General features: G+C 36.1%; 107 protein-coding genes, 4 tRNA genes and 1 pseudogene (1 of these 112 running past the window's edge). 57 read left to right on the top strand and 55 right to left on the bottom strand.

The window, feature by feature from the left end:
• Nucleotides 1–693 carry the start of a pyruvate kinase gene (gene pyk / locus LUA91_RS14615; RefSeq protein ID WP_231426802.1) on the bottom strand. The gene continues 738 nt to the left of window position 1, outside the view, so 693 of the gene's 1,431 nt are visible here — the first part of the coding sequence; it begins with the start codon at nt 691–693; its stop codon lies beyond the left edge, outside the window.
• Between the two features lie 149 nt (nt 694–842).
• Nucleotides 843–1,262: an IPExxxVDY family protein gene (locus tag LUA91_RS14610; protein WP_231426801.1), complete on the bottom strand. Its 420-nt coding sequence runs from the start codon at nt 1,260–1,262 to the stop codon at nt 843–845.
• A gap of 157 nt (nt 1,263–1,419) precedes the next feature.
• On the opposite strand from LUA91_RS14610, the gene LUA91_RS14605 reads away from it, so the two are divergent.
• From LUA91_RS14605 to rnc, 3 genes are all read left to right on the top strand, one after another.
• Complete coding sequence (locus LUA91_RS14605; protein ID WP_008508386.1) at nt 1,420–1,656, top strand: acyl carrier protein; 237 nt, start codon at nt 1,420–1,422, stop codon at nt 1,654–1,656.
• Nucleotides 1,657–1,677: 21 nt separating this feature from the next.
• On the top strand, nt 1,678–2,931 hold the full coding sequence (gene fabF / locus LUA91_RS14600) for a beta-ketoacyl-ACP synthase II (protein ID WP_231426800.1): 1,254 nt from the start codon (nt 1,678–1,680) through the stop codon (nt 2,929–2,931).
• Nucleotides 2,932–3,025: 94 nt separating this feature from the next.
• A complete protein-coding gene (gene rnc / locus LUA91_RS14595; protein WP_010599622.1) occupies nt 3,026–3,754 on the top strand; it encodes a ribonuclease III in 729 nt (242 codons plus the stop codon).
• A 99-nt stretch (nt 3,755–3,853) separates the two neighbouring features.
• Here rnc and LUA91_RS14590 read toward each other — a convergent pair whose 3' ends face one another.
• A complete protein-coding gene (locus tag LUA91_RS14590) occupies nt 3,854–4,564 on the bottom strand; it encodes a hypothetical protein (protein ID WP_231426799.1) in 711 nt (236 codons plus the stop codon).
• A gap of 274 nt (nt 4,565–4,838) precedes the next feature.
• Here LUA91_RS14590 and LUA91_RS14585 point away from each other — a divergent pair, with 274 nt between their 5' ends.
• The 3 genes from LUA91_RS14585 to nadD all read left to right on the top strand — a co-directional run bounded on the left by LUA91_RS14585 (nt 4,839) and on the right by nadD (nt 7,034).
• Nucleotides 4,839–5,702, top strand: coding sequence for a YicC/YloC family endoribonuclease (locus LUA91_RS14585; RefSeq protein ID WP_231426798.1), 864 nt, complete (start codon nt 4,839–4,841; stop codon nt 5,700–5,702).
• A gap of 63 nt (nt 5,703–5,765) precedes the next feature.
• A complete protein-coding gene (gmk, locus tag LUA91_RS14580) occupies nt 5,766–6,332 on the top strand; it encodes a guanylate kinase (protein ID WP_231426796.1) in 567 nt (188 codons plus the stop codon).
• A 129-nt stretch (nt 6,333–6,461) separates the two neighbouring features.
• On the top strand, nt 6,462–7,034 hold the full coding sequence (nadD, locus tag LUA91_RS14575; protein ID WP_231426795.1) for a nicotinate (nicotinamide) nucleotide adenylyltransferase: 573 nt from the start codon (nt 6,462–6,464) through the stop codon (nt 7,032–7,034).
• Between the two features lie 153 nt (nt 7,035–7,187).
• On the opposite strand, the gene LUA91_RS14570 is transcribed toward nadD, so the two are convergent.
• The 4 genes from LUA91_RS14570 to dapF form a co-directional block, all read right to left on the bottom strand.
• Nucleotides 7,188–8,591, bottom strand: a complete 1,404-nt coding sequence (locus LUA91_RS14570) for an efflux transporter outer membrane subunit (RefSeq protein WP_231426793.1) — start codon at nt 8,589–8,591, stop codon at nt 7,188–7,190.
• A gap of 12 nt (nt 8,592–8,603) precedes the next feature.
• Nucleotides 8,604–11,786, bottom strand: a complete 3,183-nt coding sequence (locus LUA91_RS14565; RefSeq protein WP_231426791.1) for an efflux RND transporter permease subunit — start codon at nt 11,784–11,786, stop codon at nt 8,604–8,606.
• A gap of 40 nt (nt 11,787–11,826) precedes the next feature.
• On the bottom strand, nt 11,827–12,996 hold the full coding sequence (locus tag LUA91_RS14560) for an efflux RND transporter periplasmic adaptor subunit (RefSeq protein ID WP_231426789.1): 1,170 nt from the start codon (nt 12,994–12,996) through the stop codon (nt 11,827–11,829).
• Between the two features lie 435 nt (nt 12,997–13,431).
• Nucleotides 13,432–14,214: a diaminopimelate epimerase gene (gene dapF, locus LUA91_RS14555; protein ID WP_231426788.1), complete on the bottom strand. Its 783-nt coding sequence runs from the start codon at nt 14,212–14,214 to the stop codon at nt 13,432–13,434.
• 468 nt (nt 14,215–14,682) lie between these two features.
• Between dapF and LUA91_RS14550 the strand changes: the two genes are divergently transcribed.
• Nucleotides 14,683–16,236, top strand: a complete 1,554-nt coding sequence (locus tag LUA91_RS14550) for a trypsin-like peptidase domain-containing protein (RefSeq protein ID WP_231426787.1) — start codon at nt 14,683–14,685, stop codon at nt 16,234–16,236.
• 58 nt (nt 16,237–16,294) lie between these two features.
• Here LUA91_RS14550 and LUA91_RS14545 read toward each other — a convergent pair whose 3' ends face one another.
• Nucleotides 16,295–16,642 carry a four-helix bundle copper-binding protein gene (locus LUA91_RS14545; RefSeq protein WP_231426786.1) on the bottom strand — a complete coding sequence of 116 codons (348 nt, stop codon included), beginning with the start codon at nt 16,640–16,642 and terminating at the stop codon, nt 16,295–16,297.
• Between the two features lie 296 nt (nt 16,643–16,938).
• Between LUA91_RS14545 and LUA91_RS14540 the strand changes: the two genes are divergently transcribed.
• The 6 genes and pseudogenes from LUA91_RS14540 to LUA91_RS14520 all read left to right on the top strand — a co-directional run bounded on the left by LUA91_RS14540 (nt 16,939) and on the right by LUA91_RS14520 (nt 20,489).
• Nucleotides 16,939–17,448, top strand: coding sequence for a hypothetical protein (locus LUA91_RS14540; protein ID WP_231426785.1), 510 nt, complete (start codon nt 16,939–16,941; stop codon nt 17,446–17,448).
• 35 nt (nt 17,449–17,483) lie between these two features.
• Nucleotides 17,484–18,671 (top strand): sensor histidine kinase, encoded by a 1,188-nt coding sequence (locus LUA91_RS14535; RefSeq protein WP_231426784.1) that lies wholly within the window; start codon nt 17,484–17,486, stop codon nt 18,669–18,671.
• Nucleotides 18,672–18,686: 15 nt separating this feature from the next.
• On the top strand, nt 18,687–19,388 hold the full coding sequence (locus tag LUA91_RS14530; RefSeq protein ID WP_231426783.1) for a LytTR family DNA-binding domain-containing protein: 702 nt from the start codon (nt 18,687–18,689) through the stop codon (nt 19,386–19,388).
• 365 nt (nt 19,389–19,753) lie between these two features.
• A pseudogene (locus tag LUA91_RS20675) lies at nt 19,754–19,825 on the top strand (hypothetical protein); the annotation flags it as partial.
• A 75-nt stretch (nt 19,826–19,900) separates the two neighbouring features.
• Nucleotides 19,901–20,185 carry a M48 family metallopeptidase gene (locus LUA91_RS14525; protein WP_255717818.1) on the top strand — a complete coding sequence of 95 codons (285 nt, stop codon included), beginning with the start codon at nt 19,901–19,903 and terminating at the stop codon, nt 20,183–20,185.
• A gap of 112 nt (nt 20,186–20,297) precedes the next feature.
• Entirely contained in the window at nt 20,298–20,489 is a 192-nt protein-coding gene (locus tag LUA91_RS14520) for a cold-shock protein (RefSeq protein WP_010599638.1), read from the top strand.
• 116 nt (nt 20,490–20,605) lie between these two features.
• Here the strand turns inward: LUA91_RS14520 and LUA91_RS14515 are convergent, their stop codons facing one another.
• Both LUA91_RS14515 and LUA91_RS14510 read right to left on the bottom strand, forming a co-directional pair.
• Nucleotides 20,606–21,232, bottom strand: a complete 627-nt coding sequence (locus tag LUA91_RS14515; protein WP_231426781.1) for a hypothetical protein — start codon at nt 21,230–21,232, stop codon at nt 20,606–20,608.
• A gap of 2 nt (nt 21,233–21,234) precedes the next feature.
• A complete protein-coding gene (locus LUA91_RS14510; protein ID WP_231426780.1) occupies nt 21,235–21,531 on the bottom strand; it encodes a hypothetical protein in 297 nt (98 codons plus the stop codon).
• A 297-nt stretch (nt 21,532–21,828) separates the two neighbouring features.
• On the opposite strand from LUA91_RS14510, the gene LUA91_RS14505 reads away from it, so the two are divergent.
• From LUA91_RS14505 to LUA91_RS14495, 3 genes are all read left to right on the top strand, one after another.
• A complete protein-coding gene (locus tag LUA91_RS14505; protein WP_231426779.1) occupies nt 21,829–22,509 on the top strand; it encodes a succinate dehydrogenase cytochrome b subunit in 681 nt (226 codons plus the stop codon).
• A 19-nt stretch (nt 22,510–22,528) separates the two neighbouring features.
• Complete coding sequence (locus tag LUA91_RS14500) at nt 22,529–24,508, top strand: fumarate reductase/succinate dehydrogenase flavoprotein subunit (RefSeq protein ID WP_231426778.1); 1,980 nt, start codon at nt 22,529–22,531, stop codon at nt 24,506–24,508.
• 65 nt (nt 24,509–24,573) lie between these two features.
• Complete coding sequence (locus tag LUA91_RS14495) at nt 24,574–25,344, top strand: succinate dehydrogenase/fumarate reductase iron-sulfur subunit (protein WP_231426777.1); 771 nt, start codon at nt 24,574–24,576, stop codon at nt 25,342–25,344.
• 369 nt (nt 25,345–25,713) lie between these two features.
• On the opposite strand, the gene LUA91_RS14490 is transcribed toward LUA91_RS14495, so the two are convergent.
• The 9 genes from LUA91_RS14490 to LUA91_RS14450 all read right to left on the bottom strand — a co-directional run bounded on the left by LUA91_RS14490 (nt 25,714) and on the right by LUA91_RS14450 (nt 32,828).
• On the bottom strand, nt 25,714–26,400 hold the full coding sequence (locus tag LUA91_RS14490; protein ID WP_231426776.1) for an energy transducer TonB: 687 nt from the start codon (nt 26,398–26,400) through the stop codon (nt 25,714–25,716).
• Between the two features lie 103 nt (nt 26,401–26,503).
• Nucleotides 26,504–27,220: an energy transducer TonB gene (locus LUA91_RS14485; RefSeq protein ID WP_231426775.1), complete on the bottom strand. Its 717-nt coding sequence runs from the start codon at nt 27,218–27,220 to the stop codon at nt 26,504–26,506.
• A gap of 25 nt (nt 27,221–27,245) precedes the next feature.
• Nucleotides 27,246–27,905, bottom strand: a complete 660-nt coding sequence (locus LUA91_RS14480) for a TonB-dependent receptor plug domain-containing protein (protein WP_231426774.1) — start codon at nt 27,903–27,905, stop codon at nt 27,246–27,248.
• Between the two features lie 12 nt (nt 27,906–27,917).
• Nucleotides 27,918–29,894 carry a M56 family metallopeptidase gene (locus tag LUA91_RS14475; protein ID WP_231426772.1) on the bottom strand — a complete coding sequence of 659 codons (1,977 nt, stop codon included), beginning with the start codon at nt 29,892–29,894 and terminating at the stop codon, nt 27,918–27,920.
• The gene (locus LUA91_RS14470) at nt 29,891–30,268 is read right to left on the bottom strand and encodes a BlaI/MecI/CopY family transcriptional regulator (RefSeq protein ID WP_231426771.1); all 378 of its coding nucleotides are present in this window, start codon (nt 30,266–30,268) and stop codon (nt 29,891–29,893) included. The genes LUA91_RS14475 and LUA91_RS14470 overlap by 4 nt, the downstream gene beginning before the upstream one ends.
• A gap of 120 nt (nt 30,269–30,388) precedes the next feature.
• Complete coding sequence (locus LUA91_RS14465; RefSeq protein ID WP_231426770.1) at nt 30,389–31,030, bottom strand: response regulator transcription factor; 642 nt, start codon at nt 31,028–31,030, stop codon at nt 30,389–30,391.
• Nucleotides 31,031–31,033: 3 nt separating this feature from the next.
• Nucleotides 31,034–31,825: a sensor histidine kinase gene (locus tag LUA91_RS14460; RefSeq protein ID WP_231426768.1), complete on the bottom strand. Its 792-nt coding sequence runs from the start codon at nt 31,823–31,825 to the stop codon at nt 31,034–31,036.
• Complete coding sequence (locus LUA91_RS14455) at nt 31,792–32,439, bottom strand: hypothetical protein (RefSeq protein WP_231426767.1); 648 nt, start codon at nt 32,437–32,439, stop codon at nt 31,792–31,794. The genes LUA91_RS14460 and LUA91_RS14455 overlap by 34 nt, the downstream gene beginning before the upstream one ends.
• A 2-nt stretch (nt 32,440–32,441) precedes the next feature.
• Nucleotides 32,442–32,828, bottom strand: coding sequence for a hypothetical protein (locus LUA91_RS14450; RefSeq protein WP_231426765.1), 387 nt, complete (start codon nt 32,826–32,828; stop codon nt 32,442–32,444).
• Nucleotides 32,829–33,114: 286 nt separating this feature from the next.
• Here LUA91_RS14450 and LUA91_RS14445 point away from each other — a divergent pair, with 286 nt between their 5' ends.
• A complete protein-coding gene (locus tag LUA91_RS14445; RefSeq protein WP_231426763.1) occupies nt 33,115–33,348 on the top strand; it encodes a response regulator transcription factor in 234 nt (77 codons plus the stop codon).
• A gap of 111 nt (nt 33,349–33,459) precedes the next feature.
• Here the strand turns inward: LUA91_RS14445 and LUA91_RS14440 are convergent, their stop codons facing one another.
• From LUA91_RS14440 to LUA91_RS14425, 4 genes are all read right to left on the bottom strand, one after another.
• Nucleotides 33,460–35,028 (bottom strand): M20/M25/M40 family metallo-hydrolase, encoded by a 1,569-nt coding sequence (locus LUA91_RS14440; RefSeq protein ID WP_231426762.1) that lies wholly within the window; start codon nt 35,026–35,028, stop codon nt 33,460–33,462.
• Nucleotides 35,029–35,268: 240 nt separating this feature from the next.
• Nucleotides 35,269–36,066 carry an ABC transporter permease gene (locus tag LUA91_RS14435; RefSeq protein ID WP_231426761.1) on the bottom strand — a complete coding sequence of 266 codons (798 nt, stop codon included), beginning with the start codon at nt 36,064–36,066 and terminating at the stop codon, nt 35,269–35,271.
• Between the two features lies 1 nt (nt 36,067).
• On the bottom strand, nt 36,068–36,976 hold the full coding sequence (locus tag LUA91_RS14430) for an ABC transporter ATP-binding protein (protein ID WP_231426760.1): 909 nt from the start codon (nt 36,974–36,976) through the stop codon (nt 36,068–36,070).
• Nucleotides 36,977–36,978: 2 nt separating this feature from the next.
• Nucleotides 36,979–37,149: a hypothetical protein gene (locus LUA91_RS14425; RefSeq protein ID WP_231426759.1), complete on the bottom strand. Its 171-nt coding sequence runs from the start codon at nt 37,147–37,149 to the stop codon at nt 36,979–36,981.
• A 96-nt stretch (nt 37,150–37,245) separates the two neighbouring features.
• Here LUA91_RS14425 and LUA91_RS14420 point away from each other — a divergent pair, with 96 nt between their 5' ends.
• From LUA91_RS14420 to LUA91_RS14410, 3 genes are all read left to right on the top strand, one after another.
• Nucleotides 37,246–37,431 (top strand): hypothetical protein, encoded by a 186-nt coding sequence (locus LUA91_RS14420; RefSeq protein WP_231426758.1) that lies wholly within the window; start codon nt 37,246–37,248, stop codon nt 37,429–37,431.
• Between the two features lie 115 nt (nt 37,432–37,546).
• On the top strand, nt 37,547–38,452 hold the full coding sequence (locus LUA91_RS14415) for a sensor histidine kinase (RefSeq protein ID WP_231426757.1): 906 nt from the start codon (nt 37,547–37,549) through the stop codon (nt 38,450–38,452).
• 59 nt (nt 38,453–38,511) lie between these two features.
• Nucleotides 38,512–39,261 (top strand): LytTR family DNA-binding domain-containing protein, encoded by a 750-nt coding sequence (locus LUA91_RS14410; protein ID WP_231426756.1) that lies wholly within the window; start codon nt 38,512–38,514, stop codon nt 39,259–39,261.
• Between the two features lie 81 nt (nt 39,262–39,342).
• On the opposite strand, the gene LUA91_RS14405 is transcribed toward LUA91_RS14410, so the two are convergent.
• From LUA91_RS14405 to LUA91_RS14385, 5 genes are all read right to left on the bottom strand, one after another.
• Nucleotides 39,343–40,083 carry a 1-acyl-sn-glycerol-3-phosphate acyltransferase gene (locus LUA91_RS14405; protein ID WP_231426755.1) on the bottom strand — a complete coding sequence of 247 codons (741 nt, stop codon included), beginning with the start codon at nt 40,081–40,083 and terminating at the stop codon, nt 39,343–39,345.
• 36 nt (nt 40,084–40,119) lie between these two features.
• Entirely contained in the window at nt 40,120–40,581 is a 462-nt protein-coding gene (tnpA, locus tag LUA91_RS14400) for an IS200/IS605 family transposase (RefSeq protein ID WP_231426754.1), read from the bottom strand.
• 877 nt (nt 40,582–41,458) lie between these two features.
• Nucleotides 41,459–42,013 carry an NUDIX hydrolase gene (locus LUA91_RS14395; protein WP_231426753.1) on the bottom strand — a complete coding sequence of 185 codons (555 nt, stop codon included), beginning with the start codon at nt 42,011–42,013 and terminating at the stop codon, nt 41,459–41,461.
• A 35-nt stretch (nt 42,014–42,048) separates the two neighbouring features.
• Nucleotides 42,049–44,472, bottom strand: coding sequence for an outer membrane beta-barrel protein (locus LUA91_RS14390; protein ID WP_231426751.1), 2,424 nt, complete (start codon nt 44,470–44,472; stop codon nt 42,049–42,051).
• 63 nt (nt 44,473–44,535) lie between these two features.
• A complete protein-coding gene (locus tag LUA91_RS14385; protein WP_231426750.1) occupies nt 44,536–47,028 on the bottom strand; it encodes a TonB-dependent receptor domain-containing protein in 2,493 nt (830 codons plus the stop codon).
• A 226-nt stretch (nt 47,029–47,254) separates the two neighbouring features.
• Between LUA91_RS14385 and LUA91_RS14380 the strand changes: the two genes are divergently transcribed.
• Both LUA91_RS14380 and LUA91_RS14375 read left to right on the top strand, forming a co-directional pair.
• Nucleotides 47,255–48,181: an NAD(P)-dependent oxidoreductase gene (locus tag LUA91_RS14380; RefSeq protein ID WP_231426749.1), complete on the top strand. Its 927-nt coding sequence runs from the start codon at nt 47,255–47,257 to the stop codon at nt 48,179–48,181.
• A 119-nt stretch (nt 48,182–48,300) separates the two neighbouring features.
• Nucleotides 48,301–48,780 carry an OsmC family protein gene (locus LUA91_RS14375; protein ID WP_231426748.1) on the top strand — a complete coding sequence of 160 codons (480 nt, stop codon included), beginning with the start codon at nt 48,301–48,303 and terminating at the stop codon, nt 48,778–48,780.
• A gap of 79 nt (nt 48,781–48,859) precedes the next feature.
• Here LUA91_RS14375 and LUA91_RS14370 read toward each other — a convergent pair whose 3' ends face one another.
• A complete protein-coding gene (locus LUA91_RS14370) occupies nt 48,860–50,740 on the bottom strand; it encodes a M1 family metallopeptidase (RefSeq protein ID WP_231426747.1) in 1,881 nt (626 codons plus the stop codon).
• 347 nt (nt 50,741–51,087) lie between these two features.
• Between LUA91_RS14370 and greA the strand changes: the two genes are divergently transcribed.
• The gene (gene greA / locus LUA91_RS14365) at nt 51,088–51,561 is read left to right on the top strand and encodes a transcription elongation factor GreA (protein WP_029276724.1); all 474 of its coding nucleotides are present in this window, start codon (nt 51,088–51,090) and stop codon (nt 51,559–51,561) included.
• Nucleotides 51,562–51,634: 73 nt separating this feature from the next.
• Nucleotides 51,635–52,036: an HIT family protein gene (locus LUA91_RS14360; protein WP_231426806.1), complete on the top strand. Its 402-nt coding sequence runs from the start codon at nt 51,635–51,637 to the stop codon at nt 52,034–52,036.
• 38 nt (nt 52,037–52,074) lie between these two features.
• Here the strand turns inward: LUA91_RS14360 and LUA91_RS14355 are convergent, their stop codons facing one another.
• The 4 genes from LUA91_RS14355 to LUA91_RS14340 all read right to left on the bottom strand — a co-directional run bounded on the left by LUA91_RS14355 (nt 52,075) and on the right by LUA91_RS14340 (nt 54,884).
• On the bottom strand, nt 52,075–52,356 hold the full coding sequence (locus LUA91_RS14355) for a GNAT family N-acetyltransferase (RefSeq protein ID WP_231426746.1): 282 nt from the start codon (nt 52,354–52,356) through the stop codon (nt 52,075–52,077).
• 1 nt (nt 52,357) lies between these two features.
• On the bottom strand, nt 52,358–53,248 hold the full coding sequence (locus LUA91_RS14350; RefSeq protein WP_231426745.1) for a pirin family protein: 891 nt from the start codon (nt 53,246–53,248) through the stop codon (nt 52,358–52,360).
• Nucleotides 53,249–53,469: 221 nt separating this feature from the next.
• Nucleotides 53,470–54,570, bottom strand: coding sequence for an NADH:flavin oxidoreductase (locus LUA91_RS14345; RefSeq protein WP_231426744.1), 1,101 nt, complete (start codon nt 54,568–54,570; stop codon nt 53,470–53,472).
• Nucleotides 54,571–54,581: 11 nt separating this feature from the next.
• Nucleotides 54,582–54,884, bottom strand: a complete 303-nt coding sequence (locus tag LUA91_RS14340; protein WP_231426743.1) for a helix-turn-helix transcriptional regulator — start codon at nt 54,882–54,884, stop codon at nt 54,582–54,584.
• 175 nt (nt 54,885–55,059) lie between these two features.
• On the opposite strand from LUA91_RS14340, the gene LUA91_RS14335 reads away from it, so the two are divergent.
• From LUA91_RS14335 to LUA91_RS14310, 6 genes are all read left to right on the top strand, one after another.
• Nucleotides 55,060–55,638, top strand: a complete 579-nt coding sequence (locus tag LUA91_RS14335; protein ID WP_231426742.1) for an RNA polymerase sigma factor — start codon at nt 55,060–55,062, stop codon at nt 55,636–55,638.
• A 174-nt stretch (nt 55,639–55,812) separates the two neighbouring features.
• Complete coding sequence (locus LUA91_RS14330; RefSeq protein WP_231426741.1) at nt 55,813–56,985, top strand: FecR family protein; 1,173 nt, start codon at nt 55,813–55,815, stop codon at nt 56,983–56,985.
• A 214-nt stretch (nt 56,986–57,199) separates the two neighbouring features.
• On the top strand, nt 57,200–60,556 hold the full coding sequence (locus LUA91_RS14325) for a TonB-dependent receptor (protein WP_231426740.1): 3,357 nt from the start codon (nt 57,200–57,202) through the stop codon (nt 60,554–60,556).
• 86 nt (nt 60,557–60,642) lie between these two features.
• A complete protein-coding gene (locus LUA91_RS14320) occupies nt 60,643–62,151 on the top strand; it encodes a RagB/SusD family nutrient uptake outer membrane protein (protein ID WP_231426739.1) in 1,509 nt (502 codons plus the stop codon).
• Between the two features lie 11 nt (nt 62,152–62,162).
• Nucleotides 62,163–63,566, top strand: a complete 1,404-nt coding sequence (locus tag LUA91_RS14315) for a PKD domain-containing protein (RefSeq protein ID WP_231426738.1) — start codon at nt 62,163–62,165, stop codon at nt 63,564–63,566.
• Nucleotides 63,567–63,620: 54 nt separating this feature from the next.
• Nucleotides 63,621–64,505 (top strand): family 16 glycosylhydrolase, encoded by an 885-nt coding sequence (locus LUA91_RS14310; RefSeq protein WP_231426737.1) that lies wholly within the window; start codon nt 63,621–63,623, stop codon nt 64,503–64,505.
• A 278-nt stretch (nt 64,506–64,783) separates the two neighbouring features.
• On the opposite strand, the gene LUA91_RS14305 is transcribed toward LUA91_RS14310, so the two are convergent.
• Nucleotides 64,784–65,449, bottom strand: a complete 666-nt coding sequence (locus LUA91_RS14305) for a hypothetical protein (RefSeq protein WP_231426736.1) — start codon at nt 65,447–65,449, stop codon at nt 64,784–64,786.
• Nucleotides 65,450–65,584: 135 nt separating this feature from the next.
• Nucleotides 65,585–65,977 (bottom strand): helix-turn-helix domain-containing protein, encoded by a 393-nt coding sequence (locus LUA91_RS14300; RefSeq protein WP_231426735.1) that lies wholly within the window; start codon nt 65,975–65,977, stop codon nt 65,585–65,587.
• 60 nt (nt 65,978–66,037) lie between these two features.
• Here LUA91_RS14300 and LUA91_RS14295 point away from each other — a divergent pair, with 60 nt between their 5' ends.
• Nucleotides 66,038–66,454 (top strand): DoxX family protein, encoded by a 417-nt coding sequence (locus LUA91_RS14295; protein ID WP_231426734.1) that lies wholly within the window; start codon nt 66,038–66,040, stop codon nt 66,452–66,454.
• A gap of 162 nt (nt 66,455–66,616) precedes the next feature.
• Here LUA91_RS14295 and LUA91_RS14290 read toward each other — a convergent pair whose 3' ends face one another.
• The 3 genes from LUA91_RS14290 to LUA91_RS14280 all read right to left on the bottom strand — a co-directional run bounded on the left by LUA91_RS14290 (nt 66,617) and on the right by LUA91_RS14280 (nt 69,800).
• Nucleotides 66,617–66,841, bottom strand: coding sequence for a hypothetical protein (locus LUA91_RS14290; protein WP_231426733.1), 225 nt, complete (start codon nt 66,839–66,841; stop codon nt 66,617–66,619).
• A gap of 181 nt (nt 66,842–67,022) precedes the next feature.
• Nucleotides 67,023–69,287, bottom strand: a complete 2,265-nt coding sequence (locus LUA91_RS14285) for a gliding motility-associated C-terminal domain-containing protein (RefSeq protein WP_231426732.1) — start codon at nt 69,285–69,287, stop codon at nt 67,023–67,025.
• A 63-nt stretch (nt 69,288–69,350) separates the two neighbouring features.
• The gene (locus tag LUA91_RS14280) at nt 69,351–69,800 is read right to left on the bottom strand and encodes a GNAT family N-acetyltransferase (RefSeq protein ID WP_231426731.1); all 450 of its coding nucleotides are present in this window, start codon (nt 69,798–69,800) and stop codon (nt 69,351–69,353) included.
• 238 nt (nt 69,801–70,038) lie between these two features.
• On the opposite strand from LUA91_RS14280, the gene LUA91_RS14275 reads away from it, so the two are divergent.
• From LUA91_RS14275 to LUA91_RS14265, 3 genes are read left to right on the top strand one after another with little or no spacing between them, the layout of a single operon-like run.
• Nucleotides 70,039–71,313 (top strand): hypothetical protein, encoded by a 1,275-nt coding sequence (locus LUA91_RS14275; RefSeq protein ID WP_231426730.1) that lies wholly within the window; start codon nt 70,039–70,041, stop codon nt 71,311–71,313.
• Nucleotides 71,314–71,316: 3 nt separating this feature from the next.
• Complete coding sequence (locus LUA91_RS14270) at nt 71,317–72,318, top strand: SPFH domain-containing protein (RefSeq protein WP_231426729.1); 1,002 nt, start codon at nt 71,317–71,319, stop codon at nt 72,316–72,318.
• Nucleotides 72,319–72,328: 10 nt separating this feature from the next.
• On the top strand, nt 72,329–72,568 hold the full coding sequence (locus LUA91_RS14265; RefSeq protein ID WP_231426728.1) for a hypothetical protein: 240 nt from the start codon (nt 72,329–72,331) through the stop codon (nt 72,566–72,568).
• 53 nt (nt 72,569–72,621) lie between these two features.
• On the opposite strand, the gene LUA91_RS14260 is transcribed toward LUA91_RS14265, so the two are convergent.
• The 4 genes from LUA91_RS14260 to LUA91_RS14245 form a co-directional block, all read right to left on the bottom strand.
• Nucleotides 72,622–72,693, bottom strand: a tRNA-Glu gene (locus tag LUA91_RS14260).
• Between the two features lie 82 nt (nt 72,694–72,775).
• A tRNA-Met gene (locus LUA91_RS14255) sits at nt 72,776–72,848 on the bottom strand.
• A gap of 89 nt (nt 72,849–72,937) precedes the next feature.
• Nucleotides 72,938–73,009, bottom strand: a tRNA-Glu gene (locus tag LUA91_RS14250).
• A gap of 82 nt (nt 73,010–73,091) precedes the next feature.
• Nucleotides 73,092–73,164 (bottom strand) — tRNA-Met (locus LUA91_RS14245).
• A 190-nt stretch (nt 73,165–73,354) separates the two neighbouring features.
• Here LUA91_RS14245 and era point away from each other — a divergent pair.
• From era to LUA91_RS14230, 3 genes are all read left to right on the top strand, one after another.
• Nucleotides 73,355–74,251, top strand: a complete 897-nt coding sequence (gene era, locus LUA91_RS14240) for a GTPase Era (RefSeq protein WP_231426727.1) — start codon at nt 73,355–73,357, stop codon at nt 74,249–74,251.
• Between the two features lie 127 nt (nt 74,252–74,378).
• A complete protein-coding gene (gene der / locus LUA91_RS14235) occupies nt 74,379–75,680 on the top strand; it encodes a ribosome biogenesis GTPase Der (protein WP_231426726.1) in 1,302 nt (433 codons plus the stop codon).
• A gap of 264 nt (nt 75,681–75,944) precedes the next feature.
• A complete protein-coding gene (locus LUA91_RS14230) occupies nt 75,945–76,454 on the top strand; it encodes an N-acetyltransferase (protein WP_231426725.1) in 510 nt (169 codons plus the stop codon).
• 4 nt (nt 76,455–76,458) lie between these two features.
• Here the strand turns inward: LUA91_RS14230 and LUA91_RS14225 are convergent, their stop codons facing one another.
• Both LUA91_RS14225 and LUA91_RS14220 read right to left on the bottom strand, forming a co-directional pair.
• Nucleotides 76,459–76,965, bottom strand: coding sequence for a GNAT family N-acetyltransferase (locus tag LUA91_RS14225; protein ID WP_231426724.1), 507 nt, complete (start codon nt 76,963–76,965; stop codon nt 76,459–76,461).
• 119 nt (nt 76,966–77,084) lie between these two features.
• Nucleotides 77,085–78,908 (bottom strand): tetratricopeptide repeat protein, encoded by a 1,824-nt coding sequence (locus LUA91_RS14220; protein ID WP_231426723.1) that lies wholly within the window; start codon nt 78,906–78,908, stop codon nt 77,085–77,087.
• 266 nt (nt 78,909–79,174) lie between these two features.
• Between LUA91_RS14220 and LUA91_RS14215 the strand changes: the two genes are divergently transcribed.
• The 3 genes from LUA91_RS14215 to LUA91_RS14205 all read left to right on the top strand — a co-directional run bounded on the left by LUA91_RS14215 (nt 79,175) and on the right by LUA91_RS14205 (nt 83,564).
• Complete coding sequence (locus tag LUA91_RS14215; protein ID WP_231426722.1) at nt 79,175–81,061, top strand: prolyl oligopeptidase family serine peptidase; 1,887 nt, start codon at nt 79,175–79,177, stop codon at nt 81,059–81,061.
• Nucleotides 81,062–81,064: 3 nt separating this feature from the next.
• Complete coding sequence (locus tag LUA91_RS14210) at nt 81,065–82,732, top strand: sensor histidine kinase KdpD (RefSeq protein WP_231426721.1); 1,668 nt, start codon at nt 81,065–81,067, stop codon at nt 82,730–82,732.
• 142 nt (nt 82,733–82,874) lie between these two features.
• Nucleotides 82,875–83,564 (top strand): response regulator transcription factor, encoded by a 690-nt coding sequence (locus LUA91_RS14205; RefSeq protein WP_231426719.1) that lies wholly within the window; start codon nt 82,875–82,877, stop codon nt 83,562–83,564.
• An 82-nt stretch (nt 83,565–83,646) separates the two neighbouring features.
• Here LUA91_RS14205 and LUA91_RS14200 read toward each other — a convergent pair whose 3' ends face one another.
• From LUA91_RS14200 to LUA91_RS14175, 6 genes are all read right to left on the bottom strand, one after another.
• Nucleotides 83,647–84,891 carry a metallophosphoesterase gene (locus LUA91_RS14200; protein WP_231426718.1) on the bottom strand — a complete coding sequence of 415 codons (1,245 nt, stop codon included), beginning with the start codon at nt 84,889–84,891 and terminating at the stop codon, nt 83,647–83,649.
• Nucleotides 84,892–84,980: 89 nt separating this feature from the next.
• Nucleotides 84,981–86,468 (bottom strand): sigma 54-interacting transcriptional regulator, encoded by a 1,488-nt coding sequence (locus LUA91_RS14195; protein WP_231426716.1) that lies wholly within the window; start codon nt 86,466–86,468, stop codon nt 84,981–84,983.
• A gap of 230 nt (nt 86,469–86,698) precedes the next feature.
• Complete coding sequence (locus LUA91_RS14190) at nt 86,699–87,796, bottom strand: VWA domain-containing protein (protein ID WP_231426714.1); 1,098 nt, start codon at nt 87,794–87,796, stop codon at nt 86,699–86,701.
• 458 nt (nt 87,797–88,254) lie between these two features.
• Nucleotides 88,255–88,944, bottom strand: coding sequence for a hypothetical protein (locus LUA91_RS14185; RefSeq protein ID WP_231426713.1), 690 nt, complete (start codon nt 88,942–88,944; stop codon nt 88,255–88,257).
• Nucleotide 88,945: 1 nt separating this feature from the next.
• Nucleotides 88,946–89,452, bottom strand: a complete 507-nt coding sequence (locus LUA91_RS14180; protein ID WP_231426711.1) for a hypothetical protein — start codon at nt 89,450–89,452, stop codon at nt 88,946–88,948.
• A gap of 67 nt (nt 89,453–89,519) precedes the next feature.
• On the bottom strand, nt 89,520–90,248 hold the full coding sequence (locus tag LUA91_RS14175; RefSeq protein WP_231426709.1) for an intradiol ring-cleavage dioxygenase: 729 nt from the start codon (nt 90,246–90,248) through the stop codon (nt 89,520–89,522).
• Nucleotides 90,249–90,475: 227 nt separating this feature from the next.
• On the opposite strand from LUA91_RS14175, the gene LUA91_RS14170 reads away from it, so the two are divergent.
• The 11 genes from LUA91_RS14170 (at nt 90,476) to LUA91_RS14120 (ending at nt 103,578) form a co-directional block, all read left to right on the top strand.
• Nucleotides 90,476–90,775 carry a hypothetical protein gene (locus LUA91_RS14170; RefSeq protein ID WP_231426708.1) on the top strand — a complete coding sequence of 100 codons (300 nt, stop codon included), beginning with the start codon at nt 90,476–90,478 and terminating at the stop codon, nt 90,773–90,775.
• Between the two features lie 132 nt (nt 90,776–90,907).
• The gene (gene secA / locus LUA91_RS14165; RefSeq protein ID WP_231426707.1) at nt 90,908–94,210 is read left to right on the top strand and encodes a preprotein translocase subunit SecA; all 3,303 of its coding nucleotides are present in this window, start codon (nt 90,908–90,910) and stop codon (nt 94,208–94,210) included.
• Between the two features lie 121 nt (nt 94,211–94,331).
• A complete protein-coding gene (locus LUA91_RS14160) occupies nt 94,332–94,709 on the top strand; it encodes a PEGA domain-containing protein (protein ID WP_231426706.1) in 378 nt (125 codons plus the stop codon).
• A 182-nt stretch (nt 94,710–94,891) separates the two neighbouring features.
• On the top strand, nt 94,892–95,335 hold the full coding sequence (locus LUA91_RS14155) for an SPOR domain-containing protein (protein ID WP_231426705.1): 444 nt from the start codon (nt 94,892–94,894) through the stop codon (nt 95,333–95,335).
• Nucleotides 95,322–96,506, top strand: coding sequence for a M20 family metallopeptidase (locus LUA91_RS14150; RefSeq protein ID WP_231426704.1), 1,185 nt, complete (start codon nt 95,322–95,324; stop codon nt 96,504–96,506). Before LUA91_RS14155 ends, LUA91_RS14150 begins: the two co-directional genes overlap by 14 nt.
• Nucleotides 96,507–96,625: 119 nt before the next feature.
• Complete coding sequence (locus tag LUA91_RS14145) at nt 96,626–97,567, top strand: hypothetical protein (RefSeq protein ID WP_231426703.1); 942 nt, start codon at nt 96,626–96,628, stop codon at nt 97,565–97,567.
• Between the two features lie 61 nt (nt 97,568–97,628).
• Nucleotides 97,629–99,200: a serine hydrolase gene (locus LUA91_RS14140; RefSeq protein ID WP_231426701.1), complete on the top strand. Its 1,572-nt coding sequence runs from the start codon at nt 97,629–97,631 to the stop codon at nt 99,198–99,200.
• Between the two features lie 19 nt (nt 99,201–99,219).
• Nucleotides 99,220–99,873, top strand: a complete 654-nt coding sequence (locus LUA91_RS14135; RefSeq protein ID WP_231426699.1) for an SGNH/GDSL hydrolase family protein — start codon at nt 99,220–99,222, stop codon at nt 99,871–99,873.
• Between the two features lie 209 nt (nt 99,874–100,082).
• Nucleotides 100,083–102,065: a DNA primase gene (gene dnaG / locus LUA91_RS14130; protein WP_231426698.1), complete on the top strand. Its 1,983-nt coding sequence runs from the start codon at nt 100,083–100,085 to the stop codon at nt 102,063–102,065.
• An 87-nt stretch (nt 102,066–102,152) separates the two neighbouring features.
• Nucleotides 102,153–102,518 (top strand): YraN family protein, encoded by a 366-nt coding sequence (locus tag LUA91_RS14125; protein ID WP_231426696.1) that lies wholly within the window; start codon nt 102,153–102,155, stop codon nt 102,516–102,518.
• Between the two features lie 16 nt (nt 102,519–102,534).
• The gene (locus LUA91_RS14120; RefSeq protein ID WP_231426695.1) at nt 102,535–103,578 is read left to right on the top strand and encodes a glutaminyl-peptide cyclotransferase; all 1,044 of its coding nucleotides are present in this window, start codon (nt 102,535–102,537) and stop codon (nt 103,576–103,578) included.
• 66 nt (nt 103,579–103,644) lie between these two features.
• On the opposite strand, the gene LUA91_RS14115 is transcribed toward LUA91_RS14120, so the two are convergent.
• The 4 genes from LUA91_RS14115 to pgi all read right to left on the bottom strand — a co-directional run bounded on the left by LUA91_RS14115 (nt 103,645) and on the right by pgi (nt 109,637).
• Nucleotides 103,645–104,175 carry a DUF4251 domain-containing protein gene (locus tag LUA91_RS14115; protein WP_231426694.1) on the bottom strand — a complete coding sequence of 177 codons (531 nt, stop codon included), beginning with the start codon at nt 104,173–104,175 and terminating at the stop codon, nt 103,645–103,647.
• 145 nt (nt 104,176–104,320) lie between these two features.
• Nucleotides 104,321–106,402 carry a pitrilysin family protein gene (locus LUA91_RS14110; RefSeq protein ID WP_231426693.1) on the bottom strand — a complete coding sequence of 694 codons (2,082 nt, stop codon included), beginning with the start codon at nt 106,400–106,402 and terminating at the stop codon, nt 104,321–104,323.
• Nucleotides 106,403–106,432: 30 nt separating this feature from the next.
• Entirely contained in the window at nt 106,433–107,746 is a 1,314-nt protein-coding gene (locus LUA91_RS14105) for a pitrilysin family protein (RefSeq protein WP_231426692.1), read from the bottom strand.
• A 244-nt stretch (nt 107,747–107,990) separates the two neighbouring features.
• Nucleotides 107,991–109,637 carry a glucose-6-phosphate isomerase gene (gene pgi, locus LUA91_RS14100; protein ID WP_231426691.1) on the bottom strand — a complete coding sequence of 549 codons (1,647 nt, stop codon included), beginning with the start codon at nt 109,635–109,637 and terminating at the stop codon, nt 107,991–107,993.
• Between the two features lie 157 nt (nt 109,638–109,794).
• On the opposite strand from pgi, the gene LUA91_RS14095 reads away from it, so the two are divergent.
• The 4 genes from LUA91_RS14095 (at nt 109,795) to LUA91_RS14080 (ending at nt 112,369) form a co-directional block, all read left to right on the top strand.
• Nucleotides 109,795–110,316, top strand: a complete 522-nt coding sequence (locus LUA91_RS14095) for a hypothetical protein (protein ID WP_231426690.1) — start codon at nt 109,795–109,797, stop codon at nt 110,314–110,316.
• Nucleotides 110,317–110,344: 28 nt separating this feature from the next.
• Nucleotides 110,345–110,563 (top strand): hypothetical protein, encoded by a 219-nt coding sequence (locus tag LUA91_RS14090; protein WP_231426689.1) that lies wholly within the window; start codon nt 110,345–110,347, stop codon nt 110,561–110,563.
• A 24-nt stretch (nt 110,564–110,587) separates the two neighbouring features.
• Nucleotides 110,588–110,950 (top strand): DUF5034 domain-containing protein, encoded by a 363-nt coding sequence (locus LUA91_RS14085; RefSeq protein WP_370633644.1) that lies wholly within the window; start codon nt 110,588–110,590, stop codon nt 110,948–110,950.
• 114 nt (nt 110,951–111,064) lie between these two features.
• Nucleotides 111,065–112,369 (top strand): amidohydrolase, encoded by a 1,305-nt coding sequence (locus LUA91_RS14080; protein WP_231426687.1) that lies wholly within the window; start codon nt 111,065–111,067, stop codon nt 112,367–112,369.
• Nucleotides 112,370–112,667: 298 nt separating this feature from the next.
• On the opposite strand, the gene LUA91_RS14075 is transcribed toward LUA91_RS14080, so the two are convergent.
• The gene (locus LUA91_RS14075) at nt 112,668–112,907 is read right to left on the bottom strand and encodes a hypothetical protein (protein WP_231426686.1); all 240 of its coding nucleotides are present in this window, start codon (nt 112,905–112,907) and stop codon (nt 112,668–112,670) included.
• Between the two features lie 251 nt (nt 112,908–113,158).
• Between LUA91_RS14075 and prfB the strand changes: the two genes are divergently transcribed.
• Nucleotides 113,159–114,233 (top strand): peptide chain release factor 2 gene (gene prfB, locus LUA91_RS14070; RefSeq protein WP_231426805.1). Its coding sequence is split into 2 segments (ribosomal slippage): nt 113,159–113,218 and nt 113,220–114,233, totalling 1,074 coding nucleotides; the frame shifts between segments, so codons are not numbered across the junction.
• A gap of 9 nt (nt 114,234–114,242) precedes the next feature.
• Nucleotides 114,243–115,175, top strand: coding sequence for an alpha/beta hydrolase (locus LUA91_RS14065; protein WP_231426685.1), 933 nt, complete (start codon nt 114,243–114,245; stop codon nt 115,173–115,175).
• Nucleotides 115,176–115,343 lie beyond the last annotated feature (168 nt).

The raw sequence follows: 115,343 nt of genomic DNA, 5'->3' as shown, positions 1-115,343 counted from the left end.
GTTCGCGATAGCTTCCGGTTTTTCGATTTTGGCAATTACACGAGCAGTTTTACCACGCTCTGCAATTATTTTTTTCAGTTCGATAATATCTTCAGCCTTACGAACGAAAGATAAACCAATCCATTCCACATCATTTTCAAGAACAAATTCTAAATTCTCTCTATCTTCTGGAGTTAAAGATGGGATAGAAACTTTAGTGTTTGGAAGATTTACACCTTTCCTTGAAGTCAAGATTCCACCGTGAACAATTTCACAAACCACCTCATCTTTAAGGTTGGTAGAAATAACTTTCATTTGCAGTTTACCATCATCCAAAAGGATAATTTCGCCTGCCTGAACATCTTGAGGGAAGTTTTGGTAAGTAATATAAATACGATCCTCATTACCAATACATTCTTGAGTAGTAATGATGGTTGTTTTACCGTTAATCAGGTTAATACCACCTTCTTTTACTAAACCAATACGGATTTTTGGGCCCTGTAAATCGGCAAGAATACCCACATTATAATCGTATTTTTTATTTAAATCGCGGATCGTATCTAAAACTGCCTGATGATCTGCTTGTGAACCATGCGAAAAATTCAGACGACAAACATCCAAACCTGCGTTAAACATACTATATAATACATCTGGTTTTGCTGATGCTGGCCCAAGCGTAGCAACAATTTTAGTTCTGGAATGAAAAGGTTTCATTTAATTAATTGATTTTAGCAATGCAGTTTCAGAAAGCGCTAATTAATTATCTAAAATAATCAAACTGCATCAATTTATATATTTTGTTTTTTTGTTCGTTGTTTATAACCATCAAATATAGTGTATTTAATACACCAAGTATATAATTTTTATATTACCAAATTTTCCTTACTCTTAAGCTTGGTCGGATCTATTTTTGCAGCTACCTGAATATCAGGCAGTTTGTTTAATCCGTTTATTAAATAATTAAGGTCATCCTTATCAATAAATTCTTTAATTATGATAAAAAAATCGACATTTCCCATCTCCGGAACCAACAATCCGTCGCTACTTCGGTTGCTAATCAGGTAATATTCTATTTCTCCCTGCTCTACAAAAAAGTAGTATTTCGAAAAAGACCAGGCAGGTTCATCAATGTTAAAAAATATTTCATGATCCTCTATTTTCTCAAATTGGGTATTTAACCGCGTATTAATTTTGTGGCAAAGTACATAGTCTTTTAAGGGTGCTGTGATCGCAATTAGTATAAAATCAAGGTCTAACGTTAATTTCAGGTAAGTTCTATTCAAGTCGAAATAAATTATTTACAGAACGAAATTAAAAAACTAATTCTATATTCGCTTGTTATTTGAGAGCCAAATTTAGGTGTCGAAATAAAAACATTTGAAAATTGTAAGAATTTATTTTTCTTTGCACAGAATTATTTAACCATTAAATTATAAAATTATGTCTGATATTGCTTCAAGAGTTAAGGCTATTATCGTAGAAAAACTAGGTGTTGACGAAAGCGAAGTTACGCCAGAGGCTTCATTCACCAACGATTTAGGTGCAGATTCTTTAGATACCGTAGAATTGATTATGGAATTTGAAAAAGAATTCAATGTAGCTATTCCTGATGATCAGGCTGAAACCATCGGTACAGTTGGTCAAGCAATCGCTTATTTGGAAAAAAACGTTAAATAGAATTACGCTTTTTCAGTATAAATGGAATTAAAAAGAGTAGTAGTAACAGGGTTGGGTGCGCTCACTCCTATAGGCAATAATGTTCCTGATTTTTGGGAAGGATTGACTAACGGGGTGAGTGGCGCTGCTCCTATTGTGGGTTTTAATACTGAAAAGTTTAAAACCAAATTCGCATGCGAGGTAAAAAACTTTAATCCGGAAGATTTTTTGGAGAAAAAGGAAGCCCGCAAGCTAGATCCGTTTGTACAATATGCTTTGGTAGCAACAGATGAGGCTGTGAAAGATGGTGGTTTCGATTTTGAGAAATTGGACACCAACAGAATCGGTGTAATTTGGGGCGCAGGCATAGGTGGATTGAAAACTTTCTTAGATGAAATTTCGAATTTCGCTAAGGGAGATGGTACGCCAAGATACAATCCATTTTTTATCCCTAAAATGATAATTGATATTGCTCCGGGGCATATCTCAATTAAGTATGGCTTACGTGGGCCAAATTTTGCAACTGTTTCGGCATGTGCTTCTTCTACCAATGCAATGATTGATGCATTTAACTATATCCGTTTGGGTATGGCCGATGTAATCATTAGTGGCGGTTCCGAAGCAATCATTAACGAAGCGGGTATGGGCGGTTTCAATGCCATGCATGCATTATCTACACGTAATGATGATCCTCAAACCGCTTCGCGTCCTTTTGATAAAGACCGTGATGGTTTTGTGGCTGGTGAAGGTGCAGGTACTATTATTTTAGAAGAACTTGAACATGCAAAGGCAAGGGGTGCAAAAATTTATGCAGAACTTGTTGGTGGTGGTATGAGTGCTGATGCAAATCACATCACGGCTCCACATCCTGAAGGTTTAGGTGCTAGAATGGTAATGACAAACGCCTTAAAAGATGCAGGTTTAACTACTGCCGATATCGATTATATCAATGTTCATGGTACTTCTACACCACTTGGTGATATTAGCGAAACCAAAGCCATTGCTGATCTTTTCGGAGAAGATGCTTACCGTTTAAACATCAGTTCTACAAAATCAATGACGGGCCACTTATTAGGTGCCGCCGGTGCTATTGAAGCGATTGCCGCAATTCTCTCTGTTCAAAATGATATTGTACCTCCTACAATTAATCACTTTACAGATGATCCTGCCTTTGATCCTAAATTGAATTTTACATTTAATAAAGCTCAAAAACGCGAAGTTAGAGCAGCTTTAAGTAATACTTTCGGTTTTGGTGGTCATAACGCTTCAGTGATTTTCAAGAAATACGAAGATTAATTTATTCAGCTTTGCTATATAATTTTGTATGCTAATTAAAAATAGATAACTTAGTTAAATATGCTTATTAGCCGCTAATTGTGTTATTTATTTAATGCCGATATTAAAATTATATAAACTTTATCTTTCTCCTGAAAAGGAGTTTGTAAAAAAGCTGAAAAATATTTTAGGCTTTGTTCCTGGGAATGTTACGCTTTACAAAATGGCGTTTAGACATCGTTCTGTTGCCAAAGTTTTAAAAAATGGAAGCAGAAGCAGTAACGAGCGATTGGAGTTTTTGGGCGATGCAGTTTTAGGTTCGGTAATAGCTGAACTGCTTTTTAAGCACTATCCTTACAAAGAAGAAGGTTTCTTAACAGAAATGCGTTCTAAAATTGTAAACAGGGCTAACCTCAATCAACTTGCAAAGAAAATCGGGTTCGATAAATTAATTCAATTCGATCAGCGCTCGGTGAGTATTCAAACTAAACATAACTCAATGTTAGGCGATGCTTTTGAAGCCATTGTGGGTGCCATTTATATGGATAAAGGTTACAATTTTACCAAAGAGTTTTTGTTGCGCAGAATTGTTAAGCCACACATTGATATTCACACCTTAGAACTTACTGAAACCAATTTCAAAAGTAAATTGATTGAATGGTGTCAACGTCATGGTAAAGATGTTACTTTTGAACTTGTTCAAAATGGAGAAGGCGAAAGTGCAAAATTATTTACCATAAGCGCTATTGTTGATGGCGAAAAACACGGCACTGGCAGAGATTACAATAAGAAAAACGCTGAAAAATTAGCCGCTGAAAAGGCTTGCGAAGCACTATCTATTTAGGTTAATTGTTTATTTTTTCGAATTGGTTAAATGTTTTAACTGGTTAATTGAAAATGACCAACTCTTAACTTTCAACTTAATCTTCAGCTTAAAATTTTCCTACTTTCCTTTTCCTAAAGTATCTGTAAACTTCTTCGATGATTCCTTAATGTACTTAATATAATCGTAGCTGTTCCAATACTGTGCTTTATCAAATTCTGGTCTGCAATTCAACATATACCGCTCTAAAGTATCGCCTCTAAGTTCGGTATTGTTTTTGATGATGGATGGATTGAAATAGACATCGATTTGAGATTGTTTGATTTCGTTATCCGCGTATCGTCCAAATCTTCGGGCGTTTTTAGGTTCCTTGCCTATTAAATTATAAAGGCCATTTAACGGTTGAAATATGGCAGAAAGAAATGAGGATTTACCTCCATTGTACACGCCTTTATTTTGAAAATCACGTTTTATATCTGCTAAGTCTTGCTTTTTTGTATTCCCTACAATAGTAACCTCATTAAGCATGGTACTCTCTCTAACCAAATAAATTAAAATATCCTGTTGGCCATGAACGATGATTCGTTGATCAGTTAAATTTCGTTTTGTGATGAGTAGTGTATCACCGATTTTTGCTTTCAGCTGAAAAAAACCAAGATCATTACTGCCTACACCCAAATTGGTGCGCAGATTGGTAATTTCTGCCAGCGCTACACGGATATTTGCTCCTTTTTCAAAAACTACACCTTTTACAATAAAATCTTGTGCTTTTAAACCAAAGCTTATAAACAATAAGATAATTTGTATGGTTACAATTTTTAAGAATTTCATCAGCATATTAATGGTTAAAGTATCTGTTTTACTATTGCATACGGTATAATGCAATTTCGCATTAATAAACAAAGGTATTAATACTAATGTTCATCTTATTTTAGTTACAACAGTTTATGTACATGAGATATTTTTGTAAAATTAACATTTGTTAACCTTTTTAATTGTTAAATAAACGTTAATGCAAAATTTAAAGCCGCTCTAATTAATCTAAGCTTAAAGCTCAACTGCGAACTCTAAACTAATTTTTCTATCTTTGCGCATGATAAAATCCATGACAGGATACGGCTTAGCAACAGCCGATTATGCGAATGCAAAATACAGTGTCGAAATCAAATCGCTCAACAGTAAATTCCTTGAGCTGAATTTAAAATATCCTAAAGCTTTTTCCGATAAAGAATTAATTCTGCGCAATGTTTGCAGTAAAGATATCGAACGTGGAAAAGTAAGTTTAAGCATTAATGTAGAACGGGCCAACGGCGAAGTTACTGGTGCAACAATTAATACCGCTTTATTAAGTCACTATTATAACCAATTGGTTGCTGTAAATACTGATTTAGGTGCAAATAGTACTAACTTATTGCAAACAGCATTAACATTTCCTGATGTAATTTCTTACAAGGAAGAAAGCGTAAGCGAAGATGAGTGGAATCACCTGTATCAGATCTTTAAACAAGCTTTGACCAATTTTAATAAGTTTAGAGAAGATGAAGGTGCAGTTTTAAAAGCCGATTTAGAATTGAGGATAAAAAATATTTTGTTTTATTTTAAATCTGTTGAAGAACTTGAACCCAAAAGAATTTCAGCTATTCGCGATAAATTTTCTCAATTTTTAGAAGATGCCGTTGGTAAAGTAAATATCGATCAAAATCGTTTTGAGCAGGAGTTAATCTATTATATCGATAAAATTGACATTACAGAAGAGAAAACTCGCCTAAAAAGTCATTGCGATTACTTTTTGCAAACATTGGCAAGTAAGGAGGCAAATGGAAAAAAAATGGGCTTTATTTCACAGGAAATTGGAAGAGAGATTAATACGATGGGCGCAAAAGCAAATGATGCTCAAATGCAGCAGTTTGTTGTGGGAATGAAAGAAGAGTTAGAGAAAATTAAAGAACAGTTATTAAACGTTTTATAAAGTTAAACGCATGCGTTAGGCATTTAAACCGCTTAACGCAAACCGCTTAACGCTATTCGCAATATGCAAGGCAAATTAATCATATTTTCAGCACCATCTGGAGCCGGTAAAACCACTATTGTACATCATTTATTAACGAAGTTTCCAGAGTTAAGCTTTTCAATTTCTGCAACAACACGCGAATTGAGAGGGGCTGAAACACATGAGAACGATTACTACTTCATCAGCAAAGAGGAGTTTTTACATAAAGTTGCCCGCCAGGAATTTGTAGAGTTTGAAGAAGTTTATAATGGAACTTTCTATGGTACTTTACGTTCAGAAATTGAAAGAATTTGGAATGATGGTAAACATGTAATTTTTGACATTGATGTGGAAGGCGGAATCCGTTTAAAACGTAAATATGAAGAAGATGCATTGGCTATTTTTGTTCAACCTCCATCGTTAGAAGTATTAAAGGAACGTTTAAGTGGTAGGGGAACGGATAGCGATGAAAAATTGCAAGAGCGTTTTGTTAAAGCAGAAAAAGAATTAACCTACGCCGATAAATTCGATGTGATACTTAAAAATTATGATTTAGAAACAGCTTGCAAGGAAGCAGAGCAATTGGTTGGAGACTTTTTAAAGAGATAACCAACTCTATCTTGCAGGTCGTCATTGCGAGGCACGAAGCAATCTCATTTGATGATCTAAATTTAATTATTCGATTAAGATTGCTTCGTGCCTCGCAATGACGATTTGGCTTAAACTGAATACTACAAATTGAAAACTGGCTTATTCTTCGGCTCTTATAATCCCATTCATACCGGGCATTTGATTATCGCTAACTACATGGCTAATCATGCAGGTCTTGATGAAGTTTGGCTGGTTGTTTCACCGCATAATCCTTTAAAAGATAAAAGTGGCTTAACCAATATGTACGATCGATTGGAAATGGCTCAACTTGCATCAGAAAAAACTGAAAACATTAGAGTTAGCGATATTGAATTTAATTTACCCCAACCATCATACACCATTGATACTTTAACTTATCTTCATGAAAGGTATCCAAAAAAAGAATTTGTGTTGATTATGGGGGCTGATAATCTGGTTTCTTTCAAGAAGTGGAAAAACTATGAGGTCCTGCTGGAGAATTATCAAATTTATGTTTATCCGCGGCCAGGGGCTAATGTTGCCGAGTGGGAAAATCATCCAGCCATAACATTTACCGATACACCCTTGATGGAAATCTCTTCCACTTTTATCAGAAAAGCAATTAAGGAAGGAAAAAACGTTCAGTTTTTTCTTCCAGATAAAGTAATAGATTTTATTGATGGTAAAGGAATGTATCGTTGATTTACGATTTTAAATTTACAAAATACGATGATCGGCTAAGTGCTTTAACACTTTCAATTTAAAAACTAAAACCAACAGTTGATTTAAGAATTACGATTTGGAAACAAATTTAATATTAGTGTAAATCTAAAATCGTAACTCTTAAATCTAAAATCAATTTTTCCAACCTCCACCTAATGCCCTGTACAAATTAACTACCGATTGAAGTTTCTGTAATCGGTCATTAATTCCACTTAATTGAGCTGTTAGTAAACTTTGCTCTGAAGTTAAAACATCAGTATAATTTGTTGCGGAACTGTAACGCAATAACTCCTTGGTAAAATCAACTGCTTTTGTTAATGATGCAATTTGCTTTGCTCTTGTTTCTTCCTTTTCAGCTGCGGTTTGGTAAGCGTACAATGCATTTGAAACTTCTTGTCCGCCTGTTAATAATGCTTGCTGAAAGGTATAAAATGCAATTTGTTGGTTAGCTTGTGCAGTTGTTAAGCGGGCTTTGTTTGCGCCTTTTGCAAAAATTGGCTGCGTTAATCCTCCAACTAAATTGTAGAAAATAGAATTATCGAAAAAGTTGTTCAACTGTAAACTCGTTAATCCACCTGTTGCTGTTAAAGTTAAAGCAGGGTAGAAATAAGTTTTAGCTACATTGGTATTCTCAAATGCAGATCTAAACCCGAATTCGGCTGCAATTACATCGGGACGATTTTGCAACAACTGTGCTGAAATACCGGTTTGTAAATTGGTGTAAGCTACTTGTTGATCCAAATTGGTCCGATTTATTGCTCCCGGAGCTTTTGCCAAAATGATGCTCAAAGCATTTTCTGCTTCCTTAATACTTCTTTTTAAATCAGGTAGTGTTACTTGGGCCGCATAAAGATTGGCTTCACTCTGAACAACAGCTGCGCCATTTACAACTGCGCCTTCTTTTAGCGCTTTCATAGTTTCAACATCCTGTGCCCTGATTTTAATTGTCTGTTCAGTTATCGCCAACTGTTTATCCAAAGCCAGTAAAGTATAATAGTTATTGGCAATGGTGGCAATTAATTGAGTTTGTACAGCACGTTTTGCCGCATCGCTTTGCAATAGAGTAGCAAAAGCAGCACGTTTAGCGCTACTTAATTTTCCCCAAATATCAGCTTCCCAAGCAGTACTCAAAGCCGCTCTGTACGTTTGGGTTTCTAAATTTATGTTAATTCCTGCAGGAAAATTTAGCGCTGCCTGCGATTGTTTTGCATCAGTTACCGAAACATCAGCCTGTAAGCTTGGCAAAAACGCTGCACGACTTTGACGTAAAGTTGCTTCAGAAATTTTGATGCGTTCGATGGCTTGTTTCAGATCCAGATTTTCATTAATTCCCTGTTGAATTAATGATTGTAAAGTCGTATCAGAAAATAAGCTTTTCCATGGCAAATCTGCCATGGTGGTTGTATCTGTTGTATTAATATCTCGGTATAAACCTTCATTTTTAACCTGTGGGCGTTCGTATTTTTGTGTAACACATGCACTTAAGGTTAGCGTAGCAACACCGATTAAAAAGGTATATTTATGTGAAAATTTCATGTTCGGATTAAATTAATGTTTACTATTAGCTGTTGCCAATTCGTATTCTTCGGGAGTTTGCTCTTTTTCAATTCCTTCTTCAAAAGGTGATTTATTGCTTACCCGTTCTTGTAATGATTGGAAAATAATAAACAGCGCAGGGATTACAAAAATACCGAATATCGTACCAATTAGCATCCCGCCCACAGCTCCTGTTCCAATTGATTTATTTCCTGATGCACCAACACCAGAAGAAAGCATTAATGGCAATAGTCCGAGAATAAATGCGAATGAAGTCATCAAGATTGGACGTAAACGAGCTGTAGCGCCATCTATCGCCGCATTTACAATACTCATTCCTTTTTTCCTTCTATCAACAGCATATTCTACAATTAAAATGGCATTCTTCGCCAGTAAACCAACAAGCATAATCAGCGTAATTTGGGTGTAGATGTTATTATCGATGCCAAAAATTTTATCGAAAATGAATGTTCCTGCTAAACCAATAGGAAGTGATATTAATACCGCAAGTGGTAAAATATAACTTTCGTATTGTGCAGCCAATAGGAAATAAACAAAGATTACGCAGAGTAAGAAAATAAATATGGTTTGACTACCGCTGCTCATCTCTTCACGTGATAATCCCGAAAACTCATACCCGTAGCCTGCAGGCAAATGTTTTGCAGCTTCTTCTTGCACAGCTGCTAATGCATCACCAGAACTATAACCTGCATTTGGGTTACCTGTTACGGCAATAGAAGTAAACAAGTTGAAACGGGAAATGGCTTGTGGTCCGTAAACTTTCGTAAGTGTAATAAATTCAGAAATCGGTGCCATTTGGCCTGATGAATTTCTAACAAAAATACGGGTTAAAGTTTGTTCATTAGAGCGATATTCGGCTTCTGCCTGATACATTACCCTAAATTGCTTGCCAAATTTATTAAAGTTTGATGCATAAACACCACCATAATAACCTTGCATAACACCCAATACGTCACTTACATTTAAACCTGCCTGTTTAACCTTAGCCACATTTACATCAATTTGGTATTGTGGAAAATTCGGATTAAACGATGTAGAAGCATATTGAATTTCCGGGCGCTTACTTAATGCTGCTAAAAATCCATTACCTACTTCATTAAATTTTTTAATATCGCCACCAGTTTTATCCTGCAACTGAAATTCGAAACCGCCACTGGTACCAAAACCCTGGATGGTTGGCGGCGCAAAGAAGATGATTTTGGCACCTTTAATACTTGCTGTTTTGGCAAACAATTCGCCAATAATGGTTTTAACATCACGGCCTTTACGTTCGTCCCATGGTGTTAATCGGGAGATTACCATACCATAAGAACTACCCGAACCACTAATCATACTTCGGCCAACTACCCTTAACGTGTTTTTAATTTCAGGGATTTTATGTGCGATGCTATCAATTTTTGCAATCACGATATTGGTTTCTTCTTGAGATGTTCCTGCTGGTAATGAAATATCCGACATGATCGTTCCTAAATCCTCATTCGGTACAAAACCTTTCGGAGTAGTATTCATAGTCCAGATTAATAGACCTGTAAAAAATAAAATACCAACACCAACTAACCATTTTGTTCTTGATAAAAAGCTAACTGATTTTTTATATTTTCCAGTAACGGCATCGAATGATGTATTAAATGCTGCATAAAAGCGTTCTAAAAAATTTTTCTTTTTTCCGTGATCATCTTTATGCGGCTTAAGGAATAACGCACACAATGCCGGACTTAAAGTTAAGGCGTTAACTGCAGACAGGATGATTGAAATGGCGAGTGTTAACCCAAATTGCTTGTAAAATACTCCTGATGAACCTTGGATAAAACTCACTGGAATAAATACCGCGGCCATTACTAAGGTGATGGAAATGATGGCACCACTAATATCATCCATGGCATCAACCGTTGCTTTTTTTGCATCGGTGTAGCCTTCATCGAGTTTCGCGTGAACCGCTTCCACTACAACAATCGCATCATCTACCACAATACCGATGGCAAGTACAAGTGCGAATAAGGTAAGTAAGTTAATGGTAAAACCAAATAAACTTAAAAAGAAGAAGGTACCAATAATAGCCACAGGAACACTTATCGCCGGAATTAATGTTGAACGGAAATCTTGTAAAAAGATGAATACCACCAAGAACACCAAAATAAATGCTTCAATTAAGGTATGAATTACCTTTTCAATTGAGGCATCCAGGAAATCGTTTACGTTAACCAAAGTAGAATAATGAACACCTTTTGGAAAAGATTTTTGAGCTTCATCCAATGTTTTGATAGAGTTTTCAATTACTTCTTTTGCGTTTGATCCAGCTGTTTGGTTAATGGCAATACCCAAGGCTTGTTTACCGTTAAACTTTACCGAACTGGCATAGCTTTGAGCACCCAATTCAATTCTTGCAATATCTTTTAAGCGAAGAATTTGGCCGTCGGCAGTTGATTTGATAATGATGTTGCCAAATTGTGCCTCATCTTTTAAACGGCCAGTGTATTTCAGCGTATATTGAAATGCCTGATCGCCTTGCTCACCAAATTGTCCTGGAGCAGCTTCCACGTTTTGATCGGCTAAAGCTGTATTCACATCACTTGGAACCAAGCCGTAAGTTGCCATTACATCTGGCTTAAGCCAAATTCGCATGGTATAATCTAAAGTTCCGAAAGCACTTGCATCACCCACTCCATTGATACGTTTAATTTGAGGAATGATATTGATGTTTGCATAATTCTGTAAAAACTTCTGATCGTAAGATGGATCATCACTGTATAAACCGAAGATTAATACGTTACTTGCTTGTCTTTTTGCAGTAATTACGCCCGATCTGGTTACCTCTGCAGGTAATAGACTGGTTGCTCTTGCTACCCTGTTTTGAACGTTTACCGCTGCCAAATCAGGATTTGTACCCAATTTAAAGTTAACAGTAATGGTTGCGGTACCATCATTACTCGCAGTTGAAGTCATGTAGGTCATGTCTTCAACCCCGTTTATTTGTTCTTCGAGCGGAACTACAACGCTATTCATTACCACATCGGCATTTGCACCCTGGTATGATGTAGAAACCTGTACCGTTGGTGGTGCAATTTCTGGATATTGTGAAACCGGTAATGTGGCTAAACCTAAAACACCGAGAATAACGATGATGATGGAAATAACTGTTGAAAGAACCGGTCTTTCTATAAATTTCTTAAACATAATGTTGAATTACGATTGTTGATATACGATTTACGATATCTTATTTGTTTATATCAGCATAAACTGAATCAGCTCTTTGTTCTTCAGGTTTGATTTTGGCTCCGTCTTTTAAAGATTGAAAGCCTTCTAAAACAATTTTATCGCCAGCTTTTAAACCTTTGGTTACCACATAAAATTTATCTTTAGCTAAATCCATAATCTGAATTTCGGTGCTGATGATCTTTGATGAATCGCCTAAAACATAAACGAATTTTTTTCCTTGTAAATCGATAGTCGATTTTTGAGGAACAAGTATTGCGTTTTCAACTTTTTGAGGAATGCGAACTGATGCGCTTGCACCTGATTTTAGTAAAGAAATTGGATTTGGGAATGTAGCTCTTAGACTGGCTGAACCTGTTGCGGTATTAATTTGACCGTTAATGGATTCAATTTTACCATTTTGAGCATATACATTTCCGTCAGCCAAAACTAAACTAACTGCTGGAATATTTTTCATCTGCTGCGCTAGTGTACTTCCTTTATAGGTTTTGGAAAAATCTAATAACTGTTTTTCGTTTAATGAGAAATAAGCGTAAACTTTCGATGTATTTGAGACAGTAGTTAACGGTTCTGTACTCGAACTGCTTACCAAACTTCCTGTTCTGAAAGGTAAACTTCCAACAACACCATCAACAGGGCTGGTGATTTTTGTATAACCTAAATTCACTTGTGCATTTACTAAGGTGGCTCTTGCCTGCGCCAATGCTGCTTTTCTACTTTGCAAAGTTAATTGAGCAGCATCTAAATCGTACTTACTAATAATATCCTTTTCCACAAGAGGGCGGGTTTTATTAACTTGTAATTGTGCGGCATTTACATCAGCTTCTGCACTGCTAATCGCAGCTCTTGCAGTTCTAACTTCCTGCTCATATTGTGGTGCCATTATGGTAAAAAGTAATTGACCTTTTTTAACAACCGAACCTTCATCCACAAATATTTTCTGGATAAAACCATCAACCTTTGGACGTATATCAATATTTTGAATACCCTCGATAGTAGCTGGATAATCTGAATTAAGTTCTGTAGTTTGTGCGTTAACTGTAAAAACAGGATAGGCTTGGGGACCTGCTGCGGCTGCGGCTGCTGCTTTTTTCTGTTCATCATTATTTCCGCATGATGCTAAAAGCATAGCGATGCTCATGCTAAAAACGAGAGTTGTTACTTTTCTCATGGACTATTTCTGTGTGTATTTAAATTTTTGTTTCCGGGTACGAAAGCGTAGTCAAAATTAGGTTTCGAACTTGCCGATTTATGTCCAAAAATAAAGCCTAAAAGAAATTAAGTCTGTCCAAATTCTGTCATTTAATCAATCGATTGATTTATTTTATTTGTTAAAACCAGATTAGAGGGGCTTAAAACACTGTTTAATAAATAAATAAGTAGTTAATAAGCGATAATAATGCTGTGTAAATATCTTGCGACAGATGTTAATCGTTGTTAAAATGCCCTAATATTAGAAGAATATAAGCAAGTACTTGTTGAGAAAAACAGTCAAAATTTTAATTTCTTAGTGTAAAATATACACTCATTAAAACGTGTAGATATATTGATCCTATTTCTGATCTTATAATATAGTTTGTAAAAGGTAATAAGTCGGACGCAAAAATTATCCTACTTCTCCCTCAAAAACTAGTTTTGCTGGACCACATAAAAATACATTTGTAAATTTGTTTCCATCATAATCAAACTCGATTTTTATATCTCCGCCTAAAACTTTGATATCAGTTTTAATATGACCTGTTTGATTTTTATATTTTGCCATGGCCATAGCAACAGCTGTTACGCCAGTTCCGCAGGCATAAGTTTCATCTTCTACACCACGCTCGTAGGTTCTAACAAATAAATGATCGCCTTTATCTTCAACAAAATTAACATTGATACCTTTTTCGCTGTAAATTTCATTGTATCGAATATTTTTTCCTTGCGTGTAAACATCAAAATCTTTTAAATCGCTTTTTAAACTTACATAGTGAGGTGAGCCGGTATTTAATACAAACGCTTCACCATCATTGGTAATGGTATCAACATCAATCATTTGTAAATCTACCCAATCTCCTGATTCTGAAATTCTGGCATAATGCGGTCCATCAACTGCCAAAAAGTTAGTTTCTTTTTCGATAATGCCCAATTGCTTTGCAAAAGCCACAATACACCTACCACCATTACCACACATGCTTCCCAATTTGCCATCGGCATTAAAATAATGCATCTCAAAATCGTAATCCTGATGTTTGGTTAAAAACATTAAGCCATCTGCACCAATCCCAAATCGCCTATCGCAAAGTTGCTCAATCAATTCATTATCAACACCTTTTAACGGACTCATGGTATGGTCTATTAAAATAAAATCATTCCCTGCACCTTGGTATTTAAAGAAATTTATTTTCATTGATCAAGTTTTTTCAATAATTATAAAGCATATATAGCATTTTGTAAATTTGGCAGTAAGACTTAAAACCTCTTTAGATTTCATCAAACCTTCATTTATTTATGCAATATTTGAGTTGCAATAAGCATCTGCAAAGCCTGCGTTAATGGTTTTAACATTTTTTAACATGACATATAGTGCTTAACCGATACAAATATCGTTTATATGGTATTAAATTTGAATAAAGTTGTTAAAGAAAATTTGAGCAGATAAAAACTGCCAGGGCAATCTGCTTAAATCAAAGTGAATATTGCTCTCGCACTAATAAAACGAACTAATATTATAAGCAAACAATTAGCTAGCATTAATGCTTGTAATAATCAGGGGATTAAAAACAATATGTAAACACATGAAACATTAAAAGCTAAAACAGAAAATAATCAAAGCTTTTGATAGCTTCATGACCACTAAAAAACAATATTTAAACACATGAAAAAAATATTAGGAATTACCATGTTAGCTGCTTTTATAGGTGGAGCAGCAGCAATTGGAGGTTACAAACTATTTGAGCGTAACCAAACTGGCAGTACAATTTCAGAGAAACAGAATTTATATTTTGCTAATAACCCACTTAAAATTTCATCAGCAGGTACAGCAGATTTTACCCAAGCAGCTGCAGCTGTTGCGCCAGGAGTTGTTCACATTAAAACAACCTATGAAGCAAAAAGTGGTGGTAGCAGCAAAGGCTCGTCACCATTTGATATGTTCGACGATTTCTTCGGAGGTGGCGGCCGACAAATGCAGCGCCAACCTAGGGCTGCATCAGGTTCAGGTGTAATTATTAGTCAGGATGGATACATTGTAACCAATAACCATGTAGTTGAAAATGCAAGTAAGGTAGAAGTTGTTTTAACGGATAGACGCAAGGTTGAAGCAACGGTAATTGGTCGTGATCCAAATACTGATTTAGCCTTAATTAAAGTAAATGCAACAGGATTACCAGTAGTAAAAATGGGTAACTCTGATAACGTTCAGGTAGGTGAATGGGTATTGGCAGTTGGTTTCCCGCTTGATTTGCAAACCACTGTTACAGCAGGTATTGTAAGTGCTAAAAATAGAAGTATTGGTATTATTGGTCGTGAGCAACAAGGTAATGAAATAACCGAAGAAGAATACCGAGAATACCAACGTACAGGCAAAAGACCACAAGCGCCGGCAAATACCAGCATTGAATCTTTTATTCAAACTGATGCAGCCATTAACCCAGGTAATAGTGGTGGTGCTTTAGTTAATGCAAACGGAGAATTAGTAGGTATTAATTCTGCAATTGCTTCACAAAGCGGATACAATCAAGGTTATGGTTTTGCTATCCCGGTTAACTTAGCCCGTAAAATTGTTGATGATTTTATGAAATATGGTTCAGTGAAACGTGGGTACATTGGCGTAAACTTTTATCCATTAAGTGGTGACGAGAAACCAGAAGGCATTACTACTTCCGAAGTAAGCGGATTATACGTGAGTGATGTTGTAGCTGGTGGCGGTGGTGCTGCTGCGGGAATTAAAAAAGGTGATATTATCAAAAAAGTAGATGGTGTTGTAATTAATGATTCACCAGATTTACAAGAAAAAATTGGTCGTTTAAATCCAGGTGATAAAGTGAAGTTGGGCGTTTTGAGAGATGGCTCGTTAAAAGATATCACTGTAACATTAAAAGGCGAATCAAGCATTGGTTTAACTGCAAATAATACAGCAGCAAAAAGCGTTGAAGTTTCTAAATTAGGTGCAACATTTGCGCCTGCAACACAAGCTCAAAAAACTAAATTTGGAATTAATGGCGGCGTTGTGGTTACTTCTGTAGTTACAGGTAAAGCTTTCGATAACATTGGTGTTGAGAAAGGTTTAATCATTACAAAAGTAAATGGTCAGGCTGTAAATTCGGTTGCTGATGTTCAAAAAGCATTACCGCAAGGAAGAAACAATATGATTAGTATTTCTGGTGTGAGCGAACAAGGAACTTATAATTTCAGTTTCCCAGCTCAATAAATTATAGCCTAATAAAAAAAATGTCCCGAATTTTGAATTCGGGACATTTTTTTTGCAATTAATCTTGCTCAATTGGTTCGTGGTTGGCATGGCAAGCATCGGCACATTCTTCGCAGGCAACCGCACATTGCCTGCAATGTTCGTGGTCGTGATTACCGCATTCTTCAGCGCATAAGCGACAAATCTCTTCACACAATAATAAATATTGCCGTCCGATAACTGAATCTCGTTGAAGCAATCTCGCAGCTTGTGTGCAAATGTCGGCACAATCTCTATTCAACTTAATGCACTCAATCATCATGGTGATGTCTTGCTCTTCTTTTAAGCTTGAAGATCCGCAATGCTCACAAGCCATAGCACAATCCAATAGTGCCTGAATTAAAGCATGATTGTTTCTCGTTTCCATATTATTTAGTTTTTGGTTAGATATTCTTTTGTATTTAATTAACCTGCCAACGCTTAAAGTGTTTTATAAAAAGCAATTTAGCAAGGTGAAAAGCGATTTTATCTTTCAAATCTTTTTTTCATTGCATTGAAGCGAATATTCAAAATAACTCGTTTAAGCAAATAACAAGTTCATTCTAAATTCATTATTGGCATTTAGTTTCGTATTTGCCGATTGATAAGTAGTGTTTGACGACACTTTAAAGAAATCGGATTTTTATTATTTCATCTTTGAACCAGTAATTAAAACCACAGCGTATGGCTTTAGCTTTTATTAACATTAGCGCTAAACAGTATTTTAATTTCATGTGCAGAACAGATTTCGAACGCAGAATTTTTCATGATACTTATAAAGAATTTCAAAAAAAATCAAAGGCCTATAACGTTGGAGAAAGTTTGCATACTTTTTCGCAAATGATTAAGGCCAATTTAAAAGCTAAAAATTTGCACCAAAAACTCCATTATACAGTAATGGGTACGATTGAAACTTTAAAAAATAAAATGCCAATACTGGCAGATGTGAGTGGAAAACCGCTATTATTTGAATGGGCTGAATTGCAAATTGCTGAATCAGATTTATTGAATAAAGCAGCCCACATCGTTACGCTTACCTATACCAGCCCGAAATTGGTTTTACATGAAATTGTTAATGATATATTGATTTTAAGTTACGATAAAAAAGGAGAGTTTAATCAAACTTTTATGCTTAAGACAACCAATAAGTTGATGATCAATTACGAGCAAACTCATGAAGTTGTTTATGGCTAAATGAGATAACAGCCCAAAAATTATTAATTTGTAGCATGCAGCATTTTAAAACACCAACTTTCATTATCCATTTAGCGGGTTGGCTTTTGTTTTTGTCCTTTCCAATATTGTTCATTAATCATGAGCAGGTGGACCAGAATAATTTAATGTTGCTTGCCTCGCCTTATTATTGGCTGTTCTGCCTCACCTATATCATCATATTTTATTTCAATGCCTTGGTTTTGGTACCTCGGTTAATGTTTAAGAAACGATACTTATTTTACATTTTATCTGTTTTATTACTGTTCAGTTTCGTTTATTATGCCCAACCTTACGATAAATTATTGGGCCATAACAGAAATATGATAGGTGTATTTGGCCGTCCTGGAGAAGTACCTCCAAGTGGATTTAATAAGCCACCTCAAATGGTGGATGATACCAGTGCTAAACCAGTTTTACAAATGCCTTTTGGGCCATTGCCGCATGAGGGTTTACGAATGCAAGATCCAAATTTTGGCAGAAACAATCCTTTTCTTGATTTCCGCAGACCCATCAAAATTGATATCATTAGTTTGTTTTTATTTTTTATGATAATGGGTTTAAGCATTGCAACCTGTACTGTGCAGCGGTGGCAAAATGCCGAATCGAAAGTGATAAAAGCTGAGGCCGATAAAGCAATTGCAGAGCTTTCGTTTCTGAAGGCACAAATTAATCCTCATTTTTTGTTCAATACGCTCAATAATATTTATACCCTTTCGGTAATTAATAGTGAGCATACTTCAGAAAGCATCATGAAACTTTCGAATATTATGCGTTATGTTACTGACGATGTTGTGCAGGATTTTGTTCCATTAAATGATGAAATTAATTGCATTAAAGATTATATCGAATTGCAGCGACTAAGGCTTGGAAGCAATTCGGAAATAAATTTTCATATTGTTGGCAGTGCTGATGGAAAGCAAATTGGGCCATTGATTTTTATGACCTTTATAGAAAATGCATTCAAATATGGCGTATCGAAAATAGAAAAACCGGTAATAAACATTCATTTGGAAATTGAAGACCGCAAAATCAATTTTACTTGCGAAAATAAAATCTATAACAATACCACTAAATTGGAACGTGCGGGAATTGGAATTGCAAATACTCAAAGAAGACTAAATCACCTCTATCCTGATCAATTTAAATTAAATATTAAACAATATAATAGCAGTTTTTTGGTTGAGCTTTGCTTAAATTGCTAACCATAACAATAAATTATGGCTTTAAAATGTGTGGCAATTGATGATGAGCCCTTAGCGCTCGAACTCATTAAAACTTATGTAGCAAAATTTCCTGCGCTTCAAATTATTCAGGTTTTTGAAAATGCGCTTTCAGGAGCCGAATACCTAAAAAACAATGCCATTGATTTGCTTTTTGTTGATGTAAATATGCCTGATATTACCGGTGTAGAATTGGTGCGCAGTTTGGAGCACAGTCCAATGATTATTTTTACCACGGCATACAAAAATTATGCTTTTGAAAGCTACGAACTACAGGCTTTAGATTACCTTTTAAAACCGATAGATTTTAAACGTTTTACTGCTGCTATAGAAAAAGCCATCGATTATCATAAATATAAAAATGCTACGGTAGAAACTGGAAACGATGAAAGTATATATGTTTATGCTGAATATAAAATGATTAAAATTCTGCTTCGCGATGTGGAATATATTGAGAGTATGGGCGATTATTTAAAAATTTATTTGAATGGGATTGATAAACCACTTTTAACACTGATGACCATGAAAAAGATTTTGGAAAAACTGCCCGATAACCAGTTTGCCAGGATTCACAGAAGTTTTATTGTGGCTTTAAATAAAATTAAATCCATTCATAACAAAAAGGTGCAACTCAATCATGCAGAATTGCCAATCGGCGATGCTTACAGCGCTTTTATCAATCAGCAAAAAGGAATGTAATATTGGCACTGTTACAATCTGCGTGTAGTTAAACTTTGTTTATCACAGTATATTTCTACCATAAACTGTAGTGCTGGAATGTTATATTTTGTTAAATCGAACCTCATTTGGCTTTTTAAATTACCTAATTGGCTGTAATTCTGATATTTTTGGTGTACTGTTTAATCAACATACATGATATTATTTAGACTATTTGCCGTATACATTATTTTGAGCTTACCAATTTTGGAGGTGAGTGCTCAAAGCAACTTAACTCTACAAAAGGCTTTTCAAAATAGCTATAAAGAGGAAAGTAGAAAAAACTACACAAAGGCAATTGGTTATATTAGCCCTATTATAATGATGAAAATTACGAAGTAAGCTTCCGAATGGGATGGTTGTACTATCTTTCCAAAGATTATAGAAGTTCTATCAATTATTACAATAAAGCCGTAAAGATTCGTCCCAGTGCTATTGAGGCTAAATTTGCATTAATAAAACCTTTGGTTTTTTTAAAGGATTTGGATAAAGTGATGGAACAATACAAAGGTGTTCTAAAAATTGATCCTCAAAATAAACAAGCAAACTATTGGACTGGCGTACTGACCTACAATAAAAAGGACTACAAAGGGGCGATAAAATATTTTACAAAGGTTGTTGAGGCTTATCCATTTGATTATGATGGGAACCACATGATGGCCTGGGCAGTGCTATTATCGAATAGAAAAGAAGCCGCAAAAACTTGTTTTGAAAGGGCTTTACTCATAAAACCTGGAGATTCTTCAAGTATGGATGGATTAAGTAAGGCTTCAAAATAGGGCTTAATGCTCAATCAATCAATATATTTAGAATTAATTTAAATTATTAAAAATAAAAAATTGATCTATAGGTATTTAACCTTACCTTTGATTCAAATTAAAATACAATATAATGCAACAAGGAACAGTAAAATTTTTTAATGAAACTAAAGGTTTCGGATTTATCACTCCATCTAATGGCGATGCCGAAATTTTTGTTCATGCTTCAGGCTTAATTGACAACATTCGCGAGAATGATACCGTAAACTACGATGTAGAAGAAGGTAGAAAAGGCCTAAACGCGGTAAATGTAAAAGTAGCTTAAGAAAACTCGAACACATAAATCGTAAAAAGTCCCGATGCAAATCGGGACTTTTTTTGTTTAACATTTTTCCAAATGGGTGGTTAATATAAACTATTCACTAAAAGTTAATGGTGGTTTTATATTGAATCTACCAAACTCATTAAACTAATAAAATCTTGATGGATTGATCGGATGGTAGATTGGAGTTGATTAATCATTGCAGATCGCGTATGTAAATCCTCTGATCTATAAAATCCTCCATTTCCAAATAAAAGTTTTTCTTCATCAACATCTACACCTCCATTAAATTCAAATTGCAGCCATCGGCTCTTTATACTTTTAATTAAAGTTACGTTACCATTTGTACTAAACTCTTTTTCGTTCAACATTTTCCAAACAAAATCCGGATAATCTGAATTCTTCTCTCCCTCTCTCCAAATTGCTCTTAAGAGATTATGCTCATGGTAAAATTCAACTTTTTTTCCTTTTGGATTAATGGTCATTGCCCCAAGCCCGGCACTAACTAAACCACCGCTAATGCCTATAATAGTCTGCGTACTATTTTTCGTTACGGCGCCTGCTACAGTAGTAAGTGCACCAACTATAACTGATCCAACAGTTAATTGTCGGTTTCGCTTGCTATTTAAACCGTCTAAATAATCTGCGGCCATATCAGATCGCTCACCTTCACAATCAAGTTCTGCTGCTACAGCAGTTAGTTGAGATTGTGCCAATGCTATTCGACTACCAATTTTTTGCTTCAATCTCAGATAGCTATTGTTATTGTAGGACCATCTTTTTTAACTAAAAATAATTCATTTAAATCTGCACTTATTCCAAGTAAATGACATAAAAGTTGATCGTGCTTATTAAGCGAAACCGTTGTAAATGATAAATCTGTAGGATTCTTTTCTTGAAAAAATCCTGATGAACTAAGGTAAGGAATAGTAGGTGTACAGTAATTATATTTGAAAGCCTGTAGATTGGTTGCCATATTTTTCATGCTGCCGCATGAACATAGAAATAGTAGAACAATAATTGAGAGTAAAATATTTTTATTCATTTTAAAGATTTTGTAAAGTGAATATAATAATCTCTCGAGTAACTGGTATACCTGCCACATCAATTTGCATCAAATTTATCTTCAAGCATAGAAATCATCTTACTAAAAGCGTAGCATAAATCTAAAATGTACGCTGATTAAAATACTTTACATTTTTAATAAAAATAGATGAATATCCAATATTGCTTTTAGAATGTTTCTAAATAAATGATTTATCGCTGTTTTGTCATAATCGTTTATAAATTAAAGTCATAATTAGATACTTTTGCAAGAAATTTAGATATAAATCCTAATCAAATGAGTGGTTTCGGAAATGCTTTTTCCTCATCTATTGGAAAAAAATTTATTATGGGTGCTACAGGAATATTCCTGATACTCTTTTTAATTGTACACGCAGGTATTAATGCTTTGATCTTTTTAGATGATCAAGGTTTAACCTTTAACATTGGTGCACATTTTATGGCTACTAACTGGATCATCAGAGCTGGAGAAGTAGTTTTGATGCTTGGTTTGTTAGCACACATCTTTCAAGCATTGCGATTAACATTGCAAAATCAAAAAGCAAGACCTGTTAAATATGCGGAATACGATGGCAAGGCAAACAGTAAATGGTATAGCCGTTCAATGGGCTTATTGGGTACATTATTGTTAATATTCTTGGTTGTCCACCTTAAAGATTTCTGGGTAGTATCACGCTTTACCGGTATCCCAACAGTTGATGCTAATGGACATGAGGATTTGTATGCGGTAATGAAAATTAAATTCCAAGAACCTCTAAGAGTTGGAGTTTATGTTTTAGCTATGGTTTCGTTATGCTACCACCTTTTACATGGTTTCGCTTCGGCATTTCAAACCATGGGTTGGAACCATTCAAAGTATAATGGAATCATTAAAGGTGCAGGTGTATGGTATTCGATCATTATTTCGATCGTTTTCGCAGCCATGCCGATTGCAATTTATTTTGGTATTATTCAATAATTTTTAGCACAAAAGAGATATGTCAGATATTAATTCAAATATTCCAGAAGGCGAATTAACAAGCAAATGGACTAAATTTAAGTCTTCTGTGCCTTTGGTTAACCCATCGAACAAAAGAACTATTGAAGTAATTATTGTAGGTTCGGGTTTAGCAGGTGCTTCGGCAGCAGCAACTTTAGCCGAAATGGGTTATAAAGTAAAATGTTTTTGTTTCCAGGATTCACCTCGCAGAGCGCACTCTATTGCTGCTCAGGGTGGTATAAATGCAGCAAAAAATTATCAAAATGATGGTGATAGTACTTACCGTTTATTTTATGATACAATTAAAGGTGGCGATTACCGTGCCCGCGAAGCCAATGTGCATCGCTTAGCTGAGGTAAGTGCTAACATTATAGATCAATGTGTGGCTCAAGGTGTTCCTTTGGCCCGCGAATACGGTGGTTTATTAGATAACCGTTCATTTGGTGGTACACAGGTTCAACGTACTTTTTATGCTGCGGGTCAAACTGGTCAGCAGTTATTATTAGGTGCTTACTCTGCTTTAGAACGCCAGATTGGTATGGGTAAAGTAGAAATGTATACTCGCCATGAAATGCTTGAAGTTGTTAAAATCGATGGAAAAGCTCGTGGTATTATTGCCCGTAACTTAATTACAGGTGAAATCGAGCGTCACTTCGGTCATGCGGTGGTATTAGGAACTGGTGGTTATGGAAACGTATTCTATCTTTCTACCAATGCCATGGGAAGTAACGTTACTGCGGCCTGGAAAGCGCACAAACAAGGTGCATATTTTGCTAACCCTTGCTACACGCAAATCCACCCAACTTGTATCCCTGTTTCTGGAGATCATCAATCAAAATTAACTTTGATGTCTGAGTCGTTACGTAACGATGGACGAATCTGGGTACCGAAAAAGAAAGATGATAACCGTAAAGCTTCAGAAATTCCTGAAGATGAAAGAGATTATTATTTAGAGCGTCGTTATCCTGCTTTTGGTAACCTGGTGCCTCGTGATGTGGCTTCTCGTGCGGCCAAAGAACGTTGCGATGCAGGTTATGGTGTGGGTGCTTCAAAATTGGCTGTATACTTAGATTTTAAAGCAAACACCGAACGTTATGGAAGAATTGAAGCTTCAAAATCGGGTATTCACAATCCTAATAAAGAAACCTGCATGCGTTTGGGTACTGCCGTTATCAAAGAAAAATACGGTAACTTGTTCGACATGTATGCGCAAATTACCGGTGAAAATCCTTACGAAACGCCAATGCGTATTTACCCTGCGGTTCACTATACCATGGGCGGACTTTGGGTTGATTATAACTTAATGACATCTGTTCCTGGTTTGTATTGTACTGGCGAGGCAAACTTCTCCGATCACGGCGCTAACCGTTTAGGTGCATCTGCCTTAATGCAAGGTTTGGCTGATGGGTATTTCGTTCTTCCTTATACCATTGGTGCTTATTTATCAAAAGAAATTTCGGTAAAGGCAATCCCAACAGATCATCCGGCATTTGTTGAAGCTGAAGAAAGAGCTGTAGGTATTTTAAATACATTAATCAATATTAAGGGAACTAAATCTGTTGATCATTTCCATAAGCGTTTAGGTCACATTATGTGGGAGAAATGTGGAATGGCCCGTAATGAAAAGGGTTTGAACGAGGCTATCGAAGAAATCAGGGCTTTACGTGCTGAATTCTGGAGCAATGTTCGTGTACCTGGTATTGTTGGTGAATTAAATCCTGAACTTGAAAAAGCTGGTCGCGTTGCCGATTTTATTGAATTGGGCGAGTTAATGTGTATCGATGCATTAAACCGTAACGAAAGCTGTGGTGGCCACTTCCGTGAAGAATATCAAACTGAAGAGGGCGAAGCATTGCGTGATGATGAAAACTACGCATACGTTGCCGCATGGGAATTTAAAGAAGGCGTAAACTTCGAGCTTCATAAAGAAGAATTAAAGTTTGAAAATATTAAAGTAGCACAAAGAAGTTATAAATAGCAGAGGGCACTGTGCATGGAGCTTTTAGCCCTATGCCCTATGCTCCCCGCCTAAATCTCAATATTATGAGTACAGGAAATATGAACTTAACGCTAAAAGTTTGGCGTCAAAAAAATAACAACACCAAAGGTGCTTTGGTTGATTATAAATTAGCTGGTATTTCGCCAGATATGTCTTTTTTGGAGATGTTCGATGTGTTAAACGAAGATCTGATCACTAAAGGCGAAGAACCTGTTGTATTTGATCACGATTGCCGCGAGGGTATTTGCGGGATGTGCTCTATGTTCATCAACGGGCGCCCACACGGACCAAAAGATTTAGTAACAACCTGCCAGTTACACATGCGTTCATTCAAAGATGGCGATACCATTGTTGTAGAACCCTGGAGAGCGGCAGCATTCCCGGTAGTTAAAGATTTAACTGTAGATCGCTCTGCATTTGATAGAGTAATTGCAGCAGGTGGATTTATCTCGGTAAATACGGGTAATGCACAGGATGCGAATAATCTTCCAATTCCAAAAATGCAGGCAGATGCTGCTTTCGAAGCTGCTGCATGTATCGGTTGCGGCGCTTGTGTAGCCACTTGTAAAAATGCCTCAGCCATGCTTTTCGTATCTGCGAAGATCTCTCAACTGGCGTTGTTACCACAAGGTCAGCCAGAGCGTTATCGTCGTGTACAAAGTATGGTAGCACAAATGGATGCTGAAGGATTCGGTAACTGTACCAATACTGGTGCTTGTGAAGCTGAATGTCCTAAAGGAATTTCTTTAGAGAACATTGCCCGAATGAACCGCGATTTTGCTTCTGCTAAATTTATATCAGAAGAAACGGTTTAAAAATATACTGTGCATCCTGATGTAAATCAGGATTCTTAAGCCTTCACTTTGTGAGGGCTTTTTTATTAGCTAAAAAAATTAAAATACATTGTATAATTAGTGATTTATATTGAAATGAAAACATTTGAAATACTGTTACTGATTTAACGAAATGGATTGTAATCTCTATCACTCAAAATATAAGTTTGCGAAACTTGCAATATTCTTATGTAAGCATATTAAAACATTATGTATTCAGAAATTTTATTCTGTATAATTTGCATATCCCTTAAAAATTTTATAAATTTAGTGTTCCGAGACAGGAGAGAAAACATAAAACCCCGACTATTTTTAGTTGGGGTTTTGTGATTAAAAGATTTAATTCACCAACTAAAGACTAAAGTTCACGTTGATGTTATACTTTACCCTCACAGGCACTCCAAAATGAATGCCTGGATTCCAGTATGGTGAGGCAGAAAGCACCCTTACAGCTTCGTCATTAATGTCAAAACTTAAACCTCTGATGACTTTAGTGCCAGTTAGGCTCCCATCTTTTTCAACAATGAAGGACAAGAATACCCGACCTTGAATTTGCCTTTTCGCAGCTTCTTTAGGGTATTTGATATTTTCGTTTAAAAAGCTATAAAATGCTTTTATTCCCCCTGGAAATTCTGGCTGCTTTTCTATCGAAATAAAATCAAAAACACCGTTAGGAATAGAGTCTCGAGATGGTTTTGCTGGTGAAGGGGCTTTAACCATATCAGGTGTAGTTTTGAAATTGATTTTGGATATTTTTTCTTTTATCAATACGTTTTCAGCACTGTTTATTTTTGCTTTTGTGATCACGATGATCAGACCACCATCATCACTTACTCCAAATACTTTTTTATGCTCTTTTTCTTTAATTACAGTAAGTGTTTCTATACTATCTCTGTTAATTTTTGCCGCTTCATTTTTTGTCACGAATTTTCCATCAACCAAAAATAATAAATTTTGATTGGGTGCTTGATTTTGCTGTGCCATTGCTGGGGCTAAAAAGCAAATGAATGTGAATAGCGTTAACGAGATTTTTTTCATTCGCAAATATATCTCTTCTATTGATACAAATAAAAAAATCGCAAATCCTTAACATGAAGTTAAAAATATTGCGATTTTAAATGGATTTGAGAACGAATGCAATTTAACTCATGGTAAAGTTAATGGCCATTTGATATTTTACTTTTACCGGATGACCATCCTGATCGATCGCTGGATTCCATCGTGGAGCTGTTTTCATTACCCTTAAAGCTTCCGCATCAGTTTCTTTCGATAAGCCTTTAACAACTTCCAGATCGGTTAAGCTCCCATCTTGCTCCACGTTGAAGGATAGCATAACCTTTCCCTGTGTTTTATCCTTTTTAGCTTGTTCTGGGTATTTAATGTTTTTTGCTAAATAGCTGTAAAGCTTTGTGCTCCCGCCAGGAAATTCTGGTTGTATACCACTTTTTAATGCTGCCTTTTTATCTCCATTATTAGGTAGATTGAAATTAACATTGATATTATACTTCACCCTTACTGGTTTTCCGCCGATTGAACCTGGGTTCCAATTGGGAGAGTTTTTAATTACTCTTAATGCTTCTGCGTCTGTTTCCTTAGATAATTTTCTAACGATATTCACATTACTTAGTTTTCCTGTTTTTTCTACGATGAAACTTAAAAAAACCTTTCCATGTGTTTTATTGCTTTTTGCTACCTCTGGATATTTAATTTCCTTACCTAAGTATTCATAAAATTTTGTAATTCCGCCAGGGAATTCCGGCTGCTTATCAACAGATACAAAATCATAAATTTTCTGTGCTTTTACCGAATTGGTAAGCATGGCGATGCCCATTAGGGCTAAAATCATTAGCTTTCTCATTTTAAATTGGATTTAAGTTTTCTATTTAATTTTTCTTTTGAACTTCTTTTGTGGCAACCTTGGTGGTGATGATTACTACACCATTTGCGCCAGATTCGCCATATAGTGATTTGCTGGCGGCATCTTTAAGTACGCTGATTGATTCAATCGTATTCGGATCCAGCGTTTCTATATTAGTCACCCGCTTTCCATCAACCACATATAACGGGTTGGCTTTTGGATCGGTGTCCTTTTGAAGAAGATTTCTGATCACAACTTTTGGGTCAGAATCCTTTCTCTTGTAATTTCTGATCACAGCTGTAGCACTTGGACGTACACTAAGTCCGGTAATTTTGCCAGAAAGATTTACTCTATTGGAATCGATTTTTTTATTGTAAACTCCTGCTAAACCATTTTTAGTTTTAATTTCGATAACACCAGCAAAGCCATCAGTGCCATATTTGGTGGTAGCAGAACCGTCTTTTAAGATGTTAATTGATTCAATATTATTTGGATCCATGCCACTAATAGATGCCGACCCTCTTTGATATTGTTTGTTGCCATCAATTACGATGAGTGGTTCGGTGCCAATTGTTGATGTACCACGTAATGTAAGATTAGTTGTTTTGGTACTGTCTTGTTTCGATTGCGCTTTTACACCACATGTAAAACCTAGTGCTAAAGCAATGATCAATATTTTTTTCATAATGTTGATGTTTTATCTTATTCTCAAAGTAGGTGTGTTGGTATTTATTTTTAGTTCGGTGTCGCCATCTCTCCTAAAATCGTAATTTTTTGTGGTGATAATGAGAACACCATTCTTTCCTTTTTCGCCGTATAAACTGGTAGCCGCTGCATCTTTGAGCACAGTTACTGATTGGATCTCACGATTATCAATTTTGGTAAAGTCGAAACCATTATGGCTTTCTTTTCCATTTAAAACCACTACTCCTTCAAATTTCGCATTTCTAAAAACATTGGAAGTAGAGAGACCTTTAATTTGAACTGCTTTTTTTGCTTCAGCTTCATTCGACATGGAGAAATTTACGTTGATGTTGTATTTTACCCTCACTGGTTTTCCACCTGTTACTCCAGGGTTCCATCTTGGAGAGCCATTTAATACCCTAATGGCTTCTTCATCCAGTCCACTTCCCAATCCACGTGTAATGGCAACATCACTAAGCGAACCATCCTTTTCAACAATAAAGGATAAAAATACTTTGCCTTGCACATTATTTTCTTGTGCTAACTTTGGGTACTTAATGCTTTTGCTTAAATATTCATAAAATTTTGATATCCCTCCAGGAAACTCTGGCTGCTTTTCAATAGAAACAAAATCGAACACTTTTTCTGGTTTGTCATCGATACCACCTTCAGTTTCGGCTGGTAAAGAATAGCCAACAACATTAATATCTGATAGTTTTTGATATGAAGGAACTATAATGGCTTTTTTGTTTTTGATGGCCGCTTTATTCCCAGCTAATGTGAACCCAACTTTTAACGTATATTTTCCGTTGGGCAAGTTTTCAAATTTTCGGTAAGATAACAGTGCCTTCATTACTTCTTCATCGCATCCATCGCCTAAATCCAAAATGCTGCTAACGTAGGTTACTTTATTATTTTGGAGCGTGAATTTTATTTGTGTATTACCCTGAAGATTATTTTTCTGCGCTGCAGATGGATACTTAATAGATTTAGCCATGAAATTATAAAAGCCATTCCAGTTTCCATCAACTTTTTCTGTTGTTGGGATGATTTCGGTTGTAGATATCTTTTCAGGATTAAATTTAGGCTCTGGAATTATTATTTCCCTAACCATCTCTATAGGTTTATCTAATGGGATTTGATTGGTAATGGAAATCAGTTCTTCATTTTTTCTAACCGTTGCAGAAGAGAAGATAATTAGAATTGCAAAAAGCGGGATAAAAAAACCGTACTTCATTACAGCTATTTTCTTTGATCGCTCTTTTTGTAACATAAAAATTCTCTTTTTGATCAGTGATTTATCAAAAAAACCATTGGTTAAGCGGTTAGGAGAAATTCCGAACGATTGACTTAAAATTAGCATGGCATACTCTGCCTTATCTCCTTGAAATTCTGCCGCATGCTCATCTGCTAAAAATTCGTGTATATTTTTGATGGACTTTTTGTAGAAATAAATGATTGGATTTACCCACGTTAACACTCCAATAATCTCGAAAAACAATACATCTGCTGTGTGCCATTGTTTAATATGTGCCTCTTCATGAATATCGATCACATCAATTGAAGGCAAATTTTTATCAACCACTTTTTTGCTAAAAAATGAAAATGCCGAACCTGCCTTAGCATTTTTTATCAGCTTTTTTACAGATAGTAAGTTATAGGCTAATCTACACAAGCAGAAAATTATACCTGTACAATAAATGTAAACTAAGAAATTTCCCCAGCTAAAATTAGTATTGCTATCGGTTACAATTGTGGCTTTTTCTAATACAGCTTCCCAATTTACCGATGTATACACCTGCTGTGCTGCCTTTTGCTCTGTAAGCCATTCCAATCGTATAAATGGAATTGATAGCGATAAAACACCAGCGCTTACCAGGTAAATGCGGTTGAGTAAAAAATAGGTCTCCTTATCTAACAGTAATTTATAAAATCCATAAAAAACAATTAAGTATAAGTTTACCTGGAGTAGGTAGTGGGCAAAACTCATCTTGGCTTATGTTTAATTTTATCAATCATTTTTAAAATCTCATCAACATCGCTTAAATCAAGCTTTTCTTCTTTAACGAAAAACGAAAACATACTTTCTACCGAATTTTCGAAGTAATTGCCAAGTAGTTTTTCGGTAGCATGGCGTTTGTATTCTTCCTTGCTAATAAGTGGAAAATATTGATGGGCTTTTCCAAAAGCCTCATGGCCAATAAAGCCTTTTGTTTCTAGTATTCTGATGATGGTTGAAACCGTATTGTAAGCAGGTTTTGGTAATGGCAATTCATCGATAACATCTTTTACAAATGCTTTTTCCAGCTGCCATAATACCTGCATAAGCTGTTCTTCTGCTTTGGTTAGATCTTTAATTTCCATAATATTTAATAAATAAGGATACGCTCAAGACTGAGGCCTTGATTAAAGTTAAAACTAATTATTTAGTTATCCAAATTATTTCTTAAATTTTATAGATGGGAATGGATGAATTGTTGCTGATTATATGGTAATTAGGTTATTCTTTATGGCGTAAACAACCAAGCCGGTTCGGGATTTAATATTGAGTTTTGCGAAAAGAGATTCGCGGTAATTATCAACTGTTCGAGGACTTACATTCATTAAATCGGCAATTTCCTTGTAAGTATTTTCGGTACTACAGTGTTGTAAAAATACAAGTTCTCTAGTGCTATATACAGGCTGTGAATCACCATTTTTTAAAGCAACAAATAGCCTGCCCGACACCAAGTCGTTCACAAAAAATCCTTTGTCGATAACGGTTTTTATAGCAGTAAGCAATTCGTTTGGAGTAGCTTCTTTAAGCATGTAGCCACTCGCACCAGCCCTAAGCATTCCAATAATCGCTTTTTCATCTTCGAGCATGCTCAATGCTAAAACATTTACGTTTGGATGGTTTTCTTTAACCCATTTTGTAGCTTCAAAACCATCCATTACAGGCATATTAATATCCATTAATATAAGTTGCACTTCTGGATGATTTACAATTTTGTGCTGTAAATCCTGACCATTCATTCCTTCGAAAATAACCTTTATTTCATCAAATTCATCTAATAAACTGGCTAATCCAGAGCGGAATAGGGTATGGTCATCAACTATTGCAATGGAAATGGATTTTGGTAACATGCTTTAAGGATATGGGATTTCGATTAATATTGCTGTGCCTTTATTTGGAGTTGAATTTAAGACCAATTTACCATTGATCATTTCAATTCTTTTAGAAATGGAATTTAGGCCCATTCCGGCCTTATTTAGTTTAGTTGCTTCGTAATTAAAACCTACACCATTTTCTTCAACATTTAAATATAATTTATTATTCTCATAATAAGCATCAAAACTTATAGCAGTGGCATTTGCATGTTTGATGATGTTATTGATAATTTCCTGCAGTAAGCGTAAAATAATTAAATCTTTATCAGGAGATGTAGTTTGCAGATCAAAAAGACTATTGCGCACATTTAATACATATGTACCCGTTTTTTCCAACCAATTTATTTCTTGTTGTAAAGCATTTCCTATTCCATTTTCTACAATTTGCTCACCATGAAGTAACTTGGCAAGCTCTCTTAATTCTTTTATAGATTTCCTTACCAGCGATAGGGAATTTTCTATTTTTATAGCGGCTTTTTCGCTGTTCTCGAGATTTATCGAATTTAATGTTAAGGTGGTTAGGCTTAATAATTGCCCTACATTATCATGTAATTCGGTAGCAATGGTTTGCATGGTGTTATCTTGAACTTCTATTCTGGCCTGAAGCATTTCTGCTTCAAATTTTTGCTGCATGTGCTGCTTTTCCAAAATGTGGTTTTTCTTATGCCGATTATAAGAACGGATGTACATAATCAGAAAAACAGGCATCAATAAGAATATCAAAGTTGCTACAACAACTAGGATTGTAATTTTCGTTGTTTCGCTCTGCATGTGTAAGAATATGTCCAAACGCTGTAAAGAATAAGATTTAATGTGATGGTAATCACGTACCTAAGAGTGAAGCCTTTGCCGAAACGAACGTCGAATACATCGCTTAACAAATTACAAACTGTGCCTCCAAAATAATAAAATAATACCCCTGTTATCCACCAAAATTGTGGGTGGTCTTTGATTTCAATAAATTTATCATCGTTTAATAATAGATAATAATAATAAAGGCAATATAAGCTAAAAACTACCGACATTACCGTTACCGCTACTGAATTGAAAACCATTATGGAATCTTTAAGGATGAATCCAAAATAAATAGCGTAAACAATACCTAAACCTACAAAAAGTATAGGTTTAGGGTTTAAATAATCTTTTAAAGAATGATAGATACCAATAAAAATGAAGCCAATTTCAAAGAAAACAAAAGCGTTATATAACCAGAGATTATTTTCTCTTTTTGCCGACATATAGCTTCCTGCAGCTTCTGTTAGTAAGGCTAATAAAAGATAGGCAATACTTAATTTCCAAAAAACGGTTTTATCATTTCTTAAAAATATAAATGCCCCAATCAGGCAAATTAATTCAGCTATAACTATTGGTGAAGTAAAATTCATTTTTAAAGTCCCGTTCCTCCGCAAATACTTGGGCAAAGTTCTCCTCTATTCCCAATATCATCCAAATCGTCTTCATGTTCTTCAGTTGGGTCGCCTAGCTGGTTGGTCTGGCCGGCAGCAAAAGTTGGTACCAATAACACAGTATTTCTTCCCTCATACTCTTTAGGCAATCCATCGATCGAATCAGCAGTATATTGAGCATTGTAAATTCTTAACCCATCGTGTTTCCCATCGCCAATTGTTTTAGCCATTTCTAAAATTTGTGCGGCAGAAAACCAAATTGCTTTGGTATATGATTTAGGATCTTTGCTTGCTTCGCGGGTATAGGCATTTACCATTTCTTGAGCAACCTTTTTATCAATAGGTTGAAAGTTTGAATCTTTTTCCATAACAGTTTTTAGGTTTGGTTTTTTAGCAACTAAAGTCGGGTTTTAGATGATACCTGTCAAGAGAAAAATTAATTTAGAATACCGTAAAAACACCTTTTTATTTAGGGTAAAAGATACTACTCATATTTCAGTATCACCATCTACATTTGAAATGCAATAACAAATGAAAGTTTGAAATTGAGAATCCCAAAGTTGTCTATCCCAAAAATCCCATCCTTATAATCAAATAAGGATAATTAAGGTAGTCGCCTTGGTTTCGAATTAAATTAACCTATTATTAAATTTTATGATGATTAATAATATCCTATTAGAAGAGACGAATAACTCAATAACGGAACGGGAGGTTGAAATTGTGAAGCTTTTATCAAAAGGTTATAACAGTAAGGAAATTGGTGATATGCTCTTTATTAGTGAGCACACCGTTAATACACACAGACGGAACATGGTTAGAAAACTCGATCTGCGGAATTCTTACCAGTTGATTGTATGGGCATTTAAACAAAGAATATTATCCAATTAATTTAAAGGATTAAGAATATACATTTTTAACGCAAATCTCTCTCTAAACAGCAAAGCCTGCCTTTTGATTTCAAAAATCAAAAAAGCAGGCTTTTTTATTTTGTAGTATTAGTTATGGTCTTGCTGCTTGCGCAACAGGTAATTCTTTTCGTGGAAGTTGTGCCTCACGCTGAGAAGTATTGTAAACAAATGATGCTACAATTGTTGCCGCCTGCTTCAAATCGTTTTCTACTAACCGATCATAAGTATCCATGTTGCTATGGTGTGTACGCGTGTTATAATCGGCAGGGTCTTGTATAAACTGGAATCCTGGGATGCCTACTGCATCAAATGCTTGGTGATCTGTTCCTCCGGTATTATTGATAGTTACCGTTGTGGCGCCCAAATCGTTAAATGGCGTTAACCAGCTCTGAAAAATTGGACCTGCTGCAGCATTTCCTTGTAAATAAATGCCGCGAATTTTGCCTGTACCGTTATCTAGGTTATAATAAGCAGAAATTTTCTTTTGATCAGGAGTTAAAATCATCGTTTTTGGATCGCCAAAATGTTTGGCTACGTAGCCTCTCGAGCCATATAAGCCTTGTTCTTCAGAACTCCATAAGGCAATGCGAATGGTGCGTTTTGGTTTAAAATCAATCGCTTTAAGAATGCGCATCGCTTCCATCATAACCGCAGAGCCGGCAGCATTGTCAGTTGCGCCAGTTGCTGCATGCCACGAATCGAAGTGGCCGCCAATCATAATTACTTCATCCTTTAATTTTTTATCAGTTCCCGGAATTTCAGCAATTACATTGTATCCCTGAGGGTCTTCAGTATAGAACGATGTTTTGATATCGGCTTCTACTTCCACTGGTTTGCCTGCACGAAGCAAACGCAAAATATGGAGAAAATCTTCTGCGGCTACCTCCAGTTCTGGAGAAACTGGTTTGGCATCTAATGCATAAGAAGCTCCATTGCTTGTGAAAAATGTTCCTTGGCCGCCACGAGCATAAGTTAAAATTAGAGCCACTTTTTCATCTAATAACATTGCATTAATGGCAGCACGCACTTCACGCATTTTCATCATTTGTGCCATTCGATCGGCCATTGGGCCACCAGCCGGGCGTTGACGAGCACCTGCAGGTGCTGGTTTTGCTGCAGCCATTTGTGATAAGGTAGAATCAGCGTAACGTGAAAAATCTGGTTTTAAGCCACTGGCAAGAGGTGCACCTTGATCCATCATTACGATTTTGCCCGCTAATTTACCTTTGTATTTAGCTAAATCAGAAACACTATCAGCTTTAATTAAAACTACTTCTGATTTTATTGGACCATTGGTTCCTGGTGTCCAGGCTTTTGGCGAAGCAATAATTGGATGATAAAATGGGGTGGTGGTTGCGGCATAATATTTATCTACTTGCCAGCCTTTTCCAAAATTACCCCACGACTCGAGATGAGCATTTTTTAATCCCCACTCTCTAAGTTGCTTTACTGCCCACTCTTGGGCTCTTTTTAAACCTGGAGAGTTTGATAATCTCGGGCCAGAAACATCGGTTAAGTTGAATGCAATATCCATCACTTTTGAGTTTTCTAACCCTGCTTTACGGATTTTTTGTACTGTGGCTGCATCGGGTGCATCTTGCGCAAACGCAGAAAAGCAAAGGCTGAATGCCATTGCTGCAATTGTAAATCTTTTGATCATTCTAAGAAGTTGGTTGGTTGTAATGGCTAAAGTACAATTTAGCTTATTCACATTTGCAACCTCTTCATATTTTTACAAAGGATTTTTGGTTATGGCTATTTTTGAAAGTTTTTAGTAATTGCTTTAGTTAAATAAACCTTATTGTAACGGAAAGCCCGTCGCCAATTTTTTATTGGTGCGGCTTGCAGTGTAAAGAAGGACTAACGCTAAATTGAAAAACTGGCATTGCTTTTCAAATCATTATTTAATACTTTTTTTGGTCACGATAAAATAACCAGCTATAAATAATACTGCTGCGTAGGCTAAACTCACCCAAATTTCTCTAGTAAAAATTTCGAAATCAAGCGGATCTTTTCCTTTTTTAACTTGTGTAAGCTGTAAGGCTAATGCAGGTAAACTGTATGGAATGAGGTAGGCGTATGTCCAGTTAACCATTCCTGCTACAATACCCATAATTGTACCAACGAAACCGATGCCAATTGGTTTAAGAAAATCGCCCCAGATTAAACTAAAGATAAATTGCAACGATAGAATACCCAGCGATGATAAAAATAATTTACTGTATGAATTGATTAAGAAATTGGCCGGATTGTATTGATTGAAAGTATATTTAGGAACCAAAACCTGTAACAGATGCCCAAAACCATAAGTTAATGTGGCAAAAAGAAACAGGCAAATAAAGATAAGTGTTACTGCAAAAAGGTATTTAGCGGTGTAGATGGAAAATTTATTTAAGGGTTGCGCAAACAGCGTTTTCCAGGTGTCGTTTTTATGCTCGATGTTGTTAACAGAAAATGCCATAAACATTACATAAAATGGCATAACAAGTATGCCCATTACGTTTAAGGTTGCTCCTGCGTATTTAGCCCAAAGCATCATGCCGGGTGCTTTTAATAAGAGAACTTTATCGGCACCCGAATAAAAACCAAAACTTACCAGACTGCATATTGCCACAGGAATCAGAATTGCGGCCCAAAATGCTAAAGTTTTTCTCGATTTATAAAATTCGGAAATGAAGGAAATGTATATTGAGCGCATTTTAGTTGTTTTTGGTGATATCTAAGAAAAGGTTTTCGAGATCTTTACGCTGTTTTGAAAGACTACTAATAGTAAAACCGTTCTGGATAAGTAAAGTATTGAGTTTACCGCTATCAACCGATGATGAAAAGGGAACAGTAATTTTTAGATCCGTTTTCGAAGCGATTTCATAACCCGCTGCTTTAAGAAAATCGATTGCCTTTTCAATTTCATCTACTTCAATTTCTACCATAGGTTTGCTTAACAGCTGAAGTTCATCTATGGTACCCTGAAACATTAATTGACCTTTGTTAATGATGCCAACATGGGTGGCAGTTCTTTCGATTTCTGCCAATAAATGGCTGGATACTAAAATGGTTTTGTGGTGTTTGGTGGCGAGTTCGATCATCAGGTTTCTGACTTCGATAATCCCATTTGGGTCTAAGCCATTGGTTGGCTCATCAAGGAGCAGTAATTCAGGGTCGGAAACCAATGCTAAAGCAATGCCTAAGCGTTGTTTCATCCCTAATGAATATTTGCTGGCTTTCTTGTTTGCGGCATCTGTTAAACCCACTAAAGCTAACATTTCATCAGCTTTGGTTTTTTTTATGCCCAATAAAATACAGCGATTAATTAAATTTTCTTTACCTGATAGATGGCCGTAAATAGCTGGTTGCTCTACCAATGCACCTATTCTTTTAAGGGTTGCAATGCGATTACTGTTTATTTCTTTCCCAAAAATAAAAACCTGATCTGCTGGCGACTTTAATAAGTTGAGCAAAATTTTTATAGTAGTGGTTTTGCCTGCTCCATTTGGACCGAGAAACCCATAAATACTACCTTTTGGTACTTTTAAGGATAAATCTTTTACAATGGCCTGGTTGCCAAAATTAAAATTTAAGCCTACAGTTTCGATTGCGTAATTACTCATTCTTATTTGAAAATAGCTGATGCTTGTTTCACGATGGTATTTGAGCTCGATGCAGGTTTAACAACTACCTCAGCATCATTTTGGTTGGTGCTAACTGTAAGGGTTAAAATAATCATCATAAATACTGGAACTAATAAAAGTAAAAATGGCGATGTGTTTGCTAACTTTTTCATAATCGTTTCGTTTTGATGATTCAAAGAAACAGCATTAAAATTGCCTGCTAAAATGTATTATACCAAGCGTTAAAGATTCTAGATAAACAGGCATTTTTGGCGTTTATCGATGAAATTTGGAGTTTGTCGATGAATTTTGCTGTTTTGCCTGTTGGTAGAAAAAAAATGCCTGTTGGTAGATTATGTGCTTTTAAAAAAGAAAGTTTATTTATTTTGGAAGCAAGAAATGAAATGCAATATTTTCTGCATTTAGTTAAGAAGATTTCATATGAAAAAAAATAAAGGCCCTCTTATTCTGCATTCAATTTTTTGGGTAATAATCCTCTTGTTTGTTGGGGCTAGCAATATATTCGATAATTCTAAACATAGCCTCACAGATTACTTTATCACTTATATTGTGTATGGAATAATTAATGTTTCAATCTTCTATACAAACTATATTTTTTTAATTCCCGGAATAATCAAACGCAGAAAACAATATTGGCTTTATGTTCTAGTTTTCTTGCTGATTATTGCCCTGGCTGTTATTGCTAAAACAGCAGTTGCCGTTCTTTACCCTGATGATGTATTGACTTATATTAGCTCGAAGGGAAAAAGAACAGATATCCCAGTTCATAATTTTGTTGTATTGGTTACTTTTCTTTCTGGATTTTTTATGATTAGCAGCTGCATCATAAAATTTACCATTGATTGGTTTTCAAGTGAACGTATTCAGCGCAATTTGGAAAGTGAGCGTCGGGAAATGGAATTACAGTTCTTAAAATCACAACTCAACCCACATTTTCTATTTAATTCATTAAATAACATTTATTCTTTGGCTTATCAAAAATCGGATAAAACTGCCGATGCAATTATGAAGCTTTCGGAAATTATGCGCTACATGATTTATGAAAGCAATACGCCAACGGTAGAATTAAGTAAGGAAGTAGATTATTTAACAAATTACATAGAATTACAAAAGATTAGGTTTAAGGATGGCGCTTATATCGAGCTTACCCTGAATGGAGAAATTGATGATCAAAAGATTGTTCCGCTGATGTTGATTTCTTTTGTTGAAAATGCTTTTAAACATGGCGTGGTAAATGATCCTGAAAATCCGGTTAAGATTAACATTATTGCTAACCAGAAAATTCTTCACTTTAGCGTAATTAATAAAAAGAACCAGCAGAATAAAGATGCGCAAGGCGGGGTAGGATTAACCAATGTAGAAAGAAGATTGCAACTTGTTTATCCCGACAGATATAAATTAAATGTTGTAAATTCGGCTACTCATTACACCTGTGAACTGATGATTGATATTTAATTTGCACAAAAAACCATGCAAATTAACATCTTAATCATTGATTAAAATTTAAACCTAAAATGAACTTAAACTGTATTGTTGTTGATGATGAGCCATTAGCGCTTGATATTTTGGAAGATTATATATCCAAAGTTCCGTTTTTAACGATGGTAAAACGATGCGAAAACCCAATTGAAGCACTGCAGGTTGTTCAGGGCGGTGGTATTGATTTGGTTTTTTTGGATATTCAGATGCCTGAGTTAACAGGGATTCAGTTTCTGAAAATTGCAGGAACTAAATGTCATTATATATTAACTACCGCTTATCCGCAATATGCCTTAGAAAGTTATGATTTAAATGTTTCAGATTATTTATTAAAACCCATCGCTTTCGATCGATTTTATAAAGCTGTAGAAAAAGTTCATAAACAGCATAAACCTGCTGATACTCCGGCAAGTGTTGCGCAACCTATTATTACGCCAGCTGCTTTTTCAGCTCCCGCTAATCCTGTTCAAGATTACATTTTCGTTAAAACAGAACATAAGATTCAAAAAATATATCTTCATGATATTCTGTATATTGAAGGATTGAAAGATTACATTTCGATCTTTACCAAAGACGAACGAATCATCACACTGCAAAGTATGAAGAAGATGGAAGAAGCATTACCACAAAGTCAATTTATTCGTGTGCATAAATCGTACATTGTTGCTGTAGATAAAATTGAAAGTATTGAGCGTAGCCGGATTACGATTAATACCAAAATAATTCCTGTTGGCGACACTTACCGCGATGAGTTTTTTAGGGTAATTGGGAACAAGAATATTTAGTCCGTAACATAAGTATTTATTGAAAAATGGTATAGTAATCTAAAATTTATCTTGATACCTGATACTTTCATCTTGATACTATTATATTTCTTGTCCTAAAACTTTTCTGATTTCAGTTTCTACTTCTAGCGTAATTTCGTTTGGTGTTTTTTCTGCTGGTTCAATTGGTTTTAAAACGGTCCATTTTAAGTCATGGCCTGTGGTAAGTGGAAACATGCCAAAGCGAACAATTTTCCATGAATTTTCAATAGCAATGGGCACAACCAATGCGTTTGGTACAGCTTTTAAAATAGTTGCAATTCCTCCAAATTGAAACTGTTTTACCATGCCATCTTTTGCTCGAGTGCCTTCGGGAAAGATAACTGTGCTCCAATAATTTTCTTTCATTCTGCGGCCCAATTTGATGATTTCTGATATGGCTTGTTTATTATCTTTCCTGTTAATATTGGCGCCTCCACCCAATCTTAAATTAATTGAAATAGAAGGAATTCCTTTTGTAAGTTCGATTTTAGAAATGAACTTAGCGCTATATTTCCGCAAAAACCATATCAGTGATGGAATATCGTACATGCTTTGATGATTGGCTGCAAAAATGATTGGCCTATCTGTTGGGAGATTATATTCGTTTTTAAAACTGATAGAATTAAATAAAAATATCTGGCAATAGGTTAAAAAGAGATTTAAAATATCAACCGATGTTTTATGTGCTTTATAGCCAAACAATTTATAACAAATCCACTGGATCGGATGAAAAACGCAAAGCGATAATCCAAAAAAAAGATAAAATATTGGCGTAAGTAGGTAGCCGAAAAGTTTGCTCATTTGGTTTTAAAATAAAGCAACAAAGATAATGAATATTTATTCTGGTTCTTTAAAGATGTATTTATCTTCATATTCTATTTCAAATTCTTTTAAAAATTTTGTGTACTCATCTAAAAAATTTTCTTTTTTATGATGTTCTTTCTGGTTTTGTATATAGCGGATAACATTTGGTAAATCACTTTTAGAATAAGAAAATGCTCCATAGCCTTCCTGCCATGAAAATTTGGATTTCAAAAAGCATTGATCGTTTATCCACTTAGAACTTTCGGCTTTTACATTTTGAATTAAACTTGAAATTGACTGATGTGTTCGGAGTCCAACTAAAATATGAATATGATCTGGCATACAATTTATCTGTATCATTTTATGATTATTGGACTGAAAAATTCCAGTGATATATTTTAAAAGCCTTTCTTCCCAATCTTGGCTTATTAGGGCTACTCGATGCTTAACTGCAAATACAAATTGTATATGAATCTGGGTGTAAGTATTTGGCACATCAATATTGTTCGGTTTACTAAATATAATATTTTTTATGACGTTTTTTACCGAAGAAATATTCCTAGAGGAACAGCGGAGGGCTTAGCTATAACCCTCATAATTTTGCAATACGTTTTTTGAAAAGAATTTTTACATCCGTTTTTACGAAACGTTCCTACGGAACGATATTGCATGATGGATATTCTTTTACCGAAGAGATGTTCCTAGCGGAACAACATAGTGCTTAGCTATAACCTTCATAATTTTGCAATACGTTTTTTTGAAAAGAATTTTTACATCCGTTTTCACGAAACGTTCCTACGGAACGATATTGCATGATGGATCTTCTTTTACCGAGGAGATGTTCCTAGCGGAACAACATAGTCTTAGCTATAACCCTCATAATTTTGCAATACGTTTTTTTGAAAAGAATTTTTACATCCGTTTTCACGAAACGTTCCTACGGAACGATATTGCATGATGGATATTCTTTTACCGAAGAGATGTTCCTAGCGGAACATGTTGTGCTTTAGTAAACCTATTTAGCCATTATGGTTAGTTACAAAAAAAAATTTTATTAGAAATCAATATTAAACATCCAAAATATCCCGTAGGGATATCTCCTGGGTAGATAGGGATTGTGGTTTTAATGTTCCGTTAGGAACATTTCGTGTTATATCGCAAGAATTTTTATATACGTATTCACGAAACGTTCCTATGGAACGATATTGCATGATGGCTATTCTTTTACCGATGAGATGTTCCTAGCGGAACATGTTGTGTTTCAGTAAACCTGTTTAGCAATTAGCTATTATGGTTAGTTGCTTAAAAGGTTTTATCAGAAATCAATATTAAACATCCAAAATATCCCGTGTGGATATCTCATGGGTAAATATTAAATCAAATTTTCCATGATCATTAATTTCGCTTTTAAAATAGCGGCAACGCTAATCGAATCAGTAATCTCATTATTCATCACCATTTCATAAGCTTCATCGAAAGGAATTTTTTTTACAATTAATTCTTCGGTTTCTTCGGGCATGGCGATGCCTTGAATTAAACCTGTAGCTACATAAATGATGCTCAATTCATCGCTTACAGAATTTGATAAATGCATTCGCTGTATTTCTTTCCAATTGCTGGCGCTCATTCCCGTTTCTTCGAGCAACTCCCTTCGAGCACTTTCTAAGGGATCTTCTCCAACCGGTCCGCCGCCTTCAGGAATCTCCCAACTATAAGCTTTTAATGGAAAACGGTATTGGCCAACCAACCAGGTATTATAATCTTCATCCAGAGGCAAAATGCCAATGGCCAAATTTTTAAAATGGACTTCACCATAAATTCCTTTTCCGCCAGATGGATTGATGACTTGATGTTCGGTAACTTTTATCCAATTGTTATCGTACTTTAACTCGCTTTCTAATGTTTTCCAAGGGTTTCGCTCTTCCATGCTGCAAATTACAAATATCTCATTCGATATAAAATTTATTGTGGTTTTGCCACTGGCGGCGGCGGAATCTTTTTGGCAATTTTTGTGAACCGATAATTTAAGCTGAAAATAAAGTTTTGAGTATTGTTGGTAGAAAAGCTTTGAAGTCTGAAATTCTCGCCTTCATTATAAACGGTGTTGTTTCTGTTCCCAAAAATATCATTAAGGGTAATTCTAAAATTTAATCTATTACTGAAAAACATTTTTCGTGCCGAGAAACTTGAAGTAATGGAACCTTTATTTCTTCCTTGGGCGCTTACATTGTTGGCATAATTCAAGTTAGATTCAAAGGCAGTTTTTTGAGGAAGTTGCATAGAAAATCCAAATGTTCCCCTCACACTTAAGCCATCCCTGTTTAGTGCACTATTTAATTTTGAGGTATAATTACTTTGAATTAAACTAAAATTACCATTTGCAGATATTTTATTAGTCGGGCGATAGTTTCCAATTAAAATCAATGCCAGTGAATTGTTCGCACCTACATTATCAAAAGTACTTTCCGATCGGGCTGTAGTAGAGCCAGGAATTAAAATTACAGTTCTAAATCGTTCAATAACGCCCTGACTGCTAGAATAAGAAAGGCGTGGAGTGAAGGACCATTTCTGACCAAAGGCTCCAAAACTAATATCCATTTGGTGAGTGTACGAAGGCGAAAGATTCGGATTTCCGTAAGAAATATTTAAGGTATCAACATTATTAACCTGCGGATTCAGCGTATTTTCTCTTGGGCGATTAATGCGAACGCTATAGGTAGCACCAAGATTGTAGCGTTTTTTGAAAAACCTGTTAAACGATAGATTTGGAAAAACACTTAAATATGGCTTAACATTATAGGTTTCTCCTGTAGATAAATCAAATCCAACATCAGTTAATTCGGTTCTTACACCGGTTTTTATTCCCCAGCCATTATTTCGATAATTGTACGATGCATAACCAGCAAAAATATTTTCATTGTACAAAAATTGATTACTCAATCTATCATTTGTTAAAAACTGCTGCGTTTGGAAATTGAAATTTTCGACTAATAAATCGTTATCGTTTTTTCTATAATTGTAAGCCAATCCGAGTTCTATGCGATCCCTTTTTTTAAATACAGGCTTATCATAATCAAGGTTAAAAGTTAAACCATTATTGCCAATATCATTATTGTTTTGCTGCAAAGTGGCCCGCGAAATGCCAATGGGGAGATAGGAGGTATTGTAAGTTCGGAGATCTAAACTTCCATTGGTATTGAATGTTAAACCAATCGATAAGTTTCCGCCGCTGGTATCTGTTTGAAGTTTATAATCGGCATTAATCACAAAGTTATTGCTTTTTCCATCGCCCGTATTGGCCTGGTTTCGCAATCTTCTCTCAATTAATTCTTCACTTAAATAACGGAGATTATTGACCGAATTTGATGAAGATTTATTGTCGTTATAATTGGTAGATAAGCGAATATTTTGCTTAGGCGTAATATCCCAATCAAAACCCAGCCTAAAATTTGCACCCTTGCTTTTACTTTTGCTACTGCCGGTTTGGTCGTAATAAAATGTAGTATCAGGGAAGAAATTTTCACGGTAGCTATTGCTTTCGCCTCTCCCAACGTTATAACGATAAGCAGCACTTCCGTTAATGGCATAGTTTTTTCCACGGTATGAGGCATTTGTGTTTGCATTTCCGTTTCCTTGAACACCGCCTGCTATCCCGATATTGCCATTAAAACCAACTTTAAAGCCTTTCTTCATTACAATATTAATGATGCCTTCGCCGTCGCCGCTATATTTTGCCGGAGGATTGGTTAACACTTCGATTTTTTCAATCGCATCTGAAGGAAGAACATTTAAAAGATCGGCGATATTGGAAGTCATATAGTCAGATGGTTTGCCATCAATAAAAACCCGGGTACTTTTTTTGCCTGCTATGGTTGCGTTGCCATCGATATCAACCTGTACCATAGGCACATTTTTCAGTACATCTGTAGCAGTGCTTCCTTCAGCCAAAAGTGTCGATCCAACATTGTACGTTACACCATCCGCTCCAAATTCTATGGCGGGTTTCTGAACGGTAATGGTAACTTCCTGTAATGAGTTTTGTTCGGAACTAAGTTTAAGGGATCCTAAATTTTTATCGAAATCTTTTTCTGTAATGATGATGCCATTAACAATTAAGGGTGCATAACCTACATAACTTATTTTAACCCTATAACTGCCAGGCTTTAAATTTTTAATGCTGAAAAAACCATCTTCATCGGTTGCTGAAGTGGTTAATGCCTGCTCAGCACCTTCCAGATATACAGAAACTATTGCCGATGGAATGGTTAGTCCACCAATCTCTTCTACAACTTTGCCCCTAATCGTTCCTTTATCGGCAGCATAAGCCGCGATACCCGAAAACAGGATTAATAAAATGAGGTAGAATTTAGGGAGACGTTTTTTCAATGTTTGGTTAGCGCTTATAAAAAAGGCGTTTAAAATTATTTTTTTTAAACGCCTTTTTCAAAATTAAAATGATCCTTCATCAGGACGATTATCTTGTTGATCGTCTTTCTTTTTAGTTTTGTTTAAATTAAAAGTTGTTTTTCCGAAGCGATAAGAGAATGTTAGATTACCCATTGTGCCTTGCATACGTCTTGCAAAATCAATGTAAGTAAAATCATCATCGGTAGTCATGCTCCATCTTCTGGTATTAAACACATCTCTGATACTAAAACTAAGAGATGCTTTTTTGTTTGGGAAATCATATTTCGCACCGCCATCAATTCCATACATGGCATTACGTTTACCCTGAGCCATTACTTCCGGAGCTCTATAATCGGCTCGTACTTGAATGGAAACATTTTTGGCAACGATTAAATTTCCTGTAATGTTTCCATTCCAGCTAAATCCACTTCTGCTAGCGATATTAAATCTTTCATCACCTTCAAATTTTTGTTGGTATAAATTTACGTTGGTAGTGAAGTTTAATGCTTTAATTAAATCGAACCTGCCAATTAACTCTAAACCGCTATTTTGTTGACGTGTTAAGTTTTGAGGCGTAGTTGTGATTATACCATTGGCATCAGGCACACTTCTTACACGCTGAATAACATCATTGGTTTGACGGAAATATAAGCTCGATGTTAATGTTACTTTTTTGAAATACTTGCTGTAACCCAATTCGAATGAGTGAACATCCTCTGGATATAAATTTGGATTACCTGCCCTGTAATTTAAAGGATCAGATACATCTAAAAATGGATTCGTATCCCAAGGGCGTGGGCGATTTACACGACGTGTATAACTTAACTGAACTTGTTGTTCGCCTTTTAATTTTTGTGTTAAAAATACGCTTGGATATAGTCTTTTGTAATGAATATTTCCTTCACTTGATGTTAAAACGTTACCATTATAACCTTCTAAATAGGTATCTAAACGGGCATCCTCGGCTCTTAAACCAATTTGATATCCAAAATCCTTAATCTGATTTTGATAATTTAAATATAAAGCGTGTACTTGATCCTTGCTGCTGAAATCGTTAATCAACTTGTTGTTGCGGATAATAATTTCTGTATTGGTTAAAACCGAATCAGCATATTGATCATTATCACCCAAACGAATTTGGCTGCGGTATCCAGTTTCAATTTTACCTGCTTTTCCAACAGGTAGCGTATAATCTGCCTGAATGTTATAGTTTGTATTATCACCAGTATTAAAAATACGCTGCAAACTTGGGTTAATGTTTACCGCATTACCATTTCGATTTGTGATGATGGTATTGTATTCCTGATCGTTATTGTTTGTTCCGTAAGAATAACCGAAATTAAATGTTAATTCTTCTTTTGGTTTCTTGAATTTTTGAACGTAGTCCAGGTTTAAATCATAGCTGCTTCCATCGCCAATATTGGTATTATTTCTATTGCTCAACAACACCGGACTTAAATTAGAACGCAATTGTCTAATATCCACAGCTTCATTACGGTCGTTTTCTCTCGAATTAAAACCTCCAGATAAACTTACAATACTTTTCGGTGTGATGTAATAATCTAATCCTGCTTTAGCGTTATGTCCTTTATCCAACGAAGTTGATGATGTATTTTGATTTGCGAATGCAGTTGAATTTGGTGAGTTTTTATAGGTAATATCCTGAAAACCTCCTCCAATTCTATTGCCATAACGATAACTATAATTACCATATAAGTTTACCTTACTGTTCTGGAAACTCAAATTGGTGTTACCATTGTAATTGTCGCGGTTACCGGCAGTTAATGCCACAGAGCCGTTGAATCCTAGTTTTGTGTTTTTCTTTAATACGATATTGATAATCCCAGATTGACCTTCGGCATCATATTTTGAAGATGGATTAGTGATTACTTCAACACTTTCAATTGAACTTGCCGGAATAGACTGAAGAATTTGAGCCACATTACCACCTGCAATTAATGAAGGTTTGCCATCAATTAAAACCCTTACACCGCTCGATCCACGCAAACTTACATTTCCATCCATATCAGTAGAAACTGAAGGAACATTCTGCAATAAATCGCCGGCAGAACCACCCTCACTAATTACACTTTGATCTACAGCGAAAATCTTTTTATCGATACCCATCTGCATCCCTTGTTTTTGGCCGGTTACCGTTACCTCACTCAGAATATTTCCTTTAGCGGTATTCATCTTAATATCGCCGAAGTTTAAAGTTCCGGTAGCTGCGGTTATGGTTACGTTATCGCGTACCATGGTTTGGTAGCCTACAAAACTTATTTTGAAAGTAAAAGTTCCTGTTGGTAAATCGGCCATGATAAAGGCACCGTTGGCATCTGTTTGTGCTATTTTTGCATTTTTAGCAGTAGCTTTATCTATTAAAACAGCTGTTGCAAAGGGTATAGTTTCTTGTGTTTTAGCATCTTTAAGTACGCCAATAATTTTTGCTTTGCCGCCAGTTTGAGCAAATAAATTAAAAGATAAGCTTAATAATAAAAGGGTAATTTGTATCGTCCTCGATTTCAAAATTCTCATTAAAATATATTATATGTTGTGTGTTTTTGTAAAGGGAGACAAAGTAACGGCAACTAAGTTTAATTAAGGAGGCGTAACTATTTTATTACAGCCATATTATAGTAATATTTTTGTGAGTAATTTTTGATTGATTTATTGTTATGTACACCAATCCGGCAAGGAAATTTGCAATCAATTGAGCAAATATTGCAATTGAGCAATATCTAAATTGTTACTTTTGTTTTAGATGAAAAAAATATTAATCGTTGATGATTTACATCCGGCTTTTAAAGAGCAGGCAATAGCAATGGGTTATGAAGTTGATGATAAACCTCAAATTACTAGGCAACAAACCTTAAACAAAATAAAAGATTATGTGGGCATTGCTGTAAGAACAAAATTCAGAATCGACGCTGAAATTTTCGCTGCGGCACCAAACTTAAAATTTGTTGCCCGTGCTGGTGCAGGCCTGGATAACATCGATGATAAAATTGCTTTTGAGCGAAATATTGAATTAATTAATGCACCCGAAGGAAACTGTGATGCCGTAGGAGAACATGCCACGGGATTGCTTTTATCATTAATGAATAATTTTCGCAGGGCTGATGCTGAAATTAGAAGCGGTATTTGGGATCGTGAAGAAAATCGTGGTTATGAGTTAAAGGGCAAAAAAGTAGGGATTATTGGTTATGGTTTCATGGGGCAAAGCTTTGCTAAAAAATTAGCAGGCTTTGAAGTTGATGTTATGGCCTACGATAAATATAAAACTGGTTTTTCTGATGCTTTTGCCCGCGAGGTAAGCATGGAAGAAATTGTGAAACATAGCGATGTATTAAGTTTACATATTCCTTTAACCACCGAAACCAGGCAAATGGTTGATGATGAATATCTCTTTCACTTTAAGAAATCAATTTTCTTTATCAATACTGCCAGAGGTGAAATTGTAAATACTAAAGCCGTGTTGAATGCAATTGAATCAGGAAAAATAATAGCTGCGGGTTTGGATGTTTTGCAAACAGAAAAATTTCCTGCTTTGAGCGAGCAGTCTTGGTATACGGAATTGACGAAGAATGAAAAAGTGATATTAACTCCGCATGTTGCTGGTTGGACCTTCGATTCTTACCGTAAAATTTCGGAGGTGTTGGCTGAGAAACTGAAGGGCTTGTCTTTTTAGGTCGTTGCACCTTATGGGTATCTTAATCTAATTCTAAATTAAAAAACAATTGTGATTTCTTCTCGAAGTTTCAATCCTAAATCCCTAAATTGGAATACAATTTCTAACTAAATTATATCATGCCGAAAGATCATTTATATTCTACCACCGTAACCTGGACGGGCAATAAGGGCTCGGGCACAATGGATTATCGTTCCTACGATCGCGATTATGTTATTTCTGTAAAGGGAAAAGCCGATATTTCTGGTTCATCTGATTCTGCCTTTCTTGGAGATAAATCTAAATATAATCCCGAAGATTTACTGCTATCATCCATTTCGAGTTGCCACATGCTTTGGTATTTACACCTCTGCTCTAAAAATGAAATCGTGGTAATCGATTATAAAGATGAAGCTGTAGGTACAATGGAAGAATCGGCAGATGGAAGCGGGAAATTTAGAGAAGTTACGCTGCACCCACAAGTTTTAATTGCCGATAAAGCACATTTTGAACTTGCAGAATCTTTGCATAAAGAAGCCAATAAATTATGTTTTATTGCAAATTCGTTAAACTTTCCGGTTAAACATGAAGCAGCTTGCAAAGCGGAGAATGGCGTTTAGAGTTAAAAGTGGAAAGTATAAAGTTTAAAGTTTAAAGTTGGCAGTTTCAATTTGAAAACGACCAACTTTAAACTACTAATTATTTTATCGAATAAACATTGTCGCCCGGCGTTGCATCTACATAAATGCCATTATCCAAAGTGATCGATTTTATCTTGCGATTGGTATTAATCGTCATGGTAAATTCTTTCTGATTCACTTTCCATACGGCTGGAGTTTTATGGATGGTTTCCGTTTTACCTTCAGCATCAGTAACCAAAATATCAAATGGAATGGCAAAACCACCAACATTTTTAATTACAAATGTGATTCTTCCTGATGAAACTTGTGAGTTGCTAATGGCCAAATCCAAGTAATTATTGGTGAAAAACCAATTTTGAAAAAACCAGTTTAAATTTTGTCCTGATCCGGTATTCATCGAATTAAAATAATCCCACGGAATTGGGTGTTTTCCATTCCACGTGTTCATGTAATGGTGTAAAGCTTTTTTGAAGAGTTCATCGCCAAGCATATCTTTCAAAGCGAGATAAGATAAAGATGCTTTTCCATAAGAATTATTACCGTAACCCGCTCCCGAAACCTGATCAGACATGGAAATTACTGGTTGATCTTCCTCGGCAGATTTATCATTGATGTAACTGTTTACCCTAAACTTTTTATAAAAATCATCAGCAGCTTTTTTACCATGTTCGGCAATACCGATTAAATATTCGAAAGTAGTTGCCCAACCTTCGTCCATATAAGCATAACGGGTTTCGTTAATGCCCATAAAAAATGGAAAATACGTGTGCGCCACTTCATGATCCTGAACCAATTGAGCAAAAACAGGATCACCAAAATTCGAATCATTAACCATCATCGGATATTCCATATCTGCAAAACCTTGGAAAGCAATGCTTTTTGCATAAGGATAAGGAATGCCTGGCCAATTGTTGGAAAACCATGCCAAAGCATTGATATTATATTTAACAGAATTTAAAAAATCCTTTCCAGTTGTTGGGTTATAAGCGGCTTGTGCACTTGCCCTTCTTCCGGTTTTGGTATCCACAACAACGCTTCCACCGTCCCAAACATAATGATTGCTCAAAGCAAAGGTTACATCAGGAATATGGTTGGCTTTAAATTTCCAGGTGTTCCAATCTTTTTGAGTGGTTACTTTACCATTTTTTAATTCATCTGCTGTAGCAATGTTAACTACCTCTTCCGTATTGAATGATTTTTTTAAACGGGCTGCAATTTCTGGTTGTAAAACTTCATCAGGATTCAAAAAATCGCCTGTAGCATAAACCACATAATTTTTTGGTGCGGTTACTGAAAATATATAATCATTAAAATCATTGTAAAATTCAGCCCTATCTGTATGTGGAATACGATCCCATCCATTATAATCATCATAAACCGATATTCTTGGATAACTGTAAGCTACAAAAAATGAATTTGGATCAATCTGCCCTTCGCGACCACTTTCTTTCGATAATGGGTAATCCCAGCCTATTTTAACTTTGATTTTTGATTTAGGATTTAAGGGTTTCTTTAATTTGACATTGCCAACAGTTCCCCAGTTTTTCGAATCTACTTTATAGGTTTCTCCATCAACAGAAAATGAAGAAATATTTAATCCGGTAGTTAGAAAATCTTCACTTACTGCACCACCACGGGGAGAAGTTGGTTTGTGCAAATTGTTTACAAAACGAATCACTAAAGTTTTTAAAGTATCGCTGCTGTTGTTGCTGTATAGGATTTCTTCCTGTCCGCTAACAATTTTGCTTTCAGCATCTACCTTAATATCCATGGTGTATTTTCCATGATTTTGCCAATAATTGGCGCCTGGATTTCCGTTTATGGAACGAGTGCCCTTCTCATAGGTTGCTTTAATGTTTCTAGGCATATAAAGTTCCTGAGCCGAAAGCGTAGAATTGCCCAGCCCAATCAATAAGGCTACTGTAAATAACTTTTTCATTTTTCTGAATAATTTCGACTAAGCTAAAAATAATGGATGAATTTCGGGTGAAGCTGAACCTGATAATTTCCTGGTAATTTTATGATGAACAAGCTCCAATAAATTTTGTCAGTGAGAAAACAGCGGGCTATTCGTATCCATGCTAATGTAGGATTTATGTTGTCGGTTATCCTGGAAAGCCATAAATAGCGAAGGTTTTGGGTTTAAATCATAAAAATCCTGTGTATTTATTTGCTTTTGTAATTTCCACAATTTATCTTCGTTATAATTGAAGCAAGACTATGTAGCAAACCAACTATATAGTCTTGTTTGTTTTTTATAGCGTTTGAATAAAAATTAATAGAGCAATGACAGAGGTAACGTATTACACACAAGAGGGGTTAGATAAGTTGAAGGAGGAAGTTCACTATCTAACTACAACCGGCCGTCAGCTAATATCTAAAGCAATTGCTGAGGCAAGAGATAAAGGTGATTTATCGGAGAATGCAGAATATGATGCGGCCAAAGAAGCGCAGGGTTTGCATGAAGCGAAAATCTCCAAACTAAAAAATACATTGGCAAATGCCCGCCTTATTGATGAATCAAAACTGGATTTATCTAAAGTTTTGGCATTATCAATCGTTAAAATTAAAAATGTTAAAAACGGCGCCACCATGACTTATCAATTGGTTGCAGAAACCGAAGCCGATTTAAAAACTGGAAAAATTTCAGTTAAATCTCCAATTGCGCAAGGTTTGTTGGGTAAATCTGTTGGCGAATTTGCCGAAATTGAAGTGCCTGCAGGTAAAATGCAATTCGAAGTTTTAGAAATCTCGAGATAACAAAAGTTACAAGTTATAGGTTGCAGGTTGTGAGACTAAGACCTATAACATATAACTCATAACCTACAACTTAATTATGACTATCTTTTCGAAAATTGTTGCTGGAGAAATCACTGCACATGTTGTTGCAGAAACTGTTGAGTATTTAGCTTTTTTAGATGTTCAGCCCTTAACTGCCGGCCATGTTCTAGTAATTCCAAAAGTGGAAGTTGATTATATTTTCGACATGGAAGAAGACCTATATGTTGGCCTTTGGATGTTTGCGAAGATTGTGGCTAAAGGCGTTAAAGCTGCTTTTCCCTGTAAAAAGGTTGGAGTTTCGGTAATTGGTTTAGAAGTACCACATGCACATATTCATTTAATCCCGATGAATAATGTAAGCGATATGAATTTTAGCAAAGAAAAATTGAAGCCAACACAAGAAGAATTGGCCGAAGCTGCTGAAAAAATTAAGCAGGCCTTGTTAGAAGAATAATAAAAATGCAGGTTGGATTAGCTAATAATCATTTGTTGCTAAAACAGCACATCGCTTAGTTCTTCGTTTTTATCAAAAACACTTTTAGCAAAAGGACAAAGCGGAAGTATTTTTATGTTATTTTCCCGGGCATTGTTTACTATCGCCATTAATAACTTTTTACCCACTCCCTTGCCAGAAAATTCTGGATTAACTTCTGTATGGTCAATAATGATTTTGTGTTCTCCAGCCCACACATAACTCATTTTACCTGCTTCAACATTTTTTTCATTAGCTTCGAAATAGCCATTTTTTTCATTGTTTACTTGATTGATTTCCATTTTATTTCTTTTGATAAGGATTTTGATTTGGCAAAGGAACAAATTCTGTTTCTCCAGGTACGGGCTTAAATTTTTGTTCCAGCCAGTTTTGTTTCGCTTGTTCAATTAGTTCTCTATCTGATGCAACAAAATTCCAATAGATAAATCTTTCTTCAGGAAAAGGCTCTCCACCAAAAATATAAACAGTTGTATTTTCCAACATCGTAAATTCGCAAAGTTTTGCGTCGTTGGCAATAAGAATCAATTTCGGTTCGAATAAATGTCCATCACTTTCAATTCCACCTTCCAATATATAAAGTGCACTTTCGCCGAATAGATGATCGCCAATATTGAGCTTTTGCCGCATTGTACTTTTAATCTCGATAAAGTAAAGTGGGCAGTAAACGGGTACGGGTGATTTTTTTTCAAAAGCTTCACCGGCAATCAATTTAATATTTACGCCATCTTGTTCCCAACTCGGAATGTCTTTATCATCAACGTGGAAAAACTCGGGTTCCATTTGCTCTAAAGCTTTTGGTAAGGCTACCCAAATTTGTAATCCATGTAGCATCTTATCTGTATGGCGTAGGTATTCAGGTGTTCTTTCCGAATGGGCAATACCACTTCCTGAAGTCATCCAATTTACCTGGCCAGGTTTAATTACCACATCATTTCCTAAGCTATCTCTATGTTCTATTTCGCCTTCAAAAAGAAAAGTTAAGGTAGATAAACCAATATGCGGATGAGGCGGAACGTCCAGATTCTCATGATCGCTCATCGCCGCTGGTCCCATGTGGTCAATAAAAGCGAAAGGACCAACCATTCTTTTTTCTCTAAAAGGCAACAATCTGCCAACCATGAAATTGCCAATGTTTGCAGGTCTTTCTTCAATAATGAGGGAAATATTCGACATGGGATTTTACTTTTTTAAGATGTGAATTTAAGAAAATTTTATTTGTTAAAGCCTGGGCTCATCGTCATTTAAACCGCAGTATGGAAAGCTTCTGATTTTAGTTTTTTTTTGATGCGGATGAATCGCTAAAATATTTTGAAGGCTTTAAAACAAGCGTAATCAGCAACAAACCAAAAAAGCATCCCTTTTTGGGATGCTCTTCATTTTTATAAAAAGAAAATTTAAACCAATTCTGCTAAAGCCTCTTTGCTGAAACCTTTCAATTCATCCATGCGGTTATCTTTGATTTTTTCAACCCAATTTGGATCGGCCAATAATGGGCGACCAACAGCTACTAAATCAAAATCTCCACGATCCATTCTGCGTACCAATTCATCTAACGAACTTGGCTCAGAGCTCTGACCGGCAAATGCGCCAAAGAAATCGCCACTTAAGCCAACAGAACCTACAGATATAGTTGTTTTGCCAGTAATTTTTTTAGCCCAACCTGCAAAGTTCAAATCAGAACCTTCAAATTCCGGTTCCCAGAAACGGCGTTGCGAACAGTGTAAAATATCAACTCCAGCATCAACCAAAGGTGTTAACCATTGCTCCATCTCGTTTTCATCTTTTGCCAATTTAAAATCATAAGCAGCAGGTTTAAACTGTGATAAGCGGATAATCAGGGCAAAATCTTCGCCCACACGCTTGCGTATCTCTTTAATCACTTCAACTGCAAAACGGGTGCGCTCTCCTAAGGTTTTTCCGCCATAAATATCTGTACGGTTATTGGTTGCATCCCAAAAAAACTGGTCGATTAAGTATTGATGCGCACCATGAATTTCAACGGTATCAAAACCTAAGGCTTTCGCATCGGCTGCGGCCTGACCAAAAGCGGCGATCGTATCTGCTATAGCAGCATCCGTCATGGGAACACCGTTTTTAAAACCTGGACTGTTTAAACTCGAAGGGCCTTCAAATGGAGCGCTTGGAACCCAGCCCGAAGCATGATTGGCATGAATACCCTGATGCCAGATTTGTGGACCCATTTGCGATCCTGCATGATGCACTTCGTTAACCACTTTTTGCCAGCCCGCTAAAGCTTGGTCGCCATAAAAGTGCGGAATGTTCGGATCTGCAGATGAAGAAGGGCGATTAATTACGGTACCTTCTGATAAAATTAAGCCCACTTGGCCTACAGCCCTTTTTGCATAATATTCAGCCACAGCATCAGTCGGAACTCCGTTAGGAGAAAACGACCTGGTCATTGGCGCCATTACAATTCTGTTTTTTATATTTAATGATTTTAAGCTAAATGGCTTAAATAAACTATCTGTGTTCATATTATTGATTTTTATAATTCTGTATTGATGATTTTGCTCAATTTCTCCATGCCTTCATGGTTGCGTTTGTAATAGGTCCATTGGCCTACGCGAGTGGCACAAACCAAATCGGCACGCTGTAAAATAGACAAGTATTCTGATATGGTACTTTGAGATAAACCTGCCTTATTTTGAATTTGCCCAACGCATACACCAACAGTTTCAAAGTCGGCATTTGGTTGCTCGGGAAAATGTTCAGCAGGACTCTTAAGCCAGTTTAATATTTGCAAACGGGTTTTGTTCGATAAAGCCTTAAATATTTCTACCTGATCCATGGCACAAATGTATATCGACTTTTCCCGATATACCAATTATTGGGCTAAAGTTTACAATTGCATGTATAAGTACGCAATAAGCGTTAATAAAACGTTTAAGTTATATTCAATTGTTAAAATTTTGTTAGGATTTAAGCTAAACAATTCCTTACATTCGTTTAATCATTCTAGCCAAATGTCTACTTATAAATCATTAACTGATCACGAACTTTTCGTCCTCATGCAGGATGGAAATAAATTTGCCTTTGAGGAAATTTACGAACGCTTTAATGGTTTGTTGTATATCTATGCTTGTAAAATGGTAGTTGATCGGGAAGATGCCCGCGATATCGTTCAAGAGATTTTTGTTTACCTGTGGAGCAATCCCAACATTCAAATCAAATCACAGTTATCAAATTATTTGTACACTGCGGTGAGGTATAAAGTTTTCGATTGGTTAGATAAAAATAAATCTCGATCCAATTATTTACAATCGCTGGAAGATTTTTCGCAAAAGGGCGATTGTGTTACTGACGATTACATTCGTGAAAAGGAATTTGCATCATTAATCGAAAAAGAGGTTTCGTTGTTGCCTCCTAAAATGCGGGTGATTTTTGAAATGAGTCGCCAACAACATCTAAGTCAAAAGCAAATTGCGGAAATCCTTCATTTATCAGATAAAACTGTTAAAAAGCAAATGAGCAATGCGCTTAAGGTTTTAAGGTTAAAACTAACTTCATTTCTGTTGATTGTAGTTATATTGTTCATCAAATAGCTTTCTTAATAAGTTCTTTTGGAAAAGATTGCCACGAATATTACGGATGAAGAATCCGAGAATATTCTCGCAATGACGAAACTCGGAGAAAAAAAATAAAAATATTTTCATTTCGTCTACTACCTAGGGATTCTTCAACCTACATGTATTTAATAAGCCAAATATATTATAGTGATGAGTAAAGCCGAAGTTGAAAAACTATTAGAAAAATATAGCGCCGGACTTTGTACTGACGCGGAAAAAGCTTTGGTAGAATCGTGGCATTTGCAAGAGCTTTCGAATAAAAATTCTGATTTAAATCCTGCTGAAGTAGACGAAGCCCGTAAGCAAATCTGGCTAGCGATTCAAAAAGAAACCCATATCAAATCTGGAAATACTAAAACCTTATGGTTAAAATTAGCTGCTTCTGCAGTGGTGCTTTTCTTTATCGGCATAGTAATTAATAGAGAGGTTCAAAAAAATACAGAAACTAAGCAAGTATTTAATAATATACAAGATAAAATCATTCAGCCTGGTGGAAACAAAGCTACTCTAACCTTAGCCGATGGCTCAAAAATTTCATTGACTGATGCATCGAATGGTGTAATTGCAAAACAGGCAGGTATCAACATTACCAAAACAAAAAATGGCGAATTAATTTATTCTGTAGCTTCTGCATCGAGCCATAAAAAAGATTTATACAATACAATTGAAACACCACGTGGAGGTCAGTATCAAATTAATCTTCCTGATGGCACAAAAGTTTGGCTGAACGCAGAATCCTCATTAAGATATCCAGCAGTTTTTGATCAAACCAAAAGATTGGTAGAATTAAAAGGCGAAGCTTATTTCGAAGTAGCCAAACGTTTAGATAAAAATGGTGTTCGTGTTCCTTTTAAAGTTAAAACAGAATTAATTTCTGGAAGAAACCAGGAAGTAGAAGTTTTGGGAACACATTTCAATATAAATGCTTACAATAACGAACCGAGCAATAAAACCACTTTATTGGAAGGAAGTGTTAAAATCAAAAATCTACAATCAACCAAATCAGCATTATTAAAACCAGGGCAACAATCGCTGATCAGTCTATCTTCTCCATCGGTTTTGGTTTCGGCTGTTGATGCAGAAGAAGTAATTGCTTGGAAAACAGGTTTCTTCAGTTTTAATGAGGAAAATCTGGAAACGATTATGAATAAAATAGCACGTTGGTACGATGTAGAAATTGATTATCGGGGTAAAAAAATAAATAAAACCTTCGGTGGAAGAATATCGCGTTTCAATAGCGTAAATGAAGTTTTGGATATGCTTCAAACTACTGATGCAGTTCATTTTAAAATTGAAGGAAGGAGGATTTTAGTTATGCCATAAACTCTACTTTCTTCATCATGGATTGATGATTTTAAGAATATCGCCTAACTAAAAAAACCGGAAGCGCGGCAACGCTCCCGGCCATATTAAAGGCCTTATTCTAATCGTAAAATTGTGAGATACAACTATTCTAAACCTAATAACCAAATATATGAATTTTTATACTGAATGGCTGCCCCAACCTAAAGGGCGCCTATTTAAATTTCTGTTGATTATGAAATTGACTTTTGTCTTGCTAATCACTTCATTTTTACAGCTTAGTTACGGAGCTGCCAATGCACAAAACGTAACCTTATCAGAAAAAAATACTTCGCTACTCAATGTTTTTCGCAAGCTAAACAAAAGTGTGGGTTATAACTTTTTGTACGACCTCGATGTGCTTAAAGAAGCTAAACCTGTAACCATCGAAATTAAAAATACCGATATTAAAGAAGCGCTTAAACGCATTTTTAATGAGCAACCCTTAGGCTACACTATAAAAAACAATACCATCATTATTCATCGTAAGCCTATTGAAGGCATGCCATTAATTATCCGGTCTTTTGTTGACATCAGAGGAAGGGTAGTAGATGAAAAAGGTGATCCGATGGCGGGCGCAAGCGTAAAGGTTAAGGGTTCTACCCTTGGCGCAGTAACTGACGAAACTGGTGCCTTTACTTTAAGAGATGTAACCGAAGGCGCTACATTGGTAGTTTCTTACATCGGTTACGAAAATAAAGAAATTACAGCCTCCAATGGTATCACCATTACACTTACCCCGCAAGCTGGTTTATTGGCCGATGCAGTTGTTATTGGTTATGGTACACAAAAGAAAAGTGTGGTAACAGGTGCCATTGCTTCGGTAAAAGCTACTGATTTAAAAGATATGCCAGTGGTTCGTATTGAGCAGTCGCTTCAAGGTAGAGCTTCGGGTGTTACGGTTACCACGAGTTCTGGTCAGCCTGGAGATGGTGGAGTAGTGAGGATTCGTGGTATTGCAAATATTAATAATGCCAACCCATTATATGTTGTTGATGGCGTGGTGATTAACGGAGGTATTGAATTTTTAAATCAATCGGATATAGAATCGATTGAGGTATTAAAAGATGCGGCATCTGCGGCTATTTATGGTACCCGAGCAGCAAATGGGGTAATTATTGTTTCAACCAAAAAAGGATCGAATACCGGGAGAGTTAGAGTTGAGTACAATAACTACATTGGTACGCAGGCACCTTCTGCCAAACTGAATTTGTTAAATGCTACGCAATACGCCACCATATATAACGAATCGCAACTGGCCGATGGAGTTACAGCGGTACGCTTTCCAAATCCTGCTCAGTATGGTGAAGGAACCGATTGGCAAGAAGCTGTTTTCAACAACAAAGCAATGATTCAAAATCACGATTTAAACATGAGCGGCGGTAATGATAAATCAATTTATTACGGCTCATTCAGTTATTTTGATCAGGATGGTATTGTTGCTACGCAGAATTCGAAATTTAAAAGATTTACGGCAAGGTTTAATTTCGAACATAAAATCACCAAAAACATCAAGTTCGGTAATTCAATTGGCTATACCAGAATTAATTCGATTGGCGTAAGTACCAATACAGAATATGGTTCGCCATTGAGCAGAGCTATTAATATGGATCCCATTACGCCAATTGTAGAAACTGATCCGGCAAAATATGGCTTGCCAAAATATTTGAATAATCCTGTGGTGAGAAATGATGCAGGTTTTCCATACGGGATTTCTGATTATGCACAATCGGAAGTATTAAATCCTGTTGCTGCTTTGCAGGTTGCCCAAGGAAATTCTTGGAGCGATAAAGTGGTTGGCAATGCATTTGTTGAAGTTGAATTTCTAAAAGGATTGAAATTAAGAAGTACAGGTGGGGTAGATTTGGCTTTCTGGGGTGGACAATCATTCCGTCCGATTTATTTCCTGAACTCGATTAACCAATCTACTTTAACTGCTTACACCAGGGATAGTAACCGAGGATTATTTTGGTCGTTGGAAAATACATTGAGTTATGATAAAACCATGGGAAAACATGTAATCACCGCCTTGGTAGGTTATTCTGCACAAAAGAACAAAGGCGAAACCAATGGTGGTATTAAGGAAGGCATTCCGGTTGATAACCTTCGTGATGCTTCGTTGCAATTTCCTGTTGCGAGAACCAACTCCGATTTCTACGGTGGAGAGTATCAAAATACTTTAAACTCAATTTTTGGAAGGGTTATTTACAATTACGATGAGAAATATTTATTTACAGGTATTATCCGCCGGGATGGATCATCACGTTTCGGTCCGAATAATAAATATGGTTACTTCCCATCAGGATCAGCAGGTTGGGTTGCTTCACGAGAAGATTTCTGGCCAAAAAATAATGTTGTTACTTTCTTAAAATTCCGTGGATCTTACGGTGTTAATGGTAACGATAATATCCCTGATTTCAGTTATTTAGCTACCGTAAGCGGTGGAAGAAACTACTCCTTAGGAACAGCTTCTGGCCAGGCATTAACAAATGGAGTAAGTCCGAATGCACTTTCAAACCCTGATTTGAAATGGGAAGAAACATCGTCGTTTGATTTAGGTTTTGATGCCACTTTATTTGAAGGCATTACCTTATCAACCAGTTATTTCAATAAGAAAACTTATGGCATGTTGCTTCAGCAGGTTGTGCCATCGTATGTGGGTAATACCGGCCCTTATGCAAATACGGCCGATTTATATAACCGTGGTTTCGAGATTGAACTGGGTTGGAACAAAAGAGTTGGCGAAGTAAGTTTCCGGATTGCAGGAAACGCAGCTTTCATCAAAAATGAGGTAACCTTATTAGGTGCGGATAAAGATTATATCCCGAGCAGGCAAACCATTACGCCACAAAGTTTGGAAGTAACCCGTGTAGCTGTTGGTCAATCTGTTGATTCATTTTTCGGTTATCAAACTGCTGGATTATTTCAAAATCAGGCAGAAATCAATAACTACAAGAACGGTGCAGGCGCATTGATTCAGCCAAATGCAAAACCGGGAGATATTAAGTTCTTGGATTTAAATGGCGATGGTGTAATCAGTGATGCAGATAGAACCTTCTTGGGGAGATCAAATCCAAACTTCACCTATGGTTTAACATTCTCTGCCAAATATAAAGGCTTTGATGTTTCCATCTTCGGACAAGGTGTATCAGGAAATATGATTTTTAATGGTTTAAGACGCTTCGATTTAAGTCCATCGAATTATACAACCAACATTTTAAACCGTTGGACTGGCGAAGGAACAAGTAATACTGTACCTCGAGCTACATTGGCCGATGATAACAAAAATTATAGCCGTGTTTCGAGCCTATTCTTGGAAAGCGGTGCATATTTCAGGTTGAAGAATGTTCAGCTTGGCTATACTTTACCAAAAACATTGGTAAATAAAGTGGGCTTAGATAACCTGAAGTTTTATGTAATGGCGAATAACCTGTTCACATTAACCAAATACAATGGTTACGATCCAGAAATTGGCGGTGGCAGTTTAGGTGTCGATCGTGGTTTTTATCCACAAGCGAGATCATTTTTTGTAGGTGTAAATGTTGGATTTTAATATTAAGATGATGAAACCATCATGATTTTTAGAATAATAATTTCTAATCATGAGTTCTTCATCACAATTAAAAACATATAAACGAGATGAAAATTAAACATGTAAAATATTCGATTGCCATTTTGGCCATCATGCAGTTAACGGTTTCTTGCAAAAAAGACTTTTTGGAATTAACGCCAAAAGGAACCGCGACGGAAGAGAATTTCTATCGCAATGAAACTGAAGTTTACCAAGGCTTAATTGCTGTTTACGATGTAATGCAATGGGGAACTAGTGGTGGCTACACCATGAAACAACCCTTGTTAAGTGCAGCATCTGATGATTGTTGGGCAGGTGGTGGTAATGCTTCCGATCAACCTGGTTGGGTAGCCTACGATAATTTCAATATGGATTCCCGATTGGGTCCACAAGTAGGTTTATGGTCTAAAAACTTCACAGGAGTAAATCGTGCCAACATCATTTTGGAAAAAATAGAAAAGGCGCCTGCACTAAGTGCTACTTTTAAATCGAGGGTTGTGGCAGAAGCTAAATTTTTAAGGGCTTATTTCTATTTTGATTTAGTACGGTTTTTTGGCAATGTTCCATTGATTACTAAACAAATCCCAACTGCCGATCTTTATACGCAAACCCAATCGGCACCTGCGGCAATTTATGCACAGGTAGAGAAAGATTTGAGAGAGGCTTTCCCTAGCTTGCCTCCAACAGTAGTGGCAAATGAAAAAGGAAGAATTACCAGAGGAACAGCAAAAGCATTACTAGGAAAAGTGCTTCTTTTTCAAAATAATAATGGAAAACTGGCAGAAGCCGCAACATTATTTAACGAGGTAAATAGAACAGGTAACGAATATGGTTATGCTTTACTTGCAAACTATGCTGATATTTTCAGACCTGATAATAAATTTAATTCCGAAGTAATTTTAGAAATCCCTCACTCTACATTGGCGGCTTGGGGCGATTGGGGCTGGGTAAATGGTGGCGAAGGAAATGTTGCGCCGCAATTCATCGGTATGGATAGCTACAATGGCGATACTTACTCTGCAGGATGGGGCTTTTGCCCGGTATCATTGGATTTAGTAAATGCTATGAAAGCTGATCCACGTTTTGCAACATCAATTATAGATGGGGCAGCGTTAAAGGCTGCGGGTGCTACTTATACTGCCCGTTATCAAAACACTGATTATTTTATTAAAAAATATGCACCATTAAAAGCTTACCGCTCTAACAGTGGTACGGCAGAACTAAACTGGCCAATTGATGAAATTGAAATGCGTTTGGCCGATACTTATTTAATGGAGGCTGAAGCTTTATTAAGATCGGGAGGTAATGCCACACGTGCTTTAGAATTATTAACTGCTGTTCGTGCAAGAGTTGGTTTAGCGCCTGTTGCCGCAACACTCGATAACATTTACAATGAGCGCCGTTTAGAACTTGCATTTGAAGGACATCGTTTCTTTGATTTGGTTCGAACCAATAGGGCAGTTGCAGTACTAGGTTCACTAGGTTTTAAAGCTGGTAAAAGCGAATTGTTACCAGTTCCTCAACAAGAAATCGACTTAACAAAAGGCGTAATTAAACAAAATCCAGGCTATAATTAATTAAATATATCATGAAATTAAATTATATCATTAAACAATCAGCCGGGTTTTTAAGCCTGCTGCTTGTACTAAGCTTCACTGCTTGTAAGAAAGAAAATAACAATAAAGATTTGGATGCTGCGCCAACTGCAGATCAGGTAAAATTTACCGTAACCCCAACTGCTACTAATGCAAATGTGGTTACTTTGGTTAATCAATCGCCTGGTTTTAAAGCTCTTTGGGATTTGGGTAATGGCGCCACCGCTGATGGGAATACGGTTTCTGCATCCTATCCGTTAGCCGGAACGTATACCGTAAAATTAACTATTGCTACTGCTGGAGGTTCTGTTTCGAGCACAAAAACTGTGGTAATTGCAGCAACAAATCCAGCTATGCTAACTGATCCGGCATTTACTACTCTATCGGGTGGTTTATCAAACGCAGCGGGTTTTACCTGGGTAATTGATCAGAAATCTGCAGGGCATTTAGGTGTAGGTCCGGTTACATCACAAGGACCAGATTGGTACCAGGCAGCTCCGGATGAGAAAAATGGATTGGGTTTTTACGATGACGAGATGACCTTTAATATGAATAGTTTGAAATATACCTATGATAATAAAGGAACAACTTTCGCCAATGCTTCGAATGCGCCAGGTATTGGCGGTCCGGCAGGGTCAAGCGATCCAACGGTAAATTATACGCCGCCAACTAATTTAACCTGGTTGGTAACCGAAACTAACGGAGTTAAATATATCACCATTTCGGGTGGCGGTTTTATCAGTTATTATTTAGGCGTATCTCAATATCAAATATTATCCTTAAACGAAAACGAAATGTGGTTGCGTTGTTTAGATAAGTCAAATGCAGGGAACGCTTGGTATTTAAAATTGGTTAAAAAAGGATATGTGAGGCCAGTGGTGCAAAAGCCATTGCAAGCTGCGAATTTGAGTGATGATTTTCAGGCAACAGCTAATTTTACCTGGGGTGCAGAGAATATCGATTTTGTTAGACCTTACGATAACCCTGCTAAATTTCCTGTAAACACTTCAGCAAAAGTGGGTTATTATGAGAAAAAAACCGGAGGCGATGGTCAGTATGGAAACCTAAATGTAACCATGCCTTATCGTTTTAACTTGGCTACAACCAATAAGGTTAGGTTAAAAGTTTTCTTCCCAAGTGGAAATGATTTCACAAAAACACCGGCAACCGTTTCGGTAAAATTGCAAAACTCTTTATTGGGTGGCAATGCATGGCAAACGCAAACCGAAATTGTGAAAACACTTACTACAGTTCAGTATAACACTTGGACGCAGTTGGAATTTGATTTTTCTGGTATCAGCGGACAAACACTTTACGATAAAATTGTGGTTCAATTGGGTGGAGAAGGTCACCCTAATCCGGGCATCTTTTATATAGATGATTTCGAATTTAAATAACGAATTTAGATCAGCTGCTTTTTATTGCCAGCTGATCTTTTAAATACCTACACTATGATCAACTCTAAATTTTTTTTTAAAAGACAAGTTTTTACCGCACTTGCGATAGCCGTAATTGGATTAAATTCTTGTTCAAAGGGCTCCGATGATAATGGTTTGGTCTATGTTCCGCCTACACCTGCTGGTCCACCGGTTGATAAAGGTTGGAGCTTTGAAGCTACGCCAACATGGGCTGATGAATTTACCAACACAGGGGCACCTTTAACCAGTAATTGGGATTATGATACTGGGGGCAGTGGCTGGGGCAACAACGAGCTTCAGTTTTATACCAACACCACCAATAATGCCAATGTTGCCGGAGGTCTTTTAACCATTACTGCGAAGAAAGAAAGTATGGGTGGGAGAGAATATTCATCGGCTAGAATGGTAACCAGAAATAAGCTTGATGCTTTGTATGGCCGTTTTGAAATTAAAGCAAAATTGCCATTTGGTAAAGGTACCTGGCCTGCCATTTGGATGTTGCCTACTGATCGCTTTTATGGCGATTGGCCAAAATCTGGTGAAATTGATATTATGGAACATGTAGGCTATGATCAGGATATGGTGCATTTTACTACACATACCGAAGCCTACTATTTTAAAATTAATACCCAGAAATCGAGTACGAAGAAAATTGATGGAGTAAGTACAGCCTTTCACTTGTATCGTGTGGATTGGACACCTTATGCTATTCGTGGTTATTTTGATGATGTAAAGGTTTTTGAATTTGCCAACGAAGGCACTGGTTATAAAGCCTGGCCTTTTGATAAGCGATTTCATTTGCTCTTAAATATTGCTGTTGGAGGCGATTGGGGAGGAGCTCAAGGAGTAGATGCAGGTATCTGGCCGCAAAAAATGGAAGTAGATTATGTTCGGTATTATAAAATGATTGATAAGTAATTTGCAGGTTAGTTTGATTGTTAAAGTCGTTCCATATTGGAACGGCTTTTTTTGTTTTCGCAATTTGCGAAGTCTAAAAAACCAAAAGCCAAGAAAGACTCACGAAGTTTTCCCAAATTACAATCCAGCTAAACTTCGTAAATCGGGCAACTGGCTAAAAATAAGGGCAAAAAAGAACGGGGATAAATCATACCGACCTATCCCCGTCATCTAAATTAACGCTCTCATATATATAAACAACCAAAAAGGCGATTTATTATATGGAGTTGAAAATATTTTTATTTTTTAATTGCAGGCTTTTTAGTTGCAGCTTTTGGTTTCTTTTCAGTGGCTGGTTTTTCTTCATCCAAAGCAACTTTTTTCTTAGCAGGTGCTTTTGTTTTTTTAACCTCTTCAACCGTTTCTTCAATAGCTTCGGTTTTCTTTTTTGCTGGTGCTTTGGCTTTTTTTGTCTCAGCAACAACTTCTTCTTCAGTAGCTTCGGTTTTCTTTTTTGCTGGTGCTTTGGCTTTTTTTGTCTCAGCAACAATTTCTTCTTCAGTAGCTTCGGTTTTCTTTTTTGCTGGTGTTTTAGCTTTTTTAGGTTCGGCAGTAACTTCTTCTACATCAGCCTCTTTTTTCTTAGCAGGTACCTTTGCTTTTTTAGCTTCAACAACTGGAGCCTCAACCTTCACTTCTTCTTTAATCTCTGCAACTTTAGGAGCATCAGCATTTTGTAAGTAAATGGCTAAAATTTGCTTTAAATAAACCTCTGGCTTTGGCATATTAACGATATGTCCAGGTTCTTTATCTTGAGATTGTTTAATATAGGCAGATTTAATTTTGCCCCAATCTTTCGAGTAAAGTCTGATAAACATCTCTACAAATTGTTCGTCTGTATATTTTTTAGGCAACCTACCCAGCACTGCCTGAATTTTTTCTTCTTTTTTATGTAATACCGCCATCGCTTTTATTTTGGGCAAAGATAACCGATATTACAGATAATCATGTAAGTACAGGATTTAAACTTTTTTAATGAACTAAAATTGAGCTTAAATTGTCATTTTGAACTTTAATTTTTTTTCGTTATTTCATTGCTATTAAGCTTCAATTTCATCTAAAACTAAATTTGTTTTTCTGCTGGCTACTAGCCTTTCGCGATGTTGCACCCCCCAGTTTCTCAGTTCATCAATCACCTTGTCTAACGATCCACTATACTCGGTTAATTCGTACGTAACCGTAACCGGCGTTGTGGCAAATACCTTCCTTTGCAAAAATTCATTTAATTCCAAATCCTTTAATTCCTTTGATAAAATTTTTGGGGTAATTTCTCCTATCGATTTTTGAATTTCATTAAAGCGCATCGGACCATTTTGCAATGTCAATATTAAGGGCAATTTCCACTTTCCATTTAATACATAAAGTGCATCTTTAACTGCGTTTAAACTTGCGTTGCACGTCTCTCTGGTATGATTTTCTTTTTTAAAGGCCATGGTATAAAGATAAAAGCTTTCATAAAGGATACTGCTATCCTTTGGGAAAGTAGTATCCTTATGATAGCAAAAGTAAATATGTTTGCATCAAAAAAAACAATGAACACAAAAACATTTAAATTTATTTATTGGATATCAACTGGTATAGTATCATTGATGATGATTTTTTCAGGCTATTCTTATTTTACCAATCCAGAGGTAAAACATGGATTTACACATCTTGGCTTTCCAGATTACTTTAGAATTGAGCTTGCAATAGCTAAGATATTAGGAGCCATTATGCTAGTGTTGCCAATAAAAATATTAATAAAAGAATGGGCTTATGCGGGTTTTGCCATCACATTTATATCTGCATTTATTGCCCATACCGCATCTGGCGATCCGATAAGCAACCGTATTGGACCGATTGTATTTTTATTCATTTTAGCATTATCTTATTTCGCTTATCATAGAACTAAAGCAGTAATCAAATGTTAACGAAATTTGATTGTTACTCCACATCCCATATTTCATGTGATGTGGAGTCTGGTTTTTCAGGATTTCACTAATTTACGATCAAAAATCGGCATTAAGAACTTAACGCCCACCGCAAACGGTTAATTCTCTCATACAAAACTAAAAGGTGCAACAACGTAAAATCTATTTTTTCTTCCAGCCTTTTTGCATCTTTTTGTAGGCTTTCTTGCTAACCTTCGATTTTTTCTTTGAACGTGATTTGCCTTTCTTTTTTCGGGCATTGATGTTGTTTACCAGAGAGTTTTTTACACCAAGTTTATTCTTTTTCTGTCCCTTCTTCTTTGCTTTTTTATCTTTTTTCTTGCCACCTTTTTTCTTAGTGTCTTTTTTCTTCTTTTCCTTTGCCATTATCTTATTATTAAATTAATATGAATAATAACACCTCTAATGGTTTAAAGTTCTTAAGAAATGTTCACTTTACGTGGTTGGCAGAAGACTGGAAAAAATTTTATCGTGTTTTGTCGATTTGGAAACTAATTACCAAAAGTTAGCACTCAGAGTAGCGTAAATCTTGAAATGCTTTTATTGGCTATCTAACGATAAGCACGCTGCCTGATAATTTTTTACCGCCACCAGATACAATTATCTGGTAATAATAAACTCCAACAGGTAACTGCTTTCCGTTAATAGTTCCATCCCAAGGTTCAGTATAGCCGATGGAACTGTAAACAATACTACCATTTCTATTAAAAACCTTAACCAAATCCTTAATGCCAATGCTCGAAACTTTCCAATAATCATTAACTCCATCACCATTCGGACTAAAAGAGTTTGGCGCCACAATTTCGCAATCATTCCTTATTGATGCCGTAATCACATTTGAAATGGCAACCTGATTGGCTACGCATTGGCCATCACTTTCTGCTATACAACTGATTTCATCGAGATCATTCAAATTGCTAAGTGTAATTGTACTCGCATCCATATTAATGTTTTGGCCATTTACAAACCATTTGTATCGGGCAGCACCTTCTACATTTTCAGTTTTTGCCTTAAAGGTAATTGGCTTGCCAAAACATATTGCTTCGTTAGATGATGATTCAATCTGCACCTCAGTAACAACATTTGGCAAAATGCTCATCCTGATAATATTTGAAACGCCAGAAATTATCGGGCTGCAATAATCATTATTAATAATTTGAAGCGTTACTTCATCTCCATTCTGGAGTTCTGTTGTTGTAAAGGTTGGTGCATCATTAACGATATCGATGCCATTAATAAACCAAATGTAGGTAGGATTATTGCCTATATTATCTGTAGCTGCGTTAAATGTTACTGGTATGCCTTCGCAAACTACGCTTGTAATTGTACGGATTAACCCGTATGGTGCTTGATAACCTGAAACAATTAGTGTTTGGCTAGAAGTTTCAGTTCCGTTGGTGGCAGTAATTATACTGGTGCCTGCTCCAGTGATGTGAATTTTATTGCTGATAATTTCAGCAACCTGTGTGTTAGAACTTGAATAAGTAATTGGTAATCCGCTGGTGGCTCCTGGGTCAAAATCAGGATCGCAAGGCGTTTTGGCGGGAATTTCTGGGAATGCCAAACTACTTAGCGGAATTACCTGGATTTTCACCACAGTAGTGCTGCTACCAAATAAATTATATGCCGTAATGGTATAATCTGTTAATGGCGATGTGCCAGTAGGTGTACCGCTGATCATACCTGTCTTTGCATCAAATGTTAATCCAACAGGAAGGGCTTTATCAATGGTATATCCTGTAAGTGAAATTTTTCTAATCAGGTTGTTTTGAAAATCGGTAACAAACAGATTGCCAACGATATCGAAAGCCAACATGATAGGGCCATTAAAACTGCTGTTAATGCCAATGCCATCAAGTCGACCAGTTGAACCATTTCCTGCTAAAGTGGTTACAACGCCTGCAGGCGTTATTTTTCTAATTCGGTTATTTCGATAATCCGCTACATATAAATTATTTAAAGGATCAATAGTGATGCCTGTTGGATAATATAATCTAGCGTTAGTACCATTCCCATCAGCGCTACCTGCAGTCCCATTACCCGCAAAAGTAGAAACGATTCCTGATGGTGTAATTTTTCGTATTTTATTATTGCCTGCATCTGCTACAAAAACATTTCCCGCCTGATCGACAGCAACTCCATCCGGATTATTAAATGTTGCAGTTGTGGCATTGCCATCCAAATTACCTGTTGCACCAGTGCCGGCAATTGTTGTAACAAATCCAGTGCTCGATATTTTTCTGATTTTATTATTTTTCTGATCAGCTAGGTATAAATCTCCAGCAAAATCAAAATTAAGTCCGCCCGGACTATTAAAACCACCAGAAGCACCAACAAATATAGAATTCGTTCCAGCTGTATTTATTTTATGAATACTATTATTATCAAAACTTGAGATATAAACATTGCCTGCAACATCAGCTGTTAGCCCTGTTGGCGTACCTACAGTTCCTATTGAACTTACCTGTGCTGTTGGAGTAATTTTACGAATAGAGCCGCTGCCATAATCGCAAACATAAACATTGCTTTGCGCATCCAAGCCGATACCTGAAGGCATATTAAAACCAGATGTTGCCCCAATACCATTGTAAGATGATGCTATTCCACTTCCTGCGAAAGTACTTACCTGTTGATAAATGTTTGGTGGGATCGTTCCGCCCGTATTGTTAGGTCTTAATGGGGTAATAGCTGTGCCCGTAAAATAAATTTTCGGAGAATTATAACTTATGATCGGTGCCTGGGCACTAACATTTTGTCCAATACAAAGAATCAATAAGCAAATTAAGCTAAATATTTTTATCGGGTTATTCACGAGGGCGCTTGTTGGTAATTGTATAAACTTACACAAATGTAAATTTTCATCATCAAACAATTTTTATTTTCTCGCTTGCAGTTCCATTGATAAAATCGGATAAGGTTTTCCTACATCATCGTTTTCGTAGCGTTCCATAATTACAAAGCCCAAATGTTTGTAAAAACCAAGTGCTTGTTCATTTTGCTCGTTAACATCAACTTTTGTGGCTTGCTTTTGTTCAATTGCAAATTTCATCAATTCTTTTCCAATTCCTTGTCTTCTTGCACTTGGTTCTATAAAAAGCATTTGAATATTATCTCCCGATAAACCTAAGAAGCCCAGTAAAACATCATTCTTTTTGAAGCAATATAAATCAACCTGATCAAAATATTTATGCAAAATAAGTTGTTTATAGCGGATAATATCAGAATCATCCAAAAAATGATGTGTTGCCCTAACCGACGCTTCCCACAATCTAATTAATACCATATAATCGTTTTTGGTTGCGCTGATAATGTTTGGTTCTTGCATGTTAGACGTTGAATATAATGCAGTAATGTACCCAATTTGAGACAGAATTGCTTATAAAAATCTATGCCTAATAAAATATGATCCATTTATCATTTTGTGGGATAAACGAATATTAATACAACTCCAACAAATAACAATCGAATGCAAACACATATACATTTTGCAAGTAAACGTTACATCAATGGCTTTAATATTGAGTTTTATTGATCTGGCAATAAACTAACAAACTTCACCGTAGATGGCAAAACACATCAAAGCAATTAAATGTCCGCATTGTGGAAGCATAGGTAAAACAGAAATCAAGGCTGATCATTTTATTTGTAGCAGTTGCAATACCGAATATTTTTTGGATAATGATGACATCAATATTAATCATAACATCAATTACAACTCACCACAATTTAATCCGGTAGGTGGTAAAAAAATCGGGCTCATTATCGGTTGCCTTGTGGGTGCATTTTTTGTATTTGCATTGGCTTTCCCTTTATTATTTAGCAGCAAAAAAAGTTATAATCGCAGCGAAAACGTTAGGCCCGAGTTTAATTGGTATTCTGAAACGACTCAAGCATATGCCAATAAGAACAAGCAACTTATTGCAGTGGTTTTCGGGGCCCGTAGGTATAGCGGTAATGATAATGAAAATGGTACCGGCGAGTATATCACTTTTTACGATTTATTATCTCATAAAGAATTAAAAACACAAAAAACCGGAACTTTTAATATTGCTAACAACAACGATTTTAAACTGAAAAAATTAAGCAACGGCGATTTGTATGCCATAGCCAATAAAACAACTATCTATAAAATCGATAAAGAAAATTATTTGGCCATTGATGTTACGCAAAGCCTATTTAAAAATCATACAGTGCTGGCAAGTGGTATTGCAAATGCAGAATTTGCTTATGATAGCATTGGCGAAGCTTTTAATTTAATGAATAACGAGGGTATAAACCTTTTCTATTATCCATTGATTGATAAAATTTTTACTAAAGACGAAATAAGCATTGTTCAGCGAACCTTTGAAAAAAAGGAAGTAAATGAAAAACTTAAAACCCAATTTAGTTTTTCGTTGCTTAGTGACGATTACCCTGAAGAAAAGATACAATTACTTAAATATACCATGAAAGATAATGAGGGCGGACCTGATTATTATGTGCATTTAAGCTGGAAAAATTATAAGAATAAGAAAATACTTAATTACGTTCTCTGGGATGTAATTCGAAGTTATACCGACCTCACGCCCGGCAGAGTATATTTTAATCCGAAAATACTATTTAGCGATAAAGATTATGTGCTAATTGCCACCAGGAAAACTCCTGCCGAAAAATCGCCAACCAATATCCAATGCATTGATGCTCAAAATGGTAAACTAATATTCAACTATACTTTCCCTACCAACCATTATTTAGATAACGGTATCCGGTATAAAGAAGGATTTGTGGTAAATGCCAATAATCTACTCATGGCCATTGGCATGGATGGAAAATTAATTAAAGAATTTGAAACAAGGTAAAATATGGGAATTATAAATTTTTTCAAAAATCAGTTATCTCAAGTAATAGAGTGGGATAATCAAAGCCCAGAAATTTTGGTATATAAGTACCCATCTCACAATGATGAACTTAAAAATGCCAGTAAACTAATTGTAGGGCCGGGTCAGGGTGCCTTATTGGTTTACGAAGGGAAGCTAACCGATGAAATTACAGCAGAGGGAATTTATGATATCGAAACAGATAATCATCCATTTATTACCACGTTGTTAAAATTGCGAACGGCTTTTGAGAGTGAACATAAACTGAAGATATATTTCTATCGTACATCCGAAAATGTAAACCAAGGCTGGGGAACTGCACAAGCGATTAAGTATTTAGATCCCATTTATAAAATTCCCGTTGAGCTGGGCGCTAACGGATCATTTTCGTTTAGAGTAGCCGATGCAAAACATTTATTTGTTAACGTAATTGGATCGGCAGATCAATATACTGTTCTTGATGCCAGGCAAATGCTTCAAAGTCGTTTTCCTCAAGGGATTTCTTCTTCACTAGCACAAGGTGGCGTATCGTATCAAAACATTGATGCACAGTTGCCACTGCTTTCGCAAAACATTAAAAATCAAATAAATGTGGAAGTCGCAAATTTGGGCTTCATCCTAACCGATTTTAAGCTCAATGGAACTGTATTTGATGAAGAGACGAAAGAACGGATTGGGAAAATTGCAGACATTACCGCTGATGCCATGGCAGCTGGAGATGGGGGATTAACTTATGTAGAGCTAGAAAAGTTAAGGGCTTTAAGGGATGCGGCCCGTAATGAAGGCGGTTTGGCAGGTGCGGGATTACAATTTGGAGTAGGCATGGAAATCGGAAAAACTTTCGACACGATAAGAAACGACCAAATAGACAATTCACATACAGATCCGGTAGTTAAACTTCAACAATTGAAATTGTTATTGGATGAGGGCATTATTACGCAACAGGAATTTGATCAGAAAAAAACAGAATGGCTAAATAAATTTTAAATACACAGCTATGAAAAAAATTGTTGGAATTTTTATCGTTCTACTAATTATCGCCTTTTTAGGCATATTAGGATTAAGAATTTGGAATGTTGAGGTAGTAAGCCTACAAAATTTAGTGAAAAGTAGCGCTACATTATTAATATTAGGAATCGCAATCGTGGTGCTGATTATCAGTTATGGATTCTATTTTAAAGATAACTCAAAAGGTTACGATAAATCGGTAGGCAATCGGGCGCATCCGAAGGTTTGATGTGTATGTTGGAAATAAAAAAAGCGATTTGAGTAATCAAATCGCTTTTTTAGTAGCCCGTAGGGGAATCGAACCCCTGTTTCCAGAATGAAAATCTGGCGTCCTCACCCCTAGACGAACGGGCCTTCTTAAGTTTAAAGTTAAAAGTTTTAGGTTATAAGTTAAATCAACTTAAAACTTTTAACTAACAACTTTTCACTCTAGTAGTAGCGGGGACACGACTCGAACGTGCGACCTTCGGGTTATGAGCCCGACGAGCTACCAACTGCTCCACCCCGCATTACATTGTATTTTTATGGTATTACCAACCTCAATTTTTCAGTGTTGAAACTGATAAAAAAAACCGCCAATTTTTATTAAGCGGTTTCGTAGCCCGTAGGGGAATCGAACCCCTGTTTCCAGAATGAAAATCTGGCGTCCTCACCCCTAGACGAACGGGCCATTTTAAGTTTAAAGTTGAACGTTTAAGGTTATAAGTTAAATCAACTTAAAACTTTTTACTTACAACTTATCACTTTAATAGTAGCGGGGACACGACTCGAACGTGCGACCTTCGGGTTATGAGCCCGACGAGCTACCAACTGCTCCACCCCGCATTATATGTTGTCAATTTCATCTTCGGGTTATGAACCCTTATCAAGTTACTTGATAGATTGGGTCTTCACCCCGCATTGTTAATACAACTCGTTTTTAGCTTGAATTAAATCCTTAACTCTGTTTCCGAATTGGAATGCAAAGATATAATTCGTTTCTTTGTGCTGCAAATTTTTTTTAAAAAATATTTCTATGGCGCATAAAGCAGGTTTTGTTAGTATAATAGGTAAACCAAATGTAGGTAAATCTACCCTAATGAATGTGCTTGTTGGCGAGCGACTTAGCATCATAACACCTAAAGCGCAAACCACAAGACATCGTATTTTAGGTATCGTAAATGAGGAAGAATATCAGATCGTTTTTTCTGATACTCCAGGTATAATCAAGCCAAAATACTCTTTACAAGAGAGTATGATGAGCTTTGTTAACGGATCTTTGACTGATGCAGATGTACTTTTATTCGTTACAGATATTAACGAAACGCATGATGAGGATGATGTTTTAGAGAAAATTCTGAATAGGGATATTCCAACAATTGTACTCATCAATAAAATAGATAAGGCATTGCAGGAACAGGTTGATGAAAAGATCGCTTATTGGCAAGAAAAACTAAATCCCGTTTCTATTTATGCCATTTCTGCTTTACATAAACACAATGTAGATGGAATTTTAGATCATGTTTTGCAATTATTGCCTGAGCATCCAGCATATTATGATAAGGAAGAATTAACTGATCGCTCAGAGCGCTTCTTCGTTTCGGAGATCATCCGTGAAAAGATTTTCTTAAACTATCAGAAAGAAATTCCTTACAGCACTGAAGTTATCGTTAAAAGTTTTAAAGAAGAAGAACTTAAAAATGGTAAAGGTTCGATGGTTCGCATCATGGCAGAAATTGTGGTAGAACGCGATTCGCAAAAAAACATTTTAATTGGCACTGGTGGCAGCATGCTTAAAAAAGTTGGTACTGAAGCCCGTTTAGAAGTGGAGAAATTTTTAGATTCAAAAGTATTCTTAGAGCTGTTTGTTAAAGTAATTCCCGATTGGAGAAGTAAAAAGAATTACTTAAAGAGCTTTGGTTACGATAATTAACCGTACCTTTGCAGCCCGAAATCGATCGGTTAGTAGTTGATAATCAATGGCTAATTGAAAGAGACTTAACAATTTTTACGTTTGTGATAGAAAATCTACAATCGTAAATTTACAATCATAAATACAAATGAGTAACATTATCGCCATCGTAGGCAGGCCAAACGTAGGCAAAAGCACCCTTTTTAATAGATTAACTGAAAGTCGCAAGGCTATTGTAGATGATATTAGCGGCGTAACCCGCGATAGACATTACGGCGTGGGCGAATGGACCGACAGACAATTCACTGTAATTGATACTGGCGGTTACGTGGCCAATTCTGAAGATGTTTATGAAGCCGCCATTCGCGAGCAGGTAATGATTGCCATTGAAGAAGCTAGTGTTTTGGTATTTATGGTTGATGTTACTACAGGTATTACCGATTTGGATGATGATATTGCCCAAGTTTTACGTAGAAGTAACAAGCCGGTTTATGTTTGTGCAAATAAAGTAGACAATACGGCTTTATATAATGAAATTCATACATTTTATGGCTTTGGTTTAGGCGAAGTATATCCATTATCATCAATGACTGGTTCTGGAACAGGAGAGTTGTTGGATGAGATTGTAAAAAACTTTGAAGACATTCCTGAAGAAGAAAATCAGTTGCCTAAAATTACCATCGCTGGTCGCCCAAATGTGGGTAAATCATCTTTGGTAAACGCCCTAATTGGTAAAGAGCGTAACATTGTAACGGCAAATGCTGGTACCACCCGCGATTCGATTAAAATTCATTATAACCAGTTTGGTCATGAATTTATGTTAATTGATACTGCAGGATTACGTAAAAAAACCAAAGTAAAAGAGAATTTAGAATTTTACTCAGTAATGCGTACCATTAAGGCTTTAGAAGAAGCTGATGTGGTGGTGTTAATGATTGATGCTGTTGAAGGTATCGAAAGTCAGGATATTAATATTTTCCATCTGGCTGAAAAAAATAAGAAAGGTATTGTAATCTTAATCAACAAGTGGGATTTGATTGAAAAAAATACGCAAACGATGAAAGCATTCGAGGAGCAAATCCATGAGCGTATTCGTCCGTTTACTGATGTGCCGATTGTATTTACTTCGGTGTTGAACAAACAACGTATTTTTAAGGCAATTGAAGCGGCTTTAGAGGTGTACAAAAACCGTAGCAAAAAAATTCCTACATCAAAATTGAATGATGTGATGTTGCCTTTGATCGAGAAATTTCCACCACCAGCATTAAAAGGTAAACACATTAAAATTAAATACATCACACAAATTAATGCTACTTCGCCAATGTTTGCATTTTTCTGCAACCTGCCACAGTACATTAAAGATCCATATAAACGCTTTATCGAGAATAAATTAAGAGAGAATTTTGATTTTTCCGGAGCGCCGATCCAAATCTATTTCAGACAGAAATAATTTAAGGTTTCTTCTATCCTTTGTTAGTAATAGTCATCCGATAAATATATAGTCAGGATGTAAATATTCATCGGATGACTTACTAGATTAAAATTTAACCGTTAGAAAAGCAGGGCTTGTATTCCATTAGGAGATCCAGCCCTGCTTTTTGTTTGTCCGGTGCAAATTACGAAGCAATCTAAACTGTCATCCGATGAATAATAGCGCTGTGAAGATATTTATCGGATGACCTAAGCAATAAAACAATCTCGTTATATTTGCTCCATGCAATTAAATGTAATAAATAGCCAGCCAACCGATATAGATCTTATTTTCGATTTTTACGATATGGCGATTGCCCATCAGAAAAAGGTTTTTAACAAACATTGGCAAGGTTTCAGCAGAGAATTGGTGCAAACTGAAATTGCAGAAAATCGTCAGTACAAAATTTTAGTTGATGGAGAAGTTGCCTGTGTATTCGCGGTTACCTTTAACGATCAACTTATTTGGGGCGATCGTGATTATGAATCAATTTACATTCACCGTATTGTTACCCACCCAAATTTTAGAGGATTCTCTTTCGTAAAAGAAATTATAAAATGGGCAAAGGAATATGCAGTTGCAAACGGAATAAAATACATACGCATGGATACTTGGGCAGATAATGAAAAACTATTGGCCTACTACACAAGCTGTGGTTTTGATTTTGTGGGCGTGGTTACACTCGAAAAATCAGAAGGTTTACCCAAACATTACGAGGGGATAAGTTTAAGCCTTTTCGAAATAGCGATTTAGCAGATTAATTCAATTCAATTTTCCAGCTCAACATATTATCCACTTCTCCAATATTTATAAAATTGTTTTTCTCTAGAATAGAATAAGAAGCAATGTTGCTCTTTTCGGTAGCTGCAAAAATCGATTTTACTTTAGGTTGTTCTTTTGCCCAGTCGATTATTCTTCCAACGGCTTCTGTCATAAAGCCTTTGCCCCGAAATGCCTCATAAGTGCCATAACCAATTTCAATCTCTCCATCGGAATCTGGCTCGCCAACAAAGCTTATGTCGCCAATTATCCTATTATCGGGTTTTGATATAATGATCCAAAAGGTATTAAAAATGAAATCTTTGTCTTTGCTACAAACGTTGGGTAAAATGTTTTGCTGAAGCGCATCATGCAGCGATTTTGAGATTTTTTTCTTGGTGGGTAAAATGCCGAATTCTTTTTCAAGAGAATGGTCATCTTTGATATATTTCAGCAGTTGATCGTGTGAAAGTGGTATTAAAATTAGTCGATCGGTTTCAATCATTTTGGAGCAATTAACAGAGCTAATTTACGCTTTTACCTCAACTTGAATGGTAACTAAAATGAAGCTTTTGTTAAATAAAATTGATGAAGGTAGGCATAAGGTAAATTTTCTTGTTTTAGCTAAACTCCATCTCCTCTTAAATTTCTGAACCTTTTACGGGCTTCGGCACTAAACATGCTGCCCGGATAATCAGTTATCAATTTCTGAAAATACAGCTTTGCCAGCATCATATCGTTCAGCTTTTTCTCATATAAATCGCCAAGCGTAAACAAAGCATCGTCTGTCCAAATGCCATCTTTATAATCTTCTGTTACTTTTTTGAGTATTTCTGCTGCTTTTTGAAAATCGTTGGATTTAATTAAGATCTTCGCTTTGGTCATCATTACCGCATCGGCCAGGCCATTTTGAGGAAAAGCGATTGCTATGCTATCCAATTTTTGAATTGCTCTGGCAGGTAAATTTCTAAAAATCAGCATTTCGGCATCGGAATACATTTTTAGCGCATTGCTATCGGTAGGTGTTTGGATATTATCTGTAATGAGCAAGCTCAAATTCAAGGCATCGTTTGCAATTAATTGTGAAGTAGCCGATTTTAACACTAAGCATTGGCCATTGCTATATTCGAAATTACCCTGATAAAATGAAAGTTTTGCACTGCGAAAGCGAGCTTCATTGCCAATAGGTTGACCTTCAAATTGTTTGCTCACTTGCTCATAAACCAAAAAGGCTTCCCAAGGTTGGTTGGTTATAATGTAAATATCGCCTAAATCTAATTTCAATTGACCAATATCCTGACCATTTAAACCAGGCATTTGCAAAGCATCTTCCAAACCTTTTTCTGCTTTATCTGACTGATTTAAATAATAGGCTTGCAGGTTTGCCAGTTTTTTGATCGCAAATAAAGTATTTTTGTTTTTACCATTCTCATCCAATAAACTCTGATAATCTTTGGCCAATAAATTAAGTTCAGCCAAAGTTGGTTTTCCAGTTGTTTGAATATTATATTTTGTATTCAGCATCTCAATTTTCGAAGGTAAATAATATTGGTTTTCCTTTCCTTTGGTTAAGAGATACTCGTAAGCTTTAATCGCAGTTTCGTATGCGTTATTGTCTACAAATGTGTAAATCGCATTAAACAGCGTACCTCCATCCGCTTTAGTACGTTTATCAAAAGCAATTAATTGGCGCAAAGCCATATCGAATTCTTGTTGCTGAATATAATTCCAGGTAAGCAGCTGTATGTATATTTCAGCATCTGGAAATTTTTGGATTTTTCTAAGAATTCCTATCTGAAAGGTTTGATAATCAGTCTTATCGTCAAAAATGATTGGTAAAATGGCCTGGGCCTGTGGCAAGAGCTGCGGAATAGTTGCCAATGCATCCAAATATTCCTGCATCAAATTAGGTTTGTCTTTTTTAAATCGATAAATATTTAAAAGCTCGTAAACAAACAAATCATCATTACCCAGTATTTTTCGTCCTTGCTTAAAAGTTTGAACAGCAAAATCATAATTTTCAAACCGGTAAAAATTATTAGCCAAACTGCGGATTTTGAACTCATCTTTTGGCAGCTTGTTAATCACTTCGTTAAAGATTTTATTGCCTGTCTGCACATCACCTTTCTCCTGGTAGAGTTTTCCGAGTGCAATAGGGTAAGCATCATTTTCAGGGTTTTGCTTAATCAGCTTTTTTACTGCTTTTTCGGCAACATCGTATCGTTTTAGTTTGAGTAACGAATTAAAATAGATATCAAAATACCCCTCATTGTTCGGACTAGTGAAAATCTTTTCTAGTAAAACAACCGCTTTTTCATATTCTCCATCTCGATAATATTGAATAATCAATGGTGTATCATCAGCAACAATGCTTGGCCTTGAGCGTAAAATTTGCGCATTCGCACTCAAAGTCAACAGAAATAATACAGATACGATTAGTTTTCTCATTATGCTAAGTAGAATATTTAAATGTAATTAAAAACGCTGAAAGCGAAAAACCTAAGACGCAAATGTTAGCTAAATGGATTTAGTTTAAAGCAATACTGATACAGATAAATTCCAATAATAATGTTACCTGCTTTTTATTTTGTCTCTATTTATTAAATACTAAATTGAGCCCGTTGGTAAATTATTTTGATAAGTAACATTGTTGGGGTAAAGCGTAGTTAACTAATAGGGATGATTATTTTTGCCATCCCGTGAGGAATTTATTTATGTTAAAGAGAATTATTTTATTTGTTCTAGTGGCTTCAATTTGGGGATGTAAAAATCCGCAAAAAGGAGAAACTATACCTGTAGATGATTTTTTCAAAACATTTGATAAAGCTTACTATCACATTTCGCCTGATGGCAAAAGCTTATCTTACCTGAAACTTCAAGATAAAAAACTAGATCTTTTTGTTGAAAATTTAGCTACCGGAAATAGCGTTCAGCTTACTCACTTAACTGAAAAAACCATTAGCTTCCATTTTTGGACCAGCAATAACGAATTGATTTATTACACCGAGGATGAATCAAAAGATCGACGTTCGGATATTTTTGTCATTAATAAAGATGGGAGTAAGCAGGTTCAGCTAAGTGCAAATGAAAAAACGCGTTTAAAAGTTATAGAAGATCAATTGATTGATGATAAATACATCATCGTAGCTTCGAATAAAAGGGATTCCACGGTTTTTGATGTTTACCGGTTAAATGTTCGCAATGGGCAAATGGATATTGCAGCCAAAAATCCTGGAAATATTACCGAGTGGATGACGGACAACAAGGGAGTTTTAAAAATAGCTGTTGCCAGCGATGGTGTTAACGAAACTCTATTATACCGTGAAAATGAAAATCAATCTTTTCAGCCAGTATTAACAAATAACTTCGAAACCACTTTTCAGCCTGTTGCTTTTTCTGAGCAAGAAACGAATGTACTCTATGCAATATCGAGTGTAAATAGAGATAAAAATGCTTTGGTATCTCTCGATTTAAAAACAGGAAAGGAGAAAAAAGTGCTTTTTGCAAATGATACTTTAAATGTTGTGGATGCCAGATACTCCAAAGCACAGAAGAAAATGTTGTTTGTTACCTGCGAAACCTGGAAAAAGGAAAAGTTCTATTTGGATAATAATTCTAGGGATATTTATAGTAAGATCGACTTGTTGTTGCCAGGTTCTGAATGGCGAATAATGGATAAAGACAAGATGGAAAAGGTTTTTGTGATCAGAACTTTTACCGATAAAAATCCAGGTTCGTACTACTTGTACACGGCAAGTGAAAATAAATTGAAAAAGCTGACTGATATCAATTCATCAATTAAGGAAGATATGATGAGTGATATGAAGCCGATAAGCTTTAAAAGTCAAGATAGTTTAACCATTAATGGATATTTAACATTACCAAGAAACAAAAAAGCAACAAATTTGCCTGTTGTTGTACTGCCACATAATGGTCCGGGTGGAAGAAATAGTTGGGGTTATAATGCCGAAGTTCAGTTTTTGGCTAGTCGTGGTTATGCTGTTTTACAAGTAAACTACAGAGGATCTACAGGGTATGGAAAATCATTTTATGCTGCTGGTTTTAAACAATGGAGCGATAAAATTCAAGAAGATGTAAACGATGGAGTGAGGTGGCTGGTTAAACAACAAATTGCAAATCCCAAAAAAGTGGCCATTTATGGCAATGGTTTCGGTGGTTACATTGCATTAAATTGTTTGTATAAAAATCCCGATCTTTATAGTTGCGGCGGATCAAATTCTGGAGTAATTAATTTATTCAGTTACCTGAAAACCATTCCTCCGTTCTTAAAATCGAACCTACAGATGTATTATGAAATTATTGGCAACCCGGTAACCGATACTGATTATATGCGTTTTGCTTCACCAGTTTTCCATGCCGATCGTTTTAAAGCGCCGCTTTTTATCGCTCAAAATCCTAAAGATCCACGTGTAAACGTAGCTGAAGGTGTGCAGTTTATTAAGGAATTGAAAAAAAGAAATGTTCCGGTAACTTATATAGAAAAAGAAGAAGGACCAAACCCGGTGTTGCGCCAACAAGGCAGAGCAGCATTGTATAAAGCATTGGAAGAATTTTTAAAAACCAATCTGAGCAAGAAATAAATTATGGCTCTAGACAAAAAAAGTGGTTATCGGAAGAATTTCTCGCTTGGCGTTACCTTTATTGTACTCATTTCCATTCTATTTATTCTATCGTTATTTTTAGCATTTAACTTCAGTAAAAAATCTATCGAGAATGAATTTGTATCAGAAAAAGTAAATGTTTTAGAGCAAAGCATTAAATCTTACAACGACTTTTTTCAGAACAAAATGCCTGAAATTTCTTATTACAATGGCTTTTTGGATTCGGCTACGGCGGCCAAATTTGTAGATACGGTTACCATCAAATACCCATTCATTTCCAAAGTTACTTTTTACGATACCGAGGTAAAAAACATTGCAGTAAAGGATGGTATGAATGTCGGTAATTTATCCATTGGGCCCAAATCCATCCTCCAGTTCGGCAAAACTGTCGATCCTGATTCGGTAAAGTTATTTTCCGAATATGATACCAGATCATTCAAAGTAGGAGATGATTTTAATGCCATGGCTTATAAATTAGTCACCTTTGTCGATCAGTTGGATACCGCTGCAGTACCTACACAGGAAGAACTTTTTACCAATTTTTCGGTGGTTAAATCCAATAAAATCACCTATCTCAATATTCCGCGAAGAGAAGACTTGAAGATTTATAAGGATATGATGAGACGTAAGCTCGATCCGTTACCGGTTTATCAGCAGGATATGCTCGTGTTTCAACTCGATCCGAATAAAATTAAGGTGATCAACACACGCCCGCTGTTATACCAAAAAATTGAAGTAGAGCCACTAACCTACGATCCGATTGATACATCGGATGAAAACATGACCACTGAAATTGCCTTGCCAGGCGCATTTTCTGATTTCAAATTGTATTTTACTTCCTCAAAATCATACATCAAAAAAGAAATATTTATCTATTTCATGCCTATTGCCTTGGTGCTTTTACTGGTATATGGTGTGTTATTATTGGTGGCCTTTTTAATTTACCGAAACCTAAACATCAATAGCAAAATGTTTAAGCTGCAATACGATTTTGTAAATAACCTTACCCATGAGTTTAAAACGCCTGTTAGTGTGATTAAAATTGCAGGAAACAATATTAAAAGCGCAACAGCATTAAGTCAAAAAGAACAGCAACTTTATGGCAAAATTTTAGATGAAGAAGCCGATAAATTGAACGGTTTAATGAACAAATTGCTGGCCTTTACGCAAATTGAAAATAAGGCGATAAAGTTAAATCAGGAGCAGGTAAATATTGAAGATTTTATAGAAAGTACAATTGAATCGCACACTCTAAAACATCCAGATTTTAAGATCACTTATGAGGTGCTCGGTTTTAAAACCTTTATTACCGATCCAGTGTTACTTGGTAGCTTGTTTGATAACCTGGCTGAAAATGCTTACAAATACTCAAAACCTGCTAATAAAAAATTGCATATCAGTGCGAAATTAATTAAAGGGGTTTTGGTTTTTCGTTTTGCAGATAAAGGCATTGGAATACCATCGTCGGAATTAAATAATATCTTTAAAAAATTCTTCAGGATACAGAATGAATATAACCAGATGGGGAGTGTAGGCTTAGGTTTGGCTTTCTGCAAAGAACTGGTTAACTTTATGCAGGGAGAAATCTCGGTAAAAAGCAAAGTAGGCAACGGCACGGAATTTAAAATTGTGCTGCCTTATAATAGTTAAAAAGTAGGAAGTGAAAAGTAAAAAGTTTTGTGCTACTTTTAATTGAATAATTAGAATTAAATACTATAAAGTTCGATTGTTGTGTATTTGAACAACTTTTAACATTTCAACCTTCGAACTTTACAACATAAATACACAAATAATGTCTAAAGAAGTAAAAATATTAATTGTTGAAGATGATGAAAATCTTCGCTTTTTGGTAGCACACCGATTAAAAACAGAAGGCTATAATGTGTTGGAAGCCAACGATGGAGAATCGGGCGAGCGAATGATTTTAGCTGATCAACCTGATATTGTGTTACTAGACTGGATGATGCCAGGGAAGCAGGGTGCAGAGGTTTGCGAGCACGTACGCAAACAGGGTTTTGAAAACCTGATCATTATGATGACAGCAAAGGCACAGGATGTAGATAAAATTGATGCTTATAATTTTGGTGCATCAGACTATATTACAAAACCTTTTAACATGGATGTTTTGGTGGCGATGCTGGAAAGCAAAGTAAAGTTTATTGTAAATAAAGATACTGCCGAAATCCATCGTTTTGGTAATATGGAACACCATCCGAATATTCATACTTTATTCAGAGATGGAAAGAAAATTGAGCTTACGATTTTAGAAAACCGTATTTTGCTTTATTTCTTGCGTAATCCGGGTAAAGTGATCAATCGTGATGAATTGATGTTGGTGGTTTGGGGTTATAATTCTGATGTGAACACACGTACATTAGACATGCACATCGTTCGTTTACGTAAAAAGATTGAGTTAAATCCTGATAATCCGCAGTTATTGCAAACTGTTAGAGGAGTAGGGTATCGTTTTAATGCGGGTTGAAAAATTATTAAGTGAATGATTGAATGATTGAATGTTTTTTGTGTTGGCAGATAACTCACTCATTCAATCATTCACTCATTTTCTATCCTCTCTTCAAGGTAAAAACTGTAATCTCTGGCAAAACTCCAACCCGTCCTGGGTAACCTAAGAAACCATAACCAACGTTTACGTAAAGCTGTTGTTTCTGTTCCTGGTATAAGCCTGCCCACTCTTTGTAAATATATTGTACCGGGCTCCATTGATATTCTTTTAAGCGAACCCCAAACTGCATTCCATGTGTATGGCCACTAAACATGGCATCGATTTGCGGATATTTTTCTAAAACCTCGCCACGCCAATGCGATGGATCGTGACTTAATAAGAGTTTAACAGGTAAATCATCCGTATCTTTCACTGCCAATTCCATCTTGCCATATTTTGGAAAGCGGCCCATGCCCCAGTTTTCAATGCCTAAAATGCCGATTTCTTCTCCGTCTACTTTCAATCTGCGGTTTTCATTCATCAATAGGTCATAACCCATTATTTTGTGCACATCAACCATATCTTTTAGGTTTTTAACCTTAGCAGGTGATGATTCTTTCCCAAAATAATAATCACCATAATCGTGGTTTCCTAGTGAGGAATAAACGCCCAATGGTGCTTTTACTTTCGAGAAAATATCCTGATAATCTCTAACTTCGTTGGTAAGGTTGTTCACTAAATCGCCGGTGAAGAAAACAAAATCTGGTTTTTGCGCCATCAGCATTTCAACACCACCCTTAACAGCCGTTTTATTATAAAAACTCCCCGAATGAATATCTGAAATTTGTGCCATGGTTATCCCGTCAAAAGCTTTTGGAAGATTTGGAAGAATCAAATTCACTTTTCTTACTTGGTAATCGTAAGCCCCGGAAATGATGCCCCAACTCAAAGAAGTTAAAGGAACTGCCGCCGCCACTAAACCAGCTTTCACCAAAAATTCTGAACGGGATATTGGTTCTGCCTCACTGATGGGCTGATCCTTGACCACTTCTTTCTTCTTAAAAAGCCTGATAAATAATCTGCGTAAATCATCTATCACCAAAAAAGGAAGCATAGCCATTTTGCAGGCAACGGTTAAAAAGAAAGCCACGAGTATAATGGCCCGGAGAGTTAGGAAAAGATTAAGGTAGATACCTGCAAAAATGCCAACAATTAAAAGCACACTGAACGTCCAGTATAAAATCCCGAAGATTTTTTTGGTTCGCGGTTTCCAGTTTTTAAATACGGCCATCAAGGCATTGAAGCAATAAATATCGAAGGCGGTAATGAGTATGCAGGCTGCAATAATGAAAGGTAATCTTCCCATTTAAAGGTTTATTTTAAAATAAAAAAGCTTTGATATTTCTCTCCTGTTAGAAAGAAATATCAAAGCTAGTAAAATGTATAATTTAATTTCTATCTAAAATCGTCTTCATCTTCTTCCTCATCAAATTCGGCATTGAATAAACTGCCAAACATATCAGAAAATCCGAAACCACCATTTAAAAAGTTTTTGCTCAATTGCGAATATTCAGCTAAACCATGCAAAACGAATTCCATTAAAAGTAAAGTCTGGTTTTCACTCAATTTTGGATGGAATTTCTTAACCAAATCGTAAAGACTTGGTACTGACATCAACGCTTTTTTATATTGTGAATTTGTTAAAGTATCGGTAACATCTAAATTATTTCCTTCGGTAAACCATTCGGTAATTTCAGTGTATGGATTAGCCGTTTTCGTTTTCTTCGCTTTTTCAGGATCGGGAAAATAACGGGCAAATAAAGTTTTAACAGCTTTGCCGATTAAAGTTGTGGCAACATGCGCCGGACCTTCCAGTTCACCCTCGTATACCAACTCAATTTTTCCTGTTATCGCTGGAATAATGCCAGCTAAATCTGCCAGCCTCACAACTGTACTTTTCTCACCTGAAATTAACATTCTACGTTCAGCGGTACTGATTAAATTTTCAAAAGCTGAAATGGTTAACCTTGCCGAAACACCTGATTTTTGATCGATATATTCACTTTTACGTGCTTCAAAAGCAATTTGTTCAACCAAATCTTTAACTAAGCCATCGGCCTCGATATTTTCTTTTTGCTCTGCCGTTAGCTTCGCTTCCTGGAAAGTAATTTTGCGGGAGATTTCAATGCTTTTTGGATAATGTGTTAAAATCTGACTTTCGATCCTATCTTTCAATGGCGTAACAATGCTACCACGATTAGTGTAATCTTCCGGATTTGCGGTAAATACAAACTGAATATCTAAAGGCAAGCGTAATTTGAAACCACGAATTTGAATGTCTTTTTCCTGTAACATATTAAACAAAGCCACCTGAATACGGGCTTGCAAATCGGGCAATTCGTTGATCACGAAAATGCTGCGGTGTGCCCTGGGAATCAATCCGAAGTGAATTACACGCTCATCATTATAGGTTAACTTTAATGTGGCGGCTTTAATCGGGTCAACATCGCCAATTAAATCGGCAACGGTAACATCTGGCGTAGCCAACTTTTCGGTGTAACGTTCGCTGCGATGTAACCAGGCAATTTCGGTATCATCGCCCTTGGTCGCAATTTCATGTTTGGCATACCATGAAATGGGGTTTAATGGGTCATCGAAAATTTCACTACCAGCAACATAAGGCACATATTCATCCAAAAGATTAACCATTAAACGGGCAATCCTTGTCTTCGCCTGGCCACGTAAACCTAAAAGTAAGATGTTGTGGCGAGAGAGAATTGCCGTCTGCAACTCTGGAATAACGGTTTCATCGTAACCTATAATTCCTTCAAATTCAGTTTTTTTATCTCGAAGAACTTTGATCAGGTTTTCTCTTAATTCTTCTTTAACTGATCTTGATTTATAATTTGTTGCCTTTAATTGGCCTAAAGTTGTGTTTTGCATATATCTTTGTTATGAGTTACAGGTTATGGGTTAAAAGGCTAGACGTTTAAATCTAAAACTTTTAACTTTCAACCTTTAACTGTGTTGTGAGTTATAGGTTATGGGTTAAAAGGCTAGACGTTTAAATCTAAAACTTTTAACTTTCAACCTTTAACTGTGTTATGAGTTGCAGGTTATGGGTTAAAAGGCTAGACGCTTAAACCTAAAACTTTTAACTTTCAACCTTTAACTTATTTAACCGTTTTTCTTCTATTTTTAATGTAATCTTCAAAAATGTATTCACCCAATCCATTTAGTGAGCTGTAAAAAGCCCTTCCGCCATTTATTTCTGTAAACTGACGAACAAATTGTTGCAGGTAAGGATCTTTGGCAATCATAAATGTAGTAATGGGGATTTTTAACCGCTTGCATTGAGCGGCCATATTTAAGGTTTTGTTAATCACCTTTCTATCCAAACCCATACTGTTTTTGTAATACTTGCCATTTTCTTTCAAACAGGTTGGTTTTCCATCTGTAATCATAAAAATCTGCTTGTTATGCGTTTTGCGGCGACGAAGCAGATCCGTAGCCAACTCCAGGCCAGCAAACGTATTGGTATGGTACGGGCCAACTTGCAAATACGGCAAATCTTTCACGGTAATCGGCCAGGCATCATTTCCAAACACCACAATGTCTAAAGTATCTTTAGGATATTTTGTTTTAATAAGTTCTGCTAATGCCATTGCCACTTTTTTGGCAGGAGTAATTCGGTCTTCGCCATATAGAATCATCGAGTGCGAAATATCAATCATCAGTACAGTTGAAGTTAAGGTTTTAAAATCCTTTTCTTCCACTTCCAAATCTCTATCTGTTAACGTAAAATCATTAATGCCATGATTAATCTGTGCATTTTGAATGGATGCCGTCATGTCGATCTGATCCAGGCTATCGCCGAAATTATATTCCCTACGATCAGCATTTTTCTCTTCGCCAATGCCCGATTGATTGCTGTTATGATTTCCGCGTCCTGATTTTTTCAGCTTCCCGAAAATTTCATCCAAAGCCGATTTACGAATGGTTTGTTCAGTTTTGGCCGTAATTTTAAATTCTCCCGATTGATTATCTTCAGTCAGGTAACCCTTATCTTTCAGGTCATCGATAAAATTTCCAATGCCGTAATCATTATTGGTTAATTTATATTGTTTGTCGAGCTCGTTTAACCAACTTAATGCCTCTGCCGCATCTCCTGCTGTATAATTTAGCAATTCGCTAAATAACTTAAGCAACTCATCAAACCCACCCTTTGGCGTATCGCCAGGCTTATAATCAGAAAAACGAAAACCTCTCATGTGCTTGTATTAACGATTTATCGAAGATAAAAGTTTCGATTTGCATTAATTTAAGCGTGATGTCATATTTGGGTAGAGATGGAAGTTAAAAGTTAAAAGTTTAAAGTGAAAAGTTAAAAATGCAAACTACCAGCTAAAAATTGCCAAGTAATTTGGGCGTTCCCCTAATCCCGATGAAAAATCGGGAAAGGGTCGGGCTTTTCAGGGCTTCGCTTCGCTGCTGTACCAATGAAAAATTGGTACTGAACCCTTACAATCCCTAAGGCAAAACCCAGTGCATTAAACTGTTTATCCTTCTATTGACTGAAGTCAACGCCAAGGAAATCTTTTGCAAAATTTGCTTGCTTGCAATCTTTTCACGCTTACGCTCGTTTCTAACAAGCGTATTAATAGCAATGCGACTTTGTTGTAATATGTTAATAATGGTAAGTCTTTAACCAAGAAGCGGCTTTGAAAAATTAAAAATGTTCCAATACCAAAATAATCGCGTTGTTACTCAAAGCCTCGATTTCAACTTTTTCTAAATCCCATAACGCCAATCCATCCCGAGCATGCAACAATCTTCCCTCAACCTCAAAGGCGCCATCGATAACAAAACAAAAGAACTTCAAATCGGGGTTTTTCATGGTATAGATTGCCTCCCCGCGACCAGCGAAAATACCTGCGCTTAATTTAAATGGCAGTTTAGGATTTGAAATAATTTCAATTAATTGGTTTTGATTATTTTCAAAATTAAAATTGAAAAGCATTTCACTTGCCCTAAGCAAAAACATATCGGTAGTAATTCCAATTTGAATGTAGTTAATTACATCATTTGGGTAAGGATTACTAATTTCTAAAACTTCACCTTTACCTAAGTTAAGCACTTGTATTTTCCCTGTATCAACAGCGAATTCCTTTCCCCCTTGAACAATATCCAAACCTCCGGTAACAGGGAAAAATATTTGGTAAGAATCGGCCTTTGATAGAAAAAATATCAATTTTCCTCCAGCGATGGATTCATCATTACAAAGAAATAATTCTCCTGATGGCTGTTTGTGCTCGCTGTTATATTTCTCGAAGTTAAAGGTGCTGTAACGTCTTAATGTAGCAGTTTCTGCTAATCCACGTTGATCTGCCAAAAATATTTTTCCAGGTGTTAAATCCATTTTAGGTCGATTTTTTAATTGAATGGATACTTACAAAAGGTGGTAACTGAAATAAATTGGTGAAAACTTCATCTTCATCAACTTCGTGTTGTTGCGAAACCAATAAAAAATCATTGATGCTATCATGCCAAATCATTGGTTTTGAAAAAAAGTTGATGGCAATTTTATGCTTCTCGATGTTATTGATGTCGGAATTGATAATTTCGAATTTAAAGTTTTCGAAGGTAAGAAAGCGCCTTCCGAGATTATCCAAAATGTCAGGAATAATGCCGTTAAGCTGCCGCAAGTAACCTGTAATAGCGGCGCTTACTAAAAAATGCAATTTGTCTGCATCAGGTACATTCAACATAATTTCTGCAAAAGTAGTGTACTTTTCTTCTTGGTTGTAAAATTGAGACTGCATTTTAAATTCCAAAAAGCTGTCTTCATGAACAAACTTATCCCAATAATTTAAATTTGAATCATCAATTATTTTTCGGTAGCATATCGTAATTACTTTCTTCGGCATGGTATAAAATTAAAAAAGACGCTAGTATTTCCTAACGTCTTGGATAAAATAAAAAATAGATTATCATTTATGCTCTTACATTCACTTTAAAAGTAAGGTCGAAACCTGCTGCCAACGTTCCTGAAACAGCTGCAATCTCAATACCAGTTTTATCATCGCTAAAAACATTGTCGGCATTGTTATAGGTATAACCATTCAAGCCTTTGCTGTATCCGTTAACAAGCGCAACCGAACTTCCTGATCCTTCAGGGAAAGCAATTTGCGTTACACTTAATGAAGTTCCGCTGGCGCTGTACACATGCACATGGATATGCGTTGCTCTTCCGCTATACCAACCTGGGAAAATTGAAGTAAAGGTTACCAAACCATTTGCATCGGTAATTTGGCGGCCACGTAAAAAGTGAACAGACTGGTAATTGGTAGATTGCATTCCGCTGCCACCATATTCCGAATAATTACCATCAGCATCGCAGTGCCAGATATCAACAATTGCGCCTGCCAATGCCGCACAGCTGTTATTTATATTGCCTATTGTAATTTTGGCCGCTAATTTATATCCTGTCCGCCCATCGGTAATATCGCTTCGAACATAAGATGATGGACTTTTTGTTGGGAACGGACCCTCTGTTTCAGTTGGTGCAACCGTACAGGTTCCATTGGTGCTGGTTGTAGAGCCGGCTGTGCCAGATCCAGATACTGAATCATCGGTTACTCCACTTTTTTTGCAGGCTTCGATAATAACAGGAATGGAGATTGCCCCAATCATTAAACTCCTGATGAAATTTTTTCTTTCCATGATTACACTGTTTTGCTTCGTTAATTAAAAGTAATAAGCAAAGCAATAAGTAACAGCTATGTGACGATGTAAGGCAGTTTTGTATCGTTAAATAAATTAATCTGATTATTCTACACCTATATGCAATTAATAATAAGGTTAGCCTGACATTAAAACTTTGAGGTACACTTTTTGAGGAGGTGTAATTTCTTTTTATAAAAGATTAAACATAGCTTTGCCGCAAATTAATGAAACACCTCGTTACAATATCTCTAGTATTTTTTAGCTTAACGCATTTGGCAAAAGCCGAGCGTGTTGAAGGGTTAAGAATATTAAATGAATATTGTAATGAGCACAATATCAGTATTAATGCCACAAGGAAAGCTGCTGATCAGCTTAACGAAGAACGCAATCCATACTTATTATCGTATACCAGTTTAGCTTTAATTGGAACTCAATTTCAACTTAAAGAGGCAAAATATGTCAACGTAAATCAGTTAATTGCTGATTTAACCATCCGTAAGAAACCAAAGAACAACAGTCCTTAGTTCAAATTTATAAATCTTGTTATAAGATTTTTATTCCCATTTAAATGATCAACAGCCAAATTGACTTATTACAAGCCAATGTTTTGGTTGTTGCAATACACCTTTTTTAAATAATAAATACAATAAAATATAATGTTAGGATTTTTAGCGAAGATTTTCGGAAGTAAATCAGAAAGAGATATAAAAACAATTCAGCCGCTGGTTGTTGCCATTAACGAACAATACACTAAACTTTCAGTGCTTAGCCATGATGAATTACGTGGTAAAACCCTTCAGTTTAAAGAGCGCATTGCTGAATTTTTAACAGAAATTGATGGCAAAATTGCCGCATTAAAAACAGAAGCTGAAAGTGAAGATTTAGATCTTCACCAAAAAACGGCCATTTACGATCAGGTTGATGCTTTAGGAAAAGAGCGTGACGCTGAATTGGAAAAAGTGCTTTTGGAAATTCTTCCTGAAGCATTTGCTGTTGTTAAAGAAACTTCCCGTCGTTTAAGTGAAAACGATTATTTAGAAGTTACTGCAACACAATTTGATAGAGATTATGCTGCTCGTAAAAGCAATGTAAAAATTGTTGGCGATAAGGCACAATGGGCAAACCGTTGGGATGCCGCTGGTACTGAAGTGGTTTGGAATATGGTTCATTACGATGTTCAGTTAATCGGTGGTATCGTTTTACACAGTGGTAAAATTGCCGAAATGGCTACAGGTGAGGGTAAAACTTTAGTTTCTACTTTGCCTGCTTATTTAAATGCACTTGCAGGTCAAGGTGTTCACATCGTTACGGTGAATGATTACCTTGCCCGTCGTGATAGTGAATGGAACGGTCCATTGTTCGAATTCCATGGAATTAGTGTAGATTGTATCGATAAACATGAGCCGAACTCTGAAGAAAGAAGAAGAGCTTATGCTGCGGATATCACTTACGGAACAAACAATGAGTTCGGTTTCGATTACCTGCGTGACAATATGTCGCAAACACCAGATCAATTGGTGCAGCGCAAATTACACTTTGCCATGGTTGATGAGGTCGATTCAGTATTAATTGATGATGCCCGTACACCATTAATTATTTCAGGTCCGATTCCACGTGGTGATGAGCATGAATTTTATGAATTAAAACCTCGCATCGAACGTTTGGTTAATGCTCAGAAAGCTTATGTATCTTCAGCTTTAAACGAAGCTAAAAAATTAATCAATGCTGGTAATAGTGGTACAGAAGAAGGTGAAGGTGGTTTAGCATTATTACGTGCTTATCGTGGTTTACCAAAAAATAAAGCCCTGATCAAATTTTTAAGTGAAAGCGGTGTTCGTGGTTTGCTGTTAAAAACAGAAAACTACTACATGGCCGATCAATCTAAAAACATGCCTAAGGTAGATTCTGAATTGTATTTCTACATTGATGAGAAAAACAACCAGGTTGAATTAACCGAAAAAGGTATTGAATTGATTACGCAATCTGGAGAAGACCCTAATTTCTTCGTATTGCCTGATGTAGGTACTGAAGTGGCAGATTTGGAAAAATCTAACATGCCACTAGAGGATAAAGTGGTTCAAAAAGACGCTTTAATGCGTGATTATTCTGTTAAAGCAGAACGTATTCACTCCGTTAATCAATTATTAAAAGCTTATACTTTGTTCGAAATTGATGTTGAGTACATCATCGACGAAGGAAAGATTAAAATTGTTGATGAGCAAACCGGTCGTATTATGGATGGTCGTCGTTATTCTGACGGATTACACCAGGCGATTGAAGCAAAGGAAAACGTTAAAGTTGAGGATGCTACGCAAACCTATGCTACGGTAACGTTGCAAAATTACTTCCGTATGTACCACAAACTTTGCGGTATGACGGGTACTGCAACAACTGAAGCGGGCGAATTCTGGTCGATCTATAAATTGGATGTGGTTGAAATTCCAACCAACAGAAACATTTCAAGGTCAGATCAACAGGATTACGTTTACCGTACGGTGCGTGAAAAATACAACGCCGTTGCTGACGAAATTGTAAAATTAACGGAAGCAGGAAGACCTGTTTTAGTGGGTACAACTTCGGTTGAGATTTCAGAGTTATTAAGCCGTATGCTTAAACTTCGTGGAATTAAACACAATGTATTGAACGCCAAAATGCACCAAAAAGAGGCAGATATTGTTGCTGAAGCTGGTCAGGCAGGTACAGTTACCATCGCCACCAACATGGCTGGTCGTGGTACGGATATTAAATTAGGTGCTGGTGTTAAAGATGCAGGCGGTTTGGCTATCGTTGGTACAGAGCGTCACGAATCTCGTCGTGTAGATAGACAGTTACGTGGTCGTGCTGGTCGTCAGGGAGATCCGGGTTCGTCTCAATTCTTCGTTTCATTGGAAGATAACTTAATGCGATTATTTGGTTCTGAAAGAATCTCAAGCATTATGGTGCGTATGGGAATCGAAGATGGAGAAGTGATTCAACACTCTATGATTACCAAATCAATTGAACGTGCTCAGAAGAAAGTAGAAGAAAACAATTTTGGTATCCGTAAACGTTTATTGGAGTACGATGATGTGATGAACTCACAACGCACTGTAATTTACGCTAAACGTAAAAATGCCTTGTTCGGTGAGCGTTTGGATGTAGACATGAATAACATGGTTTATGATGTTGCCGAAGATATTGTAAATGAATACAAACAAGAGGCAAATTTCGATGGATTCAAATTGGAAGTAATTAAAAACTTCTCTTTAGATACCACAATTACTGAGAAAGATTTTGCTTCAACTAATGCGGCTCAATTAACAGAAAGGTTATTTGAAGAAGCAGAAACATTTTATGCCCGTAAATCAGAAGCCATTATTCAACAATCGTTACCGGTTTTAACCCAGGTTTACGAAGAAAGAGGCGAGCACATTGAACAAATTGTAGTACCTTTTACTGATGGCATTCGTGGCATTCAGGTGGCTGTAGATTTGAAGAAAGCCATTGATAACAAAGGAAAAGAAGTGGTTCGTTCATTCGAGAAAACCATTGTTCTTGCCTTAATTGATGATAGCTGGAAAGAGCATTTACGTGAAATGGATGACTTAAAACAGTCTGTTCAAAATGCAGTTTATGAGCAAAAAGATCCATTGGTGATTTATAAAATGGAAGCTTTTAATTTATTCAAAAACATGCTTACTGCAGTGAATAAAGAAGTAGTTAGTTTCTTATACAAAGGTGGAATTCCTGTTCAGCAAGAAGCTGAAGAGATAAAAGAGGCACCAGCGCCGGTAAAACAGCCTAAATTGCAAACTACAAAACAAGAGTTTGGAACAGAGCAACCCGGTGTCGAATTTGGCGATACACGTGAGGCGGTTCCTCAACAACCTATTCGTAAGGAAGCAACTGTTGGCCGTAACGAGCCTTGTCCATGCGGAAGTGGTAAGAAATTTAAAAACTGCCACGGAGCGAATTTGTAATAAAAATTTAATAAACAGATTATCAAAGCCTTGACAAATGTTAAGGCTTTTTTTGTACCGCTTAGTTTATAATTTTTAGGATTAAACCTATATTTAAAAACACACAAATAAAAACACACAAATGAACAGAATTTTTAACATTGTTGCGATTTCGGCAACGTTGATGCTTTCGAGCTGCGCCACTATTTTCACGGGCACAAAACAAACAGTGAACATTAAAACCGATCCTCCTGCGGCTGATATTGAGGTAGATGGAATTAAGGTTGGAGTTACACCGATGGATGTTACCTTAAAAAAAGGATTTACAGGGCAAACTGTAAGCCTTAAATTACTCGGTTATGAGGCCAAAACATTTCAGCCTACTACCACATTTAATCCGGTAAGTGTATTGAATATTATTGGATTGCTGGGATTTCCAATTGATGCAGCAACTGGTGCCATGATGAAATATGATCCGAAGGTTTATGAGTTTAAATTAGATCCAAAGAAAACCAATTAATTTAGTATTAAAGATTTCAACACCATAAGCAGATTTTAAAGGACTTCGCTTTTTATAAATATAACTAATGGCAAAAGATTGGTAATCTACCATTTGCACAACCCATAAAGAATGCCGATTTTTGCGAAGAATTCGGCATTCTTCCTTTCTAAACAATTTGGAATGCTCTTGGTTAATTACAAATGAAAATAACAATAACTTTTATATCAAGCTTTTTACTGTTTAAAGCATCTTTTGCGCAAAGAGGAGAAGTGATAGTTATAAAGGATCCATTAATAGATAGCTTAATTGCAAAACGTTCTGAGGTTTACAAGGCACCAGGAGAAGTTAAAATAGGCAAGCCCATCGTTTCGTCTTATGGCTATCGGGTTCAGGTTTTTTATGGTTCCGATCGTAGAGAAGTGTTTAATCAACAAGCCCGATTCAAAAGTCTTTATCCAAAATTTAATACCTACCTTATATACAAAGAGCCAAACTATTACATTAGAGTTGGCGATTTCAGAACACGTTTGGAAGCACAACGTTTAATGAATGAGATTCGTTCGGCTTTTCCAACGTTATTTATTTTTAGGGAGAAAATTAATGCTCCACAACTAGATACGACCACTACCGATGATCAAAGATAAAATTCAAGAACTGGCTGCTACTATTTTTAACGATGTAGTAGGCTACCGTCAACATATTCACGCTAATCCTGAATTATCATTTAAAGAATTCGAAACTTCAAAATTTGTAAAGGATAAACTAGCGAGTTGGGGAATAGAATTTACCGACTGTGCAAACACTGGTGTTGTAGGCCTAATCAAAGGAAATTTGCCATCTGATAAAGTAATTGCTTTACGTGCTGATATGGATGCTTTGCCGATTTTAGAAGCCAATGATAAACCCTACGTTTCCAAAAATCCCGGCGTGATGCATGCTTGTGGTCATGATGTCCACACTTCTTCACTTTTAGGTTCTGCATACATTTTAAATCAATTAAGAGATGAATTTGGTGGAACAATTAAACTGATTTTTCAGCCTGCTGAAGAGTTGCTTCCAGGTGGTGCAAGTATTATGATTAAGGAAGGTGTGCTCGAAAATCCAAAACCAAATTATATTGTTGGCCAGCATGTAATGCCATTAATTGAATCAGGAAAAGTAGGTTTTCGTTCAGGGATTTATATGGCCTCAACCGATGAATTATACGTTACAGTAACCGGGAAAGGTGGTCATGGTGCACAACCGCATCAAAATATAGATCCTGTTTTAATTGCTTCACATATTATTATTGCCTTACAGCAAATCGTATCCCGTAATGCCGATCCACGTTTACCATCTGTTTTATCGTTTGGTAAAGTAACGGCGAACGGTGCAACCAATATCATTCCAAACGAAGTGAAGATTGAAGGTACATTCAGGACTTTAGATGAAGACTGGAGAGCCGAAGCACATAAACGCATGAAAAAAATGGCCGAAGGTATAGCCGAAGCTATGGGCGGAAGTTGCGATTTCGATATTCACAAAGGTTATCCTTTCTTGATTAACGAAGAACAATTAACAGCTAATGCCCGATCATTTGCCGAAGAATTTTTAGGCAAGGAAAATGTAATCGATCTGGATATTTGGATGGCTGCAGAAGATTTTTCTTTCTACTCGCAAGTAACAGATGCTTGTTTTTATCGATTAGGTACTGGGAATGCAGCAAAAGACACGCAATATTCAGTGCATACCCCAAAATTTGATATTGATGAAGATGCACTAAAAATTTCTACCGGATTAATGGCCTACATTGCGCTAAAACAGCTCGGAAACTAAAGAAAGATGGAAAATGTAGTATGGAAGGTGGAACTTGAATTCCAGTTTAACTAAGACATTAAGCACCATACTTCAACATTTTACATTTTCATCTACCATTTTCAATACAACGTTTTTACATGAAAAAAATACTTTTGCTATCAATACTATCCGCTTTCATCTTTAGTGGTTTTGCTCAGGAAATACCTCGTTTTAATCCCGATACCATTAAAACCATCACCTTAGATTCTGTTGTTAATATTAAAGCTGAACGATTAAATATCGAAACTTTCATCAATAGAATAGTGAATGATACCTCGTTTTACGAATCATTTAGAGATATGAAACGCTACAGTTTTATTGCCGAAAATAGAATCTTTAGCTATGATAAAAAGAACAAAGTTGATGGAAAAATTTACCGCAAAATAAAACACAGTAATGCCGGTCAATACAAAATGGAATATCTGGTGAAGGAAGAAAGTGGTAATCTTTACAAAAAAAATGGCAAATACCAGCTTTATACCATAGAGATGTTCGATTATATTTTTATGAATGCCTATAATACTGATTTCATTCCAAATGCACCAGCAAGTGATGGGAAAGGTGGTACCAACGAAGGATATAAAAACAAACTTAAAACACTTATTTTTAATCCCGGAAGACCGGTTAAGGTGCCTTTTATAGGGAGTAAAACTGAAATATTTTCGGCCAATATGCGCCAATATTACGATTATGCCTTTACCAGCGGAACTTACTTAGATTCTATTCCTGTTTACCGTTTTAAAGTTTCGGTTAAGCCAGATTTATCCAGCTGGACTAAAGATGGCATCATGATTAAAGAATTGGTAACCATTTTTGATAAGCGAAATTTCAACATTCTTGGTCGTTATGTAGATATGAAATATGGCAATATGCTCTTCGATTTTGATGTAAAAATGAATATCGAAATGGGTTATTTCGGAGAAGATAAATTGCCAACAAAAATTACTTATCAAGGCAATTGGGACTATCCATTTAAGAAAGAAGAAAGAGCCAGTTTCTTAATCGTACATAAGGATTACAAATTGGAAAAAGGCAAATAAGGTTTTAAAATGCTCACCAAAAGATTTATTATCTTTAAGCGATTATTTAAACCAAACCTCAATGCAATCATCTTTAAAACTTATTTCCAGGATAACAACGATTGTCCTTGTTTTCTTTAGTGTAAATCTTCACGCTCAGGTACTCTCAACAAAACAGATTGATAGTGTTGCAGAAAAAACTTTAAAAGCCTTTGATGTTCCGGGTATTGCAGTAGCAGTAGTTAAAGATGGGAAAGTAATTCTTGCAAAAGGTTATGGTGTGCGTTCGCTTAAAACCAATCAAAAGGTTGATGAAAATACCCTGTTTGGCATCGCCTCAAATACCAAAGCATTTACAGCTGCGGCACTCGGCATGCTTGTCGATCAAAAGAAAATTACCTGGGATACAAAAGTTACCGACATCATTCCAGAATTTAAATTGTATGATGCTTACGTTACATCTGAATTTACCGTAAGCGATTTATTATCACATAGAAGTGGGTTAGGATTAGGTGCTGGTGATTTAATGATCTGGCCAGATTCTTCTACAGTTTCCAAAAAACAAATCATTCATAATTTAAGGTATTTAAAACCTGTTTCAAGCTTCCGTACCAAATGGGATTATGATAACCTACTTTATATCGTGGCTGGCGAAGTTATTGAGCGAGTTGCTGGAGTAAAATTTGAGGATTTTATTGAAAGTAAAATTATTCAGCCGCTAGGGATGACCAGAACTGCACTATCATTTAACCGGTTGAAAGACAAAACTAATATTATAGATGCACATGCACCCATCAACGGAAAAATTACGGCGATTCCTAAAGATTTTACTGAAAATAGTAATGCTGCCGGTGGTATGAATTCGAGTGTAGCCGATTTAAGTAAATGGGCAATAACGCAATTAAATGGTGGTAAATATGGCGAGAAACTTGATAAAATCTTATTCAGTAATGCTGCTCAAAGGCAAATGTGGACGTTGCATAGTATTATTCCTGCTGGAAAAGGATCTTACAACAGGCATTTCTTTGGTTATGGATTAGGCTGGTTTTTAAGCGATGAAAAAGGCTATATGGTTGTGGAACATACTGGTGGCTTAGCCGGAATGGTAAGTGAAGTTACCCTTATTCCTGATATAAAATTAGGAATTATCGTGTTAACCAACCAACAGGCTGGAGGTGCTTTTACAGCCATTACTCAAACTATTAAGGATGGATATTTTGGTTTAACAGGCAAGGATCGGGTAAAGGATGCTCTGGATAATGAAAAAGCTGAAAAGGATTATGGCAAAAAAGTAACCGATAAGATATGGGCGGATATTACAGCGGCTCAAAAAAACGTTACTGTTAAACCTGATGTAAAAAACTACTTAGGAAATTATAGCGATGAATGGTTTGGAGGCGTAACCATTAGCGAGTTAAATGGTAAAATGCATTTTGAGGCCAAAAATTCGCCAAAGTTAAAAGGCGATATGATTTATTATAAAGGAAATACTTTTATTGTAAAATGGTACGATAGAAGTATGGATGCAGATGCATTCGTAAACTTTTCGCTTGATACAGAAGGAAAACCAACCGGTATAAAAATGGAAGCAATTTCTCCATTAACTGATTTTAGTTTCGATTTTCAAGACTTAGACCTAAAAAAAGTTCAATAATATAGCTAACCAAATGACTATGAAAACAATATTTAGAACCAGTATTTTACTAAGCTTTTGCCTAATTGCATTAACCTCAATGACATTTAAACCAAAACGAATTATATTTTTCGGTGATTCGATTACACAACAAGGCGTTTCAAAAAACGGCTATGTAACTATAATTAAAAAAGCTTTGGATTCTACCAAATATGAAGTGCTTGGAGCAGGCATTGGCGGTAACAAAGTTTACGATTTGTATTTGCGTTTGGAGGATGATGTACTCAATAAAAAGCCTGATTTGGTAGTGATTTATGTGGGTATTAATGATGTTTGGCATAAACAATCATCAGGTACAGACTATGATAAGTATTTGAAGTTTTACCAGGCATTGATTAATAAAATTCAAGGTGTAGGAAGTAAAGTGATTTTAGTTACGCCATCTGTTGTAGGTGAGAAAAAAGATGGCACCAATGAGCTGGATGCAGATTTAAACAAATATGCTGCGGGCATTAGAGAACTGGCAAAGAAAAATAATCTTCCGCTGTGCGATTTGAGAAAGGTTTTTGCCGAATATGAAGCCAAAAATAACCCTGAAGATAAAGAAAAAGGAATTTTAACAACTGATAGGGTTCACTTAAACGAAACAGGAAATAAATTGGTGGCCGAGCAGTTATTGCCTTTGGTAAAATAGTAATAAGTTCTAGGTTATAAGTTGTAGGTCTGGATGCAAGTAACTTATCAATGAAAAGACAAATTGGCGTTAAAAGTTAAATGGGAGTTAAAAGTTATAAGTCTGGGCTCAAGAAACTTAGTTAGGAATTTTAAGTCGATAGACTTAAAACTAAAACCTAGTTCGAAGTCGGCAGACCTATAACGTATAACTTAAAACGTACAACTTAAATGATAAACCGCGAAACGATAGATAAGATAATGGATACCGCCCGAATTGAGGAGGTAGTTGGGGATTTTGTGCACTTAAAAAAACGCGGAACCAGTTTAATCGGCAATTGCCCATTTCATGGCGAAAAAACACCATCATTTCACGTATCTGTAACCAAAGGAATTTATAAGTGTTTTGGTTGTGGTAAAGGTGGCGATTCGGTGCGTTTCATCATGGACCACGAAAAGTATTCCTATCCGGAAGCGCTTAAGTTTTTAGCCAATAAATACAATATCGAGGTTGAGGAAGCTGAACTCACACCACAGGATGCGGAAGCACAAAGTGCAAAAGAAAGTTTATACATTGTTTCTCAATACGCCGCAACATTCTTTGTAAAACAGCTTTGGGAAACCGATGAAGGTAAAGGAATTGGTCTAAGCTATTTTAAAGAACGTGGTTTTAGAGAAGATATCCTAAAAAAATTCGAAGTAGGTTATTCGCCTGATGTTTGGGATGCATTAACACAAAGCGCCACCAATGCAGGCCATAAGTTGGAATTTTTAGAATCCACAGGCTTATCCATAAAAAACGATAATGGTAAAATTTATGATCGTTTTCGAGGTCGTGTAATGTTTCCTATTCATGGTTTTACAGGTCGAGTAGTGGGCTTTGGAGGTCGAACGCTTAAAACTGATAAAAACGTACCCAAATATGTAAACTCGCCCGAAAGCGAAATCTATCATAAATCGAATGTTTTATACGGCTTATTTCATGCAAAAAAGGCTATTCGCGATTTAGATAACTGTTATTTGGCAGAAGGATATGCCGACGTGCTTTCAGTGCATCAGGCCGGGATTGAAAACGTTGTGGCCTCGTCAGGAACATCATTAACTGTCGAGCAGATAAAACTCATTGGTCGGTTTACCCAAAATATCACCATCTTATTTGATGGAGATGCAGCGGGAATAAAGGCATCGTTACGTGGCTTGGATATGATTTTGGAGGAAGGACTTAATGTGAAAATTGTTTCTTTTCCTGATGATCATGATCCAGATTCGTATATGCATCATGTTGGCGCCGGTGCTTTCAAAACTTATCTCGAGAATAATAGAAAAGATTTTATCCTTTACAAAGCCAATGTTCTTTTAAAAGATGCTGGCGATGATCCCATAAAAAGAGCAGGAATTATTCGCGATATTGTAGAAAGTATTGCAAAAATCCCCGATCCAATTAAAGCTTCGGTATTCGTACGCGAATCGAGCAGCTTACTCGAAATTGAAGAAAAAATCTTAATGAGCGAATTGAATAAAATGCGCTCTAATAAGGTTAAAAAAAGTTTTGAAAGCAATCAACGGGCTCAAAGTAATATTGCAAATAATAATCCATATTCTTCTGGTGCACCAGAACCCCTCGGACCACCTGATGATTTATGGGATGATGCTGCAGGTCCTAACGGTCAAATCAATGTTTCGGAGGCTGATGAGCATCAGGAAAAGGAAATTGTACGGTTGCTTTTGGCTTACGGGCATGAATTTGTAAATTGGGATAAAATTGATGACATGTACATTGGGCCATTTATTATGCAAAATTTGGCTGATGTTGAATTTGAAAATACACTTTGCAAACAAATTATCGAACATTATAAAACAGAGATTGATAATGGAAGATTGCCAACAGCCAATCATTTTATAAAACACGAAGACCGGAATATTGCTGATTTGGCCATTACACTTTCTACATCGGAATATGCTTTGAGCGAGAATTGGTTAAATAAGCATTTAATTTATGTGAAAGATGAAAGCATGAATCTTAAGGCAACCATACTCGGTGGAATTTTCCATCTAAAGAAAAGAAAAGTGGATAAGATTTTAACCAATTTACTAAAAGAAATTAAAGACGAAACGGATACGGATAACCAAATGATTTTGATGCAGCGATATGGTGTGATAAAAGGTGTAGAAAGAGAAATATCGAAATTTTTAGGATCAGTAATTGTTAAATAGAATTTTAGAAATTGGAATAAAAGATCAAATTTTGATTTTGAATTATTAAAATCAGCCATCTGTTCTATCAAAATTTAATCATTTAAAATGGCCATTCATAACGATTTAGGGAGAGAAGGAGAAACTATTGCTAAACAATACCTGGAGCATAATGGTTATGAAGTGCTCGATGAAAATTGGACATTCGGTAAAGCTGAAGTTGATCTGATTGTTTTAAAAGATGGAATAATGGTTTTTGTTGAAGTAAAAACCCGAACATCAGTTGCATTTGGTCAGCCGGAAGAATTTGTACAGGATGCGAAACGGAAACAAATGGAACTTGCTGCTACAGAATATATAGAAATTATGAATCATCAAAATGATATTCGTTTTGATATAATTGCCATTACCTTTACAAAAAATAAAAATTATAACTTAAATCACATTGAGGATGCTTTTTGGCCTGAAGACTAACCAAATTAAAAATTTATTGTTCATTGCAATCATCATTGCATTTGTAAGCTCATGTAAGGATGATAAAACAAATACCTATCGGAGTTTCCTATCACCAATGATCGGCTTAAATGTTCCGGTAGGAAATGAGTTTGAAGTTAAAATCCAATTTGGGAATGATAAAAAAGTAGATTCGGTTGTTTACCTGATAGATACTGCTAGGGTAATTTCCAAAACAGATACTGCAGCTATAAAGTTAAAAACCGAAGGCTTTAAATTGGGCAGCCATATTTTAACAGCGAAAATTTATAATGGAGGAGAAGCGGAAGATTTAACCACTAATATTAACTTTTTAGCAGCTCAGGCGCCAGTTGAATATACCTACAAAGTGATTAAAACCTTGCCACATGATACATCTTCTTATGTTGAAGGTCTGGAATTTCACGATGGATTTTTTTATGAAAGTGCTGGAGACTACGGGCATTCAAGTTTGCGTAAGGTAGAACCATCTACTGGTAAAATTGTACAATCTACTCCTGTTGACAAACAATATTTTGCAGAAGGAATTACGGTTATCGGCAACAAAATTATTCAGCTTACCTACCGTGAAAAAGTGGGTTTTGTTTACGATAAAGCTACAATGAAAAAGCTTTCTGAATTTTCTTATACCACCGGTAGAGAGGGATGGGGTTTGGCATTTGATGGTGAAAAAGTGCTAAACACAGATGGTTCAAACACAATTTTCTTTTTGGATAAAGATAAATACAATCGAATCGGTGCTATTGATGTATACGACAATAAGGGCCCTATACAAAACCTAAACGAACTGGAATTTATAGATGGGAAAATTTATGCCAATGTTTATACCACAAATGAAATCTTAATTATTAATCCAGATAATGGAGCTGTTGAAGGCAAAATAGATTTAACTGGAATTTTTCCTTCTGATTATTTTAAAACTGAAGACGAAAAGGCAAATAATGTGCTAAATGGAATTGCTTATGACAAAGCAACGAAACGACTTTTTGTTACGGGTAAGAAATGGCCACACATTTATCAAATTCAAATGATTAAAAAATAAGATAGTATCGATGTTTATAAAGATTTTTGTTTATGGTTGGTGTCTTCACCAACCATAAACAAAACTTTAATCTTTTTTCTTTGGCTCTTCTAATACGCCATTGAAAGTAATGGGTTGCTTATTATTTCCAGTAGCAACTAATGTAGCATAACCGTTTTTCGACACGCTTAAAGTAAGTCTAAAGTTTTCTCGCTGAACATCCTTTGTATTAATCTGAACAGTATAATTTCCCTTTTTACTTAAAGTTTGTTTATAGGTAAAATCTTTCGATGTAAATTTAATGCCACCATCATTTGGGTTGTAAGGCGCACTAAAAGATCTTCCATAAAACGGTAAGAAAGCTACAACACTATCTTTCGTAACTCTAAAATCATAATTAGACCCGGTTAAATTAATATAAGTTCCACCAGTATTTCCTGGCATCCTTTCCAATATTCTGGAAACATCCAAACTGGCCATAGGGATAGCAGCATTTGCCACAAATGTATAATTCTGCTCTTTAATAATTTTATCTGTGGTTTCCTTATTTGTTTGTGCAAAAAGCTGTACCGACGAAGCTATCAGGGCCATGCTCAATAATACTTTTAATTGTTTCATAATATGTGTTTATTTATATAACAATTTAAAGATGTGCGAGTTTCACCGATTCCATAAATGGGATCGTGATAATGTAATAAATTAGAAAACAGAAAAGCCGTTACATCAATAAATGCAGCGGCTTTTCTATATTTTAATTATTTTTTTATTTAAAATCTTCTGCTTTTAAAGGTGGATTAATTTTAATTTCCTTAATAATAATCGCAAACTCTTGAGCACCTTGAGGAGTTTGAACATTTTGCGTTAAACTATGTGGAAATAGAACATCGCCAACTTTCTTATAATCAGCATATTCTGTTGATTGATTGATCTCAACTGTACCTTTTGTTATCGTTTTCTCATCCTTTAAAAGTAAACCTGTTTTGGTATCATAATATTCGGTTTTCTTTTTTCCTGATGGAGAAGTAATCGTTAATTTATAGGCATCTGCCGATCCAACTTTTGCTGTTCCAGCCGATTCAATTTTGCTGCCGTCTGTTGCATAAAATAGTTGATTAATAATTCCTTTATCTTCTTTTTTCTCTGTCAGGTCATCACCAGTTAATTCTTTCTTTTGGCCCATTTGCATCGCGTATCCCGCTGTTCCATCGAAAACTTGTTTCATAACCGCTTGACCACCCATAGAGATTTCCATACTGCTTGCATTTGGTAGCATGTTTTTCATGGAAACTGCTAATTTATTACCCTGCATATCCATCTCACCGTTTTGCTGTAATGAAGTGATTTTCTTGATTGCTGCTTCTCCACCGATAGCAGTAATATATGCAGCTATTACATCCTTAGCCGATTTTGTAGCCGTAGTGCTGCTTGCTGCCGAAGCTTTAACCGGAACAGCATAACTGTCAAACTGATTAACAACAAATCCCGCTTTTTTTAATCCTGGTTCAAAAGCTTCGGTTTTACCAACAATAACTACACGCGTATTGTCGTGGTTATAATATTTTTTGGCTACTCGTAAAATATCATCAGCCGTTACTGCATTTAGCTTTTGTAAATATGTACGATAAAAATCTTTCGGTAAATTGTTGATTAAAATACTACTTGCAAAACCAGCGATTCTTGCTGGATTTTCAAGGCCCAGAGCAAAACTTCCGTTGTAAAGATTCTTTGCATTTTGTAATTCTTCTGCCGATACTTTTGCGGTACGAATGGTATTGATTTCTTTTAAGAATTCAACCACAGCACTATCTACTTTTTCATTTCTAACCGCCGCATTTGCCGAGAATTTCGATTGAAAACGACCTGCGCCTGTACTTGAATAAGCACCATAAGTAAACCCGTGTTTCTCGCGTAAGTTCATAAACAACCTCGATTCAGATCCACCACCTAAAATTTGATTGGCCAGCAACAGTGGGAAATAATCAGGATTACTCATTGGCAAATCGATTAAATTTACAACTGTAATTTCTGATTGTACTGCGTTGCTTACATTTACTATATCTACTTCGGTTTTAGCTGGGTTGCTCACTTTGGCCAATGTGGGTAAAGTAAGTGTTGCACCTTTCCAATCTCCAAAAGCCTTCTCTGCCAGTGCTTTAGCCGCTTCTGGTTTAATGTCACCAACAAAAGTTAAATAACCTCTGGATGGCGTGATGTATTTAGCGTAATTCGCTTTAACATCAGCTAGTGTTAATCCATTAATCGAAGTTTCTGATTCAAATTCACCATTTGGATGATTTGTACCATAAGCCAATGCATCAACTACGCGTCCAGAAATTGCTTTAGCATTTTTTTCGTTTGATTTTAAGCCGGTAATGGTTTGCGATTTTATTTTATCAAATGATGCTTCAGGAAAGGCAGGTTTACGGATGCTTTCTGCCATTAAAGCAAAAGCTTGAGGAAAGAAACGGGTTAAAGCTGATACCGAGCCACCATTTGCACCTGTGCTAACATTTGCTCCCAATTGGTCTACTGCTTCATCAAATTGTGCTTTGGTTTTTGTAGTGGTTCCTTCTTTGAGCATGCTACCCATTAAACTTACCACACCCGCTTTTGCACCCTCGGTAATAGGGCCTGCATCGATACTATAACTTGCCGATACTTTTGGAAGTTTATGATTCTCTACTACTAAAACCGTTATCCCGTTTGTTAATTTATAAATAACTGGATCGCCAATGGTAATTACTGGCGCCGGACCTGGTTTTGGTTTTTGGCTACGATTTATGGTTTGTGCTGAAATACCTTGAGCCAATAAGGAAACTGCAGCTATTATGAATAATTTTTTCATGATTTTGAATAATATAAGATATAACTGCGGTTATTTTTTTGGTAAATAGTACAAAACAACTCTTTGGTTTTTACCCAAATATTTTTTGGCAACATCTCTAATTTCTTCACGGGTAATTGATCTGATCACCTCCAATTCTTTATTAATATCGTTTGTATCCTTATTGTGGAAAGTATAACCTGCGGCTAAATTTTCTGCTACCCCAAGCATCCGGCTGTTTGCACTTACATAATCGTTTTCAAATTTATTTTGCAGTTTTTTATAATCACTTTCGCTGATTAAATTAGTTTGCAGACGCAAAACCTCTTCATCAATATCTTTTAATAAATCGTTCAATGGAGTGTTTTTATTTGGAAGAGCCAAGGTGATGTAAGCGCCATAATCTTCCAGGCTATAATTAAAAGCTGCTACCTGCAAGGCTGTTTTCTTCTCATCAACCATTTTGGTGCTCAATCTCGAGCTTCCTCCGCCTGATAAAATAGAGCTAATCATGCCTAACACTTTGCTATCTCTGCTTTTCATTCCAGGTACGCGATAGGCAGCAAAAATTGCTGGAATTTGAATATTGGCATCGTAAGCGGTATCAATAATTTCTTTGGTGATTTCGGGTAACTTGAAATCTTTACGCACCACTGGCGCACCTTTCGGCACTTCGCCAAAGTATGATTTTACAAGGGTTTTAGTTTTGTCAATATCTAAATCACCCGCAATTGTTAATACAGCATTGTTCGGAACATAATATTTTTTAAAAAAAGCGATAAACTCTTCCAGTTTTGCGGCATCTAAATGCTCCATTGATCCAATTGGCTGCCAACGGTATGGGTGACCAGCAAATAAATGTGAGAAAATCTTTTCGGTAAACTTTCCGTAAGGTGCATTATCAATACGTAAGCGTTTTTCTTCCTTTACCACTTCGTTTTGCGTTTTAACACCCTCCTGGTTAATTACAGGATGCAACATTCTTTCACTTTCCAACCATAAACCAAGTTCTAATTGATTTGATGGAAAAACCTCATAATAAAAAGTACGATCGTGAGAGGTATTGGCATTGTTCTGCCCACCATTGCTACTCACTAATTTCATAAACTCACCGCGTTTGATGTTATCCGATCCTTCGAATAATAAATGTTCAAAAAAGTGTGCAAAGCCAGTTCGCTCTGTTTCTTCATCTTTTGAGCCCACATGGTACATTACAGAAACGGCAACTACTGGTGCGGTTTTGTCTTGGTGTAAAATAACGTGAAGACCATTGTCTAGGTCGAACTCCGTAAATTGTACTTTTTGAGCAGAGACACTTAAGCATAAAATGGAAAGTGCCGAAGCAAAAAGAAATCTTTTTTTCATTCGTAATTGGTTTTTAATGATTAGAAACAATCAAAAGCGAGAAGCGGAAGAAAATTTCATTAATAAGTTAATTTGGATTTGCCGTAAGGCTATGAATGGTACTAAAATATTGATTATAAATAGAAAAAGCGAGTATAAAACTCGCTTTTTTAAAAATATTAAATCTGTGTCTCAACTTTTAAACGATTATAATATCCATAAGAATGAATTTATCTTTTTGAGATGATTAAATCGTATAGAGGTATTACCTCCAATCCTTGTACTGGTTAATTAAGCCATTGGTCGAACTATCATGGCTTTCTACTTTTTGATCGCCTTCTAATTCTGGTAAAATCTTTTTAGCCAGCTGTTTTCCCAATTCAACACCCCATTGATCGAAACTAAAAATATTCCAGATAACACCCTGAACAAATATTTTATGTTCGTACATAGCCACTAAGCTACCTAATGTATACGGGGTAACTTTTTTCAATAAAATTGAATTGGTTGGTCTATTTCCTTCAAAAACTTTAAATGGAGCGATCTTTCTAATCTCCTCTTCTGATTTGCCATCTTTTTTCAATTCAAAAATCACTTCTTCTTCAGATTTACCGTTCATTAATGCTTCGGTTTGCGCAAAAAAGTTGGATAATAAAATCGGATGATGATCGCCAAGCGGATTTAAGCTCTGTGCCGGTGCAATAAAATCAGCAGGAATAATTCTTGTACCCTGATGTATCAACTGGTAAAAAGCATGTTGGCCATTTGTTCCTGGTTCTCCCCAAATTATCGGACCAGTTTCATAATCAACTTCATTCCCATTTCTATCCACATGTTTACCGTTACTTTCCATATCACCTTGTTGGAAATATGCCGCAAAGCGATGCATGTATTGATCGTAAGGTAAAATGACTTGCGTTTCGGCATTGTAGAAATTGATATACCAAACACCAAGCAAGCCCAAAATTACAGGGATATTCGTTTCAAATTCTGCTGTCGCAAAATGATTATCTGTAGAATGTGCGCCTGCTAAAAGTTCTTTAAAGTTATCGAATCCAATACTTAATGAAATAGATAAACCAATAGCGCTCCACAGAGAATAACGGCCACCAACCCAATCCCAAAATTCGAACATGTTTTCGGTATCAATTCCAAAAGCAGAAACATCTTTCGCATTGGTAGATAAAGCAGCAAAGTGTTTCGCAATATCATCTTCATTTCCACCTTTTTCTAAAAACCATGAACGGGCAGAATGCGCATTAGTCATGGTTTCTTGAGTAGTAAATGTTTTTGAAGCCACCAAAAATAAAGTGGTTTCAGCATCTAAGCCCGCCAAAGTTTCGGCAATATGCGTTCCATCGATGTTGGAAACGAAATGGATGTTTAGGTGATTTTTATAATGTTTAAGTGCCTCTGTAACCATTACTGGTCCTAAATCAGATCCACCTATACCAATGTTTACCACATCAGTAATTGCTTTTCCGGTATAACCTTTCCAATCGCCGCTGATAATGCTATTGCTAAATTTTTCCATTTTAGCTAAAACTGCATTCACTTCAGGCATTACATCTTTGCCATCAACTAAAATTGGAGTGTTGCTAAGGTTACGCAAAGCAATATGAAGTACTGAACGGTCTTCAGTTTCATTGATTTTATCGCCAGCATACATCGCTCTTATGGCATCATCCAATTTGCATTCGCGAGCAAGCTGAATAAGAAGTGCTAAAGTTTCATCACTAATTCTGTTCTTGCTGTAATCAAGCAAAATATCTTCAAAAAAAACAGAAAATTTGTTAAAACGATCTGCATCTTCAGCGAAAAGATCCTTAATGCTTTTCTGATTTATATCAATAAAATGATCGGCCAGGTATTGGTAAGCGGCTGTTTCTGTAAAATTTATTTTCGGTAACATAATCTTTGTTTTTTGTAAAAGTAATAAAGCAAAATTTTAAAACTGTCTTTTTTATGTTCAAAATGAAGAAGAATTTTTATTATGAATTTTTGGATGTAACTTTAATATAAGTCCCCGTTGATATTGAGCATCCAGCATTCATTAAAAATTTAAAATCATGTTAGAAAATTTAAATCAATTGGTACGTGAAAACGTACAGGACACTGTTGTTAATAACAGCGAGGTTCCAAATGAGCAAAATGAAGAAGTAATACAAGCCGCTTCTGGCTCAATTTTCGATACTTTAAAAGATCAGATCTCTTCGGGAAATGTTGGTGGTTTGGCCGAAATATTTAACACAGGCAACGCAGCAGATTCTCCTGTAACACAACAGGCGGCAGGAAATTTTACTGATAAACTTGCCGGTTTGGGAATTAATGCTGAAACGGCAAAAAAATTGGCTGCTACAGTAATTCCTGTAATTATCGGTAAGCTCACCCAAAAAACTGCCGATCCAAATGACAGTTCTTTCAATATAAAAGATGTGTTGGGAAGTTTGGCTGGTGGAAGTGATGGAAAATTCGATGTTGGCGATGTGATTGGAATGTTTAATGGAGGCGGGCAGCAAACTAATCAAGCAGGTGCCGCTCAAGCCGAAGGAGGAATTATGGATAAGCTAAAAGAAATGTTTAATTCATAAAAATTTTAAGCTTCTAAATATATCTCTCATGATAAAGAAAATCATTTTAATTTCTGTTTTAGCGCTAATGGTGCAATTGATTACAGCATGCGTTGATTGTAAATGTGGGCCTTATAAAACTATAATATTTACGAATAAAGGTTTATCACTCAAAAATTTGGATAGTAATTTTCCACAACCTTCTGTTACAAGTGCTGCAATAATTCCTAGTGCAAAATATGGCATTCAAGTCCAGCATTTAACATAAAATGTAGCGCTAAGAAAGCCACAAATTTATTGGGGTTTAATACAATCTGCTTATGCTTGTAGCTGTCAAGGTGATTATTTAAAATCTAAAGAAGAAATTGTGTCGGTAAAAATAATTTCTAATAATGATTTTGATAGCAATCATCCAAAAGGCAGTGATTTGAGTTTGATTTTTATGTTAAAACGATATTATAATGATGAATTAAGTTCAATAAAAGATTATTTAAAAACCTTAAAACTTGAGTATCAGAATAATTATCCTTTTCAAAAAGGTGTCTTTTTACAAGTTGCACCAACTATGGTAAAAAAACATAAGTTTAAAATCGCAATAACTTTATCAGATGGCAGGGTTATAGAGTCCGAAACAACAGAGTTAGAGTTGACTTAAAATACTACTAACTTGAGCTTCGATTAAGCTGTGTAATTTATTACATGGCATTTTTTATTTAAGGAGAACTTGAAAATTGTTAGATTAGTACATCCTTAATTCTAAACCGAAATCATGAAAAAAATTTACCTCGCTGTATTTTCTTTGCTGTCGCTTAATGCTTTTGCGCAAAAATCAGATTTAAGATCACTCGTTTCTAAAAAAGCAGATGCATTGGAGCAAAAGGTTATTGCCTGGCGAAGAGATTTTCATGAACATCCTGAACTGGGGAATACTGAAACGAGAACAGCAGAAATCATAGCAAAACACTTGCAATCTCTTGGGATTTCTGTTAAAACCGGCGTTGCCAAAACCGGCGTAGTGGGCATTTTAAATGGAGGTAAGCCTGGTCCGGTGGTGGCTTTAAGAGCCGATATGGATGGATTACCAGTTACAGAAAGAGTAAATATTCCATTTGCCTCGAAAGTTAAAACACAATATAACGGGCAAGAGGTTGGGGTAATGCATGCATGCGGGCACGACAGTCATATGGCTATTTTGATGGGTGCTGCAGAAGTTTTAGCTTCCATGCAAAAGGACATTCCAGGTACTGTAAAATTTATTTTTCAGCCAGCTGAAGAAGGTGTTCCGGCAGGAGAAGAAGGTGGTGCAGCTTTAATGATTAAGGAAGGTGTTTTGGAAAACCCAAAAGTAGAAGCCATTTTCGGTTTACACATTAATGCACAAACAGAAGTTGGTAATGTAACCTATCGCCCGGGCGGAACCATGGCTGCGGTAAATGATATGAAAATTACTGTTACAGGCAGGCAGGCACATGGCGCATACCCCTGGAGCAGTATCGATCCTGTGGTGATTTCAGCACAAATTATTAATAATCTTCAAACCATTGTAAGCAGGAATTTGAATGTGACTGAAAATCCTGGTGTGGTTACCATTGGTGCCATCAATGGTGGAGTGCGTTCAAATATTATTCCTGAAAAGGTAGAGATGTTGGGCACTGTTCGTAATTTTAGTAAGGAAGACGAAGCCATGTTTATAGAGCGCATTAAAACCATTGCAACAAAAACAGCCGAAGCCGGCGGCGGTACGGCAGAGGTTAAGATTCCTTTTAGTAATCATTATCCTGTTACTTTTAACGACATTGCTTTAACAGAAAAAATGCTTCCAAGCATGCGGGCAACTGCGGGTGCTGAACACGTTATGCTAAAGCCTCCGGTTACAGGTGCAGAAGATTTTTCATTTTTCCAAGAAAAAGTGCCAGGTTTATTTGTGTTTCTAGGCGGAATGCCAAAAGGCAAAGATCCTTTAAAAACGGCCTCTCATCACACACCAGATTTCTATCTGGATGAAAGTGGATTTGTACTGGGCGTTAAGCTGTTATCAAACTTAACCTTGGATTATATGGGGATGAAGAAGTAGGGTACGATTACCTTGTGCTAATCTAAATTATATTTTTGTTAGCTTCTTCTAATATTGCTGTAGCTATATCTATTGATAGAAATTCTAACTCATTAATTGGTAATTGAATAACAGATTCAATTTGTGATTGGTCTGACTCAAAAAACATCACTCCAACTTCACTATTGTCTTTAGGTATAATTGAAAATCTAAGATTTTCAGTAGATAATTCTTTTACATTATCCTTAAACCACCCATAGTCTACTATATAAGAAAGTTTATTTCCTCTTATTTTGATAATTTCCTTTCCATATGAATTTCATAGGGAAATTCTGAGTAAATAAAATCCACAGAGTGAAAATATTGCTACCATAATAATACCAGAAAAAGCTATTCCATTTCCTGCAGATACATTTAAAATTAAGCCACCAACTGGTAATAGAAAAAACAAAAAAGCAGTCAAAAATAAGATCACTCTTATGATCAATGGTGTATTGCCAACTTTTAAAATCACTTTATTATTTTGAAAAGAAATACTTTGTATATGGTCGGATTTCATTATTTGTATAAGTTTGATTCCGGTCTAGTAGAGTCAATTAATTAGTTATTTAACTTGGAATAGTTGAATTTTTGTTATGAATATATCATAAATGATTGAATATTTAAATTATAAAAAATCTAATACTACCAACATTTCTAATACTATATTGAACACAAAGCCAGATGTGTATAATTATGATGATTTTCGTCACAAATAATTTATCAGCATCTATTTTCCTTTTGCTCAACCCAATTGTTATATTTGCCATTATGACCAAAGAACAGATTCAGGATTTAAGAGACAGAGTAACGTCTCTGAGGAGGCATCTTTGACGTCGATGAGCTACTATACGCCATCCGTGAAGAGGAAAAATTAACGATGGCGCCCGATTTCTGGGACGATCCAAAAAAAGCAGAAAAAATATTGGCCGAAATCAGTTCAAAGAAAAAGTGGACAGATGGTTTTAGCAAAACAGATAGTGCAGTAGAAGATGCTGCAGTAATGTTCGAATTTTTTCAATCTGGTGATGCTCCAGAAAGTGAACTTCAGGATCAATTCGATATCAGCAAAACCACGGTAGAAGAGCTGGAGCTTAAAAATATGCTTCGCAACAAAGAAGATCAACTTTCGGCAGTCGTGCAAATTACGGCTGGTGCTGGTGGAACTGAAAGCTGTGATTGGGCTTATATGCTGATGCGTATGTACATGATGTGGGGCGATAAAAATGGCTACAAAATCACAGAGCAAGATAGTCAGGAAGGGGAAATTGCCGGCATTAAATCGGTAACGCTTCAGTTTGATGGCGATTTTTCTTATGGTTATTTAAAAGGCGAAAATGGGGTACATCGATTAGTGCGAATATCTCCGTTCGATTCAAATGCCCGCAGGCATACTTCATTTGCATCTGTTTATGTTTATCCTTTAGTGGATGATACCATTCAGATTGATATTAATCCTGCAGATATAGAATTCGAAACATTTAGGGCAGGTGGTGCCGGTGGCCAAAATGTAAATAAAGTAGAAACAGCTGTGCGTTTATATCACAAGCCATCGGGCATTATTATTAAAAATCAGGAGTCAAGATCACAACTTCAAAATAAAGAAAATGCCATTCGTTTACTTAAATCGCAATTATATGAAATTGAGGAGCGTAAGCGTAATGAGGCTATTGCAGCAGTAGAAGGATCGAAAAAGAAAATTGAGTGGGGCTCGCAAATAAGGAGTTATGTGCTGGATGACCGACGAGTGAAAGATCACCGTACCAATTATCAAACTTCCAATCCTGATGCGGTTTTAAATGGCGATATTAACGATTTTTTAAAGGCATACTTAATGGAATTTTAATAAATAATCATGGCAAAATCATTCTTTATTTTCGTTTTGTTCTTTATGGCGATTCAATTTTCAAAAGCGCAAGAAGTAATACCTCTCTATGCTGATAGTATTCCCGGAGCTAAGCCAACCCCTGCAACTTATACAGAAAATACAGAGGTAAGAGGTAATGGAACTTTAAGTATTACTAAGGTATCTATTCCAACATTAACTGTGTTCGAAGCTCCAAAAGATATTGCCACAGGAACAGCAGTAATTATCTGTCCTGGGGGAGGTTATGGTGCACTTGCTTTTAGTCATGAAGGAACTGATGTGGCCAAGCGATTTAACGCCATTGGAGTTACTGCGTTTGTTTTAAAATACCGTTTGCCTAACGATCAAATCATGGTCGATAAAACCTATGCATTGCTTCAAGATGCACAACAAGCCATGTACTTGGTTAAGAAAAATGCAAAAAAGTATGGCGTTAACAAAAAAAGTATTGGTATTATGGGTTTTTCGGCGGGAGGACATTTTGCATCCACGTTAGCAACACATTACAATGATCTTAAAATTGCAAACCCTGAAAAAATAGATCTTCGGCCAAGTTTTGCAGTATTGGTTTATCCAGTAATTAGCTTTGAGGAATCGGTACATGCAGGCACCAAGAAAAATTTGTTGGGTGTAAATCCACCAGATAATTTAAGCCGCTATTTTTCGGCAAATAGAAATGTTACGAAGAAAACACCACCAATTTATTTTGTACATGCAAAGGATGATAAAACGGTGCCTGTAGCCAATAGCGAAATGATGCATAAGGCATTATTAGCAGCTAAAGTACCAAGCAATTTATTATACTTTGAAAAAGGTGGGCATGGGTTTGGATTAATTAATAAAACTTCTGATACCGATTGGTTTAATTTAATGGCCGGATGGTTAAAGGTTCAGAAAATCAAAGTAAAAGGAGATTTTTAATCCCAAACCTTATCATTGTTATTTTTGAAAAATTATTTTAATATATTTCCTCTATAAATAATATGCAATAAGAATTACCTACCCACACTTAGCGGGCAATCATAAATAAGAATTTCCTCTGCGAGCTCTATGTCTCAAACGCAATTTCTTGCCTGGAACACACTTTTA

Origin of the sequence: Pedobacter sp. Leaf250 (genome assembly GCF_920984735.1) — a bacterium.
Lineage (GTDB): Bacteria > Bacteroidota > Bacteroidia > Sphingobacteriales > Sphingobacteriaceae > Pedobacter.
The sequence above is the reverse complement of the archived record's forward strand: the minus strand, read 5'-3'. Positions and strand labels throughout refer to the sequence as shown.

Excerpts from the sequence above, each read along its gene's own strand:
- pgi (WP_231426691.1), bottom strand. The coding sequence starts at position 109,637 with ATGTTACCGAAAATAAATTTTACAGAAACAGCCGCTTACCAATACCTG.
- LUA91_RS14315 (WP_231426738.1), top strand. The coding sequence starts at position 62,163 with ATGAAATTAAATTATATCATTAAACAATCAGCCGGGTTTTTAAGCCTG.
- LUA91_RS14275 (WP_231426730.1), top strand. The coding sequence starts at position 70,039 with ATGGCAAAACACATCAAAGCAATTAAATGTCCGCATTGTGGAAGCATA.
- LUA91_RS14440 (WP_231426762.1), bottom strand. The coding sequence starts at position 35,028 with ATGATCAAAAGATTTACAATTGCAGCAATGGCATTCAGCCTTTGCTTT.
- fabF (WP_231426800.1), top strand. The coding sequence starts at position 1,678 with ATGGAATTAAAAAGAGTAGTAGTAACAGGGTTGGGTGCGCTCACTCCT.
- LUA91_RS14115 (WP_231426694.1), bottom strand. The coding sequence starts at position 104,175 with ATGAAACAATTAAAAGTATTATTGAGCATGGCCCTGATAGCTTCGTCG.
- LUA91_RS14395 (WP_231426753.1), bottom strand. The coding sequence starts at position 42,013 with ATGGAAGAGCGAAACCCTTGGAAAACATTAGAAAGCGAGTTAAAGTAC.
- LUA91_RS14530 (WP_231426783.1), top strand. The coding sequence starts at position 18,687 with ATGGCTTTAAAATGTGTGGCAATTGATGATGAGCCCTTAGCGCTCGAA.
- der (WP_231426726.1), top strand. The coding sequence starts at position 74,379 with ATGAGTAACATTATCGCCATCGTAGGCAGGCCAAACGTAGGCAAAAGC.
- LUA91_RS14345 (WP_231426744.1), bottom strand. The coding sequence starts at position 54,570 with ATGAACACAGATAGTTTATTTAAGCCATTTAGCTTAAAATCATTAAAT.
- LUA91_RS14550 (WP_231426787.1), top strand. The coding sequence starts at position 14,683 with ATGAAAAAAATATTAGGAATTACCATGTTAGCTGCTTTTATAGGTGGA.
- LUA91_RS14125 (WP_231426696.1), top strand. The coding sequence starts at position 102,153 with ATGGCCATTCATAACGATTTAGGGAGAGAAGGAGAAACTATTGCTAAA.
- LUA91_RS14480 (WP_231426774.1), bottom strand. The coding sequence starts at position 27,905 with ATGAAAAAAATATTGATCATTGCTTTAGCACTAGGTTTTACATGTGGT.
- LUA91_RS14385 (WP_231426750.1), bottom strand. The coding sequence starts at position 47,028 with ATGAGAATTTTGAAATCGAGGACGATACAAATTACCCTTTTATTATTA.
- LUA91_RS14565 (WP_231426791.1), bottom strand. The coding sequence starts at position 11,786 with ATGTTTAAGAAATTTATAGAAAGACCGGTTCTTTCAACAGTTATTTCC.
- dnaG (WP_231426698.1), top strand. The coding sequence starts at position 100,083 with ATGATAAACCGCGAAACGATAGATAAGATAATGGATACCGCCCGAATT.
- LUA91_RS14325 (WP_231426740.1), top strand. The coding sequence starts at position 57,200 with ATGAAATTGACTTTTGTCTTGCTAATCACTTCATTTTTACAGCTTAGT.
- LUA91_RS14110 (WP_231426693.1), bottom strand. The coding sequence starts at position 106,402 with ATGAAAAAATTATTCATAATAGCTGCAGTTTCCTTATTGGCTCAAGGT.
- LUA91_RS14090 (WP_231426689.1), top strand. The coding sequence starts at position 110,345 with ATGATAAAGAAAATCATTTTAATTTCTGTTTTAGCGCTAATGGTGCAA.
- era (WP_231426727.1), top strand. The coding sequence starts at position 73,355 with ATGGCGCATAAAGCAGGTTTTGTTAGTATAATAGGTAAACCAAATGTA.
- LUA91_RS14430 (WP_231426760.1), bottom strand. The coding sequence starts at position 36,976 with ATGAGTAATTACGCAATCGAAACTGTAGGCTTAAATTTTAATTTTGGC.
- LUA91_RS14370 (WP_231426747.1), bottom strand. The coding sequence starts at position 50,740 with ATGAAAAAGTTATTTACAGTAGCCTTATTGATTGGGCTGGGCAATTCT.
- LUA91_RS14560 (WP_231426789.1), bottom strand. The coding sequence starts at position 12,996 with ATGAGAAAAGTAACAACTCTCGTTTTTAGCATGAGCATCGCTATGCTT.
- LUA91_RS14300 (WP_231426735.1), bottom strand. The coding sequence starts at position 65,977 with ATGGCCTTTAAAAAAGAAAATCATACCAGAGAGACGTGCAACGCAAGT.
- LUA91_RS14380 (WP_231426749.1), top strand. The coding sequence starts at position 47,255 with ATGAAAAAAATATTAATCGTTGATGATTTACATCCGGCTTTTAAAGAG.
- LUA91_RS14305 (WP_231426736.1), bottom strand. The coding sequence starts at position 65,449 with ATGGCGGTATTACATAAAAAAGAAGAAAAAATTCAGGCAGTGCTGGGT.
- LUA91_RS14355 (WP_231426746.1), bottom strand. The coding sequence starts at position 52,356 with ATGGAAATCAATCAAGTAAACAATGAAAAAAATGGCTATTTCGAAGCT.
- LUA91_RS14350 (WP_231426745.1), bottom strand. The coding sequence starts at position 53,248 with ATGTCGAATATTTCCCTCATTATTGAAGAAAGACCTGCAAACATTGGC.
- LUA91_RS14450 (WP_231426765.1), bottom strand. The coding sequence starts at position 32,828 with ATGGAAAAAGATTCAAACTTTCAACCTATTGATAAAAAGGTTGCTCAA.
- LUA91_RS14410 (WP_231426756.1), top strand. The coding sequence starts at position 38,512 with ATGAACTTAAACTGTATTGTTGTTGATGATGAGCCATTAGCGCTTGAT.
- LUA91_RS14175 (WP_231426709.1), bottom strand. The coding sequence starts at position 90,248 with ATGGAAAGAAAAAATTTCATCAGGAGTTTAATGATTGGGGCAATCTCC.
- LUA91_RS14585 (WP_231426798.1), top strand. The coding sequence starts at position 4,839 with ATGACAGGATACGGCTTAGCAACAGCCGATTATGCGAATGCAAAATAC.
- LUA91_RS14460 (WP_231426768.1), bottom strand. The coding sequence starts at position 31,825 with ATGCAGAGCGAAACAACGAAAATTACAATCCTAGTTGTTGTAGCAACT.
- LUA91_RS14080 (WP_231426687.1), top strand. The coding sequence starts at position 111,065 with ATGAAAAAAATTTACCTCGCTGTATTTTCTTTGCTGTCGCTTAATGCT.
- LUA91_RS14105 (WP_231426692.1), bottom strand. The coding sequence starts at position 107,746 with ATGAAAAAAAGATTTCTTTTTGCTTCGGCACTTTCCATTTTATGCTTA.
- LUA91_RS14445 (WP_231426763.1), top strand. The coding sequence starts at position 33,115 with ATGATGATTAATAATATCCTATTAGAAGAGACGAATAACTCAATAACG.
- LUA91_RS14485 (WP_231426775.1), bottom strand. The coding sequence starts at position 27,220 with ATGAGAAAGCTAATGATTTTAGCCCTAATGGGCATCGCCATGCTTACC.
- LUA91_RS14295 (WP_231426734.1), top strand. The coding sequence starts at position 66,038 with ATGATAGCAAAAGTAAATATGTTTGCATCAAAAAAAACAATGAACACA.
- LUA91_RS14145 (WP_231426703.1), top strand. The coding sequence starts at position 96,626 with ATGAAAAAAATACTTTTGCTATCAATACTATCCGCTTTCATCTTTAGT.
- LUA91_RS14200 (WP_231426718.1), bottom strand. The coding sequence starts at position 84,891 with ATGGGAAGATTACCTTTCATTATTGCAGCCTGCATACTCATTACCGCC.
- LUA91_RS14570 (WP_231426793.1), bottom strand. The coding sequence starts at position 8,591 with ATGAAATTTTCACATAAATATACCTTTTTAATCGGTGTTGCTACGCTA.
- LUA91_RS14605 (WP_008508386.1), top strand. The coding sequence starts at position 1,420 with ATGTCTGATATTGCTTCAAGAGTTAAGGCTATTATCGTAGAAAAACTA.
- LUA91_RS14205 (WP_231426719.1), top strand. The coding sequence starts at position 82,875 with ATGTCTAAAGAAGTAAAAATATTAATTGTTGAAGATGATGAAAATCTT.
- LUA91_RS14545 (WP_231426786.1), bottom strand. The coding sequence starts at position 16,642 with ATGGAAACGAGAAACAATCATGCTTTAATTCAGGCACTATTGGATTGT.
- LUA91_RS14225 (WP_231426724.1), bottom strand. The coding sequence starts at position 76,965 with ATGATTGAAACCGATCGACTAATTTTAATACCACTTTCACACGATCAA.
- LUA91_RS14475 (WP_231426772.1), bottom strand. The coding sequence starts at position 29,894 with ATGAGTTTTGCCCACTACCTACTCCAGGTAAACTTATACTTAATTGTT.
- LUA91_RS14160 (WP_231426706.1), top strand. The coding sequence starts at position 94,332 with ATGAACAGAATTTTTAACATTGTTGCGATTTCGGCAACGTTGATGCTT.
- LUA91_RS14075 (WP_231426686.1), bottom strand. The coding sequence starts at position 112,907 with ATGAAATCCGACCATATACAAAGTATTTCTTTTCAAAATAATAAAGTG.
- LUA91_RS14535 (WP_231426784.1), top strand. The coding sequence starts at position 17,484 with ATGCAGCATTTTAAAACACCAACTTTCATTATCCATTTAGCGGGTTGG.
- LUA91_RS14465 (WP_231426770.1), bottom strand. The coding sequence starts at position 31,030 with ATGTTACCAAAATCCATTTCCATTGCAATAGTTGATGACCATACCCTA.
- LUA91_RS14590 (WP_231426799.1), bottom strand. The coding sequence starts at position 4,564 with ATGAAATTCTTAAAAATTGTAACCATACAAATTATCTTATTGTTTATA.
- LUA91_RS14140 (WP_231426701.1), top strand. The coding sequence starts at position 97,629 with ATGCAATCATCTTTAAAACTTATTTCCAGGATAACAACGATTGTCCTT.
- LUA91_RS14425 (WP_231426759.1), bottom strand. The coding sequence starts at position 37,149 with ATGAAAAAGTTAGCAAACACATCGCCATTTTTACTTTTATTAGTTCCA.
- LUA91_RS14265 (WP_231426728.1), top strand. The coding sequence starts at position 72,329 with ATGAAAAAAATTGTTGGAATTTTTATCGTTCTACTAATTATCGCCTTT.
- LUA91_RS14155 (WP_231426705.1), top strand. The coding sequence starts at position 94,892 with ATGAAAATAACAATAACTTTTATATCAAGCTTTTTACTGTTTAAAGCA.
- LUA91_RS14435 (WP_231426761.1), bottom strand. The coding sequence starts at position 36,066 with ATGCGCTCAATATACATTTCCTTCATTTCCGAATTTTATAAATCGAGA.
- LUA91_RS14405 (WP_231426755.1), bottom strand. The coding sequence starts at position 40,083 with ATGAGCAAACTTTTCGGCTACCTACTTACGCCAATATTTTATCTTTTT.
- LUA91_RS14335 (WP_231426742.1), top strand. The coding sequence starts at position 55,060 with ATGTCTACTTATAAATCATTAACTGATCACGAACTTTTCGTCCTCATG.
- LUA91_RS14490 (WP_231426776.1), bottom strand. The coding sequence starts at position 26,400 with ATGAAAAAAATCTCGTTAACGCTATTCACATTCATTTGCTTTTTAGCC.
- LUA91_RS14230 (WP_231426725.1), top strand. The coding sequence starts at position 75,945 with ATGCAATTAAATGTAATAAATAGCCAGCCAACCGATATAGATCTTATT.
- LUA91_RS14320 (WP_231426739.1), top strand. The coding sequence starts at position 60,643 with ATGAAAATTAAACATGTAAAATATTCGATTGCCATTTTGGCCATCATG.
- LUA91_RS14290 (WP_231426733.1), bottom strand. The coding sequence starts at position 66,841 with ATGGCAAAGGAAAAGAAGAAAAAAGACACTAAGAAAAAAGGTGGCAAG.
- LUA91_RS14310 (WP_231426737.1), top strand. The coding sequence starts at position 63,621 with ATGATCAACTCTAAATTTTTTTTTAAAAGACAAGTTTTTACCGCACTT.
- LUA91_RS14330 (WP_231426741.1), top strand. The coding sequence starts at position 55,813 with ATGAGTAAAGCCGAAGTTGAAAAACTATTAGAAAAATATAGCGCCGGA.
- LUA91_RS14215 (WP_231426722.1), top strand. The coding sequence starts at position 79,175 with ATGTTAAAGAGAATTATTTTATTTGTTCTAGTGGCTTCAATTTGGGGA.
- LUA91_RS14185 (WP_231426713.1), bottom strand. The coding sequence starts at position 88,944 with ATGGATTTAACACCTGGAAAAATATTTTTGGCAGATCAACGTGGATTA.
- LUA91_RS14500 (WP_231426778.1), top strand. The coding sequence starts at position 22,529 with ATGTCAGATATTAATTCAAATATTCCAGAAGGCGAATTAACAAGCAAA.
- LUA91_RS14065 (WP_231426685.1), top strand. The coding sequence starts at position 114,243 with ATGGCAAAATCATTCTTTATTTTCGTTTTGTTCTTTATGGCGATTCAA.
- LUA91_RS14470 (WP_231426771.1), bottom strand. The coding sequence starts at position 30,268 with ATGGAAATTAAAGATCTAACCAAAGCAGAAGAACAGCTTATGCAGGTA.
- LUA91_RS14525 (WP_255717818.1), top strand. The coding sequence starts at position 19,901 with ATGGAACAATACAAAGGTGTTCTAAAAATTGATCCTCAAAATAAACAA.
- LUA91_RS14135 (WP_231426699.1), top strand. The coding sequence starts at position 99,220 with ATGAAAACAATATTTAGAACCAGTATTTTACTAAGCTTTTGCCTAATT.
- LUA91_RS14195 (WP_231426716.1), bottom strand. The coding sequence starts at position 86,468 with ATGCAAAACACAACTTTAGGCCAATTAAAGGCAACAAATTATAAATCA.
- LUA91_RS14455 (WP_231426767.1), bottom strand. The coding sequence starts at position 32,439 with ATGAATTTTACTTCACCAATAGTTATAGCTGAATTAATTTGCCTGATT.
- LUA91_RS14280 (WP_231426731.1), bottom strand. The coding sequence starts at position 69,800 with ATGCAAGAACCAAACATTATCAGCGCAACCAAAAACGATTATATGGTA.
- LUA91_RS14170 (WP_231426708.1), top strand. The coding sequence starts at position 90,476 with ATGAAACACCTCGTTACAATATCTCTAGTATTTTTTAGCTTAACGCAT.
- LUA91_RS14180 (WP_231426711.1), bottom strand. The coding sequence starts at position 89,452 with ATGCCGAAGAAAGTAATTACGATATGCTACCGAAAAATAATTGATGAT.
- LUA91_RS14510 (WP_231426780.1), bottom strand. The coding sequence starts at position 21,531 with ATGAATAAAAATATTTTACTCTCAATTATTGTTCTACTATTTCTATGT.
- dapF (WP_231426788.1), bottom strand. The coding sequence starts at position 14,214 with ATGAAAATAAATTTCTTTAAATACCAAGGTGCAGGGAATGATTTTATT.
- LUA91_RS14495 (WP_231426777.1), top strand. The coding sequence starts at position 24,574 with ATGAGTACAGGAAATATGAACTTAACGCTAAAAGTTTGGCGTCAAAAA.
- LUA91_RS14095 (WP_231426690.1), top strand. The coding sequence starts at position 109,795 with ATGTTAGAAAATTTAAATCAATTGGTACGTGAAAACGTACAGGACACT.
- LUA91_RS14220 (WP_231426723.1), bottom strand. The coding sequence starts at position 78,908 with ATGAGAAAACTAATCGTATCTGTATTATTTCTGTTGACTTTGAGTGCG.
- gmk (WP_231426796.1), top strand. The coding sequence starts at position 5,766 with ATGCAAGGCAAATTAATCATATTTTCAGCACCATCTGGAGCCGGTAAA.
- LUA91_RS14505 (WP_231426779.1), top strand. The coding sequence starts at position 21,829 with ATGAGTGGTTTCGGAAATGCTTTTTCCTCATCTATTGGAAAAAAATTT.
- LUA91_RS14270 (WP_231426729.1), top strand. The coding sequence starts at position 71,317 with ATGGGAATTATAAATTTTTTCAAAAATCAGTTATCTCAAGTAATAGAG.
- LUA91_RS14190 (WP_231426714.1), bottom strand. The coding sequence starts at position 87,796 with ATGAGAGGTTTTCGTTTTTCTGATTATAAGCCTGGCGATACGCCAAAG.
- rnc (WP_010599622.1), top strand. The coding sequence starts at position 3,026 with ATGCCGATATTAAAATTATATAAACTTTATCTTTCTCCTGAAAAGGAG.
- greA (WP_029276724.1), top strand. The coding sequence starts at position 51,088 with ATGACAGAGGTAACGTATTACACACAAGAGGGGTTAGATAAGTTGAAG.
- LUA91_RS14520 (WP_010599638.1), top strand. The coding sequence starts at position 20,298 with ATGCAACAAGGAACAGTAAAATTTTTTAATGAAACTAAAGGTTTCGGA.
- LUA91_RS14340 (WP_231426743.1), bottom strand. The coding sequence starts at position 54,884 with ATGGATCAGGTAGAAATATTTAAGGCTTTATCGAACAAAACCCGTTTG.
- LUA91_RS14150 (WP_231426704.1), top strand. The coding sequence starts at position 95,322 with ATGATCAAAGATAAAATTCAAGAACTGGCTGCTACTATTTTTAACGAT.
- LUA91_RS14540 (WP_231426785.1), top strand. The coding sequence starts at position 16,939 with ATGGCTTTAGCTTTTATTAACATTAGCGCTAAACAGTATTTTAATTTC.
- LUA91_RS14375 (WP_231426748.1), top strand. The coding sequence starts at position 48,301 with ATGCCGAAAGATCATTTATATTCTACCACCGTAACCTGGACGGGCAAT.
- LUA91_RS14210 (WP_231426721.1), top strand. The coding sequence starts at position 81,065 with ATGGCTCTAGACAAAAAAAGTGGTTATCGGAAGAATTTCTCGCTTGGC.
- secA (WP_231426707.1), top strand. The coding sequence starts at position 90,908 with ATGTTAGGATTTTTAGCGAAGATTTTCGGAAGTAAATCAGAAAGAGAT.